Annotated in this window: 98 protein-coding genes and 2 tRNA genes (2 of these 100 cut by a window edge); 63 read left to right on the top strand and 37 right to left on the bottom strand. The window is 68.7% G+C overall.

Going from position 1 to position 113,929, the window contains the following annotated elements; genetic code table 11:
• From fliD to ACLM5J_RS01600, 3 genes are all read right to left on the bottom strand, one after another.
• Positions 1–1,283, bottom strand: partial view of a flagellar filament capping protein FliD gene (gene fliD / locus ACLM5J_RS01610; protein WP_413654255.1) — the 5' portion only. 40 nt of this gene lie to the left of the window's left edge; only the first 1,283 of its 1,323 coding nucleotides appear in the window; the start codon lies at positions 1,281–1,283; its stop codon lies off the left edge, out of view.
• 94 nt (positions 1,284–1,377) lie between these two features.
• Positions 1,378–2,541, bottom strand: coding sequence for a flagellin (locus tag ACLM5J_RS01605; protein WP_413654254.1), 1,164 nt, complete (start codon positions 2,539–2,541; stop codon positions 1,378–1,380).
• A 107-nt stretch (positions 2,542–2,648) separates the two neighbouring features.
• Positions 2,649–3,503 carry a sigma-70 family RNA polymerase sigma factor gene (locus ACLM5J_RS01600; RefSeq protein WP_413654253.1) on the bottom strand — a complete coding sequence of 285 codons (855 nt, stop codon included), beginning with the start codon at positions 3,501–3,503 and terminating at the stop codon, positions 2,649–2,651.
• A gap of 206 nt (positions 3,504–3,709) precedes the next feature.
• Here ACLM5J_RS01600 and ACLM5J_RS01595 point away from each other — a divergent pair, with 206 nt between their 5' ends.
• The 8 genes from ACLM5J_RS01595 (at position 3,710) to ACLM5J_RS01560 (ending at position 12,450) form a co-directional block, all read left to right on the top strand.
• On the top strand, positions 3,710–4,189 hold the full coding sequence (locus ACLM5J_RS01595; protein ID WP_413654252.1) for a flagellar protein FlgN: 480 nt from the start codon (positions 3,710–3,712) through the stop codon (positions 4,187–4,189).
• Positions 4,189–5,580 (top strand): flagellar hook-associated protein FlgK, encoded by a 1,392-nt coding sequence (gene flgK, locus ACLM5J_RS01590; protein ID WP_413654251.1) that lies wholly within the window; start codon positions 4,189–4,191, stop codon positions 5,578–5,580. Before ACLM5J_RS01595 ends, flgK begins: the two co-directional genes overlap by 1 nt.
• Position 5,581: 1 nt before the next feature.
• Positions 5,582–6,472: a flagellar hook-associated protein FlgL gene (flgL, locus tag ACLM5J_RS01585; protein ID WP_413654250.1), complete on the top strand. Its 891-nt coding sequence runs from the start codon at positions 5,582–5,584 to the stop codon at positions 6,470–6,472.
• Positions 6,469–6,915, top strand: a complete 447-nt coding sequence (gene fliW, locus ACLM5J_RS01580) for a flagellar assembly protein FliW (RefSeq protein WP_413654249.1) — start codon at positions 6,469–6,471, stop codon at positions 6,913–6,915. Before flgL ends, fliW begins: the two co-directional genes overlap by 4 nt.
• Before the next feature lie 46 nt (positions 6,916–6,961).
• Positions 6,962–7,195, top strand: coding sequence for a carbon storage regulator CsrA (csrA, locus tag ACLM5J_RS01575; RefSeq protein ID WP_413654248.1), 234 nt, complete (start codon positions 6,962–6,964; stop codon positions 7,193–7,195).
• 88 nt (positions 7,196–7,283) lie between these two features.
• Positions 7,284–9,674, top strand: coding sequence for a chemotaxis protein CheW (locus ACLM5J_RS01570; RefSeq protein ID WP_413654247.1), 2,391 nt, complete (start codon positions 7,284–7,286; stop codon positions 9,672–9,674).
• The gene (locus tag ACLM5J_RS01565; protein ID WP_413654246.1) at positions 9,671–10,153 is read left to right on the top strand and encodes a chemotaxis protein CheW; all 483 of its coding nucleotides are present in this window, start codon (positions 9,671–9,673) and stop codon (positions 10,151–10,153) included. Before ACLM5J_RS01570 ends, ACLM5J_RS01565 begins: the two co-directional genes overlap by 4 nt.
• Complete coding sequence (locus tag ACLM5J_RS01560; RefSeq protein ID WP_413654245.1) at positions 10,150–12,450, top strand: methyl-accepting chemotaxis protein; 2,301 nt, start codon at positions 10,150–10,152, stop codon at positions 12,448–12,450. Before ACLM5J_RS01565 ends, ACLM5J_RS01560 begins: the two co-directional genes overlap by 4 nt.
• 61 nt (positions 12,451–12,511) lie before the next feature.
• Here the strand turns inward: ACLM5J_RS01560 and ACLM5J_RS01555 are convergent, their stop codons facing one another.
• Entirely contained in the window at positions 12,512–13,183 is a 672-nt protein-coding gene (locus ACLM5J_RS01555; protein ID WP_413654244.1) for a response regulator, read from the bottom strand.
• A 405-nt stretch (positions 13,184–13,588) separates the two neighbouring features.
• A complete protein-coding gene (locus tag ACLM5J_RS01550; protein WP_413654243.1) occupies positions 13,589–14,323 on the bottom strand; it encodes a hypothetical protein in 735 nt (244 codons plus the stop codon).
• 77 nt (positions 14,324–14,400) lie between these two features.
• Between ACLM5J_RS01550 and ACLM5J_RS01545 the strand changes: the two genes are divergently transcribed.
• On the top strand, positions 14,401–15,087 hold the full coding sequence (locus ACLM5J_RS01545; protein ID WP_413654242.1) for a metal-dependent transcriptional regulator: 687 nt from the start codon (positions 14,401–14,403) through the stop codon (positions 15,085–15,087).
• A 1-nt stretch (position 15,088) separates the two neighbouring features.
• On the opposite strand, the gene ACLM5J_RS01540 is transcribed toward ACLM5J_RS01545, so the two are convergent.
• From ACLM5J_RS01540 to ACLM5J_RS01530, 3 genes are read right to left on the bottom strand one after another with little or no spacing between them, the layout of a single operon-like run.
• Positions 15,089–15,928 carry a Sir2 family NAD-dependent protein deacetylase gene (locus tag ACLM5J_RS01540; protein WP_413654241.1) on the bottom strand — a complete coding sequence of 280 codons (840 nt, stop codon included), beginning with the start codon at positions 15,926–15,928 and terminating at the stop codon, positions 15,089–15,091.
• Between the two features lie 9 nt (positions 15,929–15,937).
• Positions 15,938–16,207, bottom strand: coding sequence for a DUF2277 domain-containing protein (locus ACLM5J_RS01535; protein WP_413654240.1), 270 nt, complete (start codon positions 16,205–16,207; stop codon positions 15,938–15,940).
• A gap of 25 nt (positions 16,208–16,232) precedes the next feature.
• Positions 16,233–18,170, bottom strand: coding sequence for a beta-propeller domain-containing protein (locus ACLM5J_RS01530; RefSeq protein WP_413654239.1), 1,938 nt, complete (start codon positions 18,168–18,170; stop codon positions 16,233–16,235).
• Positions 18,171–18,286: 116 nt separating this feature from the next.
• On the opposite strand from ACLM5J_RS01530, the gene ACLM5J_RS01525 reads away from it, so the two are divergent.
• The gene (locus ACLM5J_RS01525) at positions 18,287–19,453 is read left to right on the top strand and encodes a saccharopine dehydrogenase family protein (RefSeq protein WP_413654238.1); all 1,167 of its coding nucleotides are present in this window, start codon (positions 18,287–18,289) and stop codon (positions 19,451–19,453) included.
• A 29-nt stretch (positions 19,454–19,482) separates the two neighbouring features.
• Here the strand turns inward: ACLM5J_RS01525 and ACLM5J_RS01520 are convergent, their stop codons facing one another.
• Together ACLM5J_RS01520 and ACLM5J_RS01515 are read right to left on the bottom strand one after the other, a co-directional pair.
• Positions 19,483–21,696, bottom strand: coding sequence for a glycoside hydrolase family 3 C-terminal domain-containing protein (locus ACLM5J_RS01520; protein ID WP_413654237.1), 2,214 nt, complete (start codon positions 21,694–21,696; stop codon positions 19,483–19,485).
• Between the two features lie 104 nt (positions 21,697–21,800).
• Entirely contained in the window at positions 21,801–22,232 is a 432-nt protein-coding gene (locus ACLM5J_RS01515) for an Hsp20/alpha crystallin family protein (RefSeq protein WP_413654236.1), read from the bottom strand.
• Between the two features lie 104 nt (positions 22,233–22,336).
• Here ACLM5J_RS01515 and ACLM5J_RS01510 point away from each other — a divergent pair, with 104 nt between their 5' ends.
• Positions 22,337–22,624: a MerR family transcriptional regulator gene (locus ACLM5J_RS01510; RefSeq protein ID WP_413654235.1), complete on the top strand. Its 288-nt coding sequence runs from the start codon at positions 22,337–22,339 to the stop codon at positions 22,622–22,624.
• Between the two features lie 15 nt (positions 22,625–22,639).
• Here ACLM5J_RS01510 and ACLM5J_RS01505 read toward each other — a convergent pair whose 3' ends face one another.
• Genes ACLM5J_RS01505 through ACLM5J_RS01495 form a run of 3 tightly spaced genes read right to left on the bottom strand, consistent with a single transcriptional unit; the run spans position 22,640 to position 28,224 of the window.
• Positions 22,640–26,053, bottom strand: coding sequence for an error-prone DNA polymerase (locus ACLM5J_RS01505; protein WP_413654234.1), 3,414 nt, complete (start codon positions 26,051–26,053; stop codon positions 22,640–22,642).
• Between the two features lie 12 nt (positions 26,054–26,065).
• On the bottom strand, positions 26,066–27,607 hold the full coding sequence (locus tag ACLM5J_RS01500) for a DNA polymerase Y family protein (protein ID WP_413654233.1): 1,542 nt from the start codon (positions 27,605–27,607) through the stop codon (positions 26,066–26,068).
• Positions 27,607–28,224 (bottom strand): hypothetical protein, encoded by a 618-nt coding sequence (locus ACLM5J_RS01495; protein ID WP_413654232.1) that lies wholly within the window; start codon positions 28,222–28,224, stop codon positions 27,607–27,609. The genes ACLM5J_RS01500 and ACLM5J_RS01495 overlap by 1 nt, the downstream gene beginning before the upstream one ends.
• A 590-nt stretch (positions 28,225–28,814) precedes the next feature.
• On the opposite strand from ACLM5J_RS01495, the gene ACLM5J_RS01490 reads away from it, so the two are divergent.
• The 3 genes from ACLM5J_RS01490 to ACLM5J_RS01480 all read left to right on the top strand — a co-directional run bounded on the left by ACLM5J_RS01490 (position 28,815) and on the right by ACLM5J_RS01480 (position 29,928).
• Positions 28,815–29,099, top strand: coding sequence for a hypothetical protein (locus ACLM5J_RS01490; protein ID WP_413654231.1), 285 nt, complete (start codon positions 28,815–28,817; stop codon positions 29,097–29,099).
• Between the two features lie 10 nt (positions 29,100–29,109).
• The gene (locus ACLM5J_RS01485) at positions 29,110–29,709 is read left to right on the top strand and encodes an RNA polymerase sigma factor (protein ID WP_413654230.1); all 600 of its coding nucleotides are present in this window, start codon (positions 29,110–29,112) and stop codon (positions 29,707–29,709) included.
• 146 nt (positions 29,710–29,855) lie between these two features.
• Positions 29,856–29,928, top strand: a tRNA-Arg gene (locus tag ACLM5J_RS01480).
• 1 nt (position 29,929) lies between these two features.
• On the opposite strand, the gene ACLM5J_RS01475 is transcribed toward ACLM5J_RS01480, so the two are convergent.
• Both ACLM5J_RS01475 and ACLM5J_RS01470 read right to left on the bottom strand, forming a co-directional pair.
• Positions 29,930–30,535, bottom strand: a complete 606-nt coding sequence (locus ACLM5J_RS01475; protein WP_413654229.1) for a dihydrofolate reductase family protein — start codon at positions 30,533–30,535, stop codon at positions 29,930–29,932.
• Positions 30,532–31,377 carry a metalloregulator ArsR/SmtB family transcription factor gene (locus ACLM5J_RS01470; RefSeq protein ID WP_413654999.1) on the bottom strand — a complete coding sequence of 282 codons (846 nt, stop codon included), beginning with the start codon at positions 31,375–31,377 and terminating at the stop codon, positions 30,532–30,534. The genes ACLM5J_RS01475 and ACLM5J_RS01470 overlap by 4 nt, the downstream gene beginning before the upstream one ends.
• Before the next feature lie 234 nt (positions 31,378–31,611).
• Here ACLM5J_RS01470 and ACLM5J_RS01465 point away from each other — a divergent pair, with 234 nt between their 5' ends.
• Both ACLM5J_RS01465 and ACLM5J_RS01460 read left to right on the top strand, forming a co-directional pair.
• Entirely contained in the window at positions 31,612–32,823 is a 1,212-nt protein-coding gene (locus tag ACLM5J_RS01465) for an LCP family protein (protein WP_413654228.1), read from the top strand.
• 31 nt (positions 32,824–32,854) lie between these two features.
• A complete protein-coding gene (locus tag ACLM5J_RS01460) occupies positions 32,855–33,052 on the top strand; it encodes a hypothetical protein (RefSeq protein ID WP_413654227.1) in 198 nt (65 codons plus the stop codon).
• Positions 33,053–33,163: 111 nt separating this feature from the next.
• Here ACLM5J_RS01460 and ACLM5J_RS01455 read toward each other — a convergent pair whose 3' ends face one another.
• The gene (locus tag ACLM5J_RS01455; protein WP_413654226.1) at positions 33,164–33,538 is read right to left on the bottom strand and encodes an MscL family protein; all 375 of its coding nucleotides are present in this window, start codon (positions 33,536–33,538) and stop codon (positions 33,164–33,166) included.
• 69 nt (positions 33,539–33,607) lie between these two features.
• Positions 33,608–34,246, bottom strand: a complete 639-nt coding sequence (locus tag ACLM5J_RS01450) for an SAF domain-containing protein (protein WP_413654225.1) — start codon at positions 34,244–34,246, stop codon at positions 33,608–33,610.
• Between the two features lie 122 nt (positions 34,247–34,368).
• On the opposite strand from ACLM5J_RS01450, the gene ACLM5J_RS01445 reads away from it, so the two are divergent.
• Positions 34,369–34,692 carry an FmdB family zinc ribbon protein gene (locus tag ACLM5J_RS01445; RefSeq protein ID WP_413654224.1) on the top strand — a complete coding sequence of 108 codons (324 nt, stop codon included), beginning with the start codon at positions 34,369–34,371 and terminating at the stop codon, positions 34,690–34,692.
• Positions 34,693–34,757: 65 nt separating this feature from the next.
• Positions 34,758–37,346: a penicillin acylase family protein gene (locus ACLM5J_RS01440; protein ID WP_413654223.1), complete on the top strand. Its 2,589-nt coding sequence runs from the start codon at positions 34,758–34,760 to the stop codon at positions 37,344–37,346.
• 9 nt (positions 37,347–37,355) lie between these two features.
• Here ACLM5J_RS01440 and ACLM5J_RS01435 read toward each other — a convergent pair whose 3' ends face one another.
• On the bottom strand, positions 37,356–37,925 hold the full coding sequence (locus ACLM5J_RS01435) for a 5-formyltetrahydrofolate cyclo-ligase (RefSeq protein WP_413654222.1): 570 nt from the start codon (positions 37,923–37,925) through the stop codon (positions 37,356–37,358).
• A 117-nt stretch (positions 37,926–38,042) separates the two neighbouring features.
• On the opposite strand from ACLM5J_RS01435, the gene ACLM5J_RS01430 reads away from it, so the two are divergent.
• The 10 genes from ACLM5J_RS01430 (at position 38,043) to ACLM5J_RS01385 (ending at position 50,283) form a co-directional block, all read left to right on the top strand.
• A complete protein-coding gene (locus ACLM5J_RS01430; protein WP_413654221.1) occupies positions 38,043–39,422 on the top strand; it encodes a UTP--glucose-1-phosphate uridylyltransferase in 1,380 nt (459 codons plus the stop codon).
• A complete protein-coding gene (gene glp / locus ACLM5J_RS01425; protein ID WP_413654220.1) occupies positions 39,415–40,626 on the top strand; it encodes a gephyrin-like molybdotransferase Glp in 1,212 nt (403 codons plus the stop codon). The genes ACLM5J_RS01430 and glp overlap by 8 nt, the downstream gene beginning before the upstream one ends.
• On the top strand, positions 40,626–41,096 hold the full coding sequence (gene moaC / locus ACLM5J_RS01420; RefSeq protein WP_413654219.1) for a cyclic pyranopterin monophosphate synthase MoaC: 471 nt from the start codon (positions 40,626–40,628) through the stop codon (positions 41,094–41,096). The genes glp and moaC overlap by 1 nt, the downstream gene beginning before the upstream one ends.
• 5 nt (positions 41,097–41,101) lie before the next feature.
• Positions 41,102–41,572: a MogA/MoaB family molybdenum cofactor biosynthesis protein gene (locus tag ACLM5J_RS01415; protein WP_413654998.1), complete on the top strand. Its 471-nt coding sequence runs from the start codon at positions 41,102–41,104 to the stop codon at positions 41,570–41,572.
• Positions 41,569–42,195: a GNAT family N-acetyltransferase gene (locus tag ACLM5J_RS01410; protein ID WP_413654218.1), complete on the top strand. Its 627-nt coding sequence runs from the start codon at positions 41,569–41,571 to the stop codon at positions 42,193–42,195. Before ACLM5J_RS01415 ends, ACLM5J_RS01410 begins: the two co-directional genes overlap by 4 nt.
• A gap of 61 nt (positions 42,196–42,256) precedes the next feature.
• On the top strand, positions 42,257–43,060 hold the full coding sequence (locus ACLM5J_RS01405; RefSeq protein ID WP_413654217.1) for a hypothetical protein: 804 nt from the start codon (positions 42,257–42,259) through the stop codon (positions 43,058–43,060).
• Positions 43,061–43,183: 123 nt separating this feature from the next.
• Positions 43,184–43,259: transfer RNA gene (locus ACLM5J_RS01400), tRNA-Ala, on the top strand.
• 172 nt (positions 43,260–43,431) lie between these two features.
• Entirely contained in the window at positions 43,432–43,794 is a 363-nt protein-coding gene (locus ACLM5J_RS01395; RefSeq protein ID WP_413654216.1) for a hypothetical protein, read from the top strand.
• 108 nt (positions 43,795–43,902) lie between these two features.
• Positions 43,903–48,204, top strand: a complete 4,302-nt coding sequence (locus ACLM5J_RS01390) for an Ig-like domain-containing protein (RefSeq protein ID WP_413654215.1) — start codon at positions 43,903–43,905, stop codon at positions 48,202–48,204.
• 237 nt (positions 48,205–48,441) lie between these two features.
• Complete coding sequence (locus ACLM5J_RS01385; RefSeq protein ID WP_413654214.1) at positions 48,442–50,283, top strand: sortase domain-bontaining protein; 1,842 nt, start codon at positions 48,442–48,444, stop codon at positions 50,281–50,283.
• A gap of 124 nt (positions 50,284–50,407) precedes the next feature.
• Here ACLM5J_RS01385 and ACLM5J_RS01380 read toward each other — a convergent pair whose 3' ends face one another.
• A complete protein-coding gene (locus tag ACLM5J_RS01380) occupies positions 50,408–52,372 on the bottom strand; it encodes a hypothetical protein (protein WP_413654213.1) in 1,965 nt (654 codons plus the stop codon).
• A gap of 143 nt (positions 52,373–52,515) precedes the next feature.
• Here ACLM5J_RS01380 and ACLM5J_RS01375 point away from each other — a divergent pair, with 143 nt between their 5' ends.
• The gene (locus ACLM5J_RS01375) at positions 52,516–53,565 is read left to right on the top strand and encodes an NAD(P)-dependent alcohol dehydrogenase (RefSeq protein ID WP_413654212.1); all 1,050 of its coding nucleotides are present in this window, start codon (positions 52,516–52,518) and stop codon (positions 53,563–53,565) included.
• Between the two features lie 48 nt (positions 53,566–53,613).
• On the opposite strand, the gene ACLM5J_RS01370 is transcribed toward ACLM5J_RS01375, so the two are convergent.
• On the bottom strand, positions 53,614–54,069 hold the full coding sequence (locus tag ACLM5J_RS01370) for a nuclear transport factor 2 family protein (protein ID WP_413654211.1): 456 nt from the start codon (positions 54,067–54,069) through the stop codon (positions 53,614–53,616).
• The gene (locus tag ACLM5J_RS01365; protein ID WP_413654210.1) at positions 54,066–54,941 is read right to left on the bottom strand and encodes an LLM class F420-dependent oxidoreductase; all 876 of its coding nucleotides are present in this window, start codon (positions 54,939–54,941) and stop codon (positions 54,066–54,068) included. The genes ACLM5J_RS01370 and ACLM5J_RS01365 overlap by 4 nt, the downstream gene beginning before the upstream one ends.
• Before the next feature lie 117 nt (positions 54,942–55,058).
• Between ACLM5J_RS01365 and ACLM5J_RS01360 the strand changes: the two genes are divergently transcribed.
• The 14 genes from ACLM5J_RS01360 (at position 55,059) to ACLM5J_RS01295 (ending at position 69,950) form a co-directional block, all read left to right on the top strand.
• Positions 55,059–56,618 carry an ABC transporter substrate-binding protein gene (locus tag ACLM5J_RS01360; protein WP_413654209.1) on the top strand — a complete coding sequence of 520 codons (1,560 nt, stop codon included), beginning with the start codon at positions 55,059–55,061 and terminating at the stop codon, positions 56,616–56,618.
• A gap of 72 nt (positions 56,619–56,690) precedes the next feature.
• Positions 56,691–57,545 (top strand): SDR family NAD(P)-dependent oxidoreductase, encoded by an 855-nt coding sequence (locus ACLM5J_RS01355; RefSeq protein WP_413654208.1) that lies wholly within the window; start codon positions 56,691–56,693, stop codon positions 57,543–57,545.
• Positions 57,542–59,242: an AMP-binding protein gene (locus tag ACLM5J_RS01350; RefSeq protein WP_413654207.1), complete on the top strand. Its 1,701-nt coding sequence runs from the start codon at positions 57,542–57,544 to the stop codon at positions 59,240–59,242. The genes ACLM5J_RS01355 and ACLM5J_RS01350 overlap by 4 nt, the downstream gene beginning before the upstream one ends.
• Complete coding sequence (locus ACLM5J_RS01345; protein WP_413654206.1) at positions 59,239–59,655, top strand: Zn-ribbon domain-containing OB-fold protein; 417 nt, start codon at positions 59,239–59,241, stop codon at positions 59,653–59,655. The genes ACLM5J_RS01350 and ACLM5J_RS01345 overlap by 4 nt, the downstream gene beginning before the upstream one ends.
• Entirely contained in the window at positions 59,652–60,848 is a 1,197-nt protein-coding gene (locus ACLM5J_RS01340) for a lipid-transfer protein (protein WP_413654205.1), read from the top strand. The genes ACLM5J_RS01345 and ACLM5J_RS01340 overlap by 4 nt, the downstream gene beginning before the upstream one ends.
• A gap of 12 nt (positions 60,849–60,860) precedes the next feature.
• On the top strand, positions 60,861–62,321 hold the full coding sequence (locus tag ACLM5J_RS01335) for an MmgE/PrpD family protein (protein WP_413654204.1): 1,461 nt from the start codon (positions 60,861–60,863) through the stop codon (positions 62,319–62,321).
• Complete coding sequence (locus ACLM5J_RS01330; RefSeq protein ID WP_413654203.1) at positions 62,318–62,842, top strand: nitroreductase/quinone reductase family protein; 525 nt, start codon at positions 62,318–62,320, stop codon at positions 62,840–62,842. The genes ACLM5J_RS01335 and ACLM5J_RS01330 overlap by 4 nt, the downstream gene beginning before the upstream one ends.
• A complete protein-coding gene (locus ACLM5J_RS01325) occupies positions 62,839–64,779 on the top strand; it encodes an FAD-dependent oxidoreductase (RefSeq protein WP_413654202.1) in 1,941 nt (646 codons plus the stop codon). Before ACLM5J_RS01330 ends, ACLM5J_RS01325 begins: the two co-directional genes overlap by 4 nt.
• Before the next feature lie 33 nt (positions 64,780–64,812).
• Entirely contained in the window at positions 64,813–65,763 is a 951-nt protein-coding gene (locus ACLM5J_RS01320) for an ABC transporter permease (protein ID WP_413654201.1), read from the top strand.
• A 2-nt stretch (positions 65,764–65,765) separates the two neighbouring features.
• Entirely contained in the window at positions 65,766–66,647 is an 882-nt protein-coding gene (locus ACLM5J_RS01315) for an ABC transporter permease (protein WP_413654200.1), read from the top strand.
• A 38-nt stretch (positions 66,648–66,685) separates the two neighbouring features.
• Positions 66,686–67,696, top strand: a complete 1,011-nt coding sequence (locus tag ACLM5J_RS01310) for an ABC transporter ATP-binding protein (protein WP_413654199.1) — start codon at positions 66,686–66,688, stop codon at positions 67,694–67,696.
• Positions 67,693–68,667 (top strand): ABC transporter ATP-binding protein, encoded by a 975-nt coding sequence (locus ACLM5J_RS01305; RefSeq protein WP_413654198.1) that lies wholly within the window; start codon positions 67,693–67,695, stop codon positions 68,665–68,667. Before ACLM5J_RS01310 ends, ACLM5J_RS01305 begins: the two co-directional genes overlap by 4 nt.
• Positions 68,664–69,218 carry a nuclear transport factor 2 family protein gene (locus ACLM5J_RS01300; RefSeq protein ID WP_413654197.1) on the top strand — a complete coding sequence of 185 codons (555 nt, stop codon included), beginning with the start codon at positions 68,664–68,666 and terminating at the stop codon, positions 69,216–69,218. The genes ACLM5J_RS01305 and ACLM5J_RS01300 overlap by 4 nt, the downstream gene beginning before the upstream one ends.
• Positions 69,219–69,332: 114 nt before the next feature.
• On the top strand, positions 69,333–69,950 hold the full coding sequence (locus ACLM5J_RS01295; RefSeq protein ID WP_413654196.1) for a TetR/AcrR family transcriptional regulator: 618 nt from the start codon (positions 69,333–69,335) through the stop codon (positions 69,948–69,950).
• Positions 69,951–70,007: 57 nt separating this feature from the next.
• On the opposite strand, the gene ACLM5J_RS01290 is transcribed toward ACLM5J_RS01295, so the two are convergent.
• Positions 70,008–70,772: an SDR family NAD(P)-dependent oxidoreductase gene (locus ACLM5J_RS01290; RefSeq protein WP_413654195.1), complete on the bottom strand. Its 765-nt coding sequence runs from the start codon at positions 70,770–70,772 to the stop codon at positions 70,008–70,010.
• Positions 70,773–71,021: 249 nt separating this feature from the next.
• On the opposite strand from ACLM5J_RS01290, the gene ACLM5J_RS01285 reads away from it, so the two are divergent.
• The 4 genes from ACLM5J_RS01285 to pntB all read left to right on the top strand — a co-directional run bounded on the left by ACLM5J_RS01285 (position 71,022) and on the right by pntB (position 78,776).
• Positions 71,022–74,510 carry an InlB B-repeat-containing protein gene (locus tag ACLM5J_RS01285; protein WP_413654194.1) on the top strand — a complete coding sequence of 1,163 codons (3,489 nt, stop codon included), beginning with the start codon at positions 71,022–71,024 and terminating at the stop codon, positions 74,508–74,510.
• An 83-nt stretch (positions 74,511–74,593) separates the two neighbouring features.
• On the top strand, positions 74,594–75,541 hold the full coding sequence (locus tag ACLM5J_RS01280; protein WP_413654193.1) for an FKBP-type peptidyl-prolyl cis-trans isomerase: 948 nt from the start codon (positions 74,594–74,596) through the stop codon (positions 75,539–75,541).
• Positions 75,542–75,815: 274 nt separating this feature from the next.
• Positions 75,816–77,339 carry a Re/Si-specific NAD(P)(+) transhydrogenase subunit alpha gene (locus tag ACLM5J_RS01275; RefSeq protein ID WP_413654192.1) on the top strand — a complete coding sequence of 508 codons (1,524 nt, stop codon included), beginning with the start codon at positions 75,816–75,818 and terminating at the stop codon, positions 77,337–77,339.
• A gap of 15 nt (positions 77,340–77,354) precedes the next feature.
• Positions 77,355–78,776 carry a Re/Si-specific NAD(P)(+) transhydrogenase subunit beta gene (pntB, locus tag ACLM5J_RS01270; protein WP_413654191.1) on the top strand — a complete coding sequence of 474 codons (1,422 nt, stop codon included), beginning with the start codon at positions 77,355–77,357 and terminating at the stop codon, positions 78,774–78,776.
• Between the two features lie 79 nt (positions 78,777–78,855).
• Here pntB and ACLM5J_RS01265 read toward each other — a convergent pair whose 3' ends face one another.
• Both ACLM5J_RS01265 and ACLM5J_RS01260 read right to left on the bottom strand, forming a co-directional pair.
• Positions 78,856–79,515 (bottom strand): DUF305 domain-containing protein, encoded by a 660-nt coding sequence (locus tag ACLM5J_RS01265; RefSeq protein WP_413654190.1) that lies wholly within the window; start codon positions 79,513–79,515, stop codon positions 78,856–78,858.
• Between the two features lie 95 nt (positions 79,516–79,610).
• Positions 79,611–81,281 (bottom strand): dolichyl-phosphate-mannose--protein mannosyltransferase, encoded by a 1,671-nt coding sequence (locus ACLM5J_RS01260; protein ID WP_413654189.1) that lies wholly within the window; start codon positions 81,279–81,281, stop codon positions 79,611–79,613.
• A 116-nt stretch (positions 81,282–81,397) separates the two neighbouring features.
• Between ACLM5J_RS01260 and ACLM5J_RS01255 the strand changes: the two genes are divergently transcribed.
• The 7 genes from ACLM5J_RS01255 to ACLM5J_RS01225 all read left to right on the top strand — a co-directional run bounded on the left by ACLM5J_RS01255 (position 81,398) and on the right by ACLM5J_RS01225 (position 87,760).
• Entirely contained in the window at positions 81,398–82,519 is a 1,122-nt protein-coding gene (locus ACLM5J_RS01255; protein ID WP_413654997.1) for an FtsX-like permease family protein, read from the top strand.
• Complete coding sequence (locus ACLM5J_RS01250) at positions 82,516–83,193, top strand: ABC transporter ATP-binding protein (RefSeq protein ID WP_413654188.1); 678 nt, start codon at positions 82,516–82,518, stop codon at positions 83,191–83,193. Before ACLM5J_RS01255 ends, ACLM5J_RS01250 begins: the two co-directional genes overlap by 4 nt.
• A 1-nt stretch (position 83,194) precedes the next feature.
• Positions 83,195–83,758 (top strand): TetR/AcrR family transcriptional regulator, encoded by a 564-nt coding sequence (locus tag ACLM5J_RS01245; RefSeq protein WP_413654187.1) that lies wholly within the window; start codon positions 83,195–83,197, stop codon positions 83,756–83,758.
• Positions 83,759–83,765: 7 nt separating this feature from the next.
• Complete coding sequence (gene rsmI / locus ACLM5J_RS01240; protein WP_413654186.1) at positions 83,766–84,611, top strand: 16S rRNA (cytidine(1402)-2'-O)-methyltransferase; 846 nt, start codon at positions 83,766–83,768, stop codon at positions 84,609–84,611.
• 1 nt (position 84,612) lies between these two features.
• Positions 84,613–85,476: an alpha/beta fold hydrolase gene (locus ACLM5J_RS01235; RefSeq protein ID WP_413654185.1), complete on the top strand. Its 864-nt coding sequence runs from the start codon at positions 84,613–84,615 to the stop codon at positions 85,474–85,476.
• Positions 85,473–86,357: a TatD family hydrolase gene (locus ACLM5J_RS01230; RefSeq protein ID WP_413654184.1), complete on the top strand. Its 885-nt coding sequence runs from the start codon at positions 85,473–85,475 to the stop codon at positions 86,355–86,357. Before ACLM5J_RS01235 ends, ACLM5J_RS01230 begins: the two co-directional genes overlap by 4 nt.
• 275 nt (positions 86,358–86,632) lie before the next feature.
• Positions 86,633–87,760, top strand: coding sequence for a transglycosylase family protein (locus ACLM5J_RS01225; RefSeq protein ID WP_413654183.1), 1,128 nt, complete (start codon positions 86,633–86,635; stop codon positions 87,758–87,760).
• A gap of 97 nt (positions 87,761–87,857) precedes the next feature.
• On the opposite strand, the gene ACLM5J_RS01220 is transcribed toward ACLM5J_RS01225, so the two are convergent.
• Positions 87,858–91,280, bottom strand: a complete 3,423-nt coding sequence (locus ACLM5J_RS01220) for an immune inhibitor A domain-containing protein (RefSeq protein WP_413654182.1) — start codon at positions 91,278–91,280, stop codon at positions 87,858–87,860.
• A gap of 190 nt (positions 91,281–91,470) precedes the next feature.
• Here ACLM5J_RS01220 and rsmA point away from each other — a divergent pair, with 190 nt between their 5' ends.
• The 4 genes from rsmA to ACLM5J_RS01200 all read left to right on the top strand — a co-directional run bounded on the left by rsmA (position 91,471) and on the right by ACLM5J_RS01200 (position 96,016).
• A complete protein-coding gene (gene rsmA / locus ACLM5J_RS01215) occupies positions 91,471–92,385 on the top strand; it encodes a 16S rRNA (adenine(1518)-N(6)/adenine(1519)-N(6))-dimethyltransferase RsmA (protein ID WP_413654181.1) in 915 nt (304 codons plus the stop codon).
• Positions 92,378–93,274, top strand: coding sequence for a 4-(cytidine 5'-diphospho)-2-C-methyl-D-erythritol kinase (locus ACLM5J_RS01210; protein ID WP_413654180.1), 897 nt, complete (start codon positions 92,378–92,380; stop codon positions 93,272–93,274). The genes rsmA and ACLM5J_RS01210 overlap by 8 nt, the downstream gene beginning before the upstream one ends.
• Positions 93,274–95,124 carry an ABC-F family ATP-binding cassette domain-containing protein gene (locus ACLM5J_RS01205; RefSeq protein WP_413654179.1) on the top strand — a complete coding sequence of 617 codons (1,851 nt, stop codon included), beginning with the start codon at positions 93,274–93,276 and terminating at the stop codon, positions 95,122–95,124. Before ACLM5J_RS01210 ends, ACLM5J_RS01205 begins: the two co-directional genes overlap by 1 nt.
• A 142-nt stretch (positions 95,125–95,266) precedes the next feature.
• Entirely contained in the window at positions 95,267–96,016 is a 750-nt protein-coding gene (locus ACLM5J_RS01200) for a hypothetical protein (protein WP_413654178.1), read from the top strand.
• Positions 96,017–96,106: 90 nt separating this feature from the next.
• On the opposite strand, the gene ACLM5J_RS01195 is transcribed toward ACLM5J_RS01200, so the two are convergent.
• Positions 96,107–96,592: a MarR family winged helix-turn-helix transcriptional regulator gene (locus ACLM5J_RS01195; RefSeq protein ID WP_413654177.1), complete on the bottom strand. Its 486-nt coding sequence runs from the start codon at positions 96,590–96,592 to the stop codon at positions 96,107–96,109.
• 92 nt (positions 96,593–96,684) lie between these two features.
• Here ACLM5J_RS01195 and ACLM5J_RS01190 point away from each other — a divergent pair, with 92 nt between their 5' ends.
• Positions 96,685–97,458, top strand: a complete 774-nt coding sequence (locus ACLM5J_RS01190; protein WP_413654176.1) for a methyltransferase domain-containing protein — start codon at positions 96,685–96,687, stop codon at positions 97,456–97,458.
• Positions 97,459–97,460: 2 nt separating this feature from the next.
• Here ACLM5J_RS01190 and ACLM5J_RS01185 read toward each other — a convergent pair whose 3' ends face one another.
• The gene (locus ACLM5J_RS01185) at positions 97,461–98,156 is read right to left on the bottom strand and encodes a pyridoxamine 5'-phosphate oxidase family protein (protein ID WP_413654175.1); all 696 of its coding nucleotides are present in this window, start codon (positions 98,154–98,156) and stop codon (positions 97,461–97,463) included.
• Positions 98,157–98,248: 92 nt separating this feature from the next.
• On the opposite strand from ACLM5J_RS01185, the gene ACLM5J_RS01180 reads away from it, so the two are divergent.
• The gene (locus ACLM5J_RS01180; protein ID WP_413654174.1) at positions 98,249–99,589 is read left to right on the top strand and encodes a PLP-dependent aminotransferase family protein; all 1,341 of its coding nucleotides are present in this window, start codon (positions 98,249–98,251) and stop codon (positions 99,587–99,589) included.
• Here the strand turns inward: ACLM5J_RS01180 and ACLM5J_RS01175 are convergent.
• Together ACLM5J_RS01175 and ACLM5J_RS01170 are read right to left on the bottom strand one after the other, a co-directional pair.
• Entirely contained in the window at positions 99,576–100,223 is a 648-nt protein-coding gene (locus ACLM5J_RS01175; protein ID WP_413654173.1) for a TetR/AcrR family transcriptional regulator, read from the bottom strand. The two genes, ACLM5J_RS01180 and ACLM5J_RS01175, sit on opposite strands and share 14 nt — an antisense overlap.
• A gap of 10 nt (positions 100,224–100,233) precedes the next feature.
• Positions 100,234–101,190 carry an acyl-CoA desaturase gene (locus ACLM5J_RS01170; RefSeq protein ID WP_413654172.1) on the bottom strand — a complete coding sequence of 319 codons (957 nt, stop codon included), beginning with the start codon at positions 101,188–101,190 and terminating at the stop codon, positions 100,234–100,236.
• 132 nt (positions 101,191–101,322) lie between these two features.
• Between ACLM5J_RS01170 and ACLM5J_RS01165 the strand changes: the two genes are divergently transcribed.
• Entirely contained in the window at positions 101,323–101,790 is a 468-nt protein-coding gene (locus ACLM5J_RS01165) for a hotdog fold domain-containing protein (protein WP_413654171.1), read from the top strand.
• Between the two features lie 7 nt (positions 101,791–101,797).
• Here ACLM5J_RS01165 and ACLM5J_RS01160 read toward each other — a convergent pair whose 3' ends face one another.
• The 4 genes from ACLM5J_RS01160 to ACLM5J_RS01145 form a co-directional block, all read right to left on the bottom strand.
• Complete coding sequence (locus tag ACLM5J_RS01160; RefSeq protein ID WP_413654170.1) at positions 101,798–102,652, bottom strand: amino acid ABC transporter permease; 855 nt, start codon at positions 102,650–102,652, stop codon at positions 101,798–101,800.
• Entirely contained in the window at positions 102,649–103,341 is a 693-nt protein-coding gene (locus ACLM5J_RS01155) for an amino acid ABC transporter permease (RefSeq protein ID WP_413654169.1), read from the bottom strand. The genes ACLM5J_RS01160 and ACLM5J_RS01155 overlap by 4 nt, the downstream gene beginning before the upstream one ends.
• Positions 103,342–103,419: 78 nt before the next feature.
• Entirely contained in the window at positions 103,420–104,301 is an 882-nt protein-coding gene (locus ACLM5J_RS01150; protein WP_413654168.1) for a glutamate ABC transporter substrate-binding protein, read from the bottom strand.
• A gap of 63 nt (positions 104,302–104,364) precedes the next feature.
• On the bottom strand, positions 104,365–105,141 hold the full coding sequence (locus ACLM5J_RS01145; protein WP_413654167.1) for an amino acid ABC transporter ATP-binding protein: 777 nt from the start codon (positions 105,139–105,141) through the stop codon (positions 104,365–104,367).
• Positions 105,142–105,281: 140 nt separating this feature from the next.
• On the opposite strand from ACLM5J_RS01145, the gene miaB reads away from it, so the two are divergent.
• Positions 105,282–106,757 carry a tRNA (N6-isopentenyl adenosine(37)-C2)-methylthiotransferase MiaB gene (gene miaB / locus ACLM5J_RS01140; protein ID WP_413654166.1) on the top strand — a complete coding sequence of 492 codons (1,476 nt, stop codon included), beginning with the start codon at positions 105,282–105,284 and terminating at the stop codon, positions 106,755–106,757.
• Between the two features lie 9 nt (positions 106,758–106,766).
• On the opposite strand, the gene ACLM5J_RS01135 is transcribed toward miaB, so the two are convergent.
• A complete protein-coding gene (locus tag ACLM5J_RS01135) occupies positions 106,767–107,321 on the bottom strand; it encodes a TIGR03086 family metal-binding protein (protein WP_413654165.1) in 555 nt (184 codons plus the stop codon).
• A 60-nt stretch (positions 107,322–107,381) separates the two neighbouring features.
• On the opposite strand from ACLM5J_RS01135, the gene ACLM5J_RS01130 reads away from it, so the two are divergent.
• Entirely contained in the window at positions 107,382–108,209 is an 828-nt protein-coding gene (locus tag ACLM5J_RS01130) for an AraC family transcriptional regulator (protein ID WP_413654164.1), read from the top strand.
• Here the strand turns inward: ACLM5J_RS01130 and ACLM5J_RS01125 are convergent.
• The 3 genes from ACLM5J_RS01125 to ACLM5J_RS01115 all read right to left on the bottom strand — a co-directional run.
• Positions 108,206–111,319, bottom strand: coding sequence for a response regulator (locus ACLM5J_RS01125; RefSeq protein WP_413654163.1), 3,114 nt, complete (start codon positions 111,317–111,319; stop codon positions 108,206–108,208). The genes ACLM5J_RS01130 and ACLM5J_RS01125 overlap by 4 nt on opposite strands.
• Positions 111,320–111,482: 163 nt before the next feature.
• A complete protein-coding gene (locus tag ACLM5J_RS01120; RefSeq protein WP_413654162.1) occupies positions 111,483–112,913 on the bottom strand; it encodes a phytoene desaturase family protein in 1,431 nt (476 codons plus the stop codon).
• Positions 112,910–113,929: the 3' portion of a DUF3556 domain-containing protein gene (locus tag ACLM5J_RS01115; RefSeq protein ID WP_413654161.1), read on the bottom strand. It continues 834 nt past the right edge of the window; the window shows 1,020 of its 1,854 coding nt (coding positions 835–1,854); the start codon falls outside the window, past its right edge; it ends in the stop codon at positions 112,910–112,912. The genes ACLM5J_RS01120 and ACLM5J_RS01115 overlap by 4 nt, the downstream gene beginning before the upstream one ends.

Below are 113,929 nucleotides of genomic sequence, written 5' to 3'. Positions count from 1 at the left end.
GCCAACCAGTTGGACTGGTTCTGCATCCGTGACAGCGCCGTCTCCAACGCGGTGTACTGCCGTTCCAACGAGGTCCGGCGGAGCGCGAGCCTGGTGTCCCAGGCCTCGATGCTGTCGGTGAGACGGGTGATCGAGCTGTTGCGGCCGGTGATGGCCGAGGTGAGGGTGCCGTCGACGGAGTCGCTGGCCGCCTTCGCCACGCTCTCGACCCGGGAAGCGAAGCCGTTCGGGCCGGTGATCGCCGCAGCGACCTCGGCCGGGTCGGCGCTGAGCGCCTTGTTGAAGGCCTCTTCGTCGAAGGTGATCTTGCCGTAGCGGTCGGTCTGCAGACCGAACTTCGCCAGGCTGGTCAGGTCGGTGGGGTAGATGGCGCCCTGCAACGAGCTGCCGAGTGAACGCACCGCCGGGTCACCCGACAGCAGGCCGGAGCTCTTGTTGGCGGTGTTGTAGCTGGTCAGCGACTGGGCCTGACCGATCACGTTGTTGAGAGTCTCCACCAGCGCCTTGACCGCTGCCGTCGCGGAGTTGTTGTCGCTGGTCACCGAGAGATCGATGGTCTTGCCGACCGCCGTTGGCGAGACGGTCAGCGACACGCCGGCCATCACGTCGGTGAAGGTGTTCGTCGATGAGTGCAGGGTGCGACCCTCGATGGTGATCGCGGCGTCCTGCGCGTCGGTCACGGTGGCGCCGCCGAGCAGCGCCGACCCGTCGCTCTGGGTGAGCGTGAAGCGGCTGTCCTCACCGGTCTCGGTGGAGGTGACGACGAGTGCGAACTTGCCGTCGTCGAGCTTGAGGGTGGCGGCGCGCAGCCCGTTCTCGGTCTGGTTGAGAGCGCTGACCAGACCGGCCAGGGTGCCGTCGCCGGTTTCGATGCTGGTGCTGACGCCGTCCCGGGTCAGGGTGACGGTGGTGCCAGGGCTGACCACGATGTCGGTCAGCGCGGCGGTGTCGGTGAAGTTCATCCGGTGGTTGGTGGCGACGGCGTCGACGCTCACCTTCCAGTTTCCGGCCACGGCGCCCTTGCCGATCGTGGTGCTCACCGAGGCGTCGCTGCTGGTCGCCTTCAACGGGCTCCAGGCGCTGCCGTTGGCCAGGGCGAGAGCCTTGGTCGCCAGGCCGGCGACCTGGCTGTTCAAGGTCTGCAAGCTGTTCAGCGAGGTCTTCGCACTGCTCAGCTGCGAGATCAGCTTGGTCTGGCTGGCGGCCTCCAGCTGCATGAGCTGATTGATGATCGTGGCGGTGTCCAAGCCACTGACCAGGCCACTGATGCTCGACGACGGCATCTGCTACTCCATTCCGATCCGCGATGAAGACGAGGGTGAAAGCACAAAGGGCGGCTCCGGGAGGTACCCGGAGCCGCCCTCCGGACGGGGTGAATCAGCCGCGGAGCAGCTGCAGCACGCCCTGCGGAGCGGAGTTCGCCTGCGCGAGCATGGCGGTACCGGCCTGCGAGAGGATCTGCGCACGCGTGAAGCTCATCATTTCCTGAGCCATGTCGGTGTCGCGGATCCGGCTCTCGGAGGCCGACAGGTTCTCGACGGCCACGTTGAGGTTGTTGATGGTGTGCTCGAAGCGGTTCTGGTAAGCACCCAGCTCGGCGCGAGCGGTCGAGATGGTCTGGATCTGCTGGTCGATCAGGGTGATCGAAGCCTGCGCAGCAGAGGTGCTGCTGAAGTCCAGACCGACTGCGGCGGGGCCGGGGGCCACACCAGCAGCGAGACCAGCACCCGGAGCGGTGACGTCGACTGCGCCACCGTTCTTCGCGGTCACCACGAGGCCGTTGCCGGCGCCGTTCGCGTCCTTGGTGACGCTGACGTTGAAGTTGGCGTTGAACGAAGCATCGGAGCGGAGCGCGGTGGCAACGCTGTCGACGCTGGTGTACGAGCCAGCCGCACCCAGGGTCACGGCGACGTCGGTGGTGACGCCACCCGCGGTGGTGGAGAACGACATCGCGCCACCCACGAGGGCGACGTTGGCGACGGCGAACGAGGTACCAGCAGCGACACTGCCCGTGTTCAGGGCGGTAGCCACACCGGCAACGTTGGCGCCGGCCAGGTTGACCTGGATGAGGCTGTTGGCGTCGCCGTCGGCACCGACCTGGAAGTTCAGGGTGCCAGCGGAGCCGTCAAGCAGGCTGGTGCCGTTGAAGTTGGTCGACTTGCCGATCCGGTCCAGCTCCGAGACCAGGCTGTCGGCCTCGGTGGTGATGTTGTCGCGAGCCTGAGCGTTGTTGCTGTCGCTGGCGCCCTGGACGGCCAGGTCGCGCAGACGCTGCAGGATCGAGTGGACCTCGGTCAGCGCACCTTCCGTGGTCTGCACCACGGAGATGCCGTCCTGCGCGTTGCGGGCGGCAACCTTGAGGCCACCAACCTGCGAGCGCAGACCCTCGGAGATCGCGAGACCGGCAGCGTCGTCCGCGGCACGGTTGATCCGGAAGCCGCTGGAGAGCTTCTCGAGCGACTTGCTCATCTGGCCCTGCGTGACCGACAGGTTGCGGTACGAGTTGAAGGCGTCGATGTTCTGGTTGATGCGGAGACTCATGGTTTCCCTCCTGGATCTGAGTCAGATGACTGAAACCCGTCCCTGGGCTTCGTGTTTGATGCATCGGCAGCAGCCGAGGCGATCTGAGAAGAATCGGTGAAAGATTCTTAGGCGGTCGCGTCGATCGGGGTCGCGCTCCGCGGACGCGGCGCCGCGGCCAGCGTGGCCTGGCGGCTCGCCACCGCGGCGAAGTAGGACTCGCGGCGGCGGTCCGCGCACCCTCCTGGCCGGCGGTGGCTCGGGACCAGGTCCGGGTCTAGATGGGTGTTCAGGGCGTCGCGGAGCAGGACCAGAGCCTGGGCCCTGAGCTGCGAGATCCGGGACTCCGAGACGTCGAGCTTGGCGGCGATCTGCGCCATCGGGTGCTCGTGGATGAAGTAGTCCTCGACCACGACCTGAAGGCGTTCGGGCAACTCGGTGATCGCTGCCCTGAGGTAGCTGAGCCGCTCCACATGCTCGAGCTGGGCCGCCGGACTGAAGGTGTCGTCGGCCGCCGGCTCGTGGACGGCGCCCTCGACCGCGACGTCGAGGGAGAGCACCTGGGCACGGGCCAGGTCGTCGTCGTTGCCGATCACTTCATCCAGGGTGATGCCCAGGGCGGAGGCGACCTCGGCGGCGCTGGGGATCCGGCCGAGCGAGGCGGCGAGCCGGTTCCGGGTCTCGTCGAGCTGACGGGCCCGGCGGCGTACGGAGCGCGACGCCCAGTCGACCGAGCGGAGCTCGTCGAGGATCGCGCCCCGGATCCGGGTGGCGGCATAGCGCCCGAACGGAACGCCCCGGTCCTGGTCGAACGACTTGGCGGCAAGTACCAGTGCAGCAAGGCCTGCCGAGGTCAGGTCATCGCGATCGACGTGTGCAGGGACGCGTCCCATCGTCTCGCGAACGATGTGCCCAACGAGCGGAATGTTGACGGTGATCAGCTCTTCCGTCAACTCCGTGAAGGTGCCCGGTAGATCGGTCATGGCGTGAACTTCACCTGAGAGAACCGCTTTCAGGGAAGACGAAACCGGAGTGTCTGGCCGATTGATACCGAAGACGGGACCAACGTCCCGGACTAGTCAACCCAAACGAGTTGCGTCATCTGGTTGAAAAACCTCAGGTGGACGGGGTGCTGGCCGAAAGGGCTGGCATCAAGGTTGTGAACGATGTTGGACGGGGAGGAAGCACCATGGAGAAGCTCTCGCTCATCCTGTGGCGCGAGCGAGAACTGCTGGAGACCCTGCTCTTCAAGCTGGAGACCGAGCAGCTCATCCTGGCCTCGGCGCGGACGCGCTGGCTGGGCCGAGCATCGGCCGAGGTCGAAGAGGTGGTCCAGCAGATCCGGGAGACCGAGGTGCTCCGCGCCACCGCGTCCGACGAGGCTGCCGAAGGTGTCGGTCTGGCGGCGTCGGCAAGCCTGCTGGCGCTCGCTGAAGCGGCCCCCGAGCCGTGGGCGACGATCATGGTCGAGCACCGCCAGGCGTTCGTGACCCTGACAGCAGAAGTGAACGCACTCGCCGGGTCCAACCGGGAGCTGATCACCGCGGGATACCGCTCGGCGCGCGAAGCGATGCTCGCCTTGGAAGCGGAAGGCGCGGGCGGCTACACCCCGGACGGCCAGGCAGTTACCGGGACCCGTGGTCCCGTCTTCGTGGACAGGAGTTTGTGATGGCTGGGACCTTCGGTTCCTTCGGGATCGCGATGAGCGGCCTGCGCTATAGCCAGGTTGCCATCGACGTGGCCAGCAACAACGTTGCGAACGTCGGCACCGATGGCTACGTGCGGCGCCGGGTCGTCGGCGAGTCGGTGGCATCCGATGCCAATCCTGGCCTCTGGTCGCGCGGCGCCGGTCTCGGTGACGGCGTCCGGGTGGCTGGCGTCAACCGGATGGTCGACCAGTTGCTCGACGCCCGCGCGCGCAAAGAGCACGGCACCCAGGCGATGCTCGACACCCGGCTGGAGATCATGAGCCGGATCGAGGCGGGGTTGGGCGAGCCCGGCAACAACGGCATCAACGCTGCTCTCGGCGACTTCCGTGCCGCTTGGCAGAACCTCGCCAACAACCCCGGCAACGACGCGGCCCGGGCCCAGGTGTTGGCTCGCGCCAACACGCTGGTCGACACGATCCGCCAGCAGTCGAGCAACCTCAGCTCCGAAGAGTCCGACGTGCGCCAGCGGCTGCTGGTCGACGTCGGTGAGGTCAACCAACTCGCTGCCGATCTGGCCGCCACCAACCGCAACGTCGCCGCCGCCAAGCTGGCCGGTGTGGAGGCCGGAGTGCTGCTCGACCAGCGCGACCGGTTGGCGATGCGCCTCTCCGAACTCACCGGGGGCACCGCAACCGTCCGTCCGGACGGGGGCTACGACTTCAGCGTGGCCGGGGTCAACCTGGTCAGCGGTCGTGACGCCGGCACGCTGGATGTGGTCAGCGGGGTCAACCTCGATGGCACCGGCGACGGCAACCCCGTCACCTTCCAGATCACCAACGCCTCCGGCAGCACCCCGCTGCTCGGCGTCAGCGGTTCGATCGGTGCCGGGACCGACGCGCTGGACCGGATCATCCCGCAGTACCGATCGGGCCTCAACGACGTGGTCGCCCTGCTCGCCAACCAGGTCAACGCCGGTCACCAGGCCGGTTTCGACAAGGCCGGCAACCCCGGTCAGGCGATCTTCACCTTCAACGCCGCCGACCCCGCCGGGTCGCTCAGCGTGGCGCTCACCGACGGCTCCCTGGTGGCGGCCTCCTCGGTTCCGGGCGGCGGACTCGACGGCGGCAACGCCGAGCTGCTGGCGCTGAAGTCGACGGTGGAGACCGACTACCAGCGGCTGATCGCCGTCTTCGGTACCGAGGTCGCCTCGGCCAAGCGGCTCTCCGCCAACCAGGGTGTGCTGACGGCCCAGATCGACAACACCCGTGAGTCGCTTTCGGGAGTCAGCATCGACGAGGAGATGGTGAACCTGATGGCTGCCCAACGTTCCTACGAGGCGGCGTCGCGGGTGATCACCACGATGGACTCGGTGCTGGACACCTTGATCAACCGGACCGGATTGGTGCGCTGAGATGGCGATCGGTCGGGTAACCCAGAACATGATGGTCCGGTCGTCGATGGCGGCGATCGAGACGAACGCGTCCCGGCTCGCCGAGAGCCAGGAGCGGCTCTCCACCGGGCGGAAGCTGAACCGTCCCTCCGACTCGCCCACCGACACCATCGCGGCGATGCGGGTCCGGGCCGAGAAGGCGGAGTTGGCGCAGCACACCCGCAACGCCGAGGACGGCTTGGGCTGGCTCAACCAGCTCGACGGTGCGTTCAGCTCGATCACCACGCAGGTCCGCCGGGCCCGCGACCTCGCGCTGCAAGGCGCCAACGAGGGCATGTCGAGTGCGGCGGCCCGGGAAGCGCTGGCGGTCGAGGTCGACCAGCTGCGTGAGTCGCTGAAGTCGGCGGCCAACACCCAGTACCTGGGCCGTCCGGTCTTCGGCGGGGTCACCGCCGGTAGCCAGGCCTACGACGCCAACGGCGATTGGATCGGTGAGGCCGGCGCGGTCAATCGGACGATCGGCAACGGCGTCGTGATCGCCGTCAACGTGAACGGGCCCGACGTCTTCGGCGTCGACGGCGCGTCGCTCTTCGACGAGCTCGAGTCGCTCTCCAACTCGTTGCGGGCCGGTGACTCGACGGGGATCCGCGGCAGTATCGACGCCTTGAACGCCCGTGAGCAGAAGATCGTCACCACCCACGCCGACGTCGGCATCCGGGCCGGCCGCCTGGAAGGTGTGCTGACCCAGGCGACCAGCTCCGAGCTCACTCTGACCGCGCGGCTCTCCGATCTCGAGGACGCCGACCTGATCAAGAGCGCCATCGACGTCAAGCTGCAGGAGGTCGCCTATCAGTCGGCGCTCGCCTCGTCCTCGCGCATCCTCTCCGTCTCGCTGCTGGACTATCTGCGATGATCGCGACACTCCCGGCGCGCGGGTCGTCGGAGCTCGAGAGAGGGGTGGAGATGGAGGTTCCGGAGCTTCCGGTGATCGAACTGGTCCGGCCGATGCCAGGATTCAGCGACGATCTCCGCTTCACCCTGGTCCGGCTCGACGATGACGGGACGCTGTGTGAGCTGCGCTCCCTAGAGCACGCCGACCTGCGTTTCCTGGTGGTCAGTGCCGGTCTCTTCTTCGCTGACTACGCACCGGAGATCAGCGACGAGGACGCGCTCGCACTCGACCTGACCCGGGCCGAGGACGCCTTGGTCCTGGTGCTGCTCAACCCGGGTGACTCCTTGGAGTCCACCACCGCGAACCTGCTGGCTCCGGTCGTGGTGAACACGAACTCGCTCAAGGCCGCGCAGGTCGTCCTCGACGACCGCCGCCACTCGCTCGCCACGCCGTTGGTGCGATGAGAAGGTCCGCCACTCTCGGGACGGTTCGAACAGATAGCGTGTACCCATGCTGGTGTTGAGTCGTAAGGCGGGGGAGAGCGTCCTGGTCGGGGACGACATCGAGGTGACCATCCTCGAGATCCGCGGCGACGTCGTCCGCGTGGGCATTGCGGCCCCGCGTTCGGTCAGCGTTCAGCGCGCCGAGTTGATCGCCCAGGTGACCGACAGCAACCGTGCTGCGGCGTCGCCGAACGCGAACACGGTGGCCTCGTTGGCCGCTGCCTTGCGCAAGCCTTCGTAGCGGGGTTCACACTCCGCTGGCGAGGCGATTCGGCTAAGGTCTGGGCCCTTTGTGCCGATTCTTCCGGTGTTAACGGGAGGAGGCGCCGGTGGATGAAGATGCCGAGATCATCGCCGAGTTTCTGGTGGAGAGCCACGAGAACCTCGACCAACTCGACCGCGACCTGGTTGCTTTGGAGCAGGACCCCACCTCGCGGGAGCTGCTGTCCAGCATCTTCCGCGCGATCCACACGATCAAGGGCACGAGCGGCTTCCTCGCGTTCGGGCGGCTCGAGGAGCTGACCCACGTCGGGGAGAACCTGCTGGCCCGGCTCCGCGACGGCGACCTGCTGCTGACCAGCGAGCTCACCGGGCTCCTGCTGCGGATGGTCGACACCGTCCGAGCGCTGCTGGCCCTGATCGAGGAGACCTCCGGCGATGCCGGCGACCAGGTCGAGATCACCGCTGTCGTAGCCGATCTGCGCGCGGCCCTCACCCCCGAACCGTCAGGCACACGCCCCGAGCCGTCAGGCGCACGCCCCGAACCGTCAGGTATCGACGCCGAACCGGCAGGCGCACGCCCCGAACCGGCAGGTATCGACGCCGAACCGGCACCTGTTGCGCCTCCCGGACTGCTGGTCTTCGGTGGTGCGGCCCCGGTGGTACCCGACGTCGCCCCAGCGGTTCGGGAGGAACCTGTCCCTGCCGGTGCTTCGTTGACACCAGGTGAAGTCTCCGCGGCGCTGAGTGCTGGGCCGGTCGCGCCCAGCCCGGTCCCTGCTCATATGCCTGACGGCTCGGCACGTATGCCTGACGGTTCGGCACGTATGCCTGACGGTTCGGCGAATATGCCTGACGGTTCGGGGGAGGCGAAGCGCGGGATCGTCGGCTCGACGGTGCGGGTGGACGTCGATCTGCTCGACAACCTGGTGCAACTGGTCGGCGAGTTGGTGCTGACCCGGAACCAGATCCTGCAGCGCAGCGACTCGGGTGACGACGTCGAACTGACCCGCGCCGCGCAACGACTCGATCTGGTGGCCAGTGAGCTGCAGGAGAGCGTGATGCAGACCCGGATGCAGCCGATCGGGCAGGTCTGGGCCAAGATGCCGCGCGTCGTCCGGGACCTCGCCAACCAGCTCGGCCGTGAGGTCAACCTGGTCACCGAGGGACACGACACCGAACTGGACCGTTCGCTGCTGGAAGCGCTGAAGGGACCGCTGACCCATCTGGTCCGCAACTCCCTCGACCACGGCATCGAGCCGCCCCACGAGCGGGTCGCGGCCGGCAAGCCCGCCGCGGGGACACTCTCCCTGAAGGCCCGCCACGAAAGCGGCCAGGTCGTCGTCGAGATCATCGACGACGGACAGGGCATCGACCCCGCGAAGGTGGCCGAGACCGCGATCCGCCGTGGCGTGATCACCCCGGAGCAGGCTGCTCGGATGGAGACCAAGGAGCTGATCGGGCTGCTGTTCCGGCCTGGCTTCTCGACCGCCACCACGGTCACCAACGTCTCCGGCCGCGGCGTCGGCATGGATGTGGTGCGGACCAACATCGAACGGATCGGTGGCACGGTCGACGTCACCAGCCTGCCGGGCCAGGGCACCACCTGCCGGGTGCGGATCCCGCTGACGTTGGCGATCATCCCGGCGCTGGTCGTCGAGGAGGGCGGTCAACGCTACGCGCTGCCGCAGGCCAATCTGGTCGAGCTGGTCCGGGTCGAGGACCCGGTCGGGCAGGTCCAGGAGATCGCCGGTGCTCCGGTGCTCCGGTTGCGCGGAGCCCTACTGCCGTTGGTGAATCTCTCCACGGTGCTGGCCCAGAACGGCAGCGCAGGCTCGTTGGCCGACAGTGCGCTGACGGTCGTGGTGGTCCAGTCGGACGAGATCCGCTTCGGGCTCTGCGTCAACGACGTCCACGACACCCAGGAGATCGTGGTCAAGCCGATCGGGCGGCAACTCAAGAGCCTGGCGATCTACGCAGGTGCCACGATCATGGGCGACGGCTCGGTCGCGCTGATCCTCGACGTCGGCGGGATCGCCCAGGAGCAGGCACTCAGCGCGGTGCCGATGCTGGAGGAGACCGAGTCGGCCGTCGAAGAGGACAGCACCGCGCTGCTGGTCCTGGAGGTCGCCACCGGGCGGCGTGCGGCGTTGCCGTTGGCTGCGATCTCCCGGCTGGAGGAGTTCCCGATCTCGCAGATCGAGTACTCCGGGCTCGACGAGGTGGTCCAGTACCGCGACGGCATCCTGCCCTTGGTCCGTCTCGCCTCGGCGATCGGCCTCGCCGAGACGGAGTCGGCGGAACCCCACGTCTCGGTCGTCGTCCACGACAGCGGCGACCACCGCGTGGGCATCGTGATCGACCGGGTCCTCGACATCGTGGAGACCCGGGCGGATCGGAGCACCGTGGGCCGCCGCCCCGGCGTCCTCGGTTCGATCGTCGTCCAGGACCGGGTCACCGACCTGGTGGATCTCGACGCGGTACTGGGAGTGGCCCGATGAGCCTGACGACACCAGCCATCACTCGCAGCGCGGTGCAGACGCAGTACTGCACCTTCTGGGTACGCGGCCTCTACTTCGGGGTCGCGGTCCAGGACGTGCAGGAAGTCCTGCGTTCCCATCAGATGACCCCGGTTCCGCAGGCGCCAGAGGCGATCCGGGGTCTGATCAACCTGCGCGGGCAGATCGTCACCGCGTTGGATCTGCGCCGCCGTCTCGCACTCGACGAGGGCGAGGCGCCGGAACCGATGAACGTGATCGTGCGGAGCCACGGCGAGGCGGTCAGCCTCCTGGTCGACCAGATCGGCGACGTCATCGACACCGGCGATCTGGACCTCCACCCGACGCCGTCCAACCTGCCCGTCGCCGTCCAGTCCGTGCTGCACGGCGTGATCCCGCTTCCTGAGGCGATCTTGCTCGTCCTCGACCCCGATCAGGCGGTTGAAGTCACCGCCGCCGACTCCACCGAAGGATTGTCATGACCGATCTTGAGATTGCCCCCAGCCTCAACGGCAGCCACGCCCGCGACGAGGAGACCCCGGCACCGGCGGCGCCCACCATCGCCGGCGTCGACCTGTCACGTCTCCCGGACGTCCTGGACAGCCTGACCACGCGGGTGATGCTGGCGGACCGCAACTACACGATCACCTACGTCAACCGCGCTGCGCTGGAAGGTCTTCGGGTGCTCGCGGACTGGATCCCGGTCGCTCCCGAGAACGTGGTCGGCGCCAGCCTCGACCTGTTCCACCGCAACCCGAACCACCAGCACCGGTTGATGGACGACGGCGGCGCGGGACTTCCGCGGCGGGCACTGATCGAGGTCGGCCCGCAGACCCTCGACCTGAACGTCGTCGCCCTGCACGACGTCGACGGTGCGTACGTCGGCGCGATGGCGACCTGGGAGAACGTCACCGAGAAGCTCGAGCTCGAGCGCCGGGTCGCCCAGATCACCTCGATGATGGAGAACTCGCCGACGAACATGATGTTCGCGGACCGGGACCTCACCATCACCTACATGAACCCGGCGTCGCTGGCCACGCTGACCAAGCTGGAGGAGCACCTTCCGGTGAAGGCCGCCGACGTGGTCGGTTCGAGCCTCGACATCTTCCACAAGACGCCGTCGTACCAGCGTGGGCTGATGGCGGACGCGAACAACCTGCCGCGGCGTGCCAACATCGGTGTGGGCCCCGAGACGCTCGACCTGATGGTCTCCGCGATCCGCGACGACGACGGCACCTACATCGGTGCGATGGCGACCTGGGACGTGGTCACCGACAAGCTCCGTCTGGAGCGGGAACAGCGGGAGAGCGCTGCCGACACCGCGGCGGTGAACAAGGTGCTGGCCGGTCTGGCCAGCGCCGACACCGCTGAATCGGCTGTCCGCGTCGCACTGGACACGGTCCGCGAGGAGTTCGGCTGGGCTTACGGATCGGTCTGGAAGGTCGACCCGGCCGACTCGCTGTTGAAGTTCGCCGTCGAGTCCGGCGACGCCGGCCCGGAGTTCCGCCGGGTGACGATGGAGGCGTCGTTCGCCGAGGGCGTCGGCCTCTCCGGCCGGGCCTGGGCCAAGCGCGACCTCTTCTTCACCGCCGACATCGGCGAGATGACCGACTGCGTCCGCGCGCCGATCGCACAGCAGGTCGGTGTGAAGTCCGGGGTCTGCTTCCCGCTGATGGCAGGCGGCAACGTCGTCGGCACGATGGACTTCTTCGCCACCGAGACGCTCGACCCTTCCCCGCAGCGTCTCGATGCCCTGCGCAACGTCGGTCGGCTGGTCTCCCAGGCACTGGAGCGGATCGAGCGGGAGAGCGTCGAGCGCGCTGCCGCAGCAGAGCTCGCGCACAAGGTGGATCTGGTCCTCTCCGTGGTCCGTGCCGCCGCACAGGGCGATCTGACCCAGGAGATCGAGGTCGGCGGCGACGACGCGATCGGCCAACTGGCGCACGGTCTCTCCGCGCTGCTGGCCACCTTGCGCGGCAGCCTCGGTGAGATCGGGCGGACCGCTGACACCCTCGCCGTCTCGTCGGAGCAGCTCTCGATCCTGTCCCAGGGGATGGGGGAGGGCGCGACCCTCACCTCGGACCGGGCGGCCAGCGCCTCCAGCGCTTCGGTCGAGGTGTCGGCCAGCATCCAGACCGTCGCCACGGCGGCGGAGGAGATGACGGCGAGCATCCGCGAGATCGCCAAGAACGCGACCGACGCCGCCACCGTGGCGACCGGCGCCGTGGCGGTGGCCAGCTCGGCGCAGGAGACCGTTGCCAGCCTGGGAGAGTCGTCCGCCGAGATCGGCCAGGTGATCAAGGTGATCACCTCCATCGCCCAGCAGACCAACCTGCTCGCGCTGAACGCCACCATCGAGGCGGCCCGCGCAGGGGACGCCGGCAAGGGCTTCGCGGTGGTCGCCAACGAGGTCAAGGAGTTGGCCAAGGAGACGGCCAAGGCGACCGAGGACATCGGTCAACGGATCGAGGCGATCCAGACCGGCACCCAGGGTGCGGTCGGCGCGATCGCCGAGATCGCCGAGGTGATCGACAAGATCAACGACATCCAGACCTCGATCGCCTCCGCCGTCGAGGAGCAGACCGCCACCACCAACGAGATCGCGCGCAGCGTGACCGAGGCGGCGACCGGCGCGAACGGGATCGCGGCCGACGTCACCCAGGTCGCGACGGCGGCCGACGACACTCGCCAGGGCGCGCAGAACACCCTGCAGTCGGCGACCGACCTGGCCGCGATGGCCAGCGAGCTCAAGGGCCTGGTCGGTCAGTTCCAGGTCTGAACAACGAACGGGCTGGCGGCGTAGCGACAGCTACGACCGTCAGCCCGTTCGGCGTTGCTGGCTACTCGGTGTCGGTACCGGCGTTGCTGATCGCCGCACCGAGCGGGCGGGTCTTGGAGACCAGCAGTGCCGCTTGGGTCCGGCGCTCCACGCCCAACTTGGCCAGGATGTTGGTGACGTGGTTCTTGACGGTCTTCTCCGCCAGGTTCAGGTGGTCACCGATCTGCCGGTTGGTCATCCCGTCGGCGATCGCCTCGAGCACCCGACGTTCCTGTGGGGTCAGCATCGAGAACTCGTCCTGTCCCTTCTCCGTGGAGCGCTGGACCAGGCGCAGCGCGGCACCCGGGTCGATCAGCGAGTGGCCGCTGGCCACCAGGCGGGTCCCGGAAAGCAACGAGGTGCCTTCGATCTGCTTGAGCACATAGCCCGAGGCGCCGGCGAGGATGGCGGCGTACATCGCCTCGTCGTCGTCGTAGCTGGTCAGGATCAAGGCTCGGATCTGCTCGTTGGCGGAGCGGACGTCGCGACAGACGTCGACGCCACTGCCGTCGGGGAGCCGAGCGTCGAGGATCGCCACGTCCGGCTTCAGCTCCAGGATCTTCTCGGCGGCACCGCCGGCGGTACTGGACTCACCGACCACCTTGATATCGCCGTCCGACTCCAGCAGCGCTCGAAGACCACGCCGCACGATCTCGTGGTCGTCGAGCAGGAAGACGGTGATCGGCGTTGTCATAGAGGCATTCTCACAGTCATGGTTCGTTGCCGCAGGAAGTGGGCACAACGCGGGATGAGATCACAGCTGTCGAAATGAGGGACGGCCCGCAGGCGTTGCGACGAGGTTTCGCATCGCCCCTCGGGGCGGGACCTTCGTCAACATCTCCGGCGGACTTAAACCGGAGCACCTGCGGGCCGGGTGACTACCCGTGGATTGCTGCAGCATCGACGCTGCGACTTTCGCCGGGCAGCGGAGCTGCTAGCGAGCAGCCACCTCACGAGCCCAATAAGCATTCATTCTTCGGACCACCTCCTTTCCCGTGTCCTTTCACGCTACGCCCGGTCGTCGCGTGCGACAAGGCGTTTTTCTGCGCTGCTTCGGGAGGTGTTCGGTGGGGCGTCGGGGCTGCCTGTCCCCAGGTGCTCAGGCGAAGGCCGACGGGTCGATCTCGAACCAGATGTGCGCGGCTCGGCCGACAACCCGGCCCGACGCGTCGTGGATCGTGCTGGCGGTGTGCCACTTGCGGCCGTCGCGACCGAGCAGGGTGCCGACGACGACATGCTCCTCGCCGATCCGGGGCAACGCGTCGAGCACGGCGGTGATCCGGCCCAGCACGATCGTCCGACCGGCCAGGTCGACAGCCCAGGCACCGGGGCAGTCCAGTGCAGCCCAGGCGACTGGCGCCGTCACCACTTCGGGGTCGGCGCCGGCCAACGAGGCGTCCGGCGTCCAGGTACAGGCCACCCGCGCCCGGCCATCGGCGTCGTCGACGGCACCCGGGAAGAGCCGGAGCCCATCGCCCTCGGCCCGCTCGGGGCCACAGGCGAAGCACTGGCCGAAGGGGTGCTCGTGCAGACCCGGGTAGCGGCTCTCGGCGTCGCGGGCGACATCGGCGCTGACGCCGGGGACAGCCGTCGGGCCTTCGGGAACGGCTCTGGCCGTGGCCACGACGTGCGTCCCGTCGAGCAGGGTCGCGACGTCGTCGAAGACCGAGACGGTGAGTTCACGCTCCAACGGCGGCGGCTTGTGGAGTGTGACTTCGCTCGCCCTGCCGAGGGTGTGGCCGGGGACGTGGTCTGCGAGCGCGCCAGCGCTCCAACCGCCGTTTCCCGAGGAGCTGGGGCCGCGGAAACGGGTCGCGATGAGCAGCTGATCCATGGGTTCCATCCTGCCTGACTCTCTCCGGAGGCTCCACGAAGGAGACTCCCGTGGTGCGATGGGGTAAGAATGGCCGTGTGAGCGATCTGATCGACACTACCGAGATGTACCTCCGCACCATCTATGAGCTGGTGGAGGAGGGGATTGTGCCGTTGCGTGCCCGGATTGCCGAGAGGCTCCACCAGAGCGGCCCCACGGTCTCCCAGACGGTGGCCCGGATGGAGCGGGACGGCCTGCTCACGGTCGAGGGCGACCGGCACCTGGAGCTGACCGAGGAGGGCAAGCGACTGGCCACCCGGGTGATGCGCAAGCACCGCCTCGCGGAGCGGTTGCTGACCGACATCATCGGTCTGGACTGGGAACTCGTCCACGCCGAGGCATGCCGCTGGGAGCACGTCATCTCCGAGGGCGTCGAGCGCCGGTTGATCGAGCTGCTGGGCAACCCCACCGAGTCGCCGTACGGTAACCCGATCCCGGGCCTCTCCGAGCTCGGTCAGAGCGACACGGGCGAAGACTTCATGGAGGGTGTCGAGCCGCTCTCCGAGGTCGCCACCGCCGGTGAGCAGCGGGTGCTGGTGCGCCGCATCTCCGAGGAGATGCAAAAGGACGAGCACCTGATGAGCGCTCTGCGCCGCGTCGGCGCGGTCCCGGACAAGGTGGTCCTGGTGGCCGCCACCGCGGACGGCGTCCTGGTCGGTTCGGGCGGCGAGACCGCCGAGATCGCTCCGGAGGCGGCCGACCACATCTTCGTGCGCCGCAGCTGACCTAACCGGCCAGCGCGCTCAGGAACTCGCTGCACCCGTCGTCGACGCAGAGGCTCGCCCACTCGTCGCCGCGGGTCGCACCGCGGTTGACGATCACCACGGGCACGTGGAGTTTGGCGGCCCGCTTCACGAACCGCAGACCCGACATCACGGTCAGCGAGGAGCCGGCGACCAGCAACGCGCCGTCGGTCTCGGCCAGCTCCTCGACGGCCTCGTATGCCCGCTGCACCCGCTCCTTGGGTACGTTCTCGCCGAAGAAGACCACGTTGGGCTTGAAGGCGCCCCCGCATCCGCAACGGGGCACCACGAAGCCGTCGGTCTGCTCCAGGTCGACGTCACCGTCGGGCCGGCTCGCCGCCGAGAGGTGGGCGGCCACGTAACCCGGGTTCAGCAGATCCAGGTCGTCGGCGAAGGTGCGCCGCGCACGGACCTCGTGGCAGCCGAGACAGATCACCTCGGCGACCCGGCCGTGCAGGGCCAGGGTTGCCGAGCCGGCGGCCTCATGGAGGCCGTCGACGTTCTGGGTGATCAACAGGCTGACCCGGCCCTGCGCCTGCAGGGTCGCCAGCGCGTGGTGCCCCGGGTTGGGGGTGGCCCGGAACATCCGGCCCCAGCCGACATGGCTCCGCGCCCAGTACCGCTGTTGTGCCTCGGGCCCGGCGATGAACTCCTGGTAGGTCATCGGTGTCCGCGTCGGTGCACCCGGCCCGCGGTAGTCGGGGATGCCGGAGTCGGTGGAGAGTCCGGCGCCGGTCAACACGACCAGTGGACGCGCGGCCAGCAGATCGAGCGCCTGCGCGCGGCTCGCCTGGTTGCCGAGCGCAGGCAGGGTGTGACTCATCGGAGCTCCTCAGCGGCCGTAGCGGATAGCGGCGCGAGCCCGCGCCTTCTCAGCCTCGACCTCGCGGTTCTTCGGCGGCGCCGGGGTGACCAGGTGCTCCAGGAGGTGCTGGGTGATCGCCGCGATCTCGGCGACCGCTTGGTCGAAGACCTCCTGATTGGCCTGCGAAGGCTTGGTGGTGCCGCTGACCTTGCGCACGTACTGCAGGGCTGCGGCGGTCACCTCCGAACGTGTGGCCGGCGGCTCGAAGTTGTTCAGCGGTCGAATGTTGCGGCACATGACAGCCAACCTACGCTCCCCTCGTTCACCACTCCAGGAACGCGGTGGTCGCCTTCGAGGTGACGACGACGCGCCCGTCGGGGAGCGGCACGGTACGGACGTTGTAGCTGCGCCAACCGCCGGTGACCGGCACTTCGGTGGAGGTGAAGGTGCCGTCGTCGGCGACCTCGATCGCGACGATCGACATCCTGCTCGCTCCTCGCCAGTCGGAGAGGGCGGCCAACGCCGTCTGCTGCTCCGGTAGCCAGGTGAACTGCCGAGGTTCCCAGGAGGCGCCGAAATCGGTGGTCCGGCCGTAGCGCTGTTTCGCGACCTGCTTCGGCCGGCTCGGGTCGGCGACGTCGAAGACCGAGGCCTGGGCGCCGAGACTCCGTCCGCGGGCGGTGGCATCGGTACCGAGACCGAGAAGTCGGCCCGCGCCGATCGGGTGCAGGTACGAGGAGAAGCCCGGGATCTTCAGCTCGCCGAGCAGCCTCGGGCTCTCCGGGTCACGCAGGTCGATCGCGTAGAGCGGGTCGACCTGGCGGAAGGTGACGAGATAGGCGCTGTCGTCGAACCAGCGCACCGACTGGATCTCCTCGTCGACCCCGAGCCCGTCCACCGATCCGAGCTCCACGAGTCGTCCACCGCGCTCACCGAGGGTGAGCACCGAGTGTGACCGGACGGCTCGGCGGGCGCGCTTCTTGCCCTGCTCGGTGCTGATAGAGGTGGCCACCCGCAGCACGCCGTCCGCGGAATCCATGGCCCAGCGGTCCTGGATCTGGCCGTCGACCTCGCCACTGGCCAGATAGTCGGTCTCGGTCCCGTCGAGAGCGAAGGCGTGCAGGTCGGTGGTGATCGGCTCGCCGCGCCGCCCGGGGCCTGAGGGCCAGACTGAGTCCACCAACATGTCGCAGCACCAACCGAAGGAGCCGGTCGCCAGGTAGAGCCGGTCGAGGCTGGTGTAGACGATCTGACTCCGGGTGAGGACGCTGGTGGTGCTGATCTCGGCGGGGTCGACGGCGTCCGCACGGAATCCGACGACGTTCAGCATCCCGAGCTCCGACCGCTGCGCAGGCACGTTGACCTGCGCGCAGTCCACCAGGTTCCGGCGGGTCGAGCCGACGCTGAACTGGGGAAGCCAATCCTCGATCCTGCTGGCCGCGATCACCGCCTTGTTCTGCGCCTTGGCCTCTTTACGCGTGCGGTTCTTGGTGGGGCGGACGAAGTCGAGGTCGGGAAGCCCGCTGCTGGTCACCACGCGGAGGTCGTCGCCGGTCAACCGGGCCGAGAGCAGGTCACCGTCGAACCAGCGGGTGTTCTCGACCCGCGGGCGGGCAGGGTCGGCCAGGTCGACGGTGATCGCCGCGGTCCGGACCGTCGAACGCTGCCAGGCGGTGCCGACGACGAAGAGCCGGTCGCCGCGCAGCAGAAGCTCGGCGTTGTCGACCCGTCGTCCGGGAAGCTTGAGGGTGGCGAGCTCCTGGGGGCGCTGCGGATCGGCGGTGAGGTCGAAGATCCGGACCGTGCGGCCGTCGATCCGGGCCAGGATCCGGCCGTCGGTCTTCGCCAGGTCAGGCTCGTCGACTCCCACCTCCTGCACGTTGGTGCCGGTCTGGCTGGAGCTCTGCGACTCGGCTGAGGCGAGGTTGGCGGTGCTGTTGGTGAGCAGACCGTCGAGGCGCGCAGCGTCCCGCCCCCAGTAGCCCACCTGCATCGGGCCGTACTCCCAGCCCCACGCCCCGACCAGGTCGGCAGCCCGGGTGGTGAGCGTGTTGAGCAGGTCGGCGCATGACGTCGCGGTGGTCAGCCGGCCAGCGCCGGCTGCGCTGCTGTCGTCACTCCCCGCGGCCGGGGCCGCCTGCAAGTGGGACTGCTGCCGATCCCGGTCGCCGATCAGCGCGTTGCCGATCGGGAAGGCAGCGGCGCTGATGCTGACGGCAAGGACGGCGACCCCGAACGGTGCCAGGCGACTTCGGCTCATGACGGATCTGACGGCGCTGAGTGGGGGTCGGTTCCCTCGATCTCAGGTGACGGTATGGCCGAGCAACCGGCCGATCTCCCCACCAGGGTCACCGCCGGTACGGCAGAGTGGGGCGCATGTCTGAACGTACTCTCGACATCGTCCTGTTCGGCGCCACCGGATTCACCGGGGGCCTGACCGCGGAGTATCTGGCGCGGAACGCCCCGGCGCGGCTCAGCTGGGCGCTCGCCGGACGGTCGCAGGCGAAGCTGGAGAAGGTCCGGGACCGGCTGGCTGGGATCGACCCGCGTTTGGAGACGATGGAGCTGATCGTCGTCGACGCCGCGGATCGGACCGCGCTGCGCGAGGTTGCGGCGCGCACGAAGCTGGTGATCACCACGGTCGGTCCCTACCTGGAGTTCGGGGAGCCGCTGGTCGCGGCCTGCGCGGCCGAGGGCACCGACTACGTGGACCTGACCGGCGAGCCCGAGTTCGTCGACCGGATGTGGCTGGCGCACCACGAGACCGCCGTCGCCTCGGGGGCTCGGCTGGTGCACGCCTGCGGCTTCGACTCGGTGCCGCACGACATCGGCGTCTTCCATGCGCTGGATCAGGTCGACACCTCGGGCCCGGTCACGGTGCGTGGCGTGGTTCGTTCCAACGCGACCTTCTCCGGCGGCACCTTCCACTCCGCGATGGGCGTGATGGCCCGAGCCAAGCAGATGAAGGAGGCGTTCGCGGAGCGCCGTCGTCGTGAGGCAAAGCCGGAGGGTCGGAGCAGTCGCGCGGTCGCCGGTAAGCCCGGGCGCGACAAGCTGCTCGGTTACTGGCTGCTGCCGTTGCCGACCATCGACCCGCAGGTGGTGCAGCGCAGCGGCGCCGCGTTGGCTCAGTACGGCCCGCGCTTCACCTACTCGCACTATGCCGGGACCAAGACCCTGCGCTACGCCGTCGGTGGTGCTGCCGCGATCGGAGGGGTGGTCGTCGGGGCCCAGATCGCCCCGGTCCGCAAGGTGCTCAAGGGCCGGATCAAGCAGGGCGAGGGCCCGTCGGTGGAGCGCCGCCGCAAGTCCTGGTTCACCGTCGACTTCGTCACCGAGGCAGCAGGCAAGACCGTGCACACCCGGGTCAGCGGCGGCGACCCCGGCTACACCGAGACCGCGAAGATGCTCGCCGAGTCGGCGCTCTGCCTGGTCTTCGACGCCAACCCGACGACCTCAGGCCAGGTCACCACGGCCACCGCGATGGGAGCCAACCTGCTGACCCGCCTGCAGCGCGCCGGGATGCGTTTCGAAGTCCTCTGATCGCCCGTCGTCACGCGGGACCGGCGGGGTCAGCGGCGTTCGGCGTTGGCGGCGTCCAACAGGGCTTGGATGTCGTCGAGGCTGACGCCGCCGCCCGCCATCTTGACGACGCGGCCGATCGGAAAGCTCAGCATCATCTGCCCGACGCCCTCGACGTCGTCGGCACCGTCCGATCCGGCCGCGTCGGCGAGACCGGCCGCGACCAGCGGCCCGGCGACCGGGTCGGCGAGCACCTCGGCGATCGTGGACTCCAGATGCAACGGCTCGCGCAGATCGTCGCCAGCGATCGAGACGTGGGTGTGGCCGTACAGGTCTCGGCTGGAGGAGCCCACCGCGACGTGGTATTCGCCGTCCTCGACGGCCCAGCCGCGCCCGGTGAACCAGGCCGCCAGCGCCGACGTGGGGATCCGGACCTCGGCGACGGTCGACTCGCCCGGCTCCAGGTCGACGATCGCGACGCCCGCCAACTCGCGGGGTGCGCGAGCCAACTGTGAGCCCGGCTTGCCGACGTAGACCTGCACCACGTCGCGCCCCGACCGGGTGCCGGTGTTGGTGACCAGAACCTTGACCGTGAAGCCGTTCGGGTCCCCGCTGACCAGCAGGTCGTCGTGGTCGAAGGTGGTGTACGAGAGGCCGTGTCCGAACGGGAACGCGACGTCGAGTTCCCGGGCGTCGTACCAGCGGTACCCGACGAAGACCCCTTCGCTGTAACGGATATGGCCGCGTTCGCCGGGGAAGTCCAGGTAGGCAGGGGTGTCTGTGAGCCGCAGCGGCATCGTCTCGGCGAGGCGTCCCGACGGGTTGACCCGGCCGGTCAGCACGTCGGCGAGGGCGCCGCCGCTGGCCTGGCCGAGCAGGAATCCGCCGACGATGGCCGGGACCCGGGACGCGAACGGCAGGGTGACGACCCCGCCGCCCGAGAAGACGACGACTGTCCGGGGCTGGACCGCGAGGACGGCCTCCAGCAGTGCGATCTGGTCGGCGGGCAGCGCCAACGTGGTCCGGTCGAAGCCTTCGGACTCGGCCTCGGCCGGTAGCCCGAGGAAGACCACCGCGACGTCGGCGTCACGGGCCAGCGCGACGGCTTCGGTGAGGTCGTCCCCGGCGAAGCCGACGTCGGCATGGAGGGCGCTGAGCTCGCTGAGTGCGTCCTCCAACCGGGTCGGGTTGATCCTCGAGCTGCCGGCGCCCTGGTAACGCGGGCTCCGTGCGAACTCGCCGATCAATGCCACCCGCTGGTCGGGGGCCAGCGGTAGCAGGGGCGTGTCGTCGACCGGCTCGTTGCGCAGCAGCACGACGCAGCGTGCCGCGATCTCCCGCGCCGCAGCGTGGTTCTCGGCGTGGATCTCGCTCAGCGACCGGGTCTCGGTGCCGGGCCGAGGTACCCGGCGCACCAGCTCGACGACCCGTGCCGCGGCCCGATCAAGCTCGGCTTCGTCGAGGCGGCCCGCGGCGACGGCAGCGACGAGTTCGGCATCCGTGACGCCGCCGTTGCCCGGCATCTCCAGGTCCAGACCGGCGCGGAGCGCGGCGATCCGATCCTTGACGGCGCCCCAGTCGGAGACCACCAGCCCGCGGTACCCCCACTCCTCACGGAGCACGGTGCTGAGCAGCCAGTGGTTCTGTGAAGCATGGACCCCGTTGATCCGGTTGTAGGAGCACATCACCGTCCACGGTGCCGCGTGGGTGACGACGTGCTCGAAGGCGCGCAGGTAGAGCTCGCGCAGCGGCCGTTCGTCGACGTCGGCACTGACCCGGAGTCGGTCGGTCTCCTGATTGTTGACCGCGAAGTGTTTGAGCGAGGCACCCACGCCACCGGACTGGACGCCCTCGACCCAGGCCCGGCCCATCGCCCCGGAGAGCCACGGGTCCTCGGAGAAGTACTCGAAGTTGCGGCCGCACAACGGGGACCGCTTCAGGTTGATCCCAGGGCCGAGGACGACGGCGACATCCTCGGCGCGGGCCTCGGCGGCGATCCGGGCACCGACCTCATGGACCAGGTCGACGTCGAAGGAGGCGGCCAACGCGACCGCGGGTGGGAAGCAGGTCGCCGGTCGGGAGTCGCCGATCCCGAGGTGGTCGCCGGCGCCGCCCTGCTTGCGCAGCCCGTGCGGACCGTCGGTGAGCATCACGGACTCCGCGACGCCCTCGATGGCCTGGGTGTGCCAGAAGTCCTGGCCGGAGAGCAGCGAGGCCTTCTCCTCCAAGGTGAGGCGGGCGACGATCTCGTGGGGGGTGGGCATGGGACCTCCAAGAGCGCTGGGGCAGACGTCTCGACCCTAGATCCCGAAGCGCGCGAAGGCCCCCACATCCGCAGAGGTGGGGGCCTTCGGCGGCGGCCGGCGGGTCAGGCCTCGAGCGCCTCCGGCTGCTCGGCGGGTGCCGAGTTGATCTGGATCTTGCGGGGCTTCGCCTTCTCGGCGACCGGCACGACCAGGCGCAGCACGCCGTTGTCGTAGCTGGCCTCGATCGCCTCGAGGTCCAGGTTGTCGCCGAGGACGAGCTGGCGGGTGAACTGGCCGTGGGTGCGCTCGGCGGCCAGGTGCTGCCAGTCGCCGTTGCGCGCGACGCGCTCCGCCTTGACCGTCAGGACGTTCCGCTCGACGTCGAGCTCGATGTTCTCCGGGTTCACTCCGGGCAGGTCGAACTCCAGAACGAAGCGGTCGCCTTGGCGCCAGGCGTCGAGAGGCATCACGGCCGGTCGATTGGTGGTTCCACCCAGCAGCTGGGAGGTGAGCCGGTCGAAGTCGCGGAAGGGGTCAGCAGTGCGCAGCAACATGGTTCCTCCTTGGGAAATTCGGGTACAAAACCTGTAACGCCAGTTATAGATGATCTGTTCCCGAAAATTCAAGTACTCTGGAGATGCGAAGCGAAGGGGAGACCATGAAGGCCAGTGTTGGCGTCTACGCCATCTCGGTGGCTGCCGAGATGACGCGGATGGAGATCCAGAATCTGCGGGTCTATGAGAGGCGCGGCCTGGTCGAGCCTGACCGGACCGCAGGTGGCACGCGGCGCTACAGTCCCGACGACATCGAGCGACTGCACCGGATCCGGCAACTCCTGGCTGCCGGCCTGAATCTCACCGGGATCGCCTTGGTGCTGGAGTTGGAGGGTGAGGTGTCCCGGCTGCGGTCGGACAACGAGAGCCTGCGCCGCGCTCTACGGGAGTGACGGCGGGCCGCCCGCTCACCGGAAGTCGCGGGATCGGTGTCGGGCATGCAGCGCACGGCCGGCGTCGGGGCTGACGCTCTCCAGGGGGAGGAGCTCGTCGGCGACCAGGTTGGTGACGCCGTCCTCGCGCTCCACCATGCCGCGCACCACCATGCTGGCCGCGGAGCGGGCGGTACTGCGGTAGCGACGCCAGAGACCTTCGGAGCAGACCACGTTGAGCATCCCGGTCTCGTCCTCCACGTTGAGGAAGGTGACGCCGCCGGCGGTGCTGGGGCGCTGCCGGTGGGTGATCAGGCCGGCGACCTTGACCCGTCGTCCGGCGGCGGCACGGCGTACCCCACTGACCGAGTGGATCCCGGCCCGGATCAGGGCCTCGCGGAGATGGGTGAAGGGGTGGGCGTCGGGGGTGATCCCGGTGGCCCAGAGGTCGGCGAGGGTCTCCTCGACGACGCTCATCTCAGGCAGGGACGGCGCGGTGATGCCGGGCCTGGTGCCGTCGAGGTGGCCGTCGTTCTCCACGTAGCCGGCGTTCCAGAGGGCTTCGCGCCGGGTCAGCCCGAAGCTGTCGAGTGCACCGGCGGTGGCCAGCGCCTCCAACTGTCGCGAGTCGAGGCGGGCCCGGCGCGACAGGTCGACCATGTCGGCGAACGGCTGCTCGTCGCGGGCGGCGACGATCCGGGTAGCGAGGTCGGTACTGATCCCGTGGACCGCGTCGAGACCGAGTCGGACCGCCCACTGGGTGTCGCGCCGGTGCTGTGGGGTCGGATCGGGGGTGCCCTCGACGAACTCGGTCCGTTCCGGGTGGTCGTGACGGCAGGCGTCGAGGCCGCTCGGCTGTGGGGTGGCGGCGTCGTCGAGAGCTTCCAGGTCGGCGGTGGGGGCGGAGCGGACGATGTCGGGGCCGCGCACCTCGACGCCATGCCGACGAGCGTCATGCACCAGCGACTGCGGTGAGTAGAAGCCCATCGGCTGTGCCCGCAGCAGCGCGGCGAGGAAGGCGGCCGGGTAGTGCAGCCGGCACCACGAGCTGGCGTAGACGAGTTTGGCGAAGGAGAGCGAATGCGACTCCGCGAAGCCGAAGTTGGCGAAGGAGAGGATCTGGGCGTAGATCGCGTCGGCCTTCTCACCGACCAGGCCACGGCTCTTCATCCCGGCGTAGAGCTTGTCGCGGATGCTCTCGATCCGTTCGATGCCGCGCTTGGACCCCATCGCCCGGCGGAGCAGGTCGGCCTCGTCCTCGGTGCAGTCGCCGAGGGTGCGGGCCATGTCCATCAGCTGCTCCTGGAAGAGCGGAATCCCCTTGGTGCGCGCCAGGACCGGCTCCAGGTCGGGGTGGTCGTAGCGGATCTCCTCGCGGCCGGTGGCGCGACGGATGTAGGGGTGCACGGCGCCGCCCTGGATCGGGCCGGGGCGGATCAGCGCGATCTCGATCGCGAGGTCGTAGAACTCCCGGGGGCGGAGCCGGGGCAGGGTGCCGATCTGGGCCCGGCTCTCGACCTGGAAGACCCCGACCGAGTCGGCACGGCAGAGCATGTCGTAGACGGCGGGCTCCTCCTTGGGCAGGGAGGTGAGCGTCCACCGTTCGCCGAGGTGGGTGTCGACGATGGTGAACATGTGGTCGAGGGCGGAGAGCATGCCGAGGCCGAGCAGGTCGAACTTGACCAGCCCCATCCACTCGCAGGAGTCCTTGTCCCATTGCAGGATGGTCCGCTTCTCCATCCGGGCACGCTCGATCGGGCAGACCTCGCCGATCGGCTGTTCGGTGAGGATCATCCCGCCGGAGTGGATGCCGAGGTGGCGTGGCGCGGTCAGCATCTGTTGCGCCAACTCGACCACCGGGGCCGGGATCTCGTGCTCACAGTGCGGGTCGTCGGGGTGGATGATCGTGCTCCAGGAGTTGATCTGCTTGGACCAGGCGTCCTGTTGGCCGGGGGCATGTCCGAGTGCTTTGGCGGCGTCGCGGATGGCGAGCTTGGGCCGGTAGGTGATCACGTTGGCGACCTGGGCGGCGTTGCGCCGGCCATAGGTCTCGTAGACCCACTGGATCACCTCTTCGCGGCGGTTGGAGTCGAAGTCGACGTCGATGTCGGGCTCTTCGTCACGGTGTTCGGAGATGAAGCGGGCGAAGGGTAGGCCGTAGAAGACCGGGTCGATCGAGGTGATCCCGAGCGCGTAACAGACGGCCGAGGAGGCGGCCGATCCTCTGCCCTGGCAGAGGATTCCCTGAGAGCGGGCGAAGGCGACGATGTCGTGCATGATCACGAAGTAGCCGGAGAAGTCCTTCCGTTCGATGGTCTCCATCTCGCGCTCGATCCGGGCGTTGGCCTTCTCGAGTTCGGGGTAGTCGGCGGAGTAGTGCTCGGCGGTGCCGCGTTGGAGCAGCTCCCGCAGCCAGGTACGCGCGGTGTGCCCTTCGGGGATGCCGCGTTTGGGCAGATCCGGGGTGGCTTTGCGGAGGTCGAAGGAGAGCTCGTCGGCGATGGTGACGGTGCGGGCCACCGCTCCCGGGTAGCGGGCGAAACGGGCCGTCATCTCCTCGCCGCTACGGAGGTGCCGACCGCCCCAGGCGGGGAGATAGCCGTCCATCTCGGACATACTGCGCCGGGCCCGGAGCGCCGCCATCGCGGTCGCGAGCTGATGCTGGGACGGCGAGGCGTGGTGCACGTTGTTGGTGGCGACGACGGCGAGCCGGTGGTCGCGGGCCAAGGCGGCTAGGAGGTCGTTGGTGACCGAGTCGTTCGGTAGTCCGTGGTCGGTCAACTCGACGACGACGTTGTCGCGTCCGAACCGGCCGATCAGGTCGACCAGGACGGCAGCGGCGGCGGCCGGCCCGGAGCCGGCCAGAGCCCGGTGCAGTTGACCTTTGCGGCAGCCGGTGAGGATCAGCCAGTGTCCGCGGCCGTAGTCGGTGAGCTCGTCGAGGTCGTGGACCGGGCGGCCCTTCTCATCGCCGCGAAGGTTGGCTTCGGTGATCGCCGCGGAGAGCCGGTGGTAGCCGGTGACGTTGCGGGCCAGGACCAGGAGGTGGTCGCCCTCGGGGTCGGCGATCCCCACCTGCGGGCGGCTCAACCCCAACGAGAGCTCGGAGCCGTAGAGGGTGTGTAGGTCGTGCCCGGCGGCGACCTCGGCGAAGAGCGGAGCGCCCGCGAAGCCGTCGTGGTCGGTCAGGGCGAGTGCGTGCAGGCCGAGCCGCACGGCCTCCTCGACGAGGTCGCGGGGGCTGCTGGCACCGTCGAGGAAGGAGTAGTGGCTGTGGCAGTGCAGCTCGGCGTAGGGGACCGGATCGCGCTCGGGACGGTGCACGCCGGCCGGGGCCCGGTACGGCTTGCGACGTCGGGAGCCGGGGCCGTCGTCGGGACGCGGGTCGGGGCGCCCCGACAGCTTGCGCTCCAACTCCGACCAGGGGATCGGGGGGTTGCTCCAGCCCATCAGCGGACCTGTTCAGTCATAGCTGGCCTCGGTGAACCACTGGTCGCCGACGCAGGTCATCAACCAGGCGCGGCCGTCGACCCCGACCACCTGGAACCGGCTGAGTCGGGTGGTGCCGGCCTCCCACCAGGTCTCTTCGACCGGCCACGGGCCGGCCCAGGCGGCGACTTCGGCCAACTGCGGGCTGTGGTTGATCTCGACGCGGGGGTGGAACCGGGCCGGTTCGCTGGTGACGACGCCGCGCTCGGTGACCTGGGTCGGGTGACCGTCGGCGCCGAGGACGACCGCCGGCCAGGGCTCCGCGAAGACCCGGGCCGGAGCTGGTGGCGGGATGCTGCCGGGCCAGGGCAGGTCGCGCGGGCGGAGCCGTTCGGCGCGTTCGCCCCACGGCACGCCGGTCTGGCGGGCAGTGGGGGAGCGGCCGCCTTGGAGGGTGGGGGTGAGCACCGCTTCGTAGCCGAGCAACGCCTGCACCTTGGCGACGCCGCGTTCCACCTGGGAGGTGTCGGCGTTGCCCCAGAGGCCGTCGGCATGGACGACGTCGGGCTCCAACGCCTCAGGGACCAGCCGGACCGCGGAGACCGGGCCGGGGAGCTGGGACTCGCCGGCCCGCGCGCCGAGCTGCCAGTGCACCCGGTCGACGAGGTCGTCGGCGCGGAACCAGCGGGCGTGGGCCCAGAGCCGGGAGGAGACGACGGCGCCGTCGCTCTCGGCCTCGATGGTGACGCGGGTGCAGACCAGGTTGCGGCTGCCGATCTGGTCGACGAACTTCTCGGTGAGTCGACGCACCGAGAAGGCGACCGCCTCGGTCGACTCGAGGGGCGGCTCGAAGTCGGCTTGGCAGATCAGGTCGGGTGGTGGTTGGCGGACGGCGAGCCGGGCATCGTCATGACCGGCGGCGAGCCGGTACAGGCGGGCGCCGTCGGCACCGAAGCGGGCCAACACGTCGCTGGCCGGGAGCGCGGCGAGCCCGCCGAGGGTGCGGATGCCGAGCCGCATGAGTAGATCGGTGAGTTCGGGGTGGTCGAGGGTCCGGATGTCGAAGTCGTGCAGGAACGCCGGTGCACCGCCTTCTGGGACGACGAGACAGTCCTGTTGGGGAGCGCGGCGGGCGGCTTGTTCGGCGGTGAAGAGGTTGTCGGCGACGCCGAACCGGCAGTCCCAGATACCGTTCGTGACCAGCTTCTCGGAGATCACCGCGGCGGCCTCCGACTCACCGCCGTAGAAGCGGGCCGGGGAGTGCAGCGCGATCAGGCCGGGGCGTAGCGGAGCGACGCCGGGGCTGAGCTCTTCGACGCAGGCCAGGACGGGTTCGAAGTCGCGGGCCTCCCGCTCGGTGTTGCTGCTCAACAGGTGCAACGCGGGGCAGCGTGCCTGCGCGTCGCGTCGGCGCATGCCGCGACGGACGCCGTCCGCGCGGGCGGCTTCGTTGCAGGCGCTGACCTTGCCGCCATGGATCACGGCGGCCGGCTCGCGCGGGGGGAGCTCGGCGTCGGCGATACCGGAGATGACCGGCCAGTCGGGTACCCAGGCGACCAGGACGCGGCGGGCCATCAGCCGACCTCACGCAGCAGCGCGGCGGGTGCGGCTGGGAGGACCCTCGGCGTCGCCGGGAGCGGCGTGCCGGGCAGGTTCACCGTGCTGGTGCGGCCGGGGCCGGAGCCGCGCTGCACACCGAGCATGAGCCGGCGTGAACGGAGGTAACCGTTGCCGTGGCCTACGCCCTGCCACTGCTGGCGCTCGATCGACAGGTAGGCCTCGCACTGGGGCCAGGCGCCTTGGACCACGAGGGCAGCCGAGCGCTTGCGGAGCCGGGCGCTGATCCGGCTGGCGGTGTGCGCGTCGACCTGGGCGGGTGGACGCAACAGGAGGACCGAGGTGACGTCGAGGAGGGCTGCGGTGACCTCGGGCCAGTGCCCGCCCGGGTCGGGGACGAGCAGCGTGCGGCTGAGGTCGATGCCGAGCTCGGCGGCGGCCTCAGCGCCGAAGTCGTCGACCCCGATCGCGGCGACCCACTGCCCCTCACGCGAGGGCCCGGCCAGCAGCGCGAGGGCCAGACTGGCGGAGTCGGTGCGGTAGCTGGCGCCGGGGTAGAGCTGGACCAGGCCGGCCAGAGTGGGATGGATCGGCATCGGCTCGCGCAGCGTCGTGCCACGCGGGCTGTTCTGCATCTGCGCAACCCGCGTGCGAAGCTGATGGACCAGCTCGGGATCTGGTTTCTGGGAAGGACGCCGCACCTCTCCATGATCGAACATTTGTTCGAATGACGCAACTGCGGGGACAACTCTGTGGAGAACTGTTCGGTCGGTTCGTAACGCCGCGACATGTCAGGGGTGAAGGGTTGCCCAAGCGTTGGAGGATCTCATGAAATCGCCCTGGAATGACGACCATGCGCGTGCTCTCCGGGAGGCCGCTCCGCAGGTGCCGGAGGCGACGGCCGACGAGCTTGAACGGGCCTGGCTCAGAGCAGACGTCGATGGCGCCCAGGCGCCGTCTGCGCCCGTGTTCAAGCGGCGGGTCGGCTATCTCGCGGGAGCGGCACTGGCGGTAGTCGGGCTCGGTCTCTCCGGGGTCGCGGTGGCGCAGAACCTGAGTGCGCGGACCGGTTCGTACAACATCGATGCCGAGAGCATCGAGCTCGCTGGCCCTGGCGAACTGATCGATCCGGCGGGACCGGACTTCGCTCGGGTGCTCGCCGAGGAGACTGCTGACATCCCTTATCCGCATGGCGGATCGCGCGAGATCGCGCAGCGTGATCAACGTGACGAAGCCGCCCAGGAAGCGGTCGAGGCGCGCGAGGCCGGCGATCACCGACATCGACGCCGAGCAGCGCGAGGGCACGACGATTCAAGACGTGATCGGCGAGGACGGCGTCATGCGCCAGGAGGAGTTGGACGACAGTACCGAGTTCGCTTTCCTGCCGCGGGTGGTCAGCGCGGCGCAGGCGGACGACGTCGACCGGGTCGGGGTTGAACTGCGCGACGGTGTGCGCTGCGTCCCCGGCCTGATGGGTGATCTGCCGCGAGCGGTCGAGCGGCTGCGCTGAGATGGCGAAGGTGATCGATCAAGCGGAGTTCGAAGAGCTCTATCGGGCGACGGCGCCCGAGCTCTTCGGCTACCTGCGGCGACGTGGCGTTCCGGACGCCGAAGACGTGGTGGCGGAGATCTTTGCCACCGCCTGGCGTCGGCGTCGTGATCTGCCGAAGCCGCTGCTGCGTCGGGCATGGCTGTTCGGGGTGGCGCGCAATCTGATGCTCGCGCAGGCCCGTGCCGCGGGGCGGGCCAGTGAGGTCGTCGAGCAGTTGGCTGCGACGGCGGCCGCCGAGGTCGCCGTCGAGGATGCTGAGAATGTCGCCCTGCAAGAGGTGATGGCTGCCGCGCTGGCGCGGCTGTCGGCCCGGGAGCGGGAGATCCTGACGCTCGTCGAGTGGGAACGGCTGACGCCGCTGGAGGCAGCCGTCGTGCTCGATCTGCGGGTCGGGGCGGCGCGGGTCCGGTTGCACCGGGCGCGACGGGCCATGGCTGCCGATCCTGCGGTGCAGGCATTGGTGGGGCGAAGGGTTGATGAGGGGGCGAGTGTCGGCACCGAGGGCGGCGTCCCGAACCCGGGAACTCGTGTCGCGCTGGTGGTGACCGGGGAACCGATCTCCGACTGACGCCGTCAGAGGTGGGCACGCATCGCCCGCTGGAGCGATCGGGCGGAGGGCCTGCGGCGTACTGGGGGCATCGCAGGCCCTCCGGCCGCGCTGCTGTCGGGGGGAGTTTCGATCCCGAGCGGCTGCCTGACAAGATGACGCCCGTAGCCCCAGTAGCTCAGTGGATAGAGCAGCCGCCTCCTAAGCGAAAGGTCGTAGGTTCGACTCCTACCTGGGGCACTCAGGACGAGCTGCGTGAGCGGTCGTAGGCGATGGAGAGAACGCCGTGATCTCCCGCCAGTGCCTCGGCGAGTGTCCACCTGGATGCGGGGATGCCTTCCTGGAACAGGCGGTTCCCTCCGCCCAGTAGTTCGGGGAACACGGTGAAGGACAGTCGGTCGACGCGGTCGGCGACGAGTAGGTCTCTGATGACGGTCGCGCTCGAGAAGACGACGATGTCGCCGCCAACCTCCTCCTGGAGGCGGTCGACGACCTTGGCGACGGGCTCCGCGAAGACGCGGGCGCCTGCCCACGGCGCCTCGCTGAGCGTCGTGGACAGGACGACCTTCTCGACGTCGCGCATCCATGCCCCGTATTCGCGGTCGCGGGGGTCGGCGTCCACGTCGTCGGCGACCGTCGGCCAGTAGCCGAAGAATCCTTCCGCATTGGTGCGGCCGAGGAGGGCGGTCGTTGCGGGGCGCCACAGCTTGGTGAGGTGATCGCGCGCGATCTCACTGGTCGCGTACGGCATCAGCCATCCCATGTCGGTGGGCCCGCCGGGGCCTTGGAAGTAGCCGTCCATGCTGATGGCGATGTTTGCTACTACGCGGCGGGTGGTGGGGGTCATCTGAGCTCCTGGGTCGAGTCGGGGTCGGAGGTCGTGGTCAGGAGTTCGGCAAGGTTGTCGAGGCTCTGTTCCCAGCCGAGACTGATGCCGGCGACGAATTCCGCTGCCGCCGTGGTGCTTTCGCTGATGTGCAGCAGGACGTCGAATACCGTTCCGTCCGCAGCGTCGGAGAGTTCCCATTCGTAGTGCGCGGTGAAGGCTGGAGACCCGTCCGGGAGGAGGGGCGACAGCCGGAAAGTGATCCGGCGGCCGGGCGTGACCTTGTCGATGTGGCCGGTGGCGCGTCCGATCGGTTCGCCCGTGGGGTGGCGGGCGTCGACGTCGACGTACTCCTGCACGACGCTGTCGCCAGGTGTGGTGCCGAACTCCAGGCGGCTGACCCGCAGATCGCGAGTGGTCCACCACCGGGCTAGTAGTGCAGGCTCGACGAGATGTCTCCAGGTCGTCGCTCTGTCGGCGGGGAGCGTGCGTCGGAGGCGGTACTCGCGTCCATCGGCCCACTGATCATGATCGGCCCGCCTCGTTTCGGAATCGACCGCAGCGATGTATTGGTCGAAGCGGGTGCGATTCTCGGCGTTCGCGGCGGCGACCTCGAGCAGTCGGCCGAACTCCGCCGCGAGCAGGCGGAGTGCATCGACCTCCAAGGCGTAGATCCGTCGAGTCCCGCTGCGGCGGGAGACGACGACTCCTGCTCGTTCGAGCGTCTGCAGATGTTTCGTCGCTTGTGGCTGGCGCAGATCGCACAGTTCGGCGACCGCCCCGACGGCGAGGGGTCGTTCCGCGAGCAGCCCGACGATGCGCCATCGGGATCCATCTGCGAGTGCGGAGAGTTGCTCGTGCATTCCTGAAGTATTCACGGGAACGAATATTCGCGTCAAGGAATATTTGCGGGAGGCGGGCGCGACTCTGGGTGGCAAGTCCTCAGGTGGCGGCCGGGTTGAGCCTGATGGTGCGATTCTCGGCGTCCGTATTTGGTGAATCGTCGTGCCGGACCGCACAATTCGAACACGTCCCGCAGTTTGGTCCGGTGCCGTAGCCTGCGAGCGCTTGAGTCCACCGATCGACTGTGAGTTCCCGTGAGTGATGTTGAGTCCGGCCGGCACCGCGCTGCGCCGCGGTCGCGGCACCGCATCGCCAAGGCGTTCGGTTACAGCATTCTGGCGCTCACGCTCGCCATCGGGCTCTTCGGTGTCTACACCTACCGGATGCTCAGCGACAACATCACCACGATCAACGTGGAGAGCCAGCTCGGTGCGGACCGTCCTGACGAGGTCGAGGTCGAAGGGCCCAAGGAGCCGCTGAACATCCTGGTGATGGGCTCCGACACCCGCGACGGCGAAGGCAACGCCATCGACCAGCACACCGGCGGTGGCTACGGGCTCTCCGACACCACGATCCTGATGCACCTCTCCGCGGACCGGAAGTTCGCCTACGGCGTCAGCCTTCCGCGTGACGCGATGGTCGAGCGCCCCACCTGCTACAAGGAGGACGACACCGAGATCCCCGGCGGCTTCGCGATGTGGAACGCCGCGTTCGCTCTCGGTGGCCCGGCCTGCACGGTTCGCCAGTTCGAGCAGCTCAGCGGGATCCGGGTCGACCACTTCGTCGTCGTCGACTTCAACGGCTTCCGCGACATGGTCAACGCGATCGACGGAGTCGAGGTCTGCATCCCGCAGGACGTCAACGACCCGGTCGGCAACATCTACCTCAAGGCGGGTACCCGCAAGGTCAAGGGCCAGGAGGCCCTCGACTACGTCCGGGTGCGGCACAACATCTCCAGCAACGGCGACATCGGTCGGATGAAGCGTCAGCAGGAGTTCATCGCGGCGATGGCCAACAAGGTCATGTCGATGGGCGTCCTGGGCCGGCCCGACCGGCTGCTCAAGTTCCTCAGCGCCGCCACCAAGTCGTTGACGCTCGACCACAAGCTGAACTCGCCGCTGAAGATCGCCGACATCGGCGCCGAGTTCTCCGGTATCGGTCTGGACAACATCAAGTTCATCACCGTGCCGTGGGACTTCTACCAGCCGGACCCGAACCGTCTGGTCTGGGCCGAGGACGCCAATGCGTTGTGGAAGAAGGTCAAGTTCGACAAGCCGCTGAGCAAGCGGCTCAGCTCCGAGGTGGTCAGCGCCGCCCGACGTCCCGGTTCCACGGCGACGCCGGACCCGGACGAGAGCTCCGAGTCGCCGTCCACCGAGGAGACCGAGAGCCCCGAGTCGCCGTCGGTCAGCCCCGACGACGCCGACCGCGAGGCCACCGCGGCCGCCAACGGCCTCTGCGCCTGAGTGCCCACGAGCCCGGCGTAGGCTGGAAGCGATGAACGACAGCTCTTCTGACTCCGCGGCCGCCGACGCCGCCTGGCAGCGCCGCAAGCGGCTCGCCGAGATCTTCGGAGACTCCGCGCCGTCGTCGACCAAGGACGATCGTGACCCCGAGGACTCGCGGCGTAGTGACGCCAAGGCGAGCGAGGAATGGCTCAAGCGCCAGGTCCCGCCGCACCACGGCTCAATGTGACCTCACGGTCGGGTTGACGGCGAAAATTGCGCGCTGAGGTCACATTGAATGTGGCGACGCCCGCCCCGCCGAAGCGGAACGGGCGTCGATGCCGTGCGGTGGAGGCTCAGTTCAGAGCTGGCCACCCGGGCGCTGGGCCAGCAGGTTGCGGATCTCCTCCAGCAGGATGATGTCGTCCGGCTTGGCGGCCGGACCGTCCTGGAAGAAGCGCTCCTTAGCCATGTTGTACGGCGTCACCACGAAGTAGAAGACGACCGCGGCCAGGATCAGGAACGAGACCAGCGCCGCGAGGAACAGGCCCACGTTGACGTCGGCGATCTCGACGGTGTCGAAGTTCGGCTCTCCGCCGACCTTGCCGATGAAGCCGAGCAGAACACCGGTGAAGGTCTCGACGACCTTGGCGAACGCGGCAGCCATAATGAAGGCAACGGCAAGCTCTACCAGGTTGCCCTTGAGTACGAACTCCTTGAAGCCCTTCAGGTTCATTGAGCACTCCTTAATGGGTCGGAGCACCCCGAGGACCCCCGACCACGCAGTTTTTGACAGCGCCACACGTTAACGCGAAATCGTCGCCGTCAGGTACATCGACGCCGCGGCACGCGCGATCTGGCGAGCGTCGGCCGCGCTGACGGCGAGCACCACCAGCGCGCCCGTGACGCCCTGATCGGGCTGTGGCACGGTGATCACCGGTACCGCGGTGGCCACCTGTGTGACGCTGCCGTCGGTCGGCTGGGTGGCGATCAGATCGACCCGGTCACCCGGGCGCAGCAGGGCGACCACGCCGGCGTCCGGCAGACGGACCGGGAGCGCGACCGCCCCGGGGAACCCGGCCAGCAGTGATCCGGCCACCACGCGCGCGTCGGTCAGCGGCTCGCCGCGTCGCAGCGGTCCGGTCAGGGTCCGCCCCAACGCCGCGGATGCGGTCAACGCGCCGTCGGGGGCCAGCTCATCGGGGGCCTGCACCGTCGTCAGGTCGGTGGCCGTGAGCCGGTGCCCAGCAGGGAGTCCGTGGGCGGCCACGGTCAGCGAGACGGTGCGTGGTGCCGGCGGTGCGACTGCCTGGAGCCCGCTGGCGACCGCCCCGGCCAAGCAGAGTGCGACCAGCGGTCGGCGGTGCCGCAGCACTCTGCGCCGGGCGCGTTGGCCCGCGCGCTTGAGGCGGTCGCGCAGGGGTGCGATGGGCGGGGTCGGCATGAGGGGCAGCGTAGGGAGGTCGAGAACGCATTGTGTTCGCTATCCACAGGTGCCGTACGATTGGCAGTCGGCGACCGAGAGTGCTAGTCGCCACGGACCGAGAACACAGGAGGGCCACCGCGGTGCCGACCTATCAGTACGCCTGCACCGAGTGCGGCCACGCATTCGAGATCGTGCAGAGCTTCAGCGACGACTCGCTCACCGTCTGCCCCGAGTGCGAGGGTCGCCTGCGCAAGGTCTTCAACGCCGTCGGCGTCGTCTTCAAGGGCTCCGGCTTCTACCGCACCGACTCCCGGTCGGGTTCGTCGGCGTCGGTCCCGGCCAGTGACTCGTCGTCCAGCTCCTCGTCGAACGGCTCCAGCGCCTCGACCAGCAGCTCCTCCTCGACCAGCTCGACCTCGTCGAGCAGCTCCACCAGCTCGTCGACCAGCGCCGCATCTGCCTGAACAAACTCCGCCGATCACGCCGCGCGCGGTGTGATCGGCGTTCGATGCCCACATAGTCTGGCCCGGTGTCGAAGTTCTCTGAGGCGTGGCACTCGTTCAAGCAGTGGCCCTGGGCGGCACGGCTGGTGGTCCATCTGGCCGCCTTCGTCGTGCTGCTGCTGGTCTGTGGCCTGCTGAGCGGCATCACGCTGATCCGCCGACCTTTCCCGCAGCTCGAGGGCACCGCCGAACTGCAGGGCCTGAGCGCTGCCGTCGACGTGGTCCGCGACGAGCAGGGCATCCCGCAGATCTACGCCGACACGCTCGACGATCTGATGCGTGCCCAGGGTTACGTCCACGCCCAGGACCGTTTCTATGAGATGGATGTCCGCCGCCACGTCACCGCCGGCCGGCTCTCCGAACTCTTCGGTGAGAGCACGGTGGAGACCGACAAGACGATCCGGGCGATGGGATGGCGCCGGGTCGCCGAGCGCGAGCTCGCCATGCTCGCTCCGCAGACCCGGACCGCGCTCGAGGCGTATGCGGCCGGCGTCAACGAGTGGATGGACGGTCGGTCGCCTTCCGAGATGTCGGTGGAGTACAGCCTGCTTCGCCTCGACGGTCTCGACTACGAGCCGGAGCCTTGGACGCCGGTCGACTCGCTGGCCTGGCTCAAGGCGATGGCTTGGGACCTGCGCGGCAACATGCAGGAGGAGATCAGCAGAGCCCTTGCTCTGGTCGACCACACCGACGACCAGGTCGCGGACCTCTACCCCGACTATCCGTACGCGAGGCACAGCCCGATCGTCACTCAGGGGGCGTTGGTCGACGGGCGCTACGAACCCCAGGCCAGCAAGGCCGGAACCCGGGATCCGGCGCGGGTTCCGTATACGGCTGACCAGGCGGCGGCCCTGCGCGACGTGCAGCGGGCCTTCGACTCGATCCCCGCGCTGATCGGGCAGGGCGACGGGATCGGTAGCAACTCCTGGGTGGTCGCCGGGGAGCACACCGAGACCGGGAAACCCTTGCTGGCCAACGATCCTCACCTCGGCACCAGCCTGCCGGGTGTGTGGACCCAGGTCGGCCTGCACTGCCGCGAGTTGAGCAGCCTGTGCCCCGTCGACGTCTCCGGCTTCAGCTTCTCCGGGGTCCCCGGCGTGGTGATCGGGCACAACCAGAGCATCGCCTGGGGCTTCACCAACCTCGGCCCCGACGTCTCGGACCTCTACCTGGAACGGATCTCCGGTGACAACTGGTACTACGACGGCCGCTATCGGCCGCTGATCACCCGCCGCGAGGTGATCAAGGTGCGTGGTTCCGACGACGTCAACCTCACCGTGCGCGAGACGGCGCACGGCCCGCTGCTCTCCGACGTCTCCGACGAGCTCAGCACGGTGGCCGCCAACGCGCAGCATGCGGACGACGCCGACGAGGCCTACGCCGTCTCGTTGCAGTGGACGGCGCTACGTCCCGACACCACGGCCGACGCGATCCTGGCGCTCAACCGGGCGACCAACTGGACCGAGTTCCGGGCGGCGGCGTCGAAGTTCTCGGTGCCCGCGCAGAACCTCGTCTACGCGGACCGGGACGGACACATCGGCTATCAAGCGCCCGGCAGGATCCCGATCAGGTCATCGGGCAACGACGGATCGCTGCCCAGCAAGGGATGGCTGCCGGAGAACGACTGGACCGGGAGCTACCTCAGCTTCGACTCCCTGCCTCAGGTGTTGGACCCGGACGAAGGGTTCGTGGTCACCGCCAACCAGGCCGTGGTCGGCAAGGAGTACCCGGCCTACCTCACCGACGACTTCGATCCGGGCTACCGCTCGCAACGGATCCGCGACCTGATCGCGATCGCGATCGCGGACGGTGGCAAGGTGAGTGTCGAGGAGATGAGCCGGATGCAGCTCGACAACCATGTCGAGCTGGCCGACACCCTGGTCCCGTACCTGCTGGGGATACCGCTGCCGCGCGGCTACCAGCGGGACGGGCGTAAGGCGTTGCTGCGTTGGGACCGGCAGGCCGATGCGGACTCCGCCGGAGCCGCCTACTTCAACGTGGTGTGGCGGAACCTGCTGGAGCTGACCTTCGGCGACGAGATGCGCGACAGCCTCCGCCCGGACGGCGACGCACGTTGGTGGCGCGTGGTCGAGCAACTCCTCGACGACCCTGACAACGCATGGTGGGACGACCACGGGACGGATGACATCCGCGAGGATCGCGACGACATCCTGCGGGCGGCGATGCTGGCGGCCAGCGACGAGATCGTGGTGAAGATGGCGCGCGACCCCGGTAAGTGGGAGTGGGGCCAGCTGCACCGGCTCGACCTACGGAGCCAGACTCTCGGATCCTCGGGGAACCCGCTGCTGGAGCGGCTCTTCAACAGGTCCTGGAAGATCGGCGGCGGATCGTCGGTCGTCAACGCCACCGGCTGGGACGCGGCCGAGGGCTATGCGGTGACCTCGGCGCCGTCGATGCGGATGGTGGTCTCGCTGGCCGACTTCGACGACTCCCGGTGGATCAACCTCACCGGCGCCTCGGGCCACGTATTCCACGACAACTACACCGACCAGACCGACCTCTATGTCGAGGGTCGGACGCTGCCGTGGCGCTACAGCCAGGGTGCGGTGCGGCGGGCCGGGACGAACACCCTGACCCTGGTGCCGGCCGACTGACGGAGCGGCTCACCTGAACCGGACCAGCCCGCCGCCGGGGGTCACCGCCGCGGTGACCGGGCGGTCGTGCGGCTCGCTCGGTACGTGGTCGCGCACCTCGCCGTCATGGAGCAGGACGCAGGTGAAGGTGCCCTGAGGGACCCGGCCCAGCGCCCGATCGTAGGAGCCGCCGCCGCGGCCCAGCCGGAGCCCGGTGCGGTCGACGGCCAGCCCGGGAACCAGGACGACGTCCGCACCGGCGACAGCCTCGACGCCCAGCCGTTCTCCGGCCGGCTCCAGGATCCCGAACCGGGCCCGGCGCAGGTCCCCGTCGTAGAGCGCCCAGTCCAGGTCGTTGTCGGCCAGGAGGCAAGGGAGCAGGACCCGTTTGCCGGCCTCGCGGAGCCGGTCGAGCAGCAGCCCCGTGCCGGGCTCCGTGCCGATCGAGACGTAGGCGGCAACGGTCGCGGCCAGAGCCACCTCACGGCTGGCCAGCAGGTGGTCGGCGATCTGCTCGGCCGCAGCGACCAGTTCGGCCGGCGTGAGCCGGTTGCGGTGGGTGAGCAACTGGTCGCGCACGCTGAGCTTCGCCTCGGACATGGCCCCAGTCTCGCCCACCGCGGACGGCCGAGGAATCCTGGCGGGACGGTCGGTGGTGTCCCACCAGACGTCGGCTGCATTCGCCGCGGGGAGACCGAGCGTCCTACGATCGCCCTCATGGGCAGTGAAGCGCTGAACAAGGCACTGGAGAAGATGGCTGACGCCGGCGTTGGCCCGGTCGCCAGGGAGGTGTTCGCCCACTACTTCCGGCTGTTGGAGGCGGGCGAGACGGGGATGATCCCCGAGTCGACCATCGACCCGCTGGAGATGGAGTCGCTGGCCGACGTCGAAGTCACCGACGAAGACGCCGCCGAGGCGATCCGCCGCACCGTGGTGATCAAGCTCAACGGCGGTCTGGGCACATCGATGGGGATGGAGCGCGCCAAGTCGCTGCTCTGCGCCCGCCGCGGGCTCTCCTTCCTAGACATCATCGCCCGCCAGGTTCTCGACCTGCGCCAGCGCTACGACGCGAAGCTGCCGCTGATCTTCATGAACAGCTTCCGCACCTCCGCGGACACGATGGCGGCCCTGGCCCGCTACGAGGGGCTGCCGGTCGCCGGGCTGCCGCTGGAGTTCCTGCAGAACAAGGAACCGAAGTTGCTGACCAGCAACCTGTCGCCGGTCTCCTGGCCGGTCGACCCGGACCTGGAATGGTGCCCGCCCGGTCACGGTGACATCTACACCGCGCTGCTGGACACCGGCCTGTTGGACACCCTGCTGGAGCAGGGGTACCGGCACGTCTTCGTCTCGAACTCCGACAACCTCGGCGCGATCGCCGACCCACGGGTGGCCGGCTGGTTCGCCGCCTCCGGTGCGCCGTTCGCGATCGAGGCGGTGCGTCGCACCGCCTCGGACCGCAAGGGTGGTCACTTCGCGGTCCGTAAGGCCGACGGCCGGATCGTGCTCCGCGAGACCGCGCAGACCCTGGCGGAGGACAAGGAGGCGCTGGCCGACTTGAACCGGCATCGGTTCATGAGCACCAACAACCTCTGGTTCGACATCGCCGAGGTGCGCCGCACGCTGACCGAGCGCCACGGTGTGCTCGGCCTGCCGTTGATCCGCAATCGCAAGACCGTCGACCCGGCAGATGCGACCAGCCCCGAGGTGGTCCAGATCGAGACCGCGATGGGGGCCGCGATCGAGGTCTTCGAGGGCGCCCGCACGATCGAGGTCGGACGCGACCGTTTCGTTCCGGTGAAGACCACCGACGACCTGCTGGTGCTGCGCTCGGACGTCTACCAGCTCGGCAGCGACTTCGTCCTGGAGCAGCAGGCCGAGGAGCTGCCCTATGTGGCGCTCGACCCTGCCATCTACCGGTTGGTCGCCGAGTTCGACAAGCGGTTCCCGCAGGGGGCGCCGTCGCTCCGCGAGGCCGAGTCGCTCCGGATCGAGGGTGACTGGACCTTCGAGCCGGGGGTGGCGGTGCGCGGGGACGTCCACCTGGCCGACTCCGACCTCCCTCAGCGGGTACAGGAGGGCACGGTCCTCGGTGGCTGAGCCGGTCGCGGTCGCCGATCACCTGGCCCGGGTACTGGCCGGGGTCGAACCCCTGTCCACGCACAAGCTGAAGCTGCTCGATGCGTTGGGCCATCCGGTGGCCGAGGACGTGGTGGCGCCGATCGCGTTGCCGCGCTTCGACAACTCCGCGATGGACGGCTACGCCGTGCAGTTCCGCGACGTCTCCGACGCCCGCCACGACCGGCCGATCCACCTTCCGGTGGTCGCCGAGTTCGGGGCCGGGCCGACGACGTCCCACGTGTTGGAGGCGGGCACCGCGGTCAAGATCATGACCGGTGCGCCGATCCCGATCGGCTGCGACGCGGTGGTGCCCTACGAGTGGACCGACCGCGGCAGCGACGAGGTGCTGATCTCGCAGCCACCGACGCGCGGCCAGAACATCCGGCGAGCCGGGGACGACGTCGAGGAGGGCGAGGTCGTGGTCTCCGCGGGCACCGTGCTGGGTCCTCGGCAGATCGGCCTGCTGGCAGCGGTCGGCCGGGCCGAGGTGTTGACCCGGCCGCGGCCACGGGTGGTGGTGATCTCCACCGGCTCCGAGCTGCGCGATCCCGGCGAGGCCCTGGAGCCGGGCACGATCTTCGACGCCAACTCCTTCCTGCTGGCCGCTGCGGTCCGTGCTGCCGGCGGCATCGCCTATCGGGTAGGAGCGGTCTCCGACGACTCGCGTTCCTTCGCCGAGGCGTTGGAGGACGAGCTCACCCGGGCCGATCTGGTGATCACCAGCGGCGGGATCAGTGAGGGCGACTTTGACGTGGTCAAGGAGGCCCTGCGCGGCGACCTGTGGTTCGGCAAGCTGGCGATGCAGCCCGGCAAGCCTCAGGGATTCGGGCTCTTCGGTGCCCAGCGCACCCCGGTGATCACCCTGCCTGGGAACCCGGTCTCCTCCTACGTCTCGTTCCGGGTCTTCGTGGTCCCCGCGATCCGTAAGTTGCTCGGCCGGACCCCGTTCGAACAGCCGTTGCGGAGCGCCACCCTGAGCCACGGGCTGACCTCGTCGCCGGGGCGCCAGCAGTACGTACGAGCGTTCTGCGAGTCGTCCGTGGTGACCCCGGTCGGCGGTTCGGGCTCCCATCTGTTGGGTGACTTGGCGACGTCGAACGCGTTGATCGTGGTGCCCGCCGAGACGACGTCCTTGGCGCCGGGCGACCCGGTCTCGGTGCTGATGCTCGACGAGGAGTTCTGATGGCGGAGCGGCTGACCCACTTGGATGCTGCCGGGCATGCGCGGATGGTCGACGTGACCGCGAAGGCGGTCACCGCCCGGGAGGCGACGGCGTCGGGCCGGGTGTTGGTCTCGTCGGCCGTGATCGCGTTGCTCCGCGGCGAGGGTGTGCCGAAGGGCGACGCGCTCGGGGTGGCCCGGTTGGCCGGGATCATGGGCGCCAAGCAGACGCCGATGCTGATTCCGCTCTGCCACCCCCTGGCGATCTCCGGGGTCGAGGTCGAGTTGGAGGTGGCCGACGACGCCGTCGAGATCGTTGCCACGGTCCGGACCACCGATCGCACCGGCGTCGAGATGGAGGCGTTGACGGCGGTCTCGGTCGCCGCGTTGACGGTGATCGACATGGTCAAGGCGGTCGACAAGGCGGCGGTGATCACCGACGTCCGGATCGAGGCGAAGTCCGGAGGCAAGTCGGGGGAGTGGCAGCGGTGACCCCGCTGCGGGCCGCGGTCGTGGTCGCCTCCAACCGGGCGGCCGCCGGCGTCTATGCCGACGAGACGGGCCCGATCATCGCGGAGGCCTTACAGGGTTGGGGATTCGACGTCAGCGCGCCGACCGTCTGCTCGGACGGCGAGCCGGTCGGTGCGGCTATCGCCGCTGCGGTCGCCGACGGTGCCCGGCTGGTCCTCACCACCGGCGGTACCGGGCTGACGCCGACGGACCGCACTCCCGAGGTGACCCGGGCGCTACTCCGCTTCGAGGTGCCGGGGATCGCTGAGGCGATCCGGGCCGCCGGGGTGGCGAAGGGCGTGCCGACGGCGATGCTCTCCCGTGGGGTGGCCGGTGTCGTGGATGATGCCCTGGTGGTGAATCTTCCTGGCTCACGCGGCGGTGTCCGCGATGCCCTCGAGGTGTTGGGGCCGGTGGTGCAGCACGCGGTCGAGCAGATCGTGGGGAGCGACCATTGAGTGACTGGCCGGTGATGCTCGCCTACGGAAGCGTCGGTCTGCGTCCGTTGGAGTTGGCGGATGCGAAGGCGTGGCGCGAGGCCCGGATCCGGGGGACGGCCTGGCTCAAGCCCTGGGAGGCGACGGTTCCTCCTGACGCCGGTGATCGGCCCGCGACGTTCCGTTCGATGGTGAAGCGGCTGTCGAAGCTGGCGCGGGACGGTCAGGCGATGCCGTTCGCGATCACGGTGGACCGGGAGTTCGCCGGCCAGGTGACGGTGAGCAACATCGTCCGGGGGTCGGCGCAGTTCGCCTCGATCGGTTATTGGGTGGACCCGGAGTTCGCGGGTCGCGGGGTGGTCCCGATGTCCGTGGCGTTGGTGATCGACCACTGCTTCACCACCGCGCGGCTGCACCGGATCGAGATCTCGATCCGACCGGAGAACGTGAACTCGCTTCGGGTTGTGCAGAAGCTGGGGATCGCCGAGGTGGGTTATGCCCCGCGGTATCTGCACATCGATGGCGACTGGCGCGACCATCGACAGTTCGCCGTGACGGCCGAGGAGTGCCCGGGAGGCATGGTCAACCGGTTGCTGCGCTCCGGGTTCTCGGTCACTGGAGAATCACATCCGTCACACGGGTGATTTTGCGACACACCTAGCCGCCTCCTTCGGGTTCCGCCCAACCGCTCATAACCTCTGATACGTGGAACTGTCCGGAATCATCTTCGTTGCCGTCTTCGTGGCCTGGGCCATCTACCTGGTCCCTATGATGCGTCACCGCGATGAGGCCGACCCTGCGCGCTCGGTGGAACGGTTCTCCGGCAGGCTGCGGGTACTGGCGCGCCGCGACACCGTGGACGGCAAGGACACCAGGCTCACCGTGCCGGGTGCCGCTCCGTCGGCCGTCGACGAGCAGGCGCCCACGGTGACCAAGGCGCAGCTCCGCGCTCGCCGCGAGGCGACGCGCAAGGCGACCGAACGGCGTCGCCGGGTGTTGACCACGCTGGTCACCCTCAACGTGCTCGTTGCGGCTGTCGCGCTGGCTGGCGTCGTGGGTTGGCTCTGGCAGCTGGTCCCGGCGGGTCTCGTCGTTGTCTGGTTGGTGCTCTGCCGGGTGATGGTGAAGTCGGAACGGGCGACCACGCAGGCGATGCTCGCTCCGCGGGTCGAGACGGTTGCCGACGACGCCGAGGCGGACGACGTCCCGCAGGAGTACGACGTCGCGCGCAACGACCAGGGCTTCGACGAGGTCGCCCCGGAGTCGGAGACCACCACGATCCCGGCGATCACCGAAGAGGTCTGGGACCCGATGCCGGTGACCCTGCCGACCTACGTGGGCAAGGAGAAGGCGACCCGCCGTACGGTCCGCACCATCGACCTCGGCAGCCCCGGCGCCTGGACCTCCGGCCACACCGCCGAGGATTCGGAGTTGGCCCGTGAGGCCGACGAGGTGGCCGCAGCCACCCGCGATGACGAGGGCGAGCAGCAGCGCGCCGTCGGCTCCTGAGCCATCGAGAACGTCGCAGCCGGCCGCCGGGTTCATCGAACCCGGCGGCCGTTCGCATGGTGGGTCGGATTCGGAACGCGTGGGTCCAGGGTGCTATCTTTGGTGGGCGTCTTCGGGCGCACTGGGGCTTTGGCGCAGTTGGTAGCGCGTCTCGTTCGCAATGAGAAGGTCAGGGGTTCGAATCCCCTAAGCTCCACCAGATTGAAGGCCGCCGGCCAGCAGAGATGCTGGCCGGCGGCCTTCGTCGTTGTCGCTCCAGATGTTGCCCTGAGCCGTGTGCCCTTCGTCCCATAACGGACATTTACTGGCTACCCATGCTCCGAAAGGCCTAGGCTCACACGTAGGTAGCTGGCTCGGTGATCGGAGCAGTGATGGGACATCGTCGCGAGGTATTCGTAGCGTTCTTGGCCAGTGGCGCCCTGTGGGTGTCTGTCCTCGGCCTCTTCCTCAGCAACCTCGTCCTGGCGGGTATCGCTGCCGCCTACGTGGCACTCGGTGCCTGGCTGCTCGCCCGCGATGAGACCAGGCGAACGCGGACGGTGGCACTGCTGTGGGTCGTAGCCGTGCTGATCTGGATCGCCCTACTCGCGCCGGTGGCGACGCTCCTCGGTGCCATCGCCGCCGGATTGGTGATCGGGTCGCTGCTCTTCGGACTCTGGGCGGGGCCAGCGTTGCTGGTGCTCCAGTTCATCGTCGAAGGGCGGCGTCCGAGCCAGCGCGCGGCCCAGGCCTGAGCGGCAACACAGCGAGACCTCCTTCGCGCCCAATTCAGTGGTTCTGCTGAGGTGGGGCCGCCACGAGGAATATCCTCCACAAGCGGCAAGCCATCGAAGGGACCCCGGATGTTGCTCAAGGTCACGTCGGCAATCACTCTCATCGCCTCTTGCCTACTGGTCCCTCTCACGCCGGGCACTGCGGCACCGCCGAAGACCGGCACGGGCTGCACCATCGTCGGTACCACCGGTGACGATGTCCTGCGCGGTACGCCGGGCAACGACGTCATCTGTGGGCTCAGCGGCAACGACCGGATCTACGGGCTGGGCGGTCGCGACGTGCTGCACGGCGGGCCCGGCAACGACGTCCTGATCGGTGGTGCAGGCGACGATCACCTACGTGGTGGACAGGGCCGCGACCGTCTCGACGGCGGCAGCGGAGGCGACCTGGTCCGCGGGGGTCGGGGTAACGACACGTTGACCGGTGGTTCGGGCGCCGATGAGATGCGCGGCGGGCTCGGCCATGACCTGATCACCGGCGGCACCGGTGGTGACACGATCTTCGGTGGCCCCGGCAACGACACCCTGCGCGCGCAGGAACGCCGCGGACCCCGCGACCTGGTCTCCTGCGGGCGCGGCAGCGACAGCGTCACCGCCGACTCCATCGACTCGATCTTGCGCTCGTGCGAGAAGGTCGACCAGCGTCGTAGTCCGACCGAGATCACCTTGTCACCGGCCGAAGTGACCGAAGGCGAACCGACAGGCACCTTCGTGGGGAACCTGAAGGCCATCGACCCCGACACCGCCAGCACCCATACCTTCGCCGTCGTCGCGAACAGTGGGACCGGCGTCGGATCATTCCGGATCGCCGGATCGACCCTGGTCACCAGCAAGCCGCTCGACCATGAGGCGACACCCACGCTGACCCTGCGGATCCGCGCCACCGACTCCACCGGCCTCACCTTCGAGCGTCCGTTCACCATCGCCGTCACCGACGAGGACGAGCCTGTCTCGGCCGTCGACGACGAAGCGACCGTCGATGAGGACTCCGCGGCCACTCCGATCGACGTGCTCGCCAACGACACCGACCCCGAGGGCGGCGCCCTGAGCATCAGTTCGGTGACCCAGCCTGCTGCTGGCGTCGTGGTGATCACCGGGGGTGGCACCGGCCTCAGCTACACCCCGAACCCCGACGCCTGCACCGTCGGCGGAGCACGCGACACCTTCAGCTACACCCTCGTCGGCGGCGCGAGCGCTTCGGTGGCGGTCACCGTCACCTGCCTTGCCGACGCGCCGGTCCTGGGGACCAGCGCCGGGGTCACCACCTACGCCGAGCAGGACCCGGCCACCGCCGTCGACTCGGCGCTCACTCTCACCGATGTCGACCCGGGCGGCACGATCAGTGGGGCCACGGTCACGATCAGTGCCGGCTACGCGAGCGGCCAGGACGTGTTGGCGCTCGGCGGTACGCATACCCCGATCTCGGCCACCTACGCCGCAGGCACCTTGACCCTCGACGGCGATGCCGGCCCGGCCGCCTACCAGGCGGCGTTGCGCGCGGTCACCTTCGCCAACACCTCCGACACCCCGGCGACGGCCGGACGCACCCTCACCTTCGAGGTCGTCGACGACGCAGGCCTCGACGCGACGGCGACCCGTGCGTTGAGCGTCCAGGCGGTCAACGACGCGCCGGTGTTCACCGCGCCGGCGACGCTCTCGGCCCTGGAGGACGCCGCCGCGGTCTTCTCCGGACTCAGCGTGGCCGACGCCGACGCCGGTTCGAACACGGTCTCCTTGTCGCTGGCCGTCTCGCACGGCCGGATCACCCTTGGCAGCGCCTCCGGTCTGAGCTTCGTCGTCGGCGACGGCGTCAGCGACGCCGCGGTCGCCTTCGAAGGGACGCTGGCCGACGTCAATCAGGCGCTGGTCGGCCTCTCCTACCTCGGCACCGCCAACTACTCCGGTGCGGACACGCTCTCGGTCACCGTCGGCGACCTGGGCAATTCGGGGAGCGGCGGGTCCAAGTTCGACCTGGCTGAGATCCCGCTGACCGTGGACGCCGTCAACGATGCCCCCAGCTTCACTGCGGGACCGAACCAGAGTGCGATCGCCAACGCCGAGGAGAACGGCGACCCGATCGCCTACCGGGTCGACCCGTGGGCGACGGCGATCAACGCGGGCCCTGGCGAGAGCGGTCAGGCGGTGGCCTTCACCGTCAGCTCCTCGAACCCGCAGCTCTTCCAGGTCCAGCCCAGCATCACGAGCAACGGCGTCCTGCACTTCACCCCTGCCCCCGGCCAGACCGGCACCGCGACGGTGACCGTGCGGATCAGTGACAACGGGGGCACTACCAACGGCGGTGTCGACACCTCGGCGGCGCAGACCTTCACCATCGAAACCGTCGAACCCGGACCCACCATCACCTCGGTCAGCCCGGCGATCCTCAAGCCCGGGATGACCGCGACCGTGACAGGCCGTCTCTTCGACACCACTGCCGCCAACAACGTCGTCACCATCGGCGGCGTCACGGCGCCGGTCACCGATGCCACGGCCACCTCATTGACCGTCACGGTGCCGTGCTTGCCGTCGAACGCCAGCGCCGCCGTCAAGGCGACCGTCGACGGCGTTGCGACCAACACCGTCAACTACCCGGTGGAGACCACCACCAACGAGCTGGGGGTGGGCGAGGTTGCGATCGTCGCCGGCTTCGCCGAGGTGACCTGCAGCGCGCTGGCCTCGGCCGAGGGTTCGGCCCGGTACGTCGTCTCGGTCTTCAACGCGGCCACGGACCCGACGGCCAATGCACCGTTCCAGCTGGCGGGGAACGTCGCCGTACCCCCTGACCTTGCGGCGGACCGGTCGGGACGCGCTGCCGCGCCCGGCAAGGATTCGCTGGAAGAGTTCGCCGAGGACGGGAGCGGTGCCGACGGGCTTCTGGCAGCACCGGGCGGGGACCATGAGGCCGACCTGGCTGCGAAGAACCGTGAACAGCACCGCCTGCTGAGCAAGGAGTTCGGCACCGCCGGAATCAAGCGCCGCGGCGCTGCCCGTGACGCACTGGCCGGCGACCTGCCGTTGACCCGGAACTTCCGGATCGCCAACATCATCGCGAGCAACATCTGCAACAGCTACTACGTCGCAAGCGCCACCCGGGTCTACGCCGAGGGCAAGCTGGTCATCTACGAGGACGACGCCACTCCGGCGCCGTTCAAGGCCTCCGCCAACCCGGATATGGCGGCCTATTACGAGAAGATCGGCGACCAGTTCAACGCCGACATGGAGCCGGTGATCCGCAACAACTTCGGCGATATCCTGCGCCGGGACGCGGTGACCGACAACAACGGCGTGATGGTGGCGCTCGCCTCGCCCCGGCTGAACGCCGCGTTCCCCGGCACCGCGGGGTTCGTGGTCAGCTGTGACCAGTTCCCCAACGACGATTCGGGTTCGCCGGCCGTCGGCGGTCCGTACACCGGCTCCGGTATCAACGGTGCCAGCAACCTCGGAGAGTTCTTCTACGTCTACCAGCCGTCCGTGGACGCCTCCGGCTACGCGATGGGCAACACCCCAGACAACTGGTACCGCACGGTCCGCTCGACCTTCGTCCACGAGATCAAGCACATCGCCTCGTTCTCCGCCCGCACCGCCAACGGCGCGAGCCTGGAGCTGCCGTGGTTGGAGGAGGGCACCGCACGGATCGCGGAGGAGTTGTGGGCGCGCGATGCGGTCTACAACGTGGCCTGGCAGGCCAACACCGGGTACGGCAGTGCCGCCGCTCCGAACAGCCTCTACTGCGATGGGCGGCCCGCCCACTCCGAGTGCGACACCCTGCCTCACCGACCGGTCTCCGGCATGCAGCGCCACTTCACCACGTTGTACACCGTCCTCTTCGGCGCCAACGCCCGGTTGCTGTCGCCGTTCGGTGCGACTCCCTCGGACAACGCCTCCTACTGGTACGCCACCAGTTGGTCGTTGCTGCGCTATGCGATCGACCGGTTCGGCGGCACTGAGGCCGCGTTCCTGAAGGCGCTCACCGACTCCAGTACCACCGGCGCGGCGAACCTGGCAGCACGCACCGGCGTCCCGACCGACACCCTGCTCGGCGGCTGGTCCCTGGCGCTGGCGGTGGACGACTACCCGGGCCTGGCTGATCCGAGCGCCGACGTCCAGATCGGGACCTGGAACTTCCGTAGCATCTATGCAGGGTTGAACACGGATTTCCCCAGCACCTACACGCTTGCCTACCCGCACGTGCCGGCTGCGTTGAGCTTCGGGGAGTTCTCGCCGACAGCCGCCACGACGCTGCGTGGAGGTGGGTTCCTGACGTACCAGATCTCCGGAACCCAGGGTGCCGACCAGTTGCTGCGGTTGACGGCTCCGGGAGGTGCGCCCGTGAGCAGTACGTTGCGGGTCGCCGTGGTCCGGGTCGAGTAACCGCGACTGGCCGATCGTCGGGTGGGCAGCACTGATAGCCGGAACGTGCCCCATCTTGTCCCCCGAAAAGGGGTCAAAATCCAGCGAGGTTCGCCTGCGCCGATGCGTGCAGGAGCCTGTCGCCGTTACGGTCGGCGAGGCGTCTGAGGGGGACGTCTCGCGTTCGGGGGAGCGCTCGGGTCGTACCTGGCGATTTCCTCGGCGCTTGCCTCGTTTCGACGAAAGGTCAGGCTGCTCGTGCCGAACATCGAAGACCAGGGGCTGTCCGCAGCCCGGCGGTGGTTGATCACCGCCATCGCCTGTGCAGTAGCGCTGCTGCTGCCCTCCATGACGACCGTCGCGCAGGCGGACGTCGACGCCGGTGACTCCGTCTGGCTCGGAACCAAGGTGGGCTACGGCGGCACCGGTGCCGTGCCGGTCTACGAGACCCAGCCGGCCGACCCTGCCAACCCGGGCGAGGCCGACTTCTGGGCCTTCTGCCTGGAGAACCAGGTGACCCGTCGGACCAACACCGCCGGCGTCGTCGGAGACATGTCGACCTACCTCGGCAGCAACTACTTCACCGACCCTGCCATCCAGGGCAAGGTGCTCTGGGTCCTCGCACACAGTTACCCCGCGATGGGACTTGCTGAGTTCGGTGTTGCCGCCGGCGCTCCTGGGATCTCTCGCGACGACGCGCTGGAAGCCGTCCAGTACGCCATTTGGCGCTACACCGACCTGAACTTCGACGCGGCCTGGGGCTGGGAGAGCCCGGACTCGGAGGCCGCCTACTGGTACCTGGTCAACGGAGCCAACGCCAGTGCTGGCATGACGCCTGCAGACTTCGCGGTGACCGCCTCGTTGACCGCTCCTGCCGGGGCGCAGTCCGCTGACTCGCTGGTCGGGCCGTTCGTCGTGCACACCAACCAGGCGACCGCGCAGGTGACCAGCAGCCCGGGCGTCGCTCTCGTCGACGCCGCCGGTGTCGCGATCGACGCCAGCGCCGTCGTCGACGGACAGCAGATCTACATCGACCGGCGCGGTTCGACCGCAGCCGGCTCTGCGACCCTCACCATCGCGGCCGAGGGATCGAGCGGCTCCGGACTGGTGCTCTCGGTGCCGACCACCAACGGCGGCACCCCGACGTCGGGCAGCCACGCGCAGTCGATGATCCTGATCGCCCCGTCGACCGCCGAGACCACCGACGATGCTGCGGTGACGTGGTCCTCGACCTCGGTGCCCACGAAGGCCAAGCCGACGCTGACCACCCAGACCTCCGCCGCGGTCGCGGCACCGGGGGTGCGGCTCTTCGACACGGTCAGGATCAGCGGGTTCGTCGCGGGCCACGGAGCCACCGGCAGTGCGACCCTCTACGGTCCGTTCGCGAGCAGGGCTGCGATGGCCTGTCGTCCGGCGACGGCAGTCAAGACGGTGGGCTTCACTCCCCGCAACGGCATGATCCGCACTCCGAAGGTGCGGATCACCGAGACCGGTTACTACACCTGGGTGGCGCGGACGACCTCGGACAGCCAGAACGAGGCGGCGTCGCACGCCTGCGGGTTGAAGTCCGAGACGTCGTTGGTCCGCAAGCCCGGGTACAAGTCGCCGCGGGTGGACACCGGCTACACCTCGGCCGGCGACCATGCCGCGCGGAGCCGGTCAGTCAAGGTCACGATCCCGGGCCTCGGCGTCAACGCTTCGGTCTCGACCGTGACCGCGCCGAAGAACGTCATGCGGATTCCGAGCAACGTCGCGGCGCTGGGCCAGCTCGACAAGTCCGCGGGGATCGGTGACCTGATCGGCGCCACGGTGATCGCTGGTCACGTCTCGGACCGGCACGATCGACCGGGCGCGTTCTCGCGGCTCGGCAAGGTCAAGAAGGGGCAGATCGTCACCGTCAAGACCGGCGGCAAGACGGTGCGCTACCGGGTCACCAAGGTGGAGTACTTCTCCCGGAAGAAGACGCTGCCGCAGCGGCTCTTCACCACGACCGGTGTGCACGGGCTGACGTTGATCAGTTGCGCGGGCCGGGTGACCACCCCGGGCGGCGGCTTCCACTACAGCAAGAACGTGGTGGTCAGTGCGGAGCGAGTGCGCTGATCAGGCTCTGATGCGGTCCCCCTGCAGCGTCTCGCTGCAGGGGGACCGTTGCTTCTCCCGACGTTTCTGCTTCCAGGTGGCGTCCCGCCCTCCGGGGAGGAAGGTCGAGCGCGGATCGCCGGCGTCAGGCGTGCGGAGTCGCTGGGACCGGGGAGGCTCCTCCTCTCGGGGCCTGCTCAGCCTCCTGCGCGGTGATCAGGCAGTAGGTCGAGGCGATCATCACCAGCGGCCACAACAGCGCCACGATCAGCAGGGGCACGGCGTTGAGGATCACGAAGGGTGCCGGGTAGATCAGGAAGAGTGCCGCCGCGACGACCAGCCCGGTGGTCGTCAGCAGTAGAAGGCCGAGCACCGCCACCGGGAGGATGGTGCGCCAGGAACGCCCGGCCAGCACCAGGCTGCGCCACCAGGCATGGAATCCGTTGACGCCGTCCAGGACGACGAGCGGGACCAGCAGCGTCCAACCGGTGAGCAGGAGCAGCGCGATCGGGGTCAGCACCAGCGAACCGAGGCAGAAGGCGATCACGACTCCGGCCAGCACCATCGGCAACGCGGCGCTCAGCGCCGGGCGCCAGGCGCCACGGTAGGCCTGGGCTGCGGTGATCGAGCGGCCGTCGGCGATCGCCTCGATCGCATGGACGGTGGCGGTCGCCGCGGGCAGCAGCGAGCCGAGCGCGGCGAGGGCAAGCAGCCCCTGCCACCACCAGGGCACCCCGGAGACGAACCCCAATGAACGGATCGCCACCGCCACTACGGTGATCGCCGCCATCGGGCCGGAGATCCGGAGGAAGAGTCCCATGTGCCGGCGGAAGAGCTGCCAGGAGGCGTTCGCGGTCTGGCCCGCCGAGCGCCACCGCCGCAGTGGGAGGGGAGCGGTCTCCCACGCGGTCCGGCCAAGCAGCCAGCGCATGGCCAGCAGTGCGATACCGAGACCGATCAACACCGTCATCGGCGACGAGACGTAGCTGCGGAAGAGGTCACTGCCCGTTCCCACCGCCGAGCAGTAGGTCTCCGTCACGCGGGAACCGACGAGCCCGGATCCGGGGACCTCGAAGCTGGTGGCGCGGGCCTTGTCCGCCCAGCTGAACGGGCTGTTCCAGGCCTGCTTGCGGTTGGGGCCGGTGGGGCCTTCGTAGAAGCGGCGCGGGCCGACCTCGCCCCAGTGCCCGCGGTACTGCGTCCACGGGAAGGCAGCAGCAGCCGCGGCCTCGTCGGTCGGGATCGTCTTGACCACCGGCTCCAGCTCCCGCTGTGCCCCGGCGGTGCTGTCACAACCGAAGCCGAGCTCGGCGTTGTTGCCCATGAAGACGCCGCTGCTGAACTGGTTGGCGTGCGAACCGGCCGAGACGAATACCACCGGGTGGGTGTCGTCGACGATCTCCAGTTTCTCGTCCGGCTCCTCGCCCCAGTCGGCGTACTCGGCGCCATAGTGCTGGGAGTAGACGACGCGGACCGGCGTCTGGTCCAGTGCCTCGGCCGCGGAGTCGGCGGCGAACTCGAGCTGGATCCGCTCCCAGTCGGTCTCGTGCTTGTTGTTGTAGTCGTTGAACGGGTAGAAGAAGAAGTACTGCAGCGCGAGGCGGCCCTCGTGTCCTTCCTGGAACGCGACCCGGCCGTAGATGGTGGGCGTCGGTTCCTTGCCCCATTGGGCATTGGCCCACTTCTCGTAGCTGCACTGCGGGTCGAGAGGGTCGCCCGGCAGGTCGAGGGCGTAGCCCGGCAGCCCCTGGGCGACGTCCTCAAGGCTGGGCGCCGCCTTCACCAGGTCCCGTTGGGTCCACGGACCCCGCAGCGCCACCGACGGGTTGTCGAACATGACGTCGACGTCGCTCGGCACATAGGGCTCGCCGGGGCCACACTCCTCGGTCTGTTCGACCAGGCTCATCACCGGGGCGAACTTCTCGGCGAGCGCTGCCTCAGGCGAGGCGGGCGCGGCCTCCGCCCCGATGGGGTCGTCGCCTTCCGTCACGACCGGAGTTGCCGACGCCGGTGCGACCAGCAGCGCGAGCAACGCAGCCACGCCGGCTGCGTGGAGCAGGCGTCGCGTGCCTCTCGACGGGTAACGGGAACCGGTTCGCCGTGCATCCATGACTCGGACTATAGGGACAGAACGCTCCGCCGGGGCCTCTGGCAGCGGCTGGCGGTGCTTTTTCGTGCGTGGTTCAGTGGAAGCGCAACAGGTCAACGCTTCTTCTGCGGTTCGAGCAAGTACTAGTCAAAGGAGAGAGTTCGATGCGTGCGGTGGTCTTCGAGAAGTACCAGTCCGACCCGGTTCTCCGGGAGGTGGAGAAGCCGAGACCGGGCCCCGGGGAGGTGTTGCTCAAGGTGGCCGGGGCGGGCGCCTGCCACTCCGACGTCGCCGTCTTCCGCGACTTCTCCGAGGAGTTCGGCCCGGCGCAGCTCAAACCGTCGTTCATCCTGGGCCACGAGAACTCCGGTTGGGTCGAGGAGCTCGGCGACGGGGTGAGCGGGATCGAGATCGGCTCGGCGCATCTGGTCTACGGTCCGATCGGCTGTGGCCGCTGCCCGGCCTGCTCGCGCGGTCAGGACACCTACTGCGAGAACGCAGCGACGATGCCGTACCTGGCCTCAGGGTTGGGGCGCGACGGTGGGATGGCGGAGTACCTTGCGGTCCCGGCCCGGAACCTGGTGCCGCTCGGAGACGCCGACCCAGTGGCTGCCGCTCCGCTCTCCGACGCAGGCCTGACGCCGTACCACGCGATCAAGCGGTCGCTGCCGGTGCTCAGCGGTGGCGGCAGGTTCGCGCTGGTGATCGGTCTCGGCGGCCTCGGCCAGTTGGGTGTTCAGATCATCAGGGCGTTGACCGGTGCGACGGTGATCGCCACCGACAACAAGGCCGACGCGATGCGCCGCGCCGAGGAGGCTGGCGCCGTCACAGTGCCGGGCGGGCCGGAGCAGGCCGCGGCGATCCGTGAGCTCACCGGGGGCCGCGGCGTCCATGCGGTCTTCGACTTCGTCGGGGTCGCGCCCACCATCAAACTGGCGATGGACAGCGTTGCGTTGCAAGGACGGGTCACCGTGGTCGGGATCGCCGGTGGGGTCTACGAATGGAACTTCTACGGCGTTCCCTACGAGGCTGATCTCTCCAATACGTACTGGGGAACCATCGAGGAACTGCACGAGGTGGTCGCCCTCTACCGGGAAGGCAAGATCGCTCCGGAGGTTGAGATCTTCTCGATGGACGAGGCGCTCGAGGCCTACCGCAGGTTGGAGGCAGGCGAGTTGAGCGCTCGGGCGGTGGTCGCCCCACACGGCGAGTGAGCCGTCGCGTCGGGCCGGCTCGGGGATGCTGAGCCGGCCCAACGTCGCTCAGGCCCGTTTCAGCGTGCGGGTCTCGATCGTGGCGATGGTGATCGCGCGCTCAGCGATCAACCAACCTGCGCCGTCGCGCCGATAGAGGTCGCGGTAGCGAAGCCGCCAGAACAGATCACGTGGGCCGTCGTCGGTCTGGCTGATGTGGTGCGCGACGGCGGTGATCACGCCGATCGCCCGGTCCGGGGCACCGTCGACCGGGTCGAGCACGACGCCGAGAGTGCCGTGGACGGTGGAGGAGAAACCGTCCAGACTGCGCAGCTCGGCGGTGATCGCGTCGCGGCCGTGCAGGTCGTTGACCGGCCCCAGCTGCGACGGCGGCGCGGGCGTGCGGAGGACGGCGTCGGCACAGAAGAGCTCGCTCACCTTGTCGAAGGCACGCGCATCGACCAATGCCGCGTACCGGGAGACGAGGTCGTGCAGCGCCAGCCGGTCGTCCGTCGTCAGGCTCACAGACCGAGCCGTTCGGCACAGGCGGAGAGCTCGTCCTTGGCCTGGTCGAGGTCGTCGGTGTCGCTGGCGGCGAGCACGATCCGGGTCGCGCCCTGGGCTTCGAGGGAGGCGGCACGGTCGGCGTTAATCTTGGTGACCAGGTGCCCCAGCGAGAGTTCGAGGGCGGCCGGATCGCGGTCGTTCTCCTCCGCGGTGCGCCGCATCAGGGCGACGACGTCGGCGAGCGCCTCGCCGGCCAGGCCGAGCGGCTGGAGTCCGTTGCCATAGCGTCCGGCACGGCGTGCGGCGGCCGGGGTGTGGCCGCCGATGTGCAGCGGGACGCCGCCTGCCTGAACCGGCTTCGGGTAGCTGACGGCGTGGTCGAAGTTGAAGAACTCACCGTGGTGACTGACGCCGTCGGGGCCACCGGCCCACAGCTTGCGGAGCACTTCGAGCTGCTCGTTGGCGCGGCGTCCGCGGGCGGTGAAGGGAACGTCGCAGGCCTCCAACTCTTCGCGTAGCCAGCCCATGCCGACGCAGATCCGGAGCCGACCGCCGGAGATCCGGTCGAGGGTGGCGAGTCGCTTGGCGAGCACCACCGGCTGGTGGTTGGGGAGGACCAGGACCCCGGTCGCCAGGCCGAGCCGTTCGGTCCGACCGGCCAGGAAGGAGAGCATCTCCAGCGGGTCCGGGATGTCGATGTCAGCGGGAAGTTCCACGCGCCCCGACGGCGCATACGGGTACTCGCTGGAGTACTCGCTGGCCATCACCGTGTGCTCGACCAGCACCAACGACTCGAATCCACACGCCTCGGCGTGCTGCGCGTACGCGCTCATCCAGGCGGGGTCGGCGGTCTGGCCTGACGCCGAGGAAGCGACGACTGCGTATTCCATGGGGGCTCCTTCTGCGCCGTCCGTTTTCAGGTCGGCGTTGACGGTCTGGTGTGACGTGTCCTACTTTATCAAGCAAGTGCTTGATAGATTAGCATTCGGATCCCTGAAGGAGGAGAAATGGCTGTTCAGCAGCTACGTCCGCGCAGCAGGCGCTCGAAGTGGACCCGGCTCGGTGCCGGAGTTCTGGGTGCGCTGGTGCTCTCAAGCTCGTTGGTCGCCTGCGGTGGCGCGAGTTCGTCGTCGTCGGAGAACGACACCCTGCGGTTCGCGTCCTACGGGCCGCCGATCCGCACCTGGGACCCGCACCGTGACGGCCGCGCAGCGTCCAACCTGATGCTCTTCGCGGTCTACGACCGCCTCATCGGCGTCGACCCGAACGGAGCCCTGATCCCGCAGCTGGCGACCGCCTGGGAGTTCAGCGACGCGACCACCTTGGACCTGACCCTTCGCGAAGGGGTCACCTTCCAGGACGGCACCGCCTTCGACGGCGAAGCGGTCAAGGCGAACATCGAGCGGGCCCAGACCATCGACGACGGCACCGGCCCGTGGGCCGCGCCGTTGAGTGTGGTCAAGGCGGTCGAGGTCACTTCGCCGACCTCGGTGAGCCTGAAGCTGAAGGCTCCGTCGGCAGCGCTGCCGAACCTGCTGGCCGACGCGGCCGGCGCGATGATCAGCCCGGCCGCGTTCACGAAGGATCTCAACCAGGTCACCGCCGGTGCCGGGATGTACAGCCTCGCCAAATGGACGGCCGACGGCAGTGCCACCTTCGAGGCGTACGACGGCTACTGGGACGCCGACTCGGTCGGTCCGTCGACGATCGAGATGCCCTTCCAGCTCGACCAGCTCCGCCGTCTCGACATGCTCAAGGCGGGTGAGGTCGACGCAACCTTCGGCCACACCTCGTTCGTGGACGCCGCAGAGCGTGACGGGCGTAAGGTCGCCCCCGCGGTCGGCGTGAATTTCTGGATGCTCGACTTCAACCGGGCCAGCAAGCCGTTCGACGACAAGCGCGTGCGGCTCGCGATCAACTACGCGCTCGACGCGCAGCCGATGATCGACGCCCTGCTCGCGGGGCAGGCGGAGAAGAACCAGCAGCCGTTCAACGAGTCCAGCGTCGGGTTCAGCGAAGAGGTCGGGAAGACCCCGTACGAGCGCGACGTCAAGCGCTCGCGTGAGCTGCTCGCCGAGGCCGGCCACCAGAACGGGATCAGCTTCGACTGCGCCGTTGTCGCAGGTAGTGGCGGTGCCTACTCCGCCTATCTCGAGGTGATCAAGGAACAGCTCGCCGAAGCCGGGATCAAGCTGGACATCAAGCTCGTCGAGTCCCAGAGCGCGGCTCTGCTGATCGACAAGTCGGTCGACTGCGCGCTGCTTCCCTACGGCACCGGGTCGCCGATCGTGCTGGCCAAGCAGCTCTTCGCCACCGACGGTTACTACAACGCAGGCAAGGTCGCCGATGAGGAGACCACCGCGCTTCTCGCGGCGCTCGACGAGCCCCAGAGCGACGACGAACTGGGAGCGGACTTCGACGCGCTGGTCAAGAAGGTCATCGACGACGCGCTCTTCACCGGCGTCTTCTTCGAGCAGTGGGCCGTGGTGAGCGATGAGCGCGTGAAGGGCCTCGACTTCTACACCACCGGCCAGTACACGGAGTTCCGCGGCGTCAGCGTCGACTGATTCACCCGGTGGGCGCTGGCTCGGTAGCGCCCACCGTCCTGCACCAACCCCATGATGAGAAAGGCTTGAACGTTGGCACACTCGCTCACCGGACAGGGAGCACTGATCACCGGCGGGGCCGGCGGCTTCGGCGGCGCGATCGCGGCGCATTTGATCGCGGATGGCGCTGCGGTGACGTTGATGGGCCGCACCCGTTCCGCGCTTGAGGAGACGGAGCAGCAGCTCCGCGATCAGCACCCGGACGCCCAGATCCAGGTCGTCGTCGGCGATGCCGCCAACGCCACTGACGTGGGGCAGGCGGTCGAGGTCGCCAACGCCCAGAACCTCAAGATCGTCGTCTGCACCGTCGGGGGCGGAACGATGGCGCCGCTGATGGCGCTCAGCGCCGAGGTCCTGGTCCAGGACTTCGAGCGCAACGTCGTCACCGCCCTACACGCGATCCGGCACAGCGCCCCGCTCCTCGCGGCGAACGGAGGCGGTTCGATCATCTGCACGTCGTCGACCGCAGGTGGGTTCTCCTTCCCCTTCATGGGCTCCTACTCGATCGCCAAGTCCGGTCTGGAAGCTCTGGTCCGGGTCGCTGCCGACGAGCTTGGCGCCCACGACGTCCGGGTGAACGCCGTACGCCCCGGCCTGGTGCCGACCAAGGCGGCGAAGCCCGGCATCCTGGTCACTGACCCCGAGCAGCGCGCCGCGGTGCTCCGCGAGAAGCCGTTGGCCCGGGTCGGCACCGCCGCCGACATCGCAGCAGCGGTCCGTTACCTCGCTGGTCCCGAGTCGGCCTGGATGACCGGCGCGGTCCTACCGGTCGAAGGCGGGAACCACCTGCGCCGCGCCGCGGACCTGGAGAAGTTGGCCCGTTCGGTCTGTGGGGACGACGTCATCGATCGCGCCCTGCGCGCCGAGCTGGTGGAGGCGCCGCGATGAGCGCGAGGACCGAAGAGCTGACCACGGTGCCTGGTGTCGGGGACTCGCTCGCCGAGCTGTTGTGGAGTCGCCGGGATGATGCTGAAGGTGGAGTCCGATTCGGCGCGGAGCGCTGGAGTTGGGCGGAGGTGGTCACCGAGTCGGTGCGCCGAGCCCGACTGATCGACGAGCTGCGTACCGGGCCCGGAGCTGTCCATCTCGGGGTCTTCTTGGAGAACGTGCCGGACTACGTCTTCTGGCTGGGCGCGGCGGCGTTGAGCGGCAGTGTCGTGGTGGGAGTCAACCCGACCCGGCGCGGTGCCGACCTGGCAGCCGATATCCGGCACACCGACTGCGATCTGCTCGTGGTCGAGACCACGACCGCGGCGCTGGTCGCTGACGTCGACCACGGCATCGAGTCGGCGCGCGTGCTCGACATCGACACCGCGGACTACGCCGCGCGGGTCGCAGCAGCCGACGTCGCCGGGTACCAGCCGAACCCGGTTTCGCTCGCCGACCCCTACCTGCTGCTGTTCAGCTCGGGCTCGACCGGAGCTCCGAAGGCCGTGATCTGTTCGCATGGGCGCCTCGGGGGTCTTGCTCACGCGCTGGCCGAGCGGATGCGGATCGACCGCGACACGGTGACCTATCTGTGTATGCCGCTGTTCCACGGCAATGCGGTGATGACCAACCTGGCGCCGGCGATCCGCTCGGGGGCCACAGTGGTGCTGGCGCGGAAGTTCTCGGCCTCCGGCTTCCTACCGGACATCAAGCGGTACGGCGTCACCTACTGGAACTACGTGGGCCGGGCGCTGGCCTACGTGTTGGCCACTCCGTCGTCGCCGGACGACGCCGAGAACGCCCTGCGTCTGGCGTATGGGACCGAAGCCTCGGCGGCTGACATCGAGCGGTTCGCCGAGCGGTTCGGCTGCGAGGTGATGGAGGGCTACGGCGCCAGCGAGGGCGGACTCCGGATCAACCTGACGCCGGACACGCCGTCCGGCTCGCTCGGACGCACCGTCGGGGAGCGCCCGATGGAGATCGTCAATGAGGAGACCTTGAGCGTCTGCGCCGCGGCCCGCTTCGATGCCGATGGGGTTCTGCTCAACGCGGATGAGGCGATCGGCCAGATGGTGGTGCGTGGCGGAGCCCAGGCATTCGAGGGCTACTACCGCAACGAGGAGGCCTACGCGGAGCGGGTGCGCGGGGAGGACTTCTGGACCGGCGACCTCGCCTACCGCGATGAGGAAGGCTTCGTCTACTTCGCCGGCCGGACCGCCGATTGGATGCGGGTCGACAGCGAGAACATCGCGGCGGCACCGATCGAGCGGGTGCTGCAGCGCCACCCGGAAGTGCGCCAGGCCGTCGTCTACGGCGTTCCCGATGCGCGTACCGGGGACCAGGTGATGGCCACCCTTGAGCTGGCCGACGAGGTGACGTTCTCGGCTGTCGGCTTCCAGGAATTCCTTGCTGGGCAACGGGACATGGGCACCAAGTGGCGACCGCGGTTCGTTCGGATCAGCCGTGAGCTTCCGGTTACCGGCAACGGCAAGGTGGCCCGCGCGGATCTGCGGCGAGCCGGCTGGCGATGCCCGGACCCGGTCTGGATCCTTGAGGCTGACGGCAGCTACGCCTCGCTCACCGACGAGCGGCGCGCCGCGTTGCGTGCCGAGTTCGCCGAACACGGTCGCGAGCACCTGATCGGGGCGACCCTGTGAAGCAGGTGACGGGTGTACGGCCGCGACCCTTCGTCCTGGAGGACACCGAGTTCTGGTGGTCCGCCGCAGCAGCCGAACGGTTGTTGATCCAGCGCTGTGTGGGCTGCCGGACGCTGCGGCACCCACCCGCGCCGAGCTGTGCGAGCTGCCGCAGCCTGGACTGGGACACCGTGACAGCGAGCGGTCGCGGCACGGTCCACAGCTTCGTGATCTCTCACTATCCCCAGCATCCGGCGTTCAGCTATCCGCTTGCGGTGGTGTTGGTCGACCTGGAGGAGGGCACCCGGCTGGTGGCAGCTTTTCAGGGCTCGCCCGACGAGGTCCGGATCGGCCTCCCGGTCATGGTCGACTGGATCACGGACGAGGCCGGCACCGTGCTCCCGGTCTTCGTTGCCGCCGAGGGGCCCCGATGAGCGGGGCGCAGCTCGGCGACGGCACGGTGGCGATCGCGGGGATCGGCGCGACGGAGTTCTCCAAGGCGTCCGGACGCAGTGAGCTCGCGCTCGCCGTCGAGGCGAGCCTTGCGGCGCTGGCGGATGCGGGCCTCTCGCCCGACGCGGTCGACGGGATGGCGACCTTCACGATGGAGACCAACCCCGAGAACGCACTGGCCCGAGCACTGGGTATCGGGGAGCTCTCCTTCTTCAGCCGGGTCGGCTTCGGCGGTGGGGGTGGATGCGCGAGCGTCATGCACGCGGCCATGGCGGTAGCGACCGGCGTTGCGGAGACAGTCCTGGTCTACCGGGCGTTCAACGAGCGCTCCGGCAGACGCTTCGGCCAGGGGCCGCCGCCGGACAAGGTCGCGGTGACCACCGAGAACGAGTACCGATCCTGGGTCAACCCGCACGGCCTGCTCACCCCCGCTCAACAGACGGCGATGGTGGCGCAGCGGTACCTGAACCGGTATGGAACCGACCCCGAGGCGTTCGGCCGGGTCTCCGTGCTGGCCCGCAAGCACGCCGCCACCAACCCCCATGCCTGGTTCTACCAACGGCCGATCACGTTGGCCGACCACCAGAACTCTCGGTGGATCGCCGAACCGCTCCGACTGCTGGACTGCTGCCAGGAGACCGATGGCGGACAGGCGCTGGTGGTGACCAGCGTGGAGCGGGCTCGCGATCTCCAGACGGAGCCGGCGGTGATCCGCGCGGCCAGCCAGGGCATCGGTCCCGACCAGCACACGATGGTCAGCTACTACCGCGACGACATCACACACTTCCCGGAAGTGGCCGGTGTTGCGCGCAGACTCTGGGCGCAGAGCGGGCTGGTGCCCGGCTCCATCGACGCGGCGGTGCTCTACGACCACTTCACCCCGTACGTCCTGACCCAGTTGGAGGACTACGGCTTCTGCGGTGCCGGGGAGGCCGGCGACTTCATCGCCGAGGGACATCTCGAGTTGACCGGCCGCCTCCCCACCAACACCCACGGAGGCCAACTGGGGGAGGGCTATCTGCACGGGATGAACGGCATCGCCGAAGGCGTCCGGTTGGTCCGAGGCACCTCGGTCAACCAGCCCACCGGCGTCGAGCACGTCCTGGTCACGGCTGGTGCCGGAGTACCGACCAGCGGCCTGGTGCTCGGTGTCGACCACGAACGAACGAACTGAGAGGAGCAAGTAATGGAGAGCGCGATCCGTACCTTGGCCGACTTCACCGTCGAGGCCAGCGCGGGTGACCTGCCCAGCGAGGTTGCCGACTACACCAAGGTGGTCCTGTGCGACACGATCATCTCCGGGCTGTGCACCGGCGGGTTGGCCCGCGGCGACATGGCACGCGACCTGGCCCGCGAGACAGGAGGCGGAGCGGAGTCGCTGGTCCTGGGCAGCAGCGACCGGGTCGGCCTTTTGGGCGCCGCCTACGCCAACGCCGACCTGATGAACCTGCTGGACGCCGACGAGACCTTCTTCAACGGTGCCCACTTCGCTGCGATGAGCTTCGCGCCGGCACTGGCCGAGGCAGAGCGTGGCCACAACAACGGTGCCGACCTGGTGAAGGCCGCCGCGATCAGCTTCGACGTCAACGCCCGGCTCAATCTGGGTACGTCGCTGATGGAGTACGACGGCGACTCGTTCCGGTTCTCCCAGCTCTCCACGCACGGCTACGCCGCGCTGGGAGCGGCGATCGCGATCGGTCACCTGCGAGGCCACAGCGCTGACCAGCGAGCCCACGCGCTTGGCCTGGCCACCTGGCTGGCACCGACCGCGAAGAACGGCTACATGTCGCGGCGCCGGCGGTTCAACTCGCTGAAGTACGCCGCCAACGGTCAGATCGCGCATGCCGGCGTCACCGCCGCGCTGATGGCGGGCCGCGGCTACGAAGGTGACCTGGACGGGCTGGACCTCCAGCCCGGATTCCTGGATGCGCAGGGGTACCGCGGTGGAGACCGCGCGGCGATCACCCATGACCTCGGCCAGAAGTGGTGGATCACCGAGACGTCGGTCAAGCCGTATCCGTCGTGCCGCTACAGCCACGCCGCGATCGACGCCGTGCGGGCCTTGAACGCTGAGCAGCAACTCGACCTGGACGACATCGTCGGTATCGAGATCCGACTCGGGCCCGCGGCCTACAGCATCTCGCAGTTCCGCGAGCCACTGCGCGAGATCCCGGCGGACCATGTCGCGCCGTTCGCGATGCAGTTCAACATGCCGATGCTGACTGCGCTAGCTCTGCTGGACGTGCCGCCCGGTCCGGTCTGGCACCGCCCGGAGACGGTGCAGGACCCGCGATTGCAGGAGCTGGCCAGCCGGGTGACGGTGGCTGAGGACCCGGTCCTGGCGGCCGAGTGGCGCGCCACGATCCAGAACAGCGACGAGAAGGTGCGCCGTACTCGCGGCTCGATCTCGGTGACGACCCGGACCGGTACTCGGGACTTCGAGTCGGACTTCGCGATGGGCGACCCGTGGGCTGAAGAGACCCGTGCGGACTGGGCGTTCCTGGACCGCAAGTTCGCCTCGTTCGGCGCCGAGTGGTTCGACGCGCCGCGTCGCGCCGCGGTGCTCGACCTCTTCGAGAACCTCGAGCAGGTCGACGACGTCGCCGCGGAACTCGTCCCGTTGCTGCTGGTGGAGGGGGAGCGATGAGCCCCAGTAAGGAGAACGTCGCGTTCTCCTCGTACGGACGCCCGTGGATGATCGTGGTCCGCGGGCGGCGCGGGATGGCGTTCGACCGTTGGCTGGTCAAGCGCACCGGCTTCTCCGCGGTCTCTCTCCAGTACGCGTTGGCCGGCCAGAACCCGTATCAGCCCACGTTGCTGATGACGGTGCGTGGCGCGAAGTCGGGCGAACCCCGTGAGGTCGCGCTGCCCTACGTCCGCCGCGGTGAGAGCTACATCGTCGTGGCCTCCAAGGGTGGCGGACCGGTGAATCCGCACTGGGTCGCCAACGCCAAAGCCAACCCCCAGGTCTGGCTGCATGTGGGGCGGAAGAAGATCTCCGCGGTCGCGCACGTCGCGGTCGGGCAGGAGCGCGCGGAGCTCTTTCCTTTCGTCTGTGCGAACAAGCCCAACGTGGCGCGCTACCAGGAGCGGGCGAGCACCTTCGGGCGTGAGATCCCGCTGGTGGTGCTCACTCCCGAGGCACACGGAAAGGGGACGGTGAAGTGACGGCGACAGCCGAGCGAGGGCTCCTGCTCTCGCCCTTCAAGGTCGGCTCGCTCCAACTCCGGAACCGGGTGGTGATGGCTCCGCACAGCACGCACTACGCGGACCGGGTCGAGTCGGACCGGCTGACCGCCTACTACCGGGCTCGCGCCGAGGGTGGCGTCGGCCTGATCGTGCACGAACCCGTGATCGTGCACCCGAGCAGCCTGTCGCGGGTCGGCAAGATCTGGGGGTACGCCCGGGAGAACGCCGAGGCGTACCGGGCCACCACCGATGCCGTCCACGAGGCCGGGGCAGCGATCGTCTGCCAGATCATTCACAACGGTCGCCAGGTTGATGGCCACGAGTCGCAGATGCCAGCCTGGTACCCCTCGGAGGTCCAACGCGGCGGCACGATCGAGATCAGCCATGCGATGACGGTCGAGGAGATCGCCGAGGTGGTCGAGGGCTTCGTCGAGACCGCACGGATCTGCGCTGCAGGTGGGTTCGACGGGGTCGAGGTACATGCCGCCCACGGTTATCTGCTGCAAGGATTCCTCTCACCTGCGACGAACCAGCGCACTGACCATTACGGCGGCACGGTGCAGAACCGGACCCGGATCGTGCTGGAGATCATCCGGGCGATCCGGGCGGAGCTGGGTAGCGAGTTCGTGATCGGTGTCCGGGTTACCGGGGACGAGGTCCAGCCCGGTGGGCTGAACCCCGAGGACTGCGTCGAGATCTCCGCACTGCTGGCTCCCGAGGTCGACTATCTCTCCGTGGTCTCGGGAAGCCTGGCCTCCTACGACCGGATCGTTCCGGAGATGTCCTTCGAGCGAGGCTTGAACGTCCGGCTCGCGGGGCGGATCCGGGCGGCCGTTGCGCCGGTACCGGTCCTGGTCACGGGCCGGATCCCTGATCCCGAGACCGCGGAGCGAATCCTGATCGAGGAGGATGCCGATCTGATCGGGCTCGCTCGGGCGTTGATCGTCGACCCGCAGTGGGTCGCGAAGGTCGCCTCAGGAGCCACGGAGCAGATCCGACCGTGTGTCTACGCCAACGACTGTCGTGACTCGATCGGCGGGCGTCGGGCCCTTGTCTGCATGGTGAATCCCGATGCCGGACGTGAACGGGAGCTGGTCAGGATCGAGCCGCGTGCCGCGCGTCGCGTGCTGGTGATCGGCGCCGGTCCGGCAGGTCTGGAGGCGGCGCTGACGGCGTCCGCGAACGGCGACCAGGTGACGTTGCTCGAGCGGTCGTCGAAGATCGGCGGCCAGCTGAACCGGGCCAGCGCTCCCAAGAGCCGGCGCGAACTGGGACGCCTACTGCGGTACTACCAGCAGCAGCTCGCAGCCTCGTCGATCGAGCTGCGGCTCGGGGTCGAACCGGATACGGCGATGCTCCGGTCGCTCGACCCGACCATGATCGTGCTGGCAACGGGCGCGGTCCCGGTCCCACCGACCAACGCCGTGCTGAGCGCTTGGGAGGTACTCGGCGGTGCCACACTCGATGCGAAGCACGTGGTGCTCCAGGACGTCGCGGGTGGAAACGGTTGGCCGCTCTTCGCCGCCGCGGAACTGCTTGCCGATACCGGTCATGAGGTCACTGTGGTGACCGCCGCTACGGCGCTCGGGACCGGCATCGAGGCAGCTGCACTGCCACCGCTGATGCGTCGCTTCAAGGCCCGCGGAGTCCGGGTGGAGATGCACAGCCGCGCGCTGCCCCATCCGGAGGGGGTCGTGGTCGTGCGCAACGACACCGACGAGGAACGGATCGTGCCGGGAGCGGCACTGGTGGTCGAGAGCGGACGGCGCAGCGCTGGCGTGGCTGGTGCCTGGGACGGGCTGGGCGTGCCGGTGGTCGCGGTCGGCGACGTACTCGCGCCGCGTCGGTTGGCGACGGCGCTGGCCGAAGGCCGACGGGCGGGCGCGGCGTCGTTCGCCAAGGACGGGGTGGCGTGATGCATGACGAAACTCTGAAGCGAGGGGAAGCTGATGCTCTGGTACACCTGTAAGCGCCTGCTGATGCTGGTGCCGGTCGCGATCCTGGTCTCGATCGCCACCTTCGCGCTGCTCCTCGCAGTTCCCGGCGACCCGGCCGCCGAGATCGCCGGACCCAATGCCACCGAGGCGCAGATCGCTCTGGTCCGAGAGCGCCTAGGTCTCGACCAGTCGATCCTGCAGCAGTATCTGAGCTGGCTGGGTGGCGTCGTCCAGGGTGACTTCGGTACCTCGTTGTCGTCGGTCCGCCCGGTCACCGAGATGGTGGTCGAACGGCTACCGGTCACCTTGTCGCTCGCCTTCGTCGCGCTGCTTCTGGGCACGGTCTTCGGAGTCCTGCTGGGCACGATCGCCGCGTTCCACAAGGGACGGTTGCTGGATCGCTTCTTGACGATCTTCGCCTCCCTCGGCATCGCCACCCCCAACTACTGGCTGGGCCTGCTGCTGATCTTGGCCTTCTCGTTGACCTTGGGCTGGTTCCCGTCGGCGCAGTACGTGCCGATCGAGGAAGGTGTCATGGAGTGGGGCCGACACCTGGTGCTGCCGGGGTTGGCTCTGGGCGCTGCCTTCGTCGCCGAGACCACCCGGCAGGTCCGTAGCGCGGTACTGGAGGTCAAGGACCTTCCGTACATCACCACTGCCAAGGCACAGGGGATGTTGCCTCGAGCGGTGATCGGCAAGTACATCGCCAAGAACGCAGCGGTCCCGGTGCTCACCGTGATCGGGCTCCAGTTCACCCGGATCCTCAGCGGAACTGTGCTGATCGAGCAGATCTTCGGCCTTCCCGGGATCGGCACCTTGATGATCAGCGCCGTCCTCGGCCGCGACATGCCGGTGGTTCAGGGCGTGATGTTCGGTGCAGTGATGGTCGCGGTGTTGATGAACCTGCTGGTCGACCTGTCGTATGCCGCCCTCAATCCGAAGGTGCGGACCCAATGGAGTTGAGAATGAAGCAGATGCGTATCGGCCGACGGCGAGCCCAGGAGACACCTGCCAGCCGCGGCTTCGTGGTCAGGTTCCGCGAGCAGAAGGCGCCGATGGTGGCGCTCTTCTACCTGGTGATCCTGGTCGCTGCCGCGATCCTGGCCGGGCCGTTGAGCCCCGCCGAGCCCACGGCCCAGAACCTGGAGTTGGTGATGGCCGACCCTTCCTTGGCCCATCCTCTGGGGACCGATCAGTTGGGGCGGGACGTGCTTTCCCGGATGCTGCATGCCGCTCAGCTGTCGTTGATGGCGGGTGCGATCGCGGTCAGCCTCGGCCTTGTGGTGGGGGTGCCGATCGGCCTCCTCGCCGGCTACGCCGGGGGCCGCACCGACCGGCTGGTGATGTTCGTGACCGACACGATGATGGGCTTCCCGCCGATCCTGCTGGCGATCGGCGTGGTGGCAGCGCTCGGTCCCAGCATCACCAACGCGATGATCGCCGTCGGCATCATCTTCATCCCGCGTACGGTCCGGGTTACCCGTGGCGCTGCGCTCGCGATCCGCAACGAGACCTACCTCGAAGCCTCGCGCAGCATCGGCACACCGACGGGCCGGATCCTGCGGACCCATGTACTGCCCAACGTGTTGCCACCGGTGATCGTGCAGGCGACCTTGATGATCGGCTTCGCCATGCTCAGCGAGGCGAGCCTGAGCTTCCTGGGTCTGGGTGCCCAACCCCCGGAGGCCAGTTGGGGATCGATGCTCGCTTCAGCCTCGCGCGACCTTGATCGCCAACCGTTGTTGATGATCTGGCCCGGTCTCGCGATCGCGGTGACCGTGTTGGCACTCAATGTTCTCGGTGACGGACTACGTGACTCATTCGGACGGGAGGTGCGACGCGGATGACGCGGGAAGCGCTGCGGGAACCAGCTCAGGAGCATGAGATGAAAGGTGAGGACACTGCCACGACGCCGGTGCTCAAGGTGGAGAACCTGGCCGTCGAGTTCCGTACCGGCGCCGGGCTCGCCCGGGTCGTCGACGACGTCTCGTTCGAGGTCGGAGCCGGCGAGACGATCGGCTTGGTGGGGGAGTCCGGTTCGGGGAAGACCGTTACCTGTATGGCGATTCCCCGGCTCCTGCCGGCTTCGGGGCGGATCGTGTCGGGCTCGGTGAGCCTCGCCGGACAGGAGCTGACCGGACTCTCGGAGCGGGAGATGCGCGCCGTCCGCGGACGCGACATCGGGGTGGTCTTCCAGGAACCGTCAGCGAGCCTCAACCCCGCTTTCACCATCGGGCACCAGATCCAGGCGGTGATCCGGAGACATGAGGACGTCTCGCGTGCCCAAGCACGGGGTCGGGCGATCGAACTGTTGCAGCTGGTCGGTATCCCGCGAGCAGACCTCCGGGTCGATGCCTATCCCCATGAGTTCTCTGGCGGGATGGCGCAGCGGGCGATGATCGCGATGGCGTTGGCCTGCTCGCCGAAGCTCTTGCTGGCAGACGAACCGACCACCGCGTTGGACGTAACCATCCAGGCGCAGATCATCGAGCTCTTCGCCAGGCTCCAGGAAGAGCTGGGGATGGCGATGGTTTTCGTCAGCCACGACCTCGCCGTGGTCGGTGAGCTGGCCAACCGGATCCATGTCATGTACTCCTCGCAGGTGGTGGAGGCGGGAAGCCGGGACCAGGTGCTCGGCCGACCGGAACACCCGTACAGCGAAGGGTTGTTGGCGGCGATGCCGCAGCTGACCGACGAAGCCGGACGGCTCAACGTGATCCCGGGACACGCCAGTCCGGCGACCGAGTATCCGATGGGTTGCCGCTTCGCCGAGAGATGTCGCTACACCGCCGAGGAGTGCCGACGAGCACCTGTCGCCCTGGAACAGGTCGGCGTACCCGGGCATGTCTCGAGGTGCGTGCGACGTCATGAGCTGGAACTGCGAGGTTGGTCATGAGCGAGACGGTGCTGGAGGCGCGCGACCTGGTCGTCCGTTTCCACAAGAAGCGGGCGCTGCGTCGCCCGCAGGTCATCCACGCGGTCAACGGGGTCTCCTTCTCCTTGGCCAAGGGCCGCACCTTGGCCCTGGTCGGGGAGTCGGGCTCCGGCAAGTCGACGACGGCGCGTGCGTTGCTGCGCCTGGTGGAGCCCAGCGCGGGATCGGTCTCCCTGCTGGGAACCGAACTCACCGGATTGGACCGGCGGGCGATGCGCTCCATGCGCAGGCACGCCCAGATGGTCTTCCAAGATCCCTACTCATCACTCGACCCGTCGATGACTGTCGACGAGATCGTGGCGGAGCCATTACGTGTCCATACTGAGATGAACGCGGTCGAGCGGGCCGCGCGGGTGAAGGAGTCGCTGGAGCTGGCGGGCCTCTCCGCCCGGTTCCTGGGGCGGCGTCCGCACGAGTTCAGCGGCGGCCAACGGCAGCGGATCGCCATTGCTCGGGCGTTGGCCACTCGCCCGGAGGTGGTCGTGGCGGACGAGGCGGTGAGCGCCCTCGACGTCAGCACCCGTAACCAGATCCTCAACCTGCTCAAGGATCTGCAGGCGGATCTGGGCCTGTCCTATCTCTTCATCTCGCACGATCTGGGGGTGGTCTCCCACCTCGCACATGAGATCGCGGTGATGTACCTCGGCACGATCGTCGAGCAGGGAAGTACTGACGAGGTCTTCGCGAACCCGGCGCATCCCTACACCCGGGCGCTGCTCTCCGCGGCGCCGTCGACCAGCCTGGACGGTCAGGTCGACCGGATCAGGCTGGGCGGTGAGCCGCCGGACCCGAGCGCGCCGCCGAGCGGCTGTTACTTCCACGGCCGCTGCGCGGAGGCGATGCCACAATGCGCACAGGTAGCTCCGTTGCCGGTGCGGATCGGCACCACCTCGGAGGTTGCCTGCCACCTGCACGGAGTGCCGGTCGGATGAGCGTCTCGTCATCCGAGGTGCTCGCGTTGGAGGACCGGGCTGCCATCGAGGATCTGTTCGCTCGTTATGCCCGCGCGGTGGACCGGTGCGACTGGGTGCTGCTGCGCTCGCTGTATGCCTCTGACTGCGTCATCGACCACGGCGGTTACCAAGGAGATGCCGACGGGTTCGTCGATTTCGTCCGCGGGCGGCGCCCGGGGATCGTGCACACCGCGCACTACCTCGGCCAGATCCTGCTGGAAAGGGTTGCAGCGGGCAGGGTCGCCGCCGAGGTCTACGGGTGGGCGGAGCAGAGCTTCGCCCACCCCTCTCCTCTGGTTCCGGAGGGCAAGGAGGGGGTCGTTCTGCGCTCCACCTACCGCTACGTCGACCTGGTTGAGCGCCGCGGGGAGGAATGGCAATTCGTCGAGACCCATCTGGTGCTCGGTGATCTCGAGATGCGACCGCTCGACCGCCCGCCGCGGCGGCGCGCCGGCGTCAGCCAGATCCCGTCGCTCGACGATCCCCTCTATGGGTTCCTGGGCCGCTGGCGCTCAGGACCGTCTGAGTAGCGGTTTCGACCTACTACGATCGCTGCGCAACCGGTGGCGCTCACATCCGTGGGCACCACCGGTCGCGGCACCCCTGTTCTGATCCGAACCAGCATGAAATGAGAGTGATCCACCATGGCGCGACGCCAGTCGGGTGAGGACTCTGCCTACCGTGAGGCGAAGCGTGCCGAGTTGCTCAAGGTCTGCGCCGAGCTGATCGCTCGGCGTGGGTATGCAGCGACCACGGTGCGCGAGATCGGTGACGCCGCCGGTCTGCTGTCGGGGAGCCTGTACTACTACTTCAAGTCCAAGGAGGACATCCTCGAGTCGCTGGTCAGCGGCCTGCAGGACGTTCTCTGGGCGCGGTACCAGGAGATCATCGACTCCGCCGACAGCCCGCGGGTGAAGTTGGAGCGTGCCCTTCGGGTCTCGCTGGAGACCATGCACACCCACAACGACGAGGTCCGCGTCTACCAGAACGAGGGCGCGCTGTTGCACCTCAACGAGCGGTTCAAGCCGATGGCGGCCCGTCGTCATGACTTCGAGTCGATGATCAGTGGTTTCCTGGCCGAGGGGATCGAGGCCGGGGAGTTCCGTTCCGACCTGCGGGTGCAGGTCTCGTTCCGGTTGATCCGTGACTCGGTCTGGCCGGTGGTGCACTGGTACCGCCCGGGCGGCGACGTCACGATCGATGAGGTCGCCGACGAGTACCTCGCACTGCTCTTCGACGGCCTTAACCCCCGCTCAATGTGACCTCAGCGCTCGGAATTCACTGAATTCCGAGCGCTGAGGTCACATTGAGCGGTGGGGTTAGACGCCGTAGCCGCCGTCGACGTCGAGCTTCTGGCCGGAGATGAAGCCGGCCCGGTCGGAGGCCAGGAAGAGCGCGGCTTCGGCGATGTCGAGCGCGGAGCCGAAGCGGCGCAGGGGGATGTTCTCGCGGGTGATCGCGAGTGCGGCCTCGTCGAGGTCGCCGTTGGCGATCAGCCGCTCGGCCATGCCGTCGGTGAGCATGCCGGGGCCGACACAGTTCACCCGGACGCCGAACCGGCCCTCCTCGGCAGCGAAGCCGCGCGCCAGCGCCTCGACCGCCGCCTTCGGACCGGACGAGAGGCCGTCGCGCTTCGGGTAACGGCTGGTCGCGGCGGTGCTCACCACGACGACCGAGCCACGCGACTCGCGCAGGTGGGGGAGGGCGGCGCTGATCAGGTTGAAGAACCCGTCGACGTCGATGTGCACCTGGCGAGCGAAGTCGACCGGAGAGACCCGGGAGAGGTGGACCATCGGCACGTGCGGTCCGGCTGCGTGGATCAGGGTGTGGATGCCGCCGTGGGTGGCCGCTGCGGCGTCGACACTCTCCTTGACGGCGTCCGCGTCGGTGAGGTCGAGCGGTGCGGCACTGCAGGACGCGCGGTGTGCCCGGAGTTCGCCGAGGAGCTCGGCTGCCGCTGTTTCGGCGGAGCGGTAGGTGAAGTGCACCGTGCTGTCTTCCTCTGCGAGTCGGCGGCAGATCGCTGCCCCGATCCCGCCGGTGCCGCCACTGACGAGCGCGGTACCTGGGCGCTGACCGAACATGGGGTCTCCTCTCAGTTCATCAAGCAAGCGTTTGATTGTATCCAGGGCAGGGTTCCGCCGTCGAGGGGCGGGGTGGCCTGCCGCCGACCCCCCTGGTCTAGACGACCCGTCTTGCTCTGTGCTCAATCTTGGATCTGATCCACGCTTCGTCTTTAAAGTTGGTGAGTGGATTGTCTCCCTGCCGCCGGTGGCCCCTCCGTCTTTCCGATCATCCTGGGGGCAGGGCTTCTCCTCGTTGGATTGATCGCGATGAGCCGCCGGAACCTCCGCGCCGCAGCGGTGGGTCTCCTGGTGCTGGCGGTTCTCTGTGGCTCCGCTGCGGCACCCCTCGAGCGGGCCTCGGCCGACAGCGGCTGCCCGCCGGCCGGCCAGCTCGACGACAACGAACAGTCCGAGCCCGGGCACGGTGATGGCACCGAGCCCGGCGGAGTCGACCCGGAGGGCGAGAGCGCCACGCGGTTCGCGGTCACCTATGCGGCAGGAACGGGCGGCAAGGTCACCGGTGACCTCACCCAGCGGGTCGTGAAGGGGGCCGACGCCACTCCGGTCACCGCGGTCCCCGATGCCGGCCACACCTTCGTCGACTGGAGCGACGGCGTCAGCACCGCGCGGCGTCACGACCGCGACGTCTCTGCGAAGATCGTCGTCGAAGCCCGCTTCTCAGCGATCACCTACGACCTGACCTACGCGGCCGGGCCGAACGGCACCCTGGGCGGCACCACCGCGCAGACCGTCGCCCACGGCACCGACGGCACCGCGGTCACCGCCGTGCCCGACACCGGCTACGAGTTCGTCCGCTGGAGCGACGGCAGCACCGACAACCCGCGGGCCGACCGTGACGTGCGCGCCGACCTCTCGGTCACCGCCGAGTTCGCCGTTTCTACCTACCGGGTGCGCTACCTGGCAGGCACCGGCGGCAACATCACCGGCGACGCCGACCAGAACGTGAGGCACGGCGACGACGCCACTGCGGTCACCGCTGCGCCCGACACCGGCTACGAGTTCGTCCGCTGGAGCGACGGCAGCGCCACCAACCCGCGGACCGACGTCGCGCTCGCGGCGGATCTGACCGTGACCGCCGAGTTCGCCCGACTCTCCTACGACCTCACCTACACCGCAGGCCCCGGTGGCACCCTGAGCGGCGACCTCGTGCAGAGCGTCGAGCACGGCGACGACGGCACCGCCGTCAGCGCCGCCCCCTCCGCCGGCCAGCACTTCCTGCGCTGGAGCGACGGCAGCACCGGCAACCCGCGCACCGACCTGAATGTCACCGCGGACCTCGCGGTGACCGCGATCTTCGAGGTCAACACCTACGCGTTGACCTACCTACCGGGAACCCACGGCACCGTCGCGCCGAGTGCCCCGGCCACCGTCGAGCATGGCGACGACGGCCCGGCGGTCTCGGTGACGCCCAACACCGGCTACCGGTTCGTCCGGTGGAGCGACGGCGTCACCGCCAACCCGCGCACTGACCTCGCCGTCGGTGCCGACCTCACCGTCACCGCCGAGTACGAGCTGATCACCTATACGGTCCGCTACCTCGCGGACTCCGGCGGATCTATCGGGGGCGCCGCCACCCAGACCGTCGGTCATGGCTCGAACTCGACCGTGGTCACCGCTGTTCCTGACGTCGGCCACGAGTTCCTGCAGTGGGGAGACGGCAACACCGATGCCACGCGCAGCGATGGCCCGATCACCGCGGACATGAGCATCACCGCGTTCTTCGCCACGAGCTCCTACACCCTGGCCTACACCGCAGGTACCGGCGGCACGATCAGTGGCACCGCCACTCAGTACGTCAACCACGGTAGCGACGGCAATGCCATCACTGCGGTACCCGACACCGGCTACCGCTTCGTGCGCTGGAGCGACGGCAGCACCGCCAACCCGCGGACCGATCTGAACGTGGTCTCAGACCTCTCCGTGAGCGCGGTCTTCGAGAAGCTGACCTACACCCTCACCTACACCGCCGATACCGGTGGCACGCTCACCGGCACCGCTTCGCAGACTGTCGAGCACGGCGAGGACGGCACCGCGGTCACCGCGGTACCCGATGACGGCTACGCATTCGTACAGTGGAGCGACGGCGTCACCGCGAACCCGCGCACCGACACCGGCGTGACGGCGTCGCTGAGTGTGAGTGCCGAGTTCGCGAACGCAGTGGTGCTTCCACAGCACGGTGACGCCGCCGGGGCGGTCCCGGCTGCCGGCGGCCAGCTGAAAGTGAAGAACACCGATGCCGCCGCCGCTGAATACCTGCTGGTGCCCACGAACATGTCCGGCTCCAGTCTGGCCATGACCACCTCGATCACGGGCAACGTGGGCTCGGCGATCCCCGGACAGAGCGGCAGCGCCGCCGCCACCACAGACGCCGACGCCACCCGGCGACGCAACGAGGTCGCCATCGCCGAAGCGGCTCGTGGCGGTGCCGCCGCCGGGACGCCGCTGGTCCCCGCGGCCGGCGTGCCTGCCGGCGTGGTCCCTGCGGTCGGCGACACCTGGCGGCTCAATCGGGAGATGAGCGCCGGGTGTGCCACCGGCACCGGCACGAACGCGGTCGTCAAGGCGGTCGGCGACCACGCGATCCTTGTCGGCGACGCCCAGAACCCTGCCTACAGTGGCGGCCTTGCGCCGTTGGACACCGAGACCGGTTACTACAACGAGCTGCTCAAGGCGTTCGACGAGACGATCTACCCGGCCGTTACCGGCGCGTTCGGCGCGCCGTCCGACGTGGACGGCAACGACCGTGTGGTGATCTTCGTGACCCGGGGCCTGAACGAGCTCGCGCCCCCGGCGTCGAGCGCCGTCGTCAGTGACCTGGTCCGCCCGCTGGACCTGCTGGACAAGAGCGAGTGCGCACTCAGCAACGAGGGCGAGGTCATCTACCTGCTCGCTCCCGACGCCACTGGTGCGGTCAACTCCAACGTCCGGACCGCCAGCTTCGCCAACGGCGCCTCGCTGCCTGGCATGGCGCGCCAGCTCGGTCTGCTGATCCACGACGGCGCTCGCCTCGACGCGGGTGCGGTCCTCGACGGCACCTGGCTGAGTATGGCGCTCGGCGACGCCGCCAGCGAGCGCGCCTTCTACGGAGCCTCGGTCGGCCTGACCCCGCTCGCGAACATCCTGGTCGCGCAGCTCACCAGCGGACCCAACGCCAGCAAGCGGGTCGCGGCGTTCAACACCTACGCCAACGTCGGCTTCGGCCGGTTCCGCGGCTGGCTGCAGAGCCCGCAGCGCAGCGGCCTGCTCGCGGACGGCGGAACCGGTGCGGCACGTGGGGCAGGGTGGGCCTTCCTGCGCTACGCCGCCGACCGGCATGCGAACGGGGCGCTGCCTGCCGAGGAGGCATTCTGGTCGGCGCTCGCTTCGGCGAGCGGCACGCCTGCGGCCGCCTTCACCGCGGTGACCGGTGCCGACATTCAGGTTTGGTACCGCGACTTCGTGTTGGCGATGTTCCTCGATGACCAGGCGGATGCCGGCCCGCTCGGCGCCTCCGGCAAGTGGGCCCAGCCGAGCTGGAGCTTCCGGAGCGTCTTCACGGCGCTGAACGGCTCCTACCCGTTGAGCAACGCCGTCCTTGCCGTCGATGGTTCGTCCGTGGACACCTACGCCGCCCGCGGCGGGTCGATCTACCTGCGGTTCGCGGTGGCTGCCGGCGCCACCGCCACGCTCACCTTCACCCCCGCCTGGGCCGACCCGAGCGCCGAGATCGGCTACACCCTGGTCCGGCTGAAGTGAACCTGGGCGTTGCACAGGCGTTCTTCAGGTTGACCGCCTACCGTTGGCGGCACCACTTTCTGAGATGACGAGGCTTTTTGAGAATGCGACGCCTGCGCGTAGTTGTGCCCCTGGCCGCTCTGCTGATCACCACCGTTGCCTGCGGCAATGACTCCGACGACAAGAAGTCCGACGCGGGCTCCGGCGCCGCCAGTCTCAAGGGCCTCACCGTCTCGGGTGAGTTCGGGAAGGCGCCGAAGGTCGAGGTCGACAAGTTCGACGTCGACAAGGCGACCTCCGACGTAGTGATCAAGGGCGACGGTGCGAAGGTCACCGAGACCAGCAAGATCAACTACCGGTTCGCGATGGTCTACGGCAGCAACGGCGACGCCATCCAGGACAACTTCACCGCCGAGAAGCCGGACCAGTTCGACCTCGCCCAGCAGAACGAGACGCTCGCGAAGGCGCTGATCGGCAACGCCGTCGGCAGCCGTGTCGTGCTGGCGCTGCCGGTCGAGGAGATGGTGGGCGAGGAGAACGTCGCCCAGTCCGGGCTCAAGGCCGGCGACGACCTGGTGATGATCATCGACCTGATCTCTGAGAGCGCGCCGCCGCTGGATGGTCCCGAGGGCAAGAAGCAGCAGGCCCCCGCGGGTACGCCCGGCGTCGTCGAGAAGGACGGCGCGGTGACCGGCCTCGACTTCAGCAAGTCGCCGGCGAAGCCGTCCGGCAAGCTTGAGGTGGTCACCCTGATCGAGGGCACCGGCGACGCGATCGCCGAGGGCGACAACATCACCGTCGACTACTTCGGCGCCGTCTACGGAGGCAAGAAGCCGTTCGACGAGTCCTTCTCCGGCGACCCGATCACCTTCTCGCTCGCTCCCGGCAGCCTGATCGAGGGCTGGGTGAAGGGCCTGGACGGCGTCAAGGCGGGTAGCCGGGTGCTGCTCACCATCCCCGCTGAGCAGGGCTACGGCGACAAGGCGCAGAGCTCCATCCCGGCGAACTCCACGCTGGTCTTCGTGATCGACGTGCTCGGCGTCAATCTCTGACGTTCCACCTCTTCTCGCGACGGCGTCCACCGTCGGTCGGTCCAGACGGGCCGACTGACGGCGGGCGCCGTTTTGCGGTAGCCGGTACTCGTGGGTAATGCTCGGCTCAACCGTCCGCAGGGTGAGTCAGGTCACTCACACATGGTGAGACGGGTGTATTCCACAGGTTGAACCCCTCGATACGATCCCGCGAGCGGGATCGGGGCAACGAGGCCCTGGGCACGGAGTCGGCACAGAGGTTCTGGCGTCGTCTCCGCCGAAGAACGGAGTAGTAGTGATCATCGGAGTCATCAGGGAGCAAAGCCCTGGCGAGACACGAGTGGCGGCCACACCTGCCACCGTGATTCAGCTCGCGAAGCTCGGATACGACATCGTTGTTGAGGCAGGAGCGGGCGACGCGTCCAGCTTCTCCGACGCGGCCTACATCGAGGCAGGCGCCACGATCGGCGACGCCTTGGGTGGCGACATCGTGCTGAGCGTCAACACGCCCACGAACGTCCAGTTGGACGGTCTCCGTGAGAATGCCACGCTGATCGGCATCCTCAACGCGCGGACCGAGGAGGCGACTGTCGCCAACCTCACCGCACGCCCGATCACCGCGCTGTCGATGGACGCCGTGCCGCGGATCTCGCGCGCGCAGTCCATGGACGTGCTCTCCTCGATGGCCAACATCGCGGGCTACCGCGCGGTTGTTGAGGCGGCTCACGTCTTCGGTCGTTTCTTCACCGGTCAGGTGACCGCAGCGGGCAAGGTCCCGCCGGCCACCGTGCTGGTCGCTGGCGCCGGTGTTGCCGGTCTCGCCGCGATCGGTGCCGCCGGTTCGATGGGTGCTGTGGTCAAGGCCACCGACCCGCGTCCCGAGGTTGCCGACCAGGTCAAGTCGCTGGGTGGTGAGTACCTCTCGGTGGAGTCCGCTGACGTCGAGGTCTCCGCCACCGGCTACGCCAAGGAGATGTCGGACGACTACAACTCACGTGCGGAGGCGCTCTACGCGCAGACCGTGCCGAGCACCGACATCATCATCACCACCGCTCTGATCCCGGGCCGTGCGGCTCCGGTGCTGATCACTGCCGAGATGGTCGCCACGATGAAGGCAGGCTCGGTCATCGTCGACATGGCTGCCGGCAGCGGCGGCAACGTCGAGGGTTCGGTCGCCGGTCAGGTCGTCGAGACCGCGAACGGCGTGACCATCATCGGTTACACCGACCTCGCCGGCCGGTTGCCCGCTCAGGCCTCCCAGCTCTACGGCACCAACCTGGTGAACCTGCTCAAGCTGATGACCCCGGAGAAGGACGGCCAGCTCGTCCTCGACTTCGAGGACGTCGTCCAGCGCTCGATCACCGTCGTGCGCAACGGTGAGTCCACCTGGCCGGCCCCGCCGGTCCAGGTCTCGGCCGCTCCCGCCGCCGCTCCGGCTGAGCCGGCGCCGGCCAAGGAGGAGAAGAAGCCGCTGACCACCGGCCAGAAGTTCGGTGGCGTGCTCGTCGCTGCCGCCGCTCTGGTGCTGCTGGTCGCCGTCTCCCCGGCAGTGCTGCAGCTGCAGCTCGTCACCTTCGCGCTGTCGATCGTGATCGGCTACTACGTCATCACGGGCGTGCACCACGCGCTGCACACCCCGCTGATGTCGGTGACCAACGCGATCTCCGGCATCATCGTGGTCGGCGCCCTGCTCCAGATCGGACACGACGGGAACCTCGTGACCGGGCTTGCTGCGGTAGCGATCCTGCTGGCCTCCATCAACGTCTTTGGTGGCTTCGCGGTGACTCGCCGCATGCTTGCCATGTTCTCGCGATCCTGAAACGAGCGCTGACACATGACTATTGAATCTGCATCCTTCGCCGCCTACCTGGTAGCCGGCCTGCTCTTCATCCTCGCGCTCGCCGGCCTGTCCAAGCACGAGTCGGCCCGGATGGGTAACTACTTCGGTATCGCCGGTATGACCGTCGCGCTGGTCGCGACCATCGCCCTGGCGATCGACAACGACATGTCCAACGCCGGTCTCGGCCTGATGATCGGCGCCATCATCATCGGTGCCGTGATCGGTCTGCAGCGGGCCAAGGTCGTCGAGATGACCGGCATGCCCGAGCTCATCGCGCTGCTGCACTCCTTCGTCGGTCTCGCCGCCGTGCTGGTCGGTTGGAACGCCTACCTGCACGCCGAGTACGAGGGCGACGACAGCCGCGCCGTGCTGGCCCTCAAGGCGCAGGACATGCTCGGCATCCACTCCGCCGAGGTCTTCATCGGCGTCTTCGTCGGTGCCGTCACCTTCACCGGCTCGATCGTGGCCTACCTGAAGCTCTCCGCGAAGATCAAGTCCAACCCGCTGATGCTGCCGGGCAAGAACTTCATCAACGTCGGCTCGCTGGTCGTCTTCATCGCGCTCACCGTCTGGTTCGTGGTGGACCCGCAGCTGTGGCTGATCATCCTGGTCACCGCGCTGGCCCTCTTCCTCGGTTGGCACCTCGTCGCGTCCATCGGCGGTGGCGACATGCCCGTCGTCGTCTCGATGCTGAACAGCTACTCGGGCTGGGCCGCGGCTGCCTCCGGCTTCCTGCTCGGCAACAACCTGCTGATCATCACCGGTGCCCTGGTCGGTTCCTCCGGTGCCTTCCTCTCCTACGTGATGTGCAAGGCGATGAACCGCTCGTTCATCTCCGTCATCGCCGGTGGTTTCGGCATCGTTGCCGGCCCCGCCGAGGACAAGGACTACGGCGAGCACCGCGAGATCAACGCCGAGGGCGTTGCCGAGATGCTCAACGGCGCAAAGTCGGTCATCATCACCCCCGGTTACGGCATGGCTGTGGCCCAGGCCCAGTACGGCGTTGCTCAGCTCACCTCGAAGCTGCGCGACAAGGGCGTCGACGTCCGCTTCGGTATCCACCCCGTCGCCGGTCGTCTGCCGGGTCACATGAACGTGCTCCTGGCCGAGGCCAAGGTGCCCTACGACGTCGTCCTCGAGATGGACGAGATCAACGACGACTTCGCCGAGACCTCGGTCGTCCTGGTGATCGGTGCCAACGACACCGTCAACCCGGCCGCCTCCGAGGACCCGGCCAGCCCGATCGCCGGCATGCCGGTGCTGACGGTCTGGGAAGCCGAGAATGTGATCGTCTTCAAGCGCTCGATGGCTTCGGGCTACGCCGGTGTGCAGAACCCGCTGTTCTTCCGCGAGAACTCGGCGATGCTCTTCGGTGACGCCAAGGACCGCGTCGAGGACATCCTCCGCGCGCTCTGATAGCTCAACGCCGAGAGGCCCCGCTGCGAACCAGGTTCGTGGCGGGGCCTCTTCGCTCGTCTCCCAGGGTGAGCGACCCTCAGCGCAGCGAGTCCAGGACCTGGTTGAGGTAGCGGATCTCGACCTGCTGTTCGCGGATCACGTGCTGCGCGGTGGCCAGGGTGAAGACGTTGACGGCGTCGTCCAAGTACTCCTGGGACATGGTCACCGCACCCTCGTGGTGGCGCACCATCAGCGCCAGGAACTCGAGCTGGGCCCGGCCGCTCCCCAGGTCGGCGAGCGCCTCGACCTCGGCCGGCTCCAGCATGCCCGGCATCGCTCCGTGGTCGTGGTGGGCCGACGGCGGGTCGATCTCGGCGCGCCAGGCGTCGAGCCAGCTCTGCATGGTGCGGATCTCCAGGCCCTGATCGGCCGCGATGAACTCTGCCGCGGCTCGGACCCGGTCGTCGAGCGGCTCGTGTTCGAGCAGGAGCGCGGACATCCGGAGGGCCTGTTCGTGGTGCGGGATCATGGCGCTGATGAAGGCGACGTCGGCATCGCTGGGCCGCTGCGCCTTCTGCATCGCGGGTGGGCGGGGTGCCATGCCCCAGGGCCGGGAGACCAGTTCGGTGTTTGCTGAGGCCTCCGTGCCGCCGAGCGTGACCGTCTGGGGTGCCGGTTGCTTCTCCTCGCCGCAGCCACTCAACGTGACGGCGAGCAGGAGGGTGACTCCGATGGCGGCAGGGGAGAGGCGGCGCATGCCGAAACCTTGCCGGTCGACGACCCGCACCGCAACGCCAATGTGAGCTCAGCGTTCAAATCTGGGATGAAAATGCGCGCTGAGGTCACATTGAGCTAGATCCAGCGTTGGAACCACATTCGGTCCAGCCACTCCGAGTGGGTCAGCAGACCGTTGGTCCAGATCGGCCAGAACCAGGCGAAGTTCAACAGCACCAGCAGGAAGAACGAGCCGACGACGATGGTGCCGAGGGTGCGCCGTCGTGATGGCCCGCGGCCGGGGCCGAGCAGATGGCCCGCGGCCAGCGCCAGGGCGATCACCAGGAACGGCAGGAACGCCGAGGCGTAGAAGCTGAAGATCGGCCGCTCGTCGTTGAGCTCCCAGGGCAGCCACAGCGTCAGCGCGCCGACCACCGCGACGCCGTAGCGCCAGTCCCGGCGGCCCACCCACATCACGGCGGCGAAGATCAGCGCGGCGGCTCCGCCCCACCAGAGCACGGGCGTGCCGATCAGCAGCACCTGGCGCAGGCAGTGCGAGTCGGCCGCGGCGTCGCAGCCCTGGGTGCCGGGCGGGATGTTGTTCTCCACGTTGACGCCGACCGGCCGGTTCACCAGCAGCCAGCCGCGGGGGTCTGACTGGTAGGTGTGCTCGGAGCAGTTCAGGTAGTGGGTATGGAAGGTGTAGAGGTCGCGGTGGTAGTGGTACAGCGAGCGCAGCGACTGCACCAGTTCAGCCGGTCCGCTGGCGTCCGGCTCCTTGGCGGTGGGCCAAGTGGCGTCGTCGTCGCTGACGTGCTGGCAGTTCGGGCCCTCCTTCACGAAACCCGTGTACTGGGTGCTGGAGAGGTGCTCCTCGTACTGGTGGGCGTTGACCAGCCAGCCACTCCAGGAGGCGACGTAGACCAGGCCGGCGACGACGACCAGGTAACCGAACGCAGGCACGGCGTCGACCAGCGCCGAACGGAGCACCGCCATCCGCACACCCAGCTTGCGCCGAGCCCCCGCGTCCCAGAGCCAGACCAGGATCCCGAACGCGGCAAGGGGATAGAGCGCACTCCACTTGACGCCGATCGCCAGCCCGAAGCAGATCCCTGCGGTGAGTCGCCAGGGGCGCCACCAGAGCCCGCGCAACGGTCCCCAGGGACCGACTCCGTCCCAGCGGGCCATCCGGGCCCGGGTCCAATCGCGGTCCGCGACCAGTGCGGCGACCGCGCAGAGGATCCAGAAGGCGAGGAAGATGTCGAGCAGGGCGAGGCGTGACAGCACCAGGTGCATGCCGTCGAAGCAGAGCAGCAGCGCGGCGAAGGCGCCGAGCAGCATCGATCCGGTGAGCCGCAGCACCAGGCGGAACATCACCAGCACCATCAGCGAGCCGATCACGGCGGCGCTGATCCGCCAGCCGAACGGGTCCATCCCGAAGACCTTCTCGCCGGCCGCGATCATCCACTTCCCGACGTCGGGATGGACGGTCAGGCTCGGATCGTCGAGCCAGACCTTGTCGGCGTGGCCGTTGAGGATCTGCTCGTTGGCGTCCTCGGTGGCCTTGCGGACGTAGCCGAAGTGGAGCAGGGACCAGGCGTCCTTGGCGTAGTAGGTCTCGTCGAAGGAGAACTCGCGCGGTTCGCCGAGCTTCCAGACCCGGAGGAAGAACGCGAAGAGGGCGAGGCCGAAGCCCGCGCTCCAACTCACCAAGGGCCGTGGCCTGGTGCCGGTCGCCGGATCGGCGAGGTGACGCGGACGGGCAGGGGCGGACGCGCCGTGGGGATCGGTCGGCGTCAGCGTGCTCACGTGCGAAGACTACGCACCTGGTGGTGGTGGCTCGGGAGGCCCGTCATTTCGGTTTTGCCGACGCTATGTCGTTAAGATCCCGACATGGTGTCGATAACAAGTCGCGAGTGGTGCTGATGTTCCTCGCGCTCCGCGATCTGCGCTTCGGGCGCACCCGCTTCGTGCTGATGGGTGCGGTGATCTCGTTGATCGCCGTACTGATGGTCCTGCTCTCCGGGCTCTCCCAAGGCCTGGTCAAGGACGGCGTCTCCGGTCTGCAGAACCTGCCGATCACCTCCTTCGCCTTCGAGAAGGGGGTGCAGCACGACTCCGCCTTCACCCGCAGCGTCCTCGATCAGGACGCCGTCGAGGCCTGGCGAGGCCAGCGCGACGTCAACGACGCCGCGCCCTTCGGTCTGGCCCTGGTCAACGGTGCCAACCAGGACGGCGTCGAGGTCGACCTCGCCCTGATCGGCGTCGAGCCGGAGACCTTCATCGCGCCACGGTCCGCCTCGGGCGATGAGTTCGGCGCAGCCGACGGGCTCGTGGTCAGCTCCCACCTGATCGAGAAGGAGAAGGTGAAGATCGGCGACACGATCACCTTGGAGCACAGCGGTCTGAGCGTCCGGATCGTCGGCGTGATGGAGGACCAGAACACCTTCGGGCACGTCGACATGGCCTACGTTCCGCTCGACACCTGGCGACTGGCCAAGGCCGGCGTCTCCTCCGCGGACGAGCTGACCCCGCGCCAGCAGCGCGAGATCACCGCGGTCGCCGTCGACGGCCCCGAGGAGACGGCGGCAGCCGACCGCGCCGCAGGCACCGAGTCGTTGAGCCAGCGCGACTCCTACAACGCCTCGCCGGGCTACACCGCCGAGACCAGCACCCTGATGATGATCCAGGTCTTCCTCTACGCGATCTGTGCCCTGGTCGCCGGTGCCTTCTTCACGGTGCTGACCATCCACCGCAAGGGCGAGATCGCTGTACTGCGGGCGATGGGCGCCTCCACCGGTTACCTGTTGCGCGACGGTCTCGGCCAGGCGTTGCTCCTCCTGCTCGGCGCCGTCGGTGTGGGAGTCGGGATCGGGGTCGGGTTCGGGGCACTGCTCCAGGGCACCGCGATGCCGTTCGCCCTGGTCGCCGGCCCGGTGGTCCTGGCCGCGCTGTTGTTGATCCTGCTGGGCCTCGCCGGAGCCGCTGCGGCGATCGTCCGGATCACCCGCGTCGACCCGCTGACCGCGCTGGGAGCCAACCGATGAGTACTGCCAAGATCGAACTGACCGACGTCGTCCTCACCCTGGGCGACGGCGAGGAGACGGTGACTGCTCTCGACCACGTGAACCTGAGCGTCGCGGCGGGCGAGCTGGTAGCCATCCTCGGCCCGTCCGGCTCCGGGAAGTCCAGCCTGCTGGCGGTCGCCGGTGGCCTGAGCACGCCGACCAGCGGCGCGGTCACCGTCGCCGGTCAGAGCCTCACCGGGCGGTCGCGCCGCGAGTTGACCCGGCTGCGTCGCGAGCTGATCGGATTCGTCTTCCAGAGCGGGAATCTGCTGCCCTCGTTGACCGCTGCCGACCAACTCCGCCTGCCGGCCACCTTCAACGGACGGCGTAGCCAACGCGATCCGCGGGACCTGCTGGCCGAGGTCGGGTTGGCCACGAAGGCGGATCGACGGCCGCACCAGCTCTCCGGTGGTGAGCGGCAGCGGGTCGGTATCGCTCGGGCGCTTATCACCGACCCTGCGGTGTTGCTCGTCGATGAGCCCACCGCGGCGCTGGATCGGGCCCGGAGCCATGAGATCGTGAAGCTGTTGGCTGACGAGACCCACCAGCACGAGATCGCCACGATCATGGTCACCCATGACCACGACGTACTCGACTACTGCGACCGGGTCCTGGTCATGGAGGACGGCAAGCTGCGCGAACGGGAGGGCTGAGATGGCGCCACGGATCGCGGCGGCGACGGTGGCCGAGCATCGAGAACAGCAGGAGCGCGCCATCCTGCTGGCTGCTCGGCGGCTGCTGGCCTCGGAGGGGACCGCGATCACGTTGGCCGGGGTGGCGCGCGAGGCGGGACTAGCGCGGACCAGCCTCTATCAGTACTACGCCTCGCTGGACGCACTGCTCGATGCGCTGGTGCTCGACATCTTCCCGCAGTGGACCGAACGGGTGGTCTCCGCGATGGCGGCGGCCAACGACCCGGGGGAGCGTGTGGTCGCCTACGTGGTCGCCAACCTGGAGTTGGTCGCCGAGGGCGAACACGCGGTGATCCGCGGACTGGCGATGAACGCGCCGCGCCAGCTCACCGAGGCCAGCAAGGAGTTGCACGAACAGCTCCGGCGTCCGCTCGATGAAGCGCTCGGCGGCGACACGATGGCCGCCGAGTTGGTCCAGTCCTGGGTCTTCGCGGGCTCGCGGATGATCGAGGACGGCCGTGAGCTCGCGGAGGTCCGCGAGACGATCGAGCGCCTGCTTCGGCCCTACTGCGCCGGCCTGGGATGATCGTGGGGTGAGCAACCCTGAGCCCGGTGTCCTGGTCCTGGCGGCGACGCCGATCGGCCGCGTGGAGGACGCCTCCTCGCGATTGGCGAGTGAGTTGGCCCGCGCCGACGTGATCGCCGCCGAGGACACCCGGCGGCTACGTCGGCTCTGTACCGAGCTCGGCGTGACGACCACCGGCCGGGTGGTCTCCTACTTCGAGGGCAACGAGAGCGCGCGGACGCCGACCCTGGTGGAGGCGTTGCTGGCCGGCGAGCGGGTGCTCCTGGTCACCGACGCCGGGATGCCCAGCGTCTCCGACCCGGGGTTCCGGCTGGTCGCCGCCGCCGTCCTGGAGGAGATCGAGGTGACCGCGGTGCCCGGCCCGAGCGCGGTGCTCACTGCCCTCGCCGTCAGCGGACTGCCGGTGGACCGCTTCACTTTCGAGGGATTCCTGCCCCGCAAGGCCGGAGAGCGCGGACGCCGCCTCGCCGAGTTGGCACGCGAACCGCGGACGATGGTCTTCTTCGAGGCTCCACACCGCACCCAGGCGGCGCTGGAGGCGATGGCCGAAGCGTTCGGCGACGAGCGTGCCGCCGCCGTCTGTCGAGAGCTGACCAAGACCCATGAAGAGGTGCGTCGCGGTGGGTTGGCCGAGTTGGCGACGTGGGCTGCCGAGGGCGTCCGCGGCGAGGTGACCATCGTCGTCACCGGTGCTGACCCGGTCGCCGAGGTCGGTACCGACCCGGAACAGTGGAGAACTTTGGTCGCAGACCTGGAAAGCGTCGGAATGACCCGCAAGGATGCAATCCTCGATGTGGCGCGCCGTGCCGGGGTGCCGAAGCGCGAGGTCTACGACGCTGTGCACAGGAGCTGAGATGAACCAACGGATCGACACCTTCACCAATGCGGGGTTTGAGTTCCTGGTGCGTGACACCGGGCCGCTCGACGGCGTCCCGGTGGTGTTGCTGCACGGCTTCCCGCAGCGAGGTTCCTCCTGGGACCAGGTCGCCGAGATCCTGCACCAGCAGGGTTTTCGGACCTTCGCGCCGGACCAGCGTGGCTACTCGCCGGGCGCCCGCCCGAAGGGCCGCAAGCCGTACCGGGTGCCGGAGCTGGTCAGCGACATCGCCGCGCTGATCGACCGGATCGGCGAGCCGGTCCACCTGGTCGGCCACGACTGGGGGTCGATCGTGGCCTGGTCGACGGCGGCCGAGCACCCGGAGTCGATCCGTTCACTGACCGCCGTCTCGGTGGCACACCCGGGCGCCTTCTTGAAGTCGATGGTCTCCAGCTCCCAGGCGCTGCACTCCTGGTACATGGTGCTGTTCAACATCACCGGTGCGGTCGAGCTGATCACCCGCCGAGCGCCGAAGCAGTTCGCCCAGGCGTTGCGTCGAGCCGGGATGACGCCGGAGATGGTCCGCACCTTCCAGCGCGAGATCGTCGAGGACGGCGCGCTGCGGGGCGGCCTCTCCTGGTACCGGGCGCTGCCGATCACCGACCCGCGGCTGGGTGCCGGCAAGGTCTCGGTGCCGACCACGATGGTCTGGAGTACCGGCGATGTCGCCCTTGTTCGTAAGGGCGCTGAGCTGACCCGCCACTTCGTGAGCGGTGACTATCGCCTGGAGATCCTGCACGGCGTCAGCCACTGGATCCCCGACGAGGCGCCCGACCTGTTGGCCGAAGCGATCTTGGACCGGATGGGTCCGGCCACTCCTGAACAGACGGACGGTGCATGAGCGAACAGCCTCGTCGGCAGCGGGCAGCCGTTGCCGAGAACGGTGGGCGACGTGACCTGAACCGGCCGCCGGCCCCTGAACCGCTGCCGCTTCCGGTCACCGACAACCACACGCACCTCGACATCGGTGACGGCATGTCGCCGTTCACCGTCGAGCAGGCGTTGGCCGCCTCCGCAGCGGTGAACGTGCCACGCGCGGTCCAGGTCGGTTGCGACCTGCCCGGCGCCCGGTGGGCCGTAGAGGCGGCGCAGCGGTACCCCGAGTTGGTGGCAGCCGTGGCGTTGCATCCGAACGAGGCACCGGTCCTGGCCGGACGTGGCGAACTGGACGCGGCGTTGGCCGAGATCGAGGAGTTGGCCGGCGTCGATGTCGTCCGGGCGGTGGGGGAGACGGGGCTCGACTACTTCCGGACCGGCGAGGAGGGGCGCGCTGCGCAAGAGGAGTCGTTCCGCAGGCACATCGATCTGGCCAAGCGGCTGGGCAAGCCGCTGATGATCCACGACCGCGATGCCCACGACGACATCCTCAAGGTGCTCCTCTCCGAAGGGGTGCCGGACGCGTGGGTGATGCACTGCTTCTCCGGTGACGCGGAGTTCGCGCGACGCTGCCTGGATCTGGGGGCGCACCTGAGCTTCGCCGGCACTCTGACCTTCAAGAACGCGGCACCGTTGCGTGAGGCGCTGGCGGTGACGCCGACCGATCGGATCCTGGTCGAGACCGACGCACCGTTCCTGACGCCGCACCCGTATCGGGGCAGGCCGAACGCCGGCTACCTGATTCCGCACACCGTGCGGGCGATGGCCGAGGTGACCGGTCGGGCGCTGGACGAGATCTGTGCTGCGCTGGAGGAGAACACGGTCCGGGTCTACGGCGCTTGGTGATTGCAAACTCGTAGCTAGCGCGCAGCAAGCTAAAGAAACTTGCTCGACTTTTCGATTTAAACCGCAGTTGGCGGTCTGACCTGCGCTTTCAGGTGCTTGTGGGCAGGTGTTCGACAGGGGTTGCCTCCCGGTGACCGCGCCGGGAGTTTGCAGGCCTCAGGGAATCGTGCTTATGGTCGATGCTTGTTGGCCGGGATCGGGAGGAAGCACCTGAGCAGCGCAGAGCCCCATCGCGCTGGTCCCCGAGGCCCGGAGAGAACGAAGTCTGGAGCTACGTGCGCACTCGAATCGCACGCCTCGCCAAGAGCAAAGCCCTCTTGGTCGGCCTGGTCGCCGCCGTGATCCTCGCGGTCGCCGGCACCACCATCGGCTATGCCACCCTGAACAAGGACGTCACCCTCACCCTCGACGGTGAGACCCGCACGGTTTCGACCATGCAGGGAACCGTCGGCGATGTGCTCGACGACGAAGGCATCGAGATCACCGACAAGGACGTCGTCCTGCCCGGTCTCGATGAGAAGGTCAGCGACGGCAGCCGGATCTCGATCAAGTTCGGGCGCCCCCTGGAGCTCACCGTCGACGGTGAGCCGAAGACCTACTGGGTGAACTCGACCGACGTGAACAGCGCGCTCTCCGAGATCGGACTCCGGTTCCACGGTGCCGACCTCTCGGCCAGCCGTGGCACCAGCATCGGCCGGGACGGTCTCGCCCTCGAGGTGGCCACCCCCAAGAAGCTGACCGTCCACTTCGGTGGCGACAAGCCCCTCAAGCGTGAGGTGGCGGCGTTGACCGTTGCCGACGTGATCGACCAGCTCGATCTCAAGGTCGACGACGATGACATCGTGAAGCCCAAGCTCACCGCAGAGCTTGAGGACGGCGACAAGATCGTCATCACCAAGGTGCGCGTCGAGACCCGCAAGGTGTCAGCCGAGGAGATCGCCTTCAAGACCGTCGAGCGCACCGACGCTTCGATGTTCGACGACGAGTCCGAGACTCTCACCGATGGCAAGGCCGGTCTGCGCGACGTCACGTACCGACTCGTCTTCCGTAACGGTGAGCTGCACCAGCGCACCGTCGTCGACTCCTCGGTGACCCGTAAGCCGGTCAGCAAGGTGGTCAAGGTCGGCACCAAGAAGCGCCCGGTCGAGACCAACTTCGCGCCCGGCAACTCCGTGTGGGACCGGCTGGCTCAGTGCGAGTCCGGTGGCAACTGGGCGACGAACACCGGCAACGGCTACTACGGTGGTCTGCAGTTCAGCGCCTCCACCTGGCGCGCTGTGGGCGGCACCGGCCTGCCGCACCAGCACAGCCGCGAGGAGCAGATCAAGCGAGGTCAGATCCTGCAGCAGCGCGCCGGCTGGGGACAGTGGCCGCACTGTTCGGCCCGGCTCGGCCTGCGCTGAAGCATCTCGCCGGCTGAACGCTGCTTGACGTAGCCGAACGGCCCCGGTCTCCTGGAGAGACCGGGGCCGTTCGCATGCCTGGTGCCCTGTCGACGGGTCAGCGCGAGCGGACGACGTAACGCTTCGTCAGCGACGTCGCCGCGTAGTCGCCCCGGTAGCTCAGTGTCAGCTGGTACCGGCCCTTGGCGCGCTTGGGGAGCTTGACCGTCAGCTTGCTCCCGCGCACCGTGACCGTGCCGCGGTAGACCTTGATCCGCTTGCCGGCCTTGCCCAGCCCCTTGACGGTGATCGTCACCTTTCCGGTGGGTACCGCCCCGGCCGAGGTCACCTTGAAGGACAGCTTGCCGGCCTTCTTGGAGCGCAGCTTCACCTGGACCGCGCTGAACGCTGAGGGAGCCTTGGCCACCCGAGCGCTGGTCGCAGTGGCGAGCGCGGTCTCGACGTCGTCGCTGGTGAACGTCTCCAGCAGTTCGATCTGCTTGCCGGCGTGGGCGCGGGTGAGCTTCAAGCTCGGTGCGGTGCCGACCTCGACGCCGTCGATCCGCCAGGAGCGTGACGTCGCCCCCGCGGTCGGCCAGCTGCCAGGAACCGCCTTCAGGGTGTTGCCGACCTTGGCCGTGCCGCTGATCCGGGGTACTGCGTCGGGCAGTGGTGCCGCGCCCTTCTCGATGACGGCGCTGACGGCCGTTGCGGTGGCGTCCTCTGCGCTCAGGCTGGAGAACGTCTCGGTCACGGTGATCTGCTTACCGACCGTGCCCGCGGGCACGACCAGGCTGGGGCCGGTCCCGATCTCTGTTCCCTCGATGCTCCAGCGGTAGTCGGAGCTGCCGGGCAAAGGCCAGTCGCCGGCGGTGACAGCGAGCGTCGCACCGACCTTGGCGGTGCCGGTGATGGTCGGCGGGGCGAGCGCCACCGGCGCAGCCGCCTTCGGCACCGCGAGGCCGTTGCTGGTGGTCGTGGTGCTGGCGTAGCCGCTCTTGGTGCCGGTCACCGTCGCCGACACGGTCCGGCCGGCGTCCGCTCCGCTCAGCTGGTAGCTGGAGCCGGTGGCATCGGTGATGGGCTCGCCGTCGCGCAGCCACTGCCAGGAGGTGGCTGTGCCGTCGTGGAACCAGATCGGGGTACTCGCCGTCAGGGTGGCTCCGACCTCAGCGGCGCCGCTCACGACCGGACCGGTGAGCAGTGCCGCGAAGCGAGAGCCCGCTTTGACGACCATCCGGCCGGACTGTTCGTCCGAGCTGAGCACCTGGATCTGGGCGCCGCTCTGCGGGAGTCGAACGTGGTACTGGCCGCTGCGGGGCAGGTTCGAGGTGTCCATGTACTGGGTGGCGTTGGAGTCCTCGAAGACCGGCACCGAGGGCCGGGCCGGGACGGTCAGCGTCTGACCGACGACGGAGTGCCCGATCGCATCCATGGTGTCGACGTCGAAGGTGGCGTCGAAGACCTCACGGACGGCGTTGGAGTTGTTGCCCAGGCTCTGATCGGCGTCCTTGACGAACCGCTGGAGCGTCGGGTTGGCGTCGATCGGCAGGTTGGCGCCGTAGCCGAGGTGCAAGCCGGTGTTGTTCTCGGAGTACCGGGAGTTCGAGTACCAGACCAGGAGCCCGTCCTGGTACGGGTAGGAGCTCACCTGATTGGCGACTGTCGCGCTGAAGTTGTACGGCCCGGTCCGGAGTTGGGCGTCGTAGCCCTGGTACTGCCGGTTCTCGGCCAGGTAGTAGTGCTGATACCTGCTCGGGTAGGTGTTGGCGGAGGTGGCGGCGAAGCCATCGAACGTCCAACCGTCGGCGCCGTCGGCGAAGGTGGTCGACAGGTCGCCGACCTGAAGTTCGTCGATCCCGAGCCCGTTCCCCGCCTCGGCGTAGTCGGTCACGTAGAGCCAACGGAGTTGGACCTGGGAGCCCGCCCAACCGGTCAGGTCGGCGGTCAGTGTGGTCCAACCGGAGGTGCCGGTGATGCCGCCACCGAGGTTGGTGGTGCCTGTCGTGGTCGAGCGGTTCGTGATCACGGTGGTCCACTGCGCGGTGCCGGCGGGCGCCACCTGCAGATAGGCGAAGTCCCAGCCGGATTCGATCGCGTAGCGGATCTTCGCCGAGAGCTGTGCGTTCGCCTCGGGCAGGGTGATCACCGGACTGGTCGCGCTGTTGGTCAGGTTGTCGCCCATCCCGGAGTAGAGGTAGGCGCCATCGGCGGAGTCAGCGAAGGGCCCTGTCCTGGTGACGACCTGGTCCGGCAGCGCGACGGCGAGGGCCTGCTTGCCGGTCGAGGTGGCTCGGTGGGCCGGGCCGAGGACGACCTCGCTGGCTTCGTCGCTGCTGGCGACCAGGGCGAGGTCCTTGTTGTTCGGGCCGTACCAACCGAGTTGGAGCTTCTCGCTCGCCCCGAAGCCGCCGGGCGCGTCGCCGATCGAGCCGTTGCCGTGGCCGAGCCACGAGCCGCTGGCCATCGCCGACCAGAAGCCGACTCCGTTGTCGGTGCTCGCGGTGGCGTAGTAGTCCGGGAGGCCGAGGTCGTGACCGTATTCGTGCACGAAGACGCCGAGACCGCCGTTCTCGGGCTCGGTGGTGTAGTCGCGGATCCAGATCCCGGTGTCGCCGATCTCGACGCCGCCGAACGGTGCCCCGCTCGGGCCGTTGGATCCGGCCTGGTTGGCCGCCCAGCGGTGCGACCAGATGGCGCTGGTCGGGCCGCCCGCTTCCTCGCCGATGCCGGCGTGGACGGCCTGGAAGTGGTCGATGTAGCCGTCCGGCTCGTTGTAGTCGCCGTCGCCGTCATGGTCGTAGCGGTCCCAGACGTCGAAGCTGTTCAGGTAGTCGACGATCTCGGCGCGGCTCTTCCCGGCGGTCAACTCGGCCTGGTACCAGGCCGTTGCGGAGTCGGAGATGAAGCGGGTCATGTCGGTCTGGTTCTCGGTGGTGCCATACGAGGCCTGGTGGTAGGGGACCGTCACCCAGTCGGAGACGTCGCCGGTCAGGTCGTAACGGCCGCTGGAGGCCTCGCGGTAGAAGTGCCGCATCGACTCGCCGTCCTGGTCGGCGAGACCGGTGAAGAACATCTCCTGGTAGTGGCCGCGACCGAAGTCGGACTTCCAATAGGTGCTGTTATCGGTGGCCGCCGGTTCGGGGATCGTGCCGCGGATCGGCCCCGTGCCCGCGCTCGGGTATCGGGGGTCGATCTGGGTGCCGAAGTCGACCAGGAAGGTGAGCAGTCGCGCTTGGGCGTTGACCGGGTAGTCGACCTCGCTGCCGCCGGCGCGGGCGATCGTCCGATCGGCGCCCTTCCCCTTGAGTTCGGCCTCGCCGGTGATCAGTTCGTCGACCGCTGCCTTGCGGACGTTGCTCCGCTGCTGGGCTCGTGGGTCGAACCGGTCGTGGGGATCGGCCTGCGCGGTGAGGTGCTCGTCCGGCTCGCTGGCAGCGGCCTCCGGCTTCGTCGGCCCGGCGTGGGCTCCTGCGGCGACCAGTGGCTGTGTCGCCAGCGCGATCAGGGCCGCAAGGGCAGGGAATGTGACTCGTTTCATGGCGCTCCTCCGCAGTGTCGGCGAACGCCCGAATCGCTCCCCGCCGACGCCCTCCGCGCCGTGACCGGGCGAGTTTATCGGACGGAGTCCATGTTTTTGGCGATCTGTCCTGGCCGGCGTCGACCGCGGGCGCGTTCGTCGGCTCTCGCCGCGTCGTGGCTCGACCGGTAGGCCGACTAGGCTGGTGCCCATGTCACAGACCCCCGCCGGAGTACGCCTGCTGGGCCCGGCGGAGGTGCGGGCCCTCGCTGCCGCGCTCGACATTCGCCCGACGAAGCAGAAGGGCCAGAACTTCGTCATCGACCCGAACACCGTGCGCCGCATCGTGCGCGAATCCGGGATCGGTGCCGACGACGTGGTGATCGAGGTCGGCCCCGGCCTGGGATCGCTCACCCTGGCGCTGCTGGAGACCGGGGCCAGCGTCGTCGCCATCGAGATCGACGACCAGTTGGCCGACGCCCTGCCGAGCACGATCGCCGAGTACGCACCGGACGCCGTCGACCGGTTCACGCTGGTGCGCGGCGATGCGCTCCGGGTCGCTGAGATCCCCGGCCCCGCGCCTACCGCGCTGGTGGCGAACCTGCCCTACAACGTCTCGGTCCCGGTGCTGCTGCACCTGCTCGCGCTGGTCCCGTCGTTGGAGCGCGGCCTGGTGATGGTGCAGGCCGAGGTTGCTGATCGGCTCGCCGCGACGCCGGGCTCCAAGGTCTACGGCGTCCCGTCGGTCAAGGCCGCCTGGTTCGCCGAGGTCCGCCGCGCCGGTGCGATCGGTCGCAACATCTTCTGGCCGGCCCCCAATGTGGACTCCGGGCTGGTGGCCTGGACCAAGCGGGAGACGCCGCCCTCGAGGCAGGTGCGCCGCGAGCAGGTCTTCGCCGTCGTCGACACCGCTTTCGCGCAGCGCCGCAAGACGCTGCGCTCCACCCTGAAGAACCTGGTCGGCAGCGGCGAGGTGGCCGAGACCGCGCTCCGTGCGGCAGGAGTCGATCCACAGGCCCGCGGCGAGGTGTTGACCGTCGAGCAGTTCACCGCGATCACCGAGGCGCTGGTCGCCGCCGGAGCCCTCGCCGACGTCGCGCCACGAGCCGGGAGCCTGGATGGCTGAAGTGACGGTGCAGGCGCCCGCCAAGATCAACCTGCACCTCGGTGTCGGCGGCGTGCGCCCGGACGGCTTCCACCCGCTGGCCACCGCCTACCAGGCGATCTCGCTCTCCTCCCGGGTCACCGCCCGTGACGCATCGACCTGGTCGTTGACCTGTACCGGCCGCGACGGCGTCGACGTCGCTGGTGTCCCGCTCGACGACTCCAACCTCGCGCTCCGGGCCGGGCGCCTGCTCGCTACCCATGCCGGGGTCGACCGCGCAGCCGCGCTCCACCTCGACAAGGGCATCCCGGTCGCCGGCGGGCTGGCCGGCGGCTCCGCCGACGCCGCCGCGACCCTGGTCGCCTGCAATGAACTCTGGGATCTGAAGCTGAGCCGCGAGACGCTGGCCGAACTGGCCGCGGAGCTCGGTTCCGACGTCCCGTTCGGCCTCTACGGCGGCTCGGCCTCGGGGCATGGTCGCGGTGAAGAGGTCGAGCCGCTGACCGACGCCGGCCGATACCAGTGGGTCGTGCTCACCTTCGACTTCGGTGTATCCACGCCCGCCGCCTACGCCGAGTTCGACGTCCTGCACGCCGGTTCCGAGGTCCCTGAGCCGGAGATCCCGCCGGCGCTGATCAAGGCGTTGGCCGACGGCTCCGTCGATGGGTTGGCGGCAGCGCTCGGCAACGACCTGCAACCCGCGACCTTGCGGCTCCGCCCCGACCTCGCGGTGCCCTTGACCGCCGGACGGGAGGCCTCGGCGTTGGCCGCACTGGTCTCCGGATCCGGCCCTACCTGCCTTTTCCTGGTCCGCGACGCCGAACACGGCGCGCAGGTAGCCGCGGCCCTGGCTGACTTCGGTCACGCCCGGCTCGCTTCTGGACCCGTGCCCGGCGCGGAGGTGCTGTGATGGCCAACCTGATCAACCTGGAGCGTGTCTCCAAATCCTTCGGGATCCGACCGTTGCTCAGCGAGGTTTCGCTGGGGATCGCGGTCGGCGAACGGATCGGCATCGTCGGCCGCAACGGTGGCGGCAAGACCACCCTGCTCGAGGTGCTGGCCGGGCTGGAGGAGCCGGACGACGGCCGCGTCTCGCGCAACCGCGGCCTGCACATCGGCTACCTGCACCAGGGCGACGAGCTCAGCGACACCCATACCGTCCGTGAGGCGGTGCTGCGCGGCAAGGCCGACCACGAGTGGGCAGGTGAGGCGGTCACCCGCGAGGTGGTCGCCGAGCTGCTGACCGGGATCGACCTCGACCGTTCGGTGCTGGGCCTCTCCGGTGGCGAGCGACGTCGCTGCTCGTTGGCCGCGCTGCTCCTCGACGAGCACGACCTGGTGATCCTCGATGAGCCGACCAACCACCTCGACGTCGAGGCGGTCGCCTGGCTCGCGCAGCACCTGGTCGAGCGGAGCTCGGCGTTGATCGTGGTCACCCACGACCGGTGGTTCCTCGACGCCGTCTGTCAGCGGACCTGGGAGGTGCACGACGGCCAGGTCGACTCCTACGAGGGTGGCTACGCCGCCTTCGTGCTGGCCAAGGCGGAGCGCTCGCGCCAAGCTGCTGCCTCCGAGGTACGCCGCCAGAACCTGATGCGCAAGGAACTGGCCTGGCTGCGCCGCGGTGCCCCGGCCCGGACCTCCAAGCCGAAGTTCCGGATCGACGCCGCGAACGCGCTGATCGAGGACGTCCCGCCGCCGCGCGACCGGTTGGAGCTGCAGCGGTTCGCCGCGCAACGGCTCGGCAAGGACGTTCTCGACATCGAGGACGTCGACTTCTCCCGTGGCGAGAAGCGGCTGCTCGACCACGCCACGTGGCGGATCGGTCCCGGCGACCGGATCGGCATCGTCGGCGTCAACGGTGCGGGCAAGTCGTCGATGCTGGGGCTGCTGGCCGGTACCTTCGCTCCCGACCACGGCCGGGTCAAGCACGGCCGCACGATCGCCCTGGCGTACCTGACGCAGCAACTCGACGAGGTGGACCCGGACGCCCGGGTGCTGGCCACGGTTGAGGGGATCCGCCGGGTCACCAAGACCGCGGACGGCGAGATCACCGCGACCTCGCTGCTGGAACGGTTCGGCTTCACCGGTGACCGGCTCACCGCCCGGCTGGGTGACCTCTCGGGTGGCGAGCGGCGCCGTTTCCAGCTGCTCCGACTGCTGCTCGACGAGCCCAACGTGCTGCTCCTCGATGAACCGACCAACGACCTGGACATCGAGACGCTCAACGTCTTGGAGGATTTCCTCGACGGCTGGCCCGGCACCCTGATCGTGGTCTCCCACGACCGGTACTTCCTGGAGCGGGTCACCGACTCGGTCTGGGCGTTGTTGGGAGACGGCCAGATCTCGATGCTGCCGCGCGGTGTCGACGAGTACCTGGAGCGTCGTGCTGCCAACGAGGCGGCCCGGATCGCGGCAGCGTCCCGGTCGGGACAGGTGCCGGCGGCGGACCCTGCGTCGATCGCCGGCGGTTCGGCGGCTGGCGGCTCGGCCGACTCTGGCGCCGGTGCTGCGCCGTCCGCGGCGCCCAAGGCGCGCGCCGGCAGCGCCGAGGAGCGGGCCGCGCGGAAGACGATCTCGCGGATCGACAAGCGGCTGGAGAAGATCGCCGAACTCGAGACCGCGATCAACGCCGAGATCGCCGAGCACGCCCAGGACTACCAGAGGCTCGCCGACCTCTCCGCCCAACTCACCCCGCTCCAGACCGAACGCGAAGAACTCGAACTTGAGTGGCTCGAGGCCGCCGAACTCCTCGACTGACTCCGAGAGATAGTCCCTGACAGTAAGCCCCTGAAATCACCGTTTTCAGGGGCTTATCGTTCGGCAGCGTTTCGAGAATGACGCGAACCGACGACTTCGTATTTGGGTGGCCGATCCCTGTGGACAGGCGGAGACTGGTCGTATGCAGCTGAGTGAAGACGCGTTCCGAGCGCTGGCGCGTAGTTCGCCGTGGCGCTGGCGGAGCATGCACTTCACCCGTCGTGGTGGCATCGAGGAGACGGTCGAGGCGTGGATCAACCGCCCGGGCGAGCTGATCGTCGTCGACGCCGGCGGACGGCGTCACCGGCAGACCCATGACGCGGGGGAGAACAGCGGGCTCCTCGCGGTCGCCGTTGCGGACGGCGGTGACCAGTCCGCCGCCGATGCGATGCTGGCCGAGTTGCGCGAGCAGCCGCACCAGTGGGGTGGGGATCTCTCACCGGTCGTCCGGTTGGACGGCCTGGTGGCGCATCGGCCGGGCGAGTGGTGGAGCGACTACGAGCAGCCGTTCTGGGAGAACTATCGCTGGGCGGCGATGCTCGACCCGGTCGAGCTGGCCGACGGGCAACGCGAGGTGGGCGACGGCATCGAACGTTGTGACGGCACCGTGGTCACCGATCTGCGCGAGGGCGAGCACCGTGGCAGGCCGGCCTGGCGGGCGACGGTGGCAGCCGGCGAGGGCTACAACCCGACCTGCGGTTGCTGCCCGTTGTTGTGGAGCCGGATCGCCGACCGCCTGGAGTACGGCGACGACGCGCCTCGCGGCCGCGACTACCCGATCGCCTACGAGGTCGCCCTCGACCTGCAGACCGCCGTCGTGGTGGAGCTGGTCCCGCTCGGTGGGGAGCGGGCCAACGACACCCTCGACGTCGAGATCCACGAAGCCCGCTGACTGTTTCGCCGGCAGTTCGGCCCGGTGACCGCCCGGCGCCGGTTCGCCGGCGTCCGCGTTGCGCGAACTGCCAGCGGAACCTGCAGCAGCTCAGGAGAACGGCGTCATCAGCTGGCGCAGCAGCGCTGCCAACTGTTTGCGATCCCGGGCGGGGAGTTCGGCGAGGAGTTCGCGTTCGGCCTCGACGAGTTCGCCGAAGGCCCCGTCGACGGCGACGCGGCCCTCGGGGGTGAGCTTGACCAGGACCCCGCGGCGGTCGTTCGGATCGGGCAGCCGCTCGACGAATCCGCGGGCGGTGAGCCGGTCGATCCGGTTGGTCATCGTGCCGGAGGTGACCAGGGTTTCGCGGATCAGCCTGCCGGGGGAGAGCTCGTAGTCTCCGCCGGCGCGACGCAGGGCGGCGAGCACGTCGAACTCCCACAGCTCGATGCCGTGTTGCGCGAACGCTTTGCGGCGGGCGAGATCGAGGAGTCGGGCGAGCCGACTGATCCGGCTGAACACCTCAACGGGGGTGAGGTCCAGATCGGACCTCTCCCGGTTCCAGGAGTCGACCAGTTCGTCGACCTCGTCTCGCATGTACTGATCGTAGCGGACCGTCGAGAATCTTGACATCGAGATACTCCCGATGCACGGTTGTCTTGTTGTCACGGTTACCGGAGGTGGCTGACATGCCGTGGAGTCCCGACCAGTACCTGCGCTACGCCGACGAGCGGTCGCGTCCGTTCTTCGACCTGACCGCCCGGATCGGCGCAACCGCGCCCACCGACGTCGTCGATCTCGGTTGTGGCCCCGGCAACCTCACCGCCACACTGGCCGAACGGTGGCCCCAGGCCCGCATTCACGGGATCGACTCCAGTGCCGAGATGATCGCGGCGGCCCGGGCCGAGCATCCGACGTCGCGGATCACCTTCGCCTGCGAGGACCTCCGTCTTTGGGCCGAACAGGGCGCCGACGTCGACGTGCTGATCTCCAATGCCACCTTGCAGTGGGTGCCGGAGCACCGTGCCCTGCTGCCTGCCTTGGTCGAGAAGGTGCGGCCGGGTGGCTGGCTGGCGTTCCAGGTGCCCGGTAATCACCAGGCGCTCTCGCATGCGCTGTGTCGCGAGCTTGCCGCCGAGCAGCCGTACGCGCCGTTCACTGGTGACGTCGTCTACCGACCGACGGGCGACCCGGCTGACTATTTCGCCGACCTTCGTCCGTTGGGTCTGGAGGTGGAGGCCTGGGAGACCACCTACCTGCACGCGCTGCGTGGGCCGGACGCGGTCTTCGAATGGGTCAGCGCCACCGGCGCCCGTCCGTACATCGAGGCGGTCGGCAGTGAGGTTCGTCGCGAGTTCGTTGCCGAGTACAAGCGCCGTCTCGCCGCGGCCTATCCCGAGCGCGACGGCGTCGTGCTGTTCCCGTTCCGGCGGATCTTCGTCGTCGCCCACCGCTCAATGTGACCTCAGCGTCTGGTTCGGGCTGAATTTCCAGCCCGGAGGTCACATTGAGCTACTTCGGGTGGGACGGGTGCGGTGGCGTAGTCGGCGTCGATCGGGGCTGCCGCCACGCGGCGCAGCGGGATGACGCCGGCCCAGGTGCCGTCGATCTGCTCCTCCGGTTCGTCGGCGGGCCCGCCGACGCGGACCTTCACCGACGCCTCGTGCAGCGCGACGGCGAAGACCGCCGTCGCGGCCAACTCCTTGGCGGTGTTGGGGCGCAGCGTCGCTGCGCGACCGGGGATGGCGTGGTCGACGATCAGCGCCAGGGCATGCTCCCGTTCCGTGGAGTCGAGCACGGGCCGCGCCGTTCCGATGACGACGGCGCACCGGTAGTTCATCGAGTGGTTGAAGGCTGTCTGGGCCAGCACCAGACCGTCGAGTTCGGTGATCGTCGCGCAGACGGTCTGCTGTTGTGCGGCGCGGAGCCAATGTGACGCGACCGAGCCATGCAGGTACAGGCTTCCGCCGACGTCGGGGCCGTCCGGATCGACGCCGTAGGCGACCGGAAGGACCACCGGATGGTCGCCGGCCTGCACCCCGAGGTGGGCGACGAGCCCGTCGCGCAGGATCTCGTGCAGGGTCGCGCGGTCGGTAACGGCGCGGTGCTTGCCGCGGCGGACCGTGGAGCGGTGGGTCGGCTGCAGGGGAAGGCTGCTCATGGCTCCATGCTCGCGGGAAAGTGGCTCGGATGCATGGTCCAATAGTGGAGAGAAACACTGGGCCACTTGGCTCGCTCCAAGGAGGTGCTTCGATGCCCACGCTGCCGTTGCAGGTCGACCGGGACGACCCGCGTCCGCTGCCCACCCAGATCGCCGCCCAGGTCCGCGAGTTGGCGCTCTCGGGCAGGGTCGCCGACGGCGCCCGGCTGCCGAGTACGCGGGCACTCGCCGCGGATCTCGGTGTCTCGCGGGGTGTCGCGGAGCAGGCCTGGGATCAATTGCGGGCCGAGGGCTGGCTGGAGGGGCGTCGCGGCTCCGGGACCTGGCTCCGGGTCGGGGGCTTCGCCCAGCGAGCTGTGGAGAGCCCGGCCACGCGCCGCGGGGTGGATGAAGAGCTGGTGATGATGGACGCCGGCACGCCATGGCGCGATCCTCGGCAGTCGGCGTTGTGGCGTCGCGCCTGGCGCGAGGTGTCGACAGCCGACCCGCCGCGTGCCTACGAGGAGCCCGGCGGTATCGAGGAGTTGCGGGTCGCGCTCGCCGAGCGGCTGCGACGGACCCGCGGACTGGCCGTGGAGCCGGACCAGGTCCTGGTCACCAGCGGCACCGTCGGTGGGCTACGCCAACTGTTCGCGGCCTTGTCGCCGGGCGAGATCGCGATCGAAGACCCCGGCTTCCGGGCGGCCGTCGTGACCGCTGAGCTCGCCGGCCGCGTCGTCCGGTCGCTCCCGGTCGGGGAGGGCGCGGAGTCCGACCTCGCCGGCTGCGCGGGTGCCTATGTGACGCCGTCGCACCAGCATCCCACCGGTCGAGTGCTGCCGGCGGACGAGAGGCTGGCGCTGTTGCGCCGGGCCGAGGGGAGCGGGTGCGTGGTGATCGAGGACGACTACGACTCCGAGTTCCGCTACGACGTCGCTCCGGTTCCCGCGCTCGCCTCGATGGCGCCGGGGCGGGTCGCCTACCTCGGGACGGCGTCCAAGACCGTCCTGCCGTCGCTGCGGCTCGGCTGGATGGTGCTGCCCGAGTCGCTCCATGGCGCCGTCCTGGCCCACCGGGCGGTGACCTTCGACATGCCGCCGTGGCCGGTGCAGAAGGCGTTCGCCACGCTGCTGCGTGACGGCCACGTGGATGCCGTCATCCGTTCGGCCCGCAAGGTCTACGCGGCGCGGGCCGAGAAGGTGGTCGCGGCATTGTCGCCCCATGCCGAGCTTGCCGGGCCGGTGGCCGGGATGTACTCCACGTGGCTCCTGGAACCAGATCGTGCGTTGCGGGCGCGCGAGGCGATGGCCGCGGCGGGCTTTCGGATCAACCTGCTGGCCGACTACTGCCGCAATGCTGACCTGAGTGGCCTGCTGGTCGGCTTCGGTGGCCCCACCGACGCAGAGTTCGAGTTGGCCCTGGAGGTGCTGGTCAGCGCGCTCAGTCGGTCTTGAGGACCGGCTTCTCCTCGAGGCCGCTCAGGCCGTTCCAGGCCAGGTTCACGATGTGCGCGGCGACGGACCGACGCTCCACCTTGCGACCCGACGTCAACCACCACTGGCCGGTGGTGCCGACCATGCCGACGAGCATCTGGGCGTACATCGGTGCGGTCCGGGCGTCCAGGCCGCGGGCCTTGAACTGGTCGATCAGGATGCCTTCGACGCGGCTGGTGGTGTCGCCGATGATCGACTGGAAGCTGGCGCCCTGGCTGCCGATGGGGGAGTCGCGGACCAGGATCCGGAACCCGTCGGGCTGCTGTTCGATGTAGTAGAGCAGCGCGAGCGCGGCCTGCTCGATCAGTTGCCGCGAGGAGCCGGACTTCAACGCCGCTCGCATGATCCCGAGCAGTTGGGTGACCTCGCGGTCCACAACGACGGCGTAGAGCCCCTCTTTGCCGCCGAAGTGTTCGTAGACGACCGGCTTGGAGACCTTGGCCTGCGCGGCCACCTCCTCGACCGAGGTGGCGTCGAAGCCGCGCTCGGCGAAGAGGTGTCGGGCGATCTCGATCAGCTGTTCGCGCCGCTCCGCCGCCGTCATCCGGCTGCGGGGCGCGCGCTTCTCGCCGTCGGTGCGCTTCTCCTTGGCCAAGGGGTGCTCGTCAGGCCGCGGCCTGCTGGTTGCGCACCAGCTTGGCGTCGATCCGCTGCTTCGTGGGCCAGCGGACGTCGCTCACCCAGCCGGCCTTCTCCAGGAACCAGATCACCCGGGCAGAGGTGTCGATCTGGCCGCGCAGCACACCGTGCCGGGCGCAGGTCGGGTCGGCGTGGTGCAGGTTGTGCCAGGACTCGCCCATCGAGGGGATCGCCAGCCACCAGACGTTGGCGGACTTGTCACGGGAGATGAAGGGCCGGTTGCCGATCGCGTGACAGATCGAGTTGATCGACCAGGTCACGTGGTGGAGCAGGCCGATCCGGACGATCGAACCCCAGAAGAAGGCGGTCAGAGCGCCCTGCCAGGACCAGGTGAGCAGCGCACCGAGAACGGCGGGCAGGAAGAGCGAGACCAGGGTCCAGAGCCAGAACAGGCGGCTGATCCGGGTGATGTCGGAGTCCTTGAGCAGGTCCGGGGCGTACTTGCGCTGCGGGGTCTGCTCGGTGTCGTAGAGCCAGCCGATGTGGGCGTGGAAGAGGCCCTTGCTGAGGTCGCGGAGCCGGGTGCCGTACTTCCACGGCGAGTGCGGGTCGCCGTCGCGGTCGGAGAACTTGTGGTGCTTGCGGTGGTCGGCGACCCAGCGCACGACCGGGCCCTGGATCGCCATCGAGCCGAGGATCGCCAAGGCGCACTTGACGAAGCGATTCGGCTTGAACGACTTGTGGGTGAAGAGGCGGTGGTAGCCGACGGTGATGCCGTGGCCGGTGGCGAAGTACATGACCGTCGCGATGGCGGCGTCGGTCCAGCTCAGCCAGCCTCCCCACGCCAGCGGGATCGCCGCGCCGAACGCGATGAACGGGACGGCGATGAAGAGGGTGAGCGCCACCTTCTCCTTCAGTGATTGGGTGTCACCGCCCATGGTTGCGAGCGGTGCCTCGGCGATCTCGTCGATCGTCGCAGTCATGTTTCCCCAATCGGTGTGGTGCAGTGCCCAGTGGTTTTCCTACGCAACCGTAGGTTACGCCGCCGTACCTTGCCAGCCCTGGTTCGTCACATATCCCTGGACTTCTGGTTACTCACCGGTAGCATGATGCCCATGAGCCAGGTTCTGACGTTGTGGAAGAAGACCACCGCCTTCCCGCTGGGCAAGCAGATCTTCTCGTTCGCCTTCTCCCAGAAGGCGCCGTACTTCGCGACCGTGCGGCCGCGGTTCAAGGAGTTGCGGCCCAACTACGCCGAACTGGTCGTGCCCAAGCGCCGCGCCGTCCACAACCACATCAAGACGCTGCATGTGATCGCACTCTGCAACGGCCTGGAGGCCGCGATGGGCGCTCTTGCAGAGGCCACCTGCCCGCCCGACAAGCGGTGGATCCCCAAGGGGATGGAGGTCGCCTATCCGGCGAAGGCGTCGAGCGACATCACCTGCATCGCCGAGACCGATCCTGCTGCCTGGGCCAGCGACAACCCCGACGTCCGGGTCAACGTGCGCGGGGTGCGCGACGACGGCACCGTGGTGATCGAGGGTGAGATCCGGCTCTGGGTGACGCCGAAACCGCAGCGCTGAGTACGCCTCAGGCAGGCACTTTGCCGCGGGTGTCGGCGTCACCGACCATCGGCACTTCCAGCCGCTTCTCGCCGACGTAACGCCGCTGCAGCCAGGTGGCGAGCGCGGTGAGGAGAAGGTTCACGCTGATGTAGAGCGTGGCCACGACCAGCATGGTCGGCACCCGGTTGTTCTCCTCGAGGTAGATCTGGCGGGCGACGAGGGTCAGACCCGGCGCGGTGATGGCGATGCCCAGGGCGGTGTCCTTGAGTGCCACCACGCACTGGCTGATGATCGCCGGGAGCATGATCTTCACGGCCTGGGGCAGCATCACGATGGAGACCACCTGGGTCTTGCGCATGCCCAGCGCGTACGCGGCCTCCGACTGCCCACGGGGGACGGCGAGGATGCCGGCGCGCAGCACCTCGGCCAGCACCGAGCCGTTGTAGAGGGTCAGCGCGATCACCACCGCCCGGAAGCTGGACCGGTCGTCGGCGATGCCGAGGGTGTACCAGACGAAGATCATCAACAGCAGCACGGGAACCGCGCGGAAGAACTCCACCACCAGCCAGGACGGCCAGCGCACCCAGCGGTGATCGGAGAGCTTGCCGACGCCGAAGAGGAAGCCGAACGCGACCGCGCAGACGATCGCCAGCGCTGCCATCTTCAGGGTCTGCAAGAGGCCGTCGACGAGCAGCACCCGGATGTAGGACGGCGTCACGAACGCCTCCCACTTCTCGTAGGCGAGCTGGCCGTTCTCATCGAGTCGCCACAGCCACCAGCCGATCGCGGCGACGATGGCGACTCCGCTCAGCACCGAGTAGAGGAGGTGGCGCCGCCGGGCCTTGGGGCCGGGCGCGTCGAAGAGGACGCCGGCGTTCATCGGGCCACCCGCCAACGACGCTCCAGCTGCGAGCTGAAGAGCGAGAAGATCTCCACCAACACGATGTAGCCGACGGCGAAGCAGAGGAAGATCGAGGTCCGTTGGCTGGCGAAGTCGTTGTTGAAGCTCGTCATCTGCGAGGTGGCCTCGGCGACGCCGAAGACGGCGGCCACCGAGGTGTTCTTGATCAACGCGATCTGGACGCTGGCCAGGGGCGGGATCGAGGCCCGCAACGCCTGGGGCAACACCACCTGGGTCATCACTCCGCTGAACGGCAGCCCGATCGCGCGGGCCGCCTCGGCCTGGCCCAGCGGGACCGCGTTGATGCCCGAGCGCATCGCCTCGCAGACGAACGCCGAGGTGTAGAGACTGAGGGCGAGTACTGCGGCGGAGAAGAACGAGGTGAAGTCGAAGTCGCCGATGTGCACGTCGACCCAGCGGAAGTTGAGACGCCGCCACAGCATCGGCGCCATGAAGGAGAGCAGGCCGAAGACGATCACCAGTGGGGTGTTGCGAACCAGCGTCACCCAGGTGGAGGCGGCGCCCCGCAGGACCGGGACCGGGCTGACCCGGCATGCGGCCAGGAAGGTGCCGAGGATCATCGAGGCGATCCCGGCGACCAGAAAGAGCATCAGCGTGTAGCCGAAGGCCTTGAGGTAGGCGTCGAAATCATTGAAGACGGCGTCCACTGATGCTCCTTCCGGTCATAGGAGTGACGGTTCGGCGCGTGTGCCTGACGGTTCGGCGCGTATGCCTGACGGTTCGGGTTAGGCGCAGGGGTCGAGTGTCGGCGGGTCCGGGGTCTCCACGCCGGACTTGCCGAGCGTGGAGTCGAAGGCCTCCGCCCACGACCCGTCCTCGAACGCTGCGGTCAGCGCGCCGTTGATCCACTCGCACCACTCGGTCTGCTGCTTGTTGTAGCCGACGCCGATCCGCTCCTCGGAGAACTCGTCGCCGACCACCTTGAGTTCGCCCTCGTTCTCGGCTGCATAACCGGCCAGGATCGAGCCATCGGTGGACATGCCGTCGACGGTGCCGTCGAGCACCTTCTGGACGCACTCGCTGTAGGAGGCGAAGCCCACGCCCTTGGCGCCCTGCTCATTGATCCGGTCGATCGACGTCGAGCCGGTCACCGAGCAGACCTCCTTGCCCTTCAGGTCCGCGATGCTCTCCACGTCGCTGTCGGCGGTCACCAGCAGTTGCTGGCCGGTGAGCATGTAGGGCCCGGCCTGGCCGACGATCTTGCGGCGGTCGTCGGTGATCGAGTAGGTCGCGAGGACCAGGTCGACCTTCTTCTCCTCCAGGAACGGCTCGCGGTTGTCCGAGACCGTCTCCTCCCACTTGATCTGGTCGGTGTCGAGGCCGAGCTTGGAGGCGAGGATCTTGGCGACCTCGACGTCGAAGCCGGTCGGCACGTCCGAGGTGGCGGACTTGAAGCCGAGTCCCGGTTGGTCGAACTTCACGCCGATGGTGATCGAGCCGGCGTCCCGGATCTCTGCCATCCGGGTGCCGTCCTCAATCTGCGAGGCCGCGTCGGTGTCGGCGTCGACGTCCTTGCCCTTGTCGTCGTCGCCGGCGTCACCGCAGGCTGCGAACGCGGTGAGGAGGGCGGTACAGGCAATGGCGAGCCTGGCTCTGCTGCGCAACATGTGCGTCTCCTTGTCGGTTGTTCGGGCCGAGATCGAACCGTGGAGAGATCGGTCGCGGGTTGATCAGTGTTTGAGGATCTTGGAGAGGAAGTCCTTGGCGCGCTCGGACTTCGGGTTGTTGAAGAACTCGTCGGGGGTCGCCTCCTCGACGATCTGGCCGTCGGCCATGAAGAGCACCCGGTGTGCGGCGGTGCGGGCGAAGCCCATCTCGTGGGTGACCACGACCATCGTCATTCCGCGTTCGGCGAGCTCGACCATCACGTCGAGCACCTCTTTGATCATCTCCGGGTCGAGGGCGGAGGTGGGCTCGTCGAAGAGCATCACCTTCGGATCCATCGCCAGGGCCCGGGCGATCGCGACGCGCTGCTGCTGGCCGCCGGAGAGTTGTGCGGGGTACTTCTGCGCCTGCGCGCTGACGCCGACCCGGTCGAGCAACTCGTGGGCGTGCTCGTTCGCGGTGGCCTTGGCTACCTTCCGCACCTTGATCGGTCCCAGCGTGACGTTCTCCAGGATCGTCTTGTGGGCAAAGAGATTGAAGCTCTGGAAGACCATGCCGACCTCTGCCCGCAGCTGCGCCAACGCCTTGCCCTCCTGGGCGAGCGGCCGGCCGTCGAGGGAGATCTCGCCCCGGTCGATCGTCTCCAGGCGGTTGATCGCGCGACACAACGTGGACTTGCCCGAGCCCGACGGGCCGATCACCACCACGACCTCGCCGCGGGCGATCGAGAGGTTGATGTCCTGGAGCACGTGAAGATCACCGAACCACTTGTTGACGCCCTCCAGTACGACCAGAGGTTCGCCATGGGACGCCTGGACGGTGGCGGGTTCCGAGATCGCCATACCAGCAACGTAGCCACAACCGCGTGACCTGCGCCACAGCTGGGGCTCTTTGTTATCCGGACGTGACCCGTCCCGAGCGGCTCCGGGGCGAGGTCGCGAAAGGGCATCCGAGGGTGGGTATCGCGTAGGCTGAGCGGGTTATGAGCAGCGCGCGCACGTATGAGGTCCGCACCCACGGGTGCCAGATGAACGTCCACGACTCCGAGCGACTCTCCGGTCTGCTTGAGGAGGCCGGTTACATCTCCGCTCCGGAGGGCGAGCAGGCCGATGTCGTCGTCTTCAATACCTGCGCGGTGCGCGAGAACGCCGACAACAAGCTTTACGGCAACCTCGGCCATCTCGCACCGGTCAAGGCCAAGAAGCCGGACCTGCAGATCGCCGTCGGTGGCTGCATGGCGCAGAAGGACCGCGACACGATCACCAAGAAGGCGCCGTGGGTCGACGTCGTCTTCGGTACCCACAACATCGGCTCGCTGCCGGCGCTGCTCGACCGGGCCCGTTCGCAGAAGGAGGCGCAGGTCGAGATCCTGGAGTCGCTGGAGGTCTTCCCCTCCACCCTGCCGACGCGCCGCGAATCCGCCTACGCCGCGTGGGTCTCGATCTCGGTGGGCTGCAACAACACCTGTACCTTCTGCATCGTGCCAAGTCTGCGTGGCAAGGAGAAGGACCGCCGCCCCGGCGAGATCCTGGCGGAGATCGAGGCGCTGGTCGCCGAGGGTGTCACCGAGGTGACGTTGCTGGGGCAGAACGTGAACGCCTACGGCGTCGAGTTCGGGGACCGCCAGGCGTTCTCCAAGCTGCTGCGGGCGTGTGGCGAGATCGACGGACTGGAGCGGGTCCGTTTCACCAGCCCGCACCCGGCCGAGTTCACCGACGACGTGATCGAGGCGATGGCCGAGACGCCGAACGTGATGCCCAGCCTGCACATGCCGCTGCAGTCCGGCTCCGACAAGGTGCTGCGCGAGATGAAGCGCTCCTACCGGCAGTCCAAGTTCCTCGGCATCATCGAGCGGGTCCGCGCCGCGATCCCGGACGCCGCGATCACCACCGACATCATCGTCGGGTTCCCCGGTGAGACAGACGAGGACTTCGAGCAGACCCTGCACGTGGTCCGTGAGGCCCGGTTCTCCGGCTCCTTCACCTTCCAGTACTCCAAGCGCCCCGGCACGCCGGCGGCAACGCTGGAGGACCAGGTCGACCCCGAGGTGGTCAAGGAGCGCTACCAGCGCCTTGCCGCCCTGGTGAACGACGTGGCCTGGGAGGAGAACAAGAAGTTGGTCGGCAACACCGTCGAGCTGATGGTCGCCGAGGGTGAAGGCCGCAAGGACGAAGCCACCCGCCGACTCACCGGTCGCGCGCCCGACAACCGTCTCGTCCACTTCAGCCCCGAAGGTGCCGACGGCGTCCGGCCCGGTGACATGGTGACCGTCGAGATCACCTACGCCGCGCCGCACCACCTGGTCGCCGACAACCCGGTGCTCTCGGTACGCCGCACCCGGGCCGGCGACGCCTGGGAACGTCGAACGGCGGCTCCCGCCCCGGCGAAGGGCGTCGGTCTCGGGATGCCGAGCCTCGGCGTCCCGGCACCGTTGCCGGACGCCCCCGCCTGCGGCTGACGCTCCAGGTCAACGGGGGTCGCGGCCGGTCCGCGCGATCAGCCGGTCGGCGCGGCTGGCGTCGTCGCCGACCGCCACGGCCGGGCCGCACGCGCCCTGGGCGTAGATGTTGTCGCCGAGTTCGTCGAGGCACGCCTCGACATGGTCGAGCTCGTCCTCGCGCAGCTCCGTGCCGACGCCGGCCGCCTGCGCCAGGTCCCAGCGGTGCACCACCAGGTCGAGCCCGAAGAAGGTGGCGAGGGTGGCGCCGATGGTGCTGGGGCCGAAGTAGCTGTCGAACTCGCGCGCCAACACCGAGCCGTCGCCGAGCGCGTTGAGCGCAGCCGCCTGATGGGCGTGCCAGCGGACGGCGGGGGCCCCTGTCGGCGCCTCGCCGACCGCTAGTTCGTGGCGGCCCAGGAAGTCACGTTGGCTGTCGATCACGTGGTCCAGCACGTCGGTGGTGGTCCAACCCTCGCAGGGGCTGGCCGAGGTCCACCGGTCGTCGGCGACTGCGTCGACCACCTGGGTGAATCGATCGGTGAGGGTGCGGAACTGCTCGAGGGTCTGCTCGGTAGAGGTCATGGAGCCACTCTGCGGCCCATAGGCACGGGTGGATTGAAGAAACCCGACACAATGGCGGCTATGGCCGAAGAACGGATCGACCCCGACGAGCCGGCCCACCTGCGCGATGCGTCAGGTGCGGCGCCGCCGATCGATCGCTACCTTCCGGCCGCCGACCTGACCGACCTGGTCCGCCGGTACTGGGTGCCGGTCTGGTCGTTGCCGCAGGGTGAGCGGACGGTGCAGCGGGTCCTGCAGTATCCCGTGTGCCTGCTGGTGATCGAGACCGAGACGGCGATGCTCGTCGGACCGAGTTCGGGGCTGGCGGTCCGCGAGTTGCATGGTTCCGGCTGGGCCTTCGGAGTCCTGCTCCAGCCTGCGGCGGGAGCGTTGTTGCTCGGTGGGCCGGTAGCGGAGCTGGTCGACTCGGCAACCCCGCTCGCCTCGCTCCCGACGATGGACGGCGCCACCTTGGCCCGCGACATCCGCGCGGTACTGGCAGCTGAACCGGCGGACGAGGAGCGCCAACGAGCCGCCGCGGAGCTGGTCGAGAACCAATTGCGCGCGCTTCTCCCGGTGGACGGCGAAGGCCTGCTGATCAACCGGATCGTCGAGTACACCGAAGGCTCCGGCCAGGTCCGGCGGGTCGCCCAGGTCTGCGCTGAGTTCGGGATCGGCGAACGGACGCTGCAGCGGCTGAGTGCCCGGCGGATCGGGTTGGGGCCCAAGTGGCTGATCCAACGGCGGAGGCTCCACGAGGCGGCGGCGATGCTGCGCCAGCGCAGGACCGGATTCGACCTGGCCGCGGTGGCTGCCGATCTCGGCTACGCGGACCAGGCCCACTTCATCCGTGACTTCCACGCGGTCACGGGGCTGACCCCGGGGCAGTACGCCGCCGAGCCGCGCTAGAACTCCCGCAGCGTCGCCAATGAGGCGCGGGCGGTGAGTGTGATCTCCTCGAACCGGCGGTGCAACACCTCGGACGGCTCCTCCGCACAGCGTCGCTCCAAGGTTGAGAGCAACCGGCCGAGGCGCGCCAACCCGACGGTCTGGGCGCTGCCGGCCAGGGCGTGCGCCAGCCGGGGGAGCGCCCCCGACTCGTCGGCTACCGCCTCGCCGAGCTGGGTCAGGTCGCCCTCGATGGTGTCCAAGAAGGTGCGTCGTGCCCTGCTGAACAGGTCGACGCCGTCCTTGCTCAGGCTACGGAGCTCACGGACCCGGTCCACGGCCAGCAGCGGGGCGAGGTCGTGCGATCCGGTCGTGGTGACCCGCGGTTGATTGCCCCAGAGCTGCAGGGTGGCGGAGAGCTTCTCGCGGTCGATCGGCTTGGCCAGGACTCCGTCCATGCCGGAATCGAAGGCACGTTCCTGTTCGTCGAGCAGGACGCTGGCGGTGAGCGCCACGATCGGCACATGGCGACCGGAACCCGCCTCGTTCTCGCGGGTGATCCGGGTCGTCTCGTAGCCGTCCATCCCGGGCATCCGGCAGTCCATCAGGACCAGGTCGTAGGGGTGGTCGGTCTGGAGCAGGGCGCTGGCCTCGTTGCCGTTGTCGACCACCGCGACCCGGTGGCCCAGCGACTCCACGACACCCGCGGCGACCAACTGGTTCACCGGGTTGTCCTCGACGATGAGGACGAAGAGTGGGCGGGCGGGCTGATCGTCGCCGCGCCCGGTCGGCGCCACCTCGAGGGGTGGATCGCCGAACGCCTGGTGGATCGCACGGGTCAGGGTGTCGCGACGCACGGGTTTGGTGACGGCGGTCAGCACGAGGTCACGTGCCGACTCCTCGCTCTCGGCAGCCGCAGCCGGTACCAGGACGACCATCGCTGCCTGGGCGTCGTGCTCGGCACGACGCGCGATCTCGGCCAACCGGGCACCGGCGAGGTCTCCGTCGACGACGACCAGGCGGCGCGGGCGGCTGGTCGACCAGGTGCCCAACTCGGCATCGAGTCCGGCGATCGTGGGGCGCGCGGTCACCTCGGCGCCGGCTGCTTCGAAGAGGCGGGAGAGGGCTCGCGCAGCGACCGGATGCGGCTCGCTGAGCAACACCGCGGTGTCCTCCAGCCACGGGCGCGGCGGTCGCTTGGTGTCGGCGGCCGGCAGCGGCACGCTCATCGTGAAGCTGCTGCCGACCCCGACCTCGCTGCGCACGCGGATCGAGCCGCCGAGTGTCTCCGCGATCGCCTTGGTGATGGAGAGCCCGAGGCCGGAGCCGTCGTAGTAGCGGGTGGAGGACTGGTCGGACTGGGCGAACGCCTCGAAGACCCAGCCGGTCTCGGCGTTGGCGATGCCGACCCCGGTATCGGAGACCACGATCGAGAGCGCCTCGCCCATCGGGTCCTCAAGGTCGGGGCCGACGGCGATCCGGACGTATCCCTCGTCGGTGAACTTGACCGCGTTCGCGCAGAGGTTGGTGATCGCCTGGGAGAGCAGGTCGGCGTCGCCGATCACTCGTTCCCCGACCGCGCGATCGATGTCGAGGACGAGTTCCAAGCCCTTCTGATAGGCGGTCGGCGCCAACATCGCGACGGCGCCCTCCACCACCGCGCGGATGTCGAACTCCTTGGTCTTGGCGACCAAACGGCCGGAGTCGGCACGGGAGAGGTCGAGGACGGCGTTGACCACGCGGAGCAGGGCGTCACCGGCCTCGCGCATCGCGATCGCCATCCGGAGCTGGCGGTCGTCCAGCGGCGTCTCCAACAGGAGGTCGATCAGCCCGAGCGCACCACTCATCGGGGTTCGGATCTCGTGGCTCATCACCGCGAGCAGCTCTGCCTTCCGTGCCGCGGCGAGGGTCGCCGCGTCGCGTGCTTCGCGCAACGAGTGGGCGGCGTGCTCCCGTTCGGCCACGCTGGCCAGCAGGGCGGCCAGCTGGTTGAGCACGTTGACCGTCTGTTCGTCGAGGCCGTCCGGGTCGTCGACCTTGAACTGCAGCACGGCGACCGCTTCGGAGTTCAGGACGACCGGAACCCCAGCCAGGGTGCGGCGCTCGGTGCCTTCGCTGATCGGGACCGCGGTGACCTGCGCGCTCTCCTGAACGCTGGCGAGGAGCTGTTCGGACGCCTCGGAGCCGACGGTGGTGGGCTCCGTGTCGGGGTCACGTCGGGGGAGGGGCATCGGCACGGTGACGTCTGCGGCCATCCAACCGGCGAGCAGGTGCGCGGTGACCGGCTCCCAGTAGGTGTGTTGGATGACGGCGCGGACAGTGAGCTCGATGACCTCGGCCAGCGTCGCCGTCTGGACGGCTCCTTCGGCGACGGTCTGCATCAGGATCAGCCGCTCTTGTGCCTCGGCGGCCAAGGTCGCGGCGCGGCGTAGCTCGGTGATGTCCTGGGCGGTGCCGCAGAGCCGGACCAGGTTGCCCTGCGCGTCGAATTCGGCATCGGCGACCTCACGGATCCAGCGGACGCCGCCCTCGGGCAGCAGCAGCCGCCCCTCCCACTCGATGTGCGGTTGACCGGCGAAGGCGCTGGCCACCGCAGCTTCCATCGCGACCCTGTCCTCGGGGTGGATCAGGCGTTGCGAGTCCTCGACGCTGGGCGAGCTCCCCGGGTCGACCCGGTAGAGCCGGTAGAGCTCTTCGGACCACCAGATCTCGTCCGCGGCCGGATACCAGTACCAGCTCCCGACATGCGCGATCTGCTGCGCTTCGACCATCAGATCGACCTGGCGCAACAGGTGTGCGGTCCGGCTCCCCGGTGTCAGCAGGTGGTAGGCGGTGCTCTCCAGTGCGCCGTCGGCACCGAACCGGGGCTGCTCGCGGGCCTCCATCAGGCTGACGCCGGTGGGGGTGTCCAGCAGCAGGTGGAGCCAACGCTCGTCTGCGTCGCTGTCCGCCCGGCTGGTGTCGAGGACGGTGATCAGGTCTTCGACCTTCTGGCCGTCAGCCGCGACGCCGTCGAGGCCGAGCAGTTCGCAGACCGCGGGTGAGACCGACACCGTAGCTCCCGAGGTGTCGACGATCCAGACGGCGTGGGGAGTGTCGGAGCTCTCCGCCCACTCGACCGTCTTCGCCACGGTTCGCACCCTACAAGCGTTTTGGCGCGCTGCGCTTCTGGTTGGTCTAACTACCGAAGGCTCGGTACGGCCCTGTTTCGCTTTTGTTGTCGGGGGACAAATTCCGGCGTCGATTTCGTCTTCGCGTAATGTGGACCGAGCTCCGGCGTCGGCGCACCCTTGCTCACCGTTTGAGAGCGGTCAACGCAGCCTCGGCAGCGCGGAAACCTCCCATCCCGTGGACGCCGGCGCCGGGCGGCGTCGCCGATGAACACAGGTAGACGCCGGGGATGCCCAGGGAGTACGGGTTCATCCCGACCCGGGGACGGAAGACGATCTGTCTGGCGTCGTTCGCGCCGGCACCGATGTCGCCGCCGACGTAGTTGGCGTTGTACTCCTCCCACTGCGCCGGGCTCCGGGTCGTCACCGCCACGATCTGGTCGCGGAAGCCAGGGGCGAACCGTTCGATCTGGTTGATCACCGCGTCGGTGGCGTCGCCGGTGTATCCGTGCGGCACGTGTGCGTAGGCGTAGATCGGGTTGATCGAACCCTGCGACCGGGACGGGTCGATCAGGTACTGCTGGCCGAGCAGCACGAACGGCTGCTCCGGCATCGCGCCGTGCGTGGTGCTCGCCTCGATCGCCGCGATCTGACGCGCCGAGCCCCCCAGGTGCAGGGTGCCGGCGCGGCGGCAGTCCGGGTTGGTCCACGCGATGTCACCCTCGATCGCGAGGTCGACCTTGTAGGCGGCCGGCCCGTAGCGGTAGCGGGTCAGGCTGGACCTGATCCGGGAGGGGAGTTGGTCGCCGAGGATCTGCAGGGCACCGGCGGGGGCGGTGTCCAGCAGGACGATGTCGGGCTTGGCGCCGACGATCTCCGGCAGTTGGTCCAGCGAAGTGATCCGCAGCCCGGTCTGCACCGTGCCGCCGAGTGCGGACAGCTCCGCGATCAGGGCCCGGGTGATCGCCTCGCTGCCCCCCGCGGCCACCGGCCAGCCCACGGCGTGCGCGGCGCCGGTCAACATCAACCCGACCGAGGTGGACAGTGGGGTGTCGAGCCGGCCGAAGGCATGCGCGGCGACGCCGGTGAAGAGTGCCTTCGCGGGTTCGTCGCTGAACCGCGCACTACTCCACGTGGCGGGCAGGATCGCCTTCATCCCGAACCTACCCAGCGCGAACGGATGCTTCGGAACGTGCAGGATCGGCTGGAAGATCTCGTCGATCAGGTTGTCGAAGTTCCGCACGATCGGTTTGAAGATCCGCTTCCACCGGTTCGCGTCGACCCCGAGGCTGGCGCGGGTCAACGCCCAGTCGCGGGCCGCGACACCGGCCCGACCGTCGTCGAGCGGGTGGGCCAGATCGATCTCCGGCCACAGCCACTCCAGGCCGTGCCGCTCCAACTCGAGCGAGGCGAAGAACGGTGAGGCGACCCCGGTCGGGTGGAACGCGGCACAGTCGTCGTGCAGTACCCCGGGGACGGTCAGCTCGCTGGTCCGGGTGCCGCCGCCGGGGCGCTGATGCGCCTCGACGACCTTGACCTCGACCCCCGCCTGGGCCAGCCGGATCGCTCCGGCCAGCCCGTTCGGGCCGCTGCCGACTACGACTGCAGTTGTCACGAAACAGGTTCCTTGCCGCCGGTGAGGGTGTGCTGGCGACGGTACCCGTCCGCCGTCCAGGCGACGTCGAGCGGGATCGGCCCGTTCGGCAGCCAGGGCTGTTCACGCACGCAGTCCGAGACGCTCCACGAGCCACGTTCGACGACGCCCAACGCGGCGTCGATCACCCGGTACTCCTGCGGGCGGCCGGTCCACGGCACCGCCTGGGACTCGCAGAACGCGACCACCAGGTCGCCGGGCTCCAGGTTGAGGCGGCGTTGGATGGCAGCGATCAGACGCTCGTCGTGCAGGTGCCCGTCGCCGAAGTTCCAACCCAGCATCGTGGTGCAGACGAACTCGCCCTCGCGCACGGTGCGCGACTCGATGTCGTCGAGGTGGCTGTAGAGCACGGAGAAGAGGCCACGGCCCTGGCTGTGCATGGAGCGCCAGGCCAGCGCCTTCTGCATCATCATCTCGGCGTCGTCGGGGGCGTAGGGCATCGGCTGCATCCGCTGCAACTGCTTCACCTGGCTCTCGACCATCGGCAGCTCGGCGAGGCGGTCCTCGATGCCGGGCTTCAGCGCCCAGACGGCGGAGGCCCAGTTACCGGCGTACTGCCGCATCGAGGGCAGGAACGAGACCAGGTCGGGACGGAGGTTGCCCAGGATCGGTCCGAACATCAGCAGCGCGAAGATCGGCAGCAGGAGTAGCGGCTCGGAGAACTCCCAGATGTTGTAGACCGAAGCGTCGAAGCCGTCCCCGAAGCCGCCCCACAGGACGAGGGCGATGTAGCCGAAGTAGACGTTCCACTCCAACGGCACCGCGAGCGGGAAGGTCGAGGTGATGTAGATGTGGAAGATCAGCATCGCGACCGCGCCGATCAGTGCGACGGTGTTGTTGGTGGTCAGCAGCAGCACGATCGGGATCACCACCTCGACCGTCGTCCCGCCGATGTGGGCCATGAACCAGGCCAGCTTGCTGGGCCGGAGGTCGTCGGGGGCGTTGCGGTAGTGCAGGCGCTTGAGCACGTTGAGTTG

It is taken from the genome of Nocardioides sp. Bht2, assembly GCF_047308515.1.
In the GTDB taxonomy this organism is placed as follows: Bacteria; Actinomycetota; Actinomycetes; order Propionibacteriales; family Nocardioidaceae; genus Nocardioides.
This window is presented reverse-complemented; position numbering and strand designations above follow the sequence as displayed.

Coding starts and splice junctions, on each gene's coding strand:
- ACLM5J_RS01605 (WP_413654254.1), bottom strand. CDS start 2,541: ATGAGTCTCCGCATCAACCAGAACATCGACGCCTTCAACTCGTACCGC.
- ACLM5J_RS01600 (WP_413654253.1), bottom strand. CDS start 3,503: ATGACCGATCTACCGGGCACCTTCACGGAGTTGACGGAAGAGCTGATC.
- ACLM5J_RS01595 (WP_413654252.1), top strand. CDS start 3,710: ATGGAGAAGCTCTCGCTCATCCTGTGGCGCGAGCGAGAACTGCTGGAG.
- flgK (WP_413654251.1), top strand. CDS start 4,189: ATGGCTGGGACCTTCGGTTCCTTCGGGATCGCGATGAGCGGCCTGCGC.
- flgL (WP_413654250.1), top strand. CDS start 5,582: ATGGCGATCGGTCGGGTAACCCAGAACATGATGGTCCGGTCGTCGATG.
- fliW (WP_413654249.1), top strand. CDS start 6,469: ATGATCGCGACACTCCCGGCGCGCGGGTCGTCGGAGCTCGAGAGAGGG.
- csrA (WP_413654248.1), top strand. CDS start 6,962: ATGCTGGTGTTGAGTCGTAAGGCGGGGGAGAGCGTCCTGGTCGGGGAC.
- ACLM5J_RS01565 (WP_413654246.1), top strand. CDS start 9,671: ATGAGCCTGACGACACCAGCCATCACTCGCAGCGCGGTGCAGACGCAG.
- ACLM5J_RS01560 (WP_413654245.1), top strand. CDS start 10,150: ATGACCGATCTTGAGATTGCCCCCAGCCTCAACGGCAGCCACGCCCGC.
- ACLM5J_RS01555 (WP_413654244.1), bottom strand. CDS start 13,183: ATGACAACGCCGATCACCGTCTTCCTGCTCGACGACCACGAGATCGTG.
- ACLM5J_RS01550 (WP_413654243.1), bottom strand. CDS start 14,323: ATGGATCAGCTGCTCATCGCGACCCGTTTCCGCGGCCCCAGCTCCTCG.
- ACLM5J_RS01540 (WP_413654241.1), bottom strand. CDS start 15,928: ATGAGTCACACCCTGCCTGCGCTCGGCAACCAGGCGAGCCGCGCGCAG.
- ACLM5J_RS01535 (WP_413654240.1), bottom strand. CDS start 16,207: ATGTGCCGCAACATTCGACCGCTGAACAACTTCGAGCCGCCGGCCACA.
- ACLM5J_RS01530 (WP_413654239.1), bottom strand. CDS start 18,170: ATGAGCCGAAGTCGCCTGGCACCGTTCGGGGTCGCCGTCCTTGCCGTC.
- ACLM5J_RS01525 (WP_413654238.1), top strand. CDS start 18,287: ATGTCTGAACGTACTCTCGACATCGTCCTGTTCGGCGCCACCGGATTC.
- ACLM5J_RS01520 (WP_413654237.1), bottom strand. CDS start 21,696: ATGCCCACCCCCCACGAGATCGTCGCCCGCCTCACCTTGGAGGAGAAG.
- ACLM5J_RS01515 (WP_413654236.1), bottom strand. CDS start 22,232: ATGTTGCTGCGCACTGCTGACCCCTTCCGCGACTTCGACCGGCTCACC.
- ACLM5J_RS01510 (WP_413654235.1), top strand. CDS start 22,337: ATGAAGGCCAGTGTTGGCGTCTACGCCATCTCGGTGGCTGCCGAGATG.
- ACLM5J_RS01505 (WP_413654234.1), bottom strand. CDS start 26,053: ATGGGCTGGAGCAACCCCCCGATCCCCTGGTCGGAGTTGGAGCGCAAG.
- ACLM5J_RS01500 (WP_413654233.1), bottom strand. CDS start 27,607: ATGGCCCGCCGCGTCCTGGTCGCCTGGGTACCCGACTGGCCGGTCATC.
- ACLM5J_RS01495 (WP_413654232.1), bottom strand. CDS start 28,224: ATGCAGAACAGCCCGCGTGGCACGACGCTGCGCGAGCCGATGCCGATC.
- ACLM5J_RS01475 (WP_413654229.1), bottom strand. CDS start 30,535: ATGACCCCCACCACCCGCCGCGTAGTAGCAAACATCGCCATCAGCATG.
- ACLM5J_RS01470 (WP_413654999.1), bottom strand. CDS start 31,377: ATGCACGAGCAACTCTCCGCACTCGCAGATGGATCCCGATGGCGCATC.
- ACLM5J_RS01460 (WP_413654227.1), top strand. CDS start 32,855: ATGAACGACAGCTCTTCTGACTCCGCGGCCGCCGACGCCGCCTGGCAG.
- ACLM5J_RS01455 (WP_413654226.1), bottom strand. CDS start 33,538: ATGAACCTGAAGGGCTTCAAGGAGTTCGTACTCAAGGGCAACCTGGTA.
- ACLM5J_RS01450 (WP_413654225.1), bottom strand. CDS start 34,246: ATGCCGACCCCGCCCATCGCACCCCTGCGCGACCGCCTCAAGCGCGCG.
- ACLM5J_RS01435 (WP_413654222.1), bottom strand. CDS start 37,925: ATGTCCGAGGCGAAGCTCAGCGTGCGCGACCAGTTGCTCACCCACCGC.
- ACLM5J_RS01430 (WP_413654221.1), top strand. CDS start 38,043: ATGGGCAGTGAAGCGCTGAACAAGGCACTGGAGAAGATGGCTGACGCC.
- moaC (WP_413654219.1), top strand. CDS start 40,626: ATGGCGGAGCGGCTGACCCACTTGGATGCTGCCGGGCATGCGCGGATG.
- ACLM5J_RS01395 (WP_413654216.1), top strand. CDS start 43,432: ATGGGACATCGTCGCGAGGTATTCGTAGCGTTCTTGGCCAGTGGCGCC.
- ACLM5J_RS01390 (WP_413654215.1), top strand. CDS start 43,903: ATGTTGCTCAAGGTCACGTCGGCAATCACTCTCATCGCCTCTTGCCTA.
- ACLM5J_RS01380 (WP_413654213.1), bottom strand. CDS start 52,372: ATGGATGCACGGCGAACCGGTTCCCGTTACCCGTCGAGAGGCACGCGA.
- ACLM5J_RS01375 (WP_413654212.1), top strand. CDS start 52,516: ATGCGTGCGGTGGTCTTCGAGAAGTACCAGTCCGACCCGGTTCTCCGG.
- ACLM5J_RS01365 (WP_413654210.1), bottom strand. CDS start 54,941: ATGGAATACGCAGTCGTCGCTTCCTCGGCGTCAGGCCAGACCGCCGAC.
- ACLM5J_RS01360 (WP_413654209.1), top strand. CDS start 55,059: ATGGCTGTTCAGCAGCTACGTCCGCGCAGCAGGCGCTCGAAGTGGACC.
- ACLM5J_RS01350 (WP_413654207.1), top strand. CDS start 57,542: ATGAGCGCGAGGACCGAAGAGCTGACCACGGTGCCTGGTGTCGGGGAC.
- ACLM5J_RS01340 (WP_413654205.1), top strand. CDS start 59,652: ATGAGCGGGGCGCAGCTCGGCGACGGCACGGTGGCGATCGCGGGGATC.
- ACLM5J_RS01335 (WP_413654204.1), top strand. CDS start 60,861: ATGGAGAGCGCGATCCGTACCTTGGCCGACTTCACCGTCGAGGCCAGC.
- ACLM5J_RS01330 (WP_413654203.1), top strand. CDS start 62,318: ATGAGCCCCAGTAAGGAGAACGTCGCGTTCTCCTCGTACGGACGCCCG.
- ACLM5J_RS01320 (WP_413654201.1), top strand. CDS start 64,813: ATGCTCTGGTACACCTGTAAGCGCCTGCTGATGCTGGTGCCGGTCGCG.
- ACLM5J_RS01315 (WP_413654200.1), top strand. CDS start 65,766: ATGAAGCAGATGCGTATCGGCCGACGGCGAGCCCAGGAGACACCTGCC.
- ACLM5J_RS01310 (WP_413654199.1), top strand. CDS start 66,686: ATGAAAGGTGAGGACACTGCCACGACGCCGGTGCTCAAGGTGGAGAAC.
- ACLM5J_RS01305 (WP_413654198.1), top strand. CDS start 67,693: ATGAGCGAGACGGTGCTGGAGGCGCGCGACCTGGTCGTCCGTTTCCAC.
- ACLM5J_RS01300 (WP_413654197.1), top strand. CDS start 68,664: ATGAGCGTCTCGTCATCCGAGGTGCTCGCGTTGGAGGACCGGGCTGCC.
- ACLM5J_RS01295 (WP_413654196.1), top strand. CDS start 69,333: ATGGCGCGACGCCAGTCGGGTGAGGACTCTGCCTACCGTGAGGCGAAG.
- ACLM5J_RS01290 (WP_413654195.1), bottom strand. CDS start 70,772: ATGTTCGGTCAGCGCCCAGGTACCGCGCTCGTCAGTGGCGGCACCGGC.
- ACLM5J_RS01285 (WP_413654194.1), top strand. CDS start 71,022: ATGAGCCGCCGGAACCTCCGCGCCGCAGCGGTGGGTCTCCTGGTGCTG.
- ACLM5J_RS01280 (WP_413654193.1), top strand. CDS start 74,594: ATGCGACGCCTGCGCGTAGTTGTGCCCCTGGCCGCTCTGCTGATCACC.
- pntB (WP_413654191.1), top strand. CDS start 77,355: ATGACTATTGAATCTGCATCCTTCGCCGCCTACCTGGTAGCCGGCCTG.
- ACLM5J_RS01265 (WP_413654190.1), bottom strand. CDS start 79,515: ATGCGCCGCCTCTCCCCTGCCGCCATCGGAGTCACCCTCCTGCTCGCC.
- ACLM5J_RS01255 (WP_413654997.1), top strand. CDS start 81,398: ATGTTCCTCGCGCTCCGCGATCTGCGCTTCGGGCGCACCCGCTTCGTG.
- ACLM5J_RS01250 (WP_413654188.1), top strand. CDS start 82,516: ATGAGTACTGCCAAGATCGAACTGACCGACGTCGTCCTCACCCTGGGC.
- ACLM5J_RS01245 (WP_413654187.1), top strand. CDS start 83,195: ATGGCGCCACGGATCGCGGCGGCGACGGTGGCCGAGCATCGAGAACAG.
- ACLM5J_RS01235 (WP_413654185.1), top strand. CDS start 84,613: ATGAACCAACGGATCGACACCTTCACCAATGCGGGGTTTGAGTTCCTG.
- ACLM5J_RS01230 (WP_413654184.1), top strand. CDS start 85,473: ATGAGCGAACAGCCTCGTCGGCAGCGGGCAGCCGTTGCCGAGAACGGT.
- ACLM5J_RS01220 (WP_413654182.1), bottom strand. CDS start 91,280: ATGAAACGAGTCACATTCCCTGCCCTTGCGGCCCTGATCGCGCTGGCG.
- rsmA (WP_413654181.1), top strand. CDS start 91,471: ATGTCACAGACCCCCGCCGGAGTACGCCTGCTGGGCCCGGCGGAGGTG.
- ACLM5J_RS01210 (WP_413654180.1), top strand. CDS start 92,378: ATGGCTGAAGTGACGGTGCAGGCGCCCGCCAAGATCAACCTGCACCTC.
- ACLM5J_RS01205 (WP_413654179.1), top strand. CDS start 93,274: ATGGCCAACCTGATCAACCTGGAGCGTGTCTCCAAATCCTTCGGGATC.
- ACLM5J_RS01200 (WP_413654178.1), top strand. CDS start 95,267: ATGCAGCTGAGTGAAGACGCGTTCCGAGCGCTGGCGCGTAGTTCGCCG.
- ACLM5J_RS01195 (WP_413654177.1), bottom strand. CDS start 96,592: ATGCGAGACGAGGTCGACGAACTGGTCGACTCCTGGAACCGGGAGAGG.
- ACLM5J_RS01190 (WP_413654176.1), top strand. CDS start 96,685: ATGCCGTGGAGTCCCGACCAGTACCTGCGCTACGCCGACGAGCGGTCG.
- ACLM5J_RS01185 (WP_413654175.1), bottom strand. CDS start 98,156: ATGAGCAGCCTTCCCCTGCAGCCGACCCACCGCTCCACGGTCCGCCGC.
- ACLM5J_RS01180 (WP_413654174.1), top strand. CDS start 98,249: ATGCCCACGCTGCCGTTGCAGGTCGACCGGGACGACCCGCGTCCGCTG.
- ACLM5J_RS01170 (WP_413654172.1), bottom strand. CDS start 101,190: ATGACTGCGACGATCGACGAGATCGCCGAGGCACCGCTCGCAACCATG.
- ACLM5J_RS01165 (WP_413654171.1), top strand. CDS start 101,323: ATGAGCCAGGTTCTGACGTTGTGGAAGAAGACCACCGCCTTCCCGCTG.
- ACLM5J_RS01160 (WP_413654170.1), bottom strand. CDS start 102,652: ATGAACGCCGGCGTCCTCTTCGACGCGCCCGGCCCCAAGGCCCGGCGG.
- ACLM5J_RS01150 (WP_413654168.1), bottom strand. CDS start 104,301: ATGTTGCGCAGCAGAGCCAGGCTCGCCATTGCCTGTACCGCCCTCCTC.
- ACLM5J_RS01145 (WP_413654167.1), bottom strand. CDS start 105,141: ATGGCGATCTCGGAACCCGCCACCGTCCAGGCGTCCCATGGCGAACCT.
- miaB (WP_413654166.1), top strand. CDS start 105,282: ATGAGCAGCGCGCGCACGTATGAGGTCCGCACCCACGGGTGCCAGATG.
- ACLM5J_RS01135 (WP_413654165.1), bottom strand. CDS start 107,321: ATGACCTCTACCGAGCAGACCCTCGAGCAGTTCCGCACCCTCACCGAT.
- ACLM5J_RS01130 (WP_413654164.1), top strand. CDS start 107,382: ATGGCCGAAGAACGGATCGACCCCGACGAGCCGGCCCACCTGCGCGAT.